Annotated in this window: 90 protein-coding genes and 1 tRNA gene (1 of these 91 only partly in view); 36 read left to right on the top strand and 55 right to left on the bottom strand. The window is 42.0% G+C overall.

Annotated elements, in window-relative coordinates; all coding sequences use genetic code 11:
- Positions 1 to 110 precede the first annotated feature (110 nt).
- The 3 genes from B9Y69_RS09380 to B9Y69_RS19285 all read left to right on the top strand — a co-directional run bounded on the left by B9Y69_RS09380 (position 111) and on the right by B9Y69_RS19285 (position 2,091).
- Positions 111 to 1,232: a CofH family radical SAM protein gene (locus tag B9Y69_RS09380; protein ID WP_085472690.1), complete on the top strand. Its 1,122-nt coding sequence runs from the start codon at positions 111 to 113 to the stop codon at positions 1,230 to 1,232.
- Positions 1,233 to 1,243: 11 nt separating this feature from the next.
- Positions 1,244 to 1,804 (top strand): SMC-Scp complex subunit ScpB, encoded by a 561-nt coding sequence (gene scpB / locus B9Y69_RS09375; RefSeq protein WP_085472689.1) that lies wholly within the window; start codon positions 1,244 to 1,246, stop codon positions 1,802 to 1,804.
- Positions 1,805 to 1,935: 131 nt separating this feature from the next.
- On the top strand, positions 1,936 to 2,091 hold the full coding sequence (locus tag B9Y69_RS19285; RefSeq protein WP_166785158.1) for a hypothetical protein: 156 nt from the start codon (positions 1,936 to 1,938) through the stop codon (positions 2,089 to 2,091).
- Between the two features lie 113 nt (positions 2,092 to 2,204).
- Here the strand turns inward: B9Y69_RS19285 and B9Y69_RS09370 are convergent, their stop codons facing one another.
- The 6 genes from B9Y69_RS09370 to B9Y69_RS09345 form a co-directional block, all read right to left on the bottom strand.
- Positions 2,205 to 2,537: a helix-turn-helix domain-containing protein gene (locus tag B9Y69_RS09370; RefSeq protein WP_085472688.1), complete on the bottom strand. Its 333-nt coding sequence runs from the start codon at positions 2,535 to 2,537 to the stop codon at positions 2,205 to 2,207.
- 67 nt (positions 2,538 to 2,604) lie between these two features.
- Positions 2,605 to 3,975: a Mur ligase domain-containing protein gene (locus B9Y69_RS09365; RefSeq protein ID WP_085472687.1), complete on the bottom strand. Its 1,371-nt coding sequence runs from the start codon at positions 3,973 to 3,975 to the stop codon at positions 2,605 to 2,607.
- A 1-nt stretch (position 3,976) separates the two neighbouring features.
- Positions 3,977 to 4,819: a 50S ribosomal protein L11 methyltransferase gene (prmA, locus tag B9Y69_RS09360; RefSeq protein ID WP_085472686.1), complete on the bottom strand. Its 843-nt coding sequence runs from the start codon at positions 4,817 to 4,819 to the stop codon at positions 3,977 to 3,979.
- Positions 4,819 to 5,583, bottom strand: a complete 765-nt coding sequence (gene tpiA, locus B9Y69_RS09355) for a triose-phosphate isomerase (protein ID WP_085472685.1) — start codon at positions 5,581 to 5,583, stop codon at positions 4,819 to 4,821. Before tpiA ends, prmA begins: the two co-directional genes overlap by 1 nt.
- An 8-nt stretch (positions 5,584 to 5,591) precedes the next feature.
- On the bottom strand, positions 5,592 to 6,797 hold the full coding sequence (locus B9Y69_RS09350) for a putative sugar nucleotidyl transferase (protein ID WP_085472684.1): 1,206 nt from the start codon (positions 6,795 to 6,797) through the stop codon (positions 5,592 to 5,594).
- An 84-nt stretch (positions 6,798 to 6,881) separates the two neighbouring features.
- Positions 6,882 to 7,130 carry a type B 50S ribosomal protein L31 gene (locus B9Y69_RS09345; protein WP_085472683.1) on the bottom strand — a complete coding sequence of 83 codons (249 nt, stop codon included), beginning with the start codon at positions 7,128 to 7,130 and terminating at the stop codon, positions 6,882 to 6,884.
- Between the two features lie 298 nt (positions 7,131 to 7,428).
- On the opposite strand from B9Y69_RS09345, the gene lysS reads away from it, so the two are divergent.
- Positions 7,429 to 9,135 (top strand): lysine--tRNA ligase, encoded by a 1,707-nt coding sequence (gene lysS, locus B9Y69_RS09340; protein ID WP_085472682.1) that lies wholly within the window; start codon positions 7,429 to 7,431, stop codon positions 9,133 to 9,135.
- Positions 9,136 to 9,177: 42 nt separating this feature from the next.
- On the opposite strand, the gene B9Y69_RS09335 is transcribed toward lysS, so the two are convergent.
- Positions 9,178 to 10,206: a quinone-dependent dihydroorotate dehydrogenase gene (locus B9Y69_RS09335; protein ID WP_085473032.1), complete on the bottom strand. Its 1,029-nt coding sequence runs from the start codon at positions 10,204 to 10,206 to the stop codon at positions 9,178 to 9,180.
- 51 nt (positions 10,207 to 10,257) lie between these two features.
- Between B9Y69_RS09335 and B9Y69_RS09330 the strand changes: the two genes are divergently transcribed.
- Positions 10,258 to 12,171 (top strand): ABC-F family ATP-binding cassette domain-containing protein, encoded by a 1,914-nt coding sequence (locus tag B9Y69_RS09330; protein WP_085472681.1) that lies wholly within the window; start codon positions 10,258 to 10,260, stop codon positions 12,169 to 12,171.
- Between the two features lie 122 nt (positions 12,172 to 12,293).
- Here B9Y69_RS09330 and B9Y69_RS09325 read toward each other — a convergent pair whose 3' ends face one another.
- A complete protein-coding gene (locus B9Y69_RS09325; protein ID WP_085472680.1) occupies positions 12,294 to 12,602 on the bottom strand; it encodes a hypothetical protein in 309 nt (102 codons plus the stop codon).
- A gap of 462 nt (positions 12,603 to 13,064) precedes the next feature.
- Positions 13,065 to 13,421: a hypothetical protein gene (locus tag B9Y69_RS09320; RefSeq protein WP_085473031.1), complete on the bottom strand. Its 357-nt coding sequence runs from the start codon at positions 13,419 to 13,421 to the stop codon at positions 13,065 to 13,067.
- A gap of 167 nt (positions 13,422 to 13,588) precedes the next feature.
- Between B9Y69_RS09320 and B9Y69_RS09315 the strand changes: the two genes are divergently transcribed.
- Positions 13,589 to 13,954, top strand: a complete 366-nt coding sequence (locus B9Y69_RS09315; protein WP_085472679.1) for a single-stranded DNA-binding protein — start codon at positions 13,589 to 13,591, stop codon at positions 13,952 to 13,954.
- 339 nt (positions 13,955 to 14,293) lie between these two features.
- On the opposite strand, the gene B9Y69_RS09310 is transcribed toward B9Y69_RS09315, so the two are convergent.
- Positions 14,294 to 15,700 carry an alkaline phosphatase gene (locus B9Y69_RS09310; protein ID WP_085472678.1) on the bottom strand — a complete coding sequence of 469 codons (1,407 nt, stop codon included), beginning with the start codon at positions 15,698 to 15,700 and terminating at the stop codon, positions 14,294 to 14,296.
- A gap of 258 nt (positions 15,701 to 15,958) precedes the next feature.
- On the opposite strand from B9Y69_RS09310, the gene B9Y69_RS09305 reads away from it, so the two are divergent.
- The 3 genes from B9Y69_RS09305 (at position 15,959) to B9Y69_RS09295 (ending at position 17,692) form a co-directional block, all read left to right on the top strand.
- Complete coding sequence (locus tag B9Y69_RS09305) at positions 15,959 to 17,233, top strand: OmpA family protein (protein ID WP_085472677.1); 1,275 nt, start codon at positions 15,959 to 15,961, stop codon at positions 17,231 to 17,233.
- A 74-nt stretch (positions 17,234 to 17,307) separates the two neighbouring features.
- Positions 17,308 to 17,628 (top strand): hypothetical protein, encoded by a 321-nt coding sequence (locus tag B9Y69_RS09300; RefSeq protein WP_085472676.1) that lies wholly within the window; start codon positions 17,308 to 17,310, stop codon positions 17,626 to 17,628.
- Positions 17,619 to 17,692 (top strand) — tRNA-Ala (locus B9Y69_RS09295). The genes B9Y69_RS09300 and B9Y69_RS09295 overlap by 10 nt, the downstream gene beginning before the upstream one ends.
- Positions 17,693 to 17,732: 40 nt before the next feature.
- On the opposite strand, the gene B9Y69_RS09290 is transcribed toward B9Y69_RS09295, so the two are convergent.
- A complete protein-coding gene (locus B9Y69_RS09290; protein WP_085472675.1) occupies positions 17,733 to 18,269 on the bottom strand; it encodes a lipocalin family protein in 537 nt (178 codons plus the stop codon).
- A gap of 163 nt (positions 18,270 to 18,432) precedes the next feature.
- Between B9Y69_RS09290 and B9Y69_RS09285 the strand changes: the two genes are divergently transcribed.
- From B9Y69_RS09285 to B9Y69_RS09265, 5 genes are all read left to right on the top strand, one after another.
- Positions 18,433 to 18,897, top strand: coding sequence for a DUF4268 domain-containing protein (locus tag B9Y69_RS09285; RefSeq protein ID WP_234991184.1), 465 nt, complete (start codon positions 18,433 to 18,435; stop codon positions 18,895 to 18,897).
- A gap of 29 nt (positions 18,898 to 18,926) precedes the next feature.
- Entirely contained in the window at positions 18,927 to 19,724 is a 798-nt protein-coding gene (locus B9Y69_RS09280; RefSeq protein ID WP_085472674.1) for a S1/P1 nuclease, read from the top strand.
- A gap of 72 nt (positions 19,725 to 19,796) precedes the next feature.
- Positions 19,797 to 20,378, top strand: a complete 582-nt coding sequence (locus B9Y69_RS09275) for a Crp/Fnr family transcriptional regulator (RefSeq protein WP_085472673.1) — start codon at positions 19,797 to 19,799, stop codon at positions 20,376 to 20,378.
- 73 nt (positions 20,379 to 20,451) lie between these two features.
- A complete protein-coding gene (locus B9Y69_RS09270; RefSeq protein ID WP_085472672.1) occupies positions 20,452 to 21,570 on the top strand; it encodes a L,D-transpeptidase in 1,119 nt (372 codons plus the stop codon).
- 117 nt (positions 21,571 to 21,687) lie between these two features.
- Positions 21,688 to 22,497 carry a murein L,D-transpeptidase catalytic domain family protein gene (locus B9Y69_RS09265; protein ID WP_234991183.1) on the top strand — a complete coding sequence of 270 codons (810 nt, stop codon included), beginning with the start codon at positions 21,688 to 21,690 and terminating at the stop codon, positions 22,495 to 22,497.
- 48 nt (positions 22,498 to 22,545) lie between these two features.
- Here the strand turns inward: B9Y69_RS09265 and B9Y69_RS09260 are convergent, their stop codons facing one another.
- Together B9Y69_RS09260 and B9Y69_RS09255 are read right to left on the bottom strand one after the other, a co-directional pair.
- Positions 22,546 to 23,877 carry a sensor histidine kinase gene (locus B9Y69_RS09260; RefSeq protein ID WP_085472671.1) on the bottom strand — a complete coding sequence of 444 codons (1,332 nt, stop codon included), beginning with the start codon at positions 23,875 to 23,877 and terminating at the stop codon, positions 22,546 to 22,548.
- 6 nt (positions 23,878 to 23,883) lie between these two features.
- On the bottom strand, positions 23,884 to 25,221 hold the full coding sequence (locus B9Y69_RS09255; protein ID WP_085472670.1) for a sigma-54-dependent transcriptional regulator: 1,338 nt from the start codon (positions 25,219 to 25,221) through the stop codon (positions 23,884 to 23,886).
- Between the two features lie 159 nt (positions 25,222 to 25,380).
- Here B9Y69_RS09255 and B9Y69_RS09250 point away from each other — a divergent pair, with 159 nt between their 5' ends.
- The 5 genes from B9Y69_RS09250 to B9Y69_RS09230 are packed head-to-tail and all read left to right on the top strand — an operon-like array spanning position 25,381 to position 31,884.
- Positions 25,381 to 26,619 carry an efflux RND transporter periplasmic adaptor subunit gene (locus tag B9Y69_RS09250; protein WP_085472669.1) on the top strand — a complete coding sequence of 413 codons (1,239 nt, stop codon included), beginning with the start codon at positions 25,381 to 25,383 and terminating at the stop codon, positions 26,617 to 26,619.
- Between the two features lie 40 nt (positions 26,620 to 26,659).
- Positions 26,660 to 27,361 carry an ABC transporter ATP-binding protein gene (locus B9Y69_RS09245; RefSeq protein WP_085472668.1) on the top strand — a complete coding sequence of 234 codons (702 nt, stop codon included), beginning with the start codon at positions 26,660 to 26,662 and terminating at the stop codon, positions 27,359 to 27,361.
- Positions 27,362 to 27,374: 13 nt separating this feature from the next.
- Complete coding sequence (locus tag B9Y69_RS09240) at positions 27,375 to 28,124, top strand: head GIN domain-containing protein (RefSeq protein WP_085472667.1); 750 nt, start codon at positions 27,375 to 27,377, stop codon at positions 28,122 to 28,124.
- A 24-nt stretch (positions 28,125 to 28,148) separates the two neighbouring features.
- Positions 28,149 to 30,563, top strand: a complete 2,415-nt coding sequence (locus tag B9Y69_RS09235) for an ABC transporter permease (protein WP_085472666.1) — start codon at positions 28,149 to 28,151, stop codon at positions 30,561 to 30,563.
- Positions 30,556 to 31,884 carry a TolC family protein gene (locus B9Y69_RS09230; protein WP_085472665.1) on the top strand — a complete coding sequence of 443 codons (1,329 nt, stop codon included), beginning with the start codon at positions 30,556 to 30,558 and terminating at the stop codon, positions 31,882 to 31,884. The genes B9Y69_RS09235 and B9Y69_RS09230 overlap by 8 nt, the downstream gene beginning before the upstream one ends.
- A 338-nt stretch (positions 31,885 to 32,222) precedes the next feature.
- On the opposite strand, the gene B9Y69_RS09225 is transcribed toward B9Y69_RS09230, so the two are convergent.
- From B9Y69_RS09225 to B9Y69_RS09215, 3 genes are read right to left on the bottom strand one after another with little or no spacing between them, the layout of a single operon-like run.
- Complete coding sequence (locus tag B9Y69_RS09225; RefSeq protein WP_085472664.1) at positions 32,223 to 33,386, bottom strand: oxygenase MpaB family protein; 1,164 nt, start codon at positions 33,384 to 33,386, stop codon at positions 32,223 to 32,225.
- Between the two features lie 29 nt (positions 33,387 to 33,415).
- Positions 33,416 to 33,787, bottom strand: a complete 372-nt coding sequence (locus B9Y69_RS09220; RefSeq protein WP_134431753.1) for a hypothetical protein — start codon at positions 33,785 to 33,787, stop codon at positions 33,416 to 33,418.
- Positions 33,744 to 34,406, bottom strand: a complete 663-nt coding sequence (locus B9Y69_RS09215; RefSeq protein WP_085472662.1) for a hypothetical protein — start codon at positions 34,404 to 34,406, stop codon at positions 33,744 to 33,746. Before B9Y69_RS09215 ends, B9Y69_RS09220 begins: the two co-directional genes overlap by 44 nt.
- Positions 34,407 to 34,513: 107 nt before the next feature.
- Between B9Y69_RS09215 and B9Y69_RS09210 the strand changes: the two genes are divergently transcribed.
- A complete protein-coding gene (locus tag B9Y69_RS09210; RefSeq protein WP_085472661.1) occupies positions 34,514 to 36,520 on the top strand; it encodes a M13 family metallopeptidase in 2,007 nt (668 codons plus the stop codon).
- A gap of 50 nt (positions 36,521 to 36,570) precedes the next feature.
- On the opposite strand, the gene B9Y69_RS09205 is transcribed toward B9Y69_RS09210, so the two are convergent.
- The 4 genes from B9Y69_RS09205 to B9Y69_RS09190 all read right to left on the bottom strand — a co-directional run bounded on the left by B9Y69_RS09205 (position 36,571) and on the right by B9Y69_RS09190 (position 40,302).
- A complete protein-coding gene (locus B9Y69_RS09205) occupies positions 36,571 to 37,287 on the bottom strand; it encodes a pirin family protein (protein ID WP_085473028.1) in 717 nt (238 codons plus the stop codon).
- Between the two features lie 402 nt (positions 37,288 to 37,689).
- Positions 37,690 to 38,595, bottom strand: a complete 906-nt coding sequence (locus B9Y69_RS09200; protein WP_085472660.1) for an aldo/keto reductase — start codon at positions 38,593 to 38,595, stop codon at positions 37,690 to 37,692.
- Positions 38,582 to 39,316: a BamJ family beta-barrel-assembly machinery protein gene (locus B9Y69_RS09195; protein ID WP_085472659.1), complete on the bottom strand. Its 735-nt coding sequence runs from the start codon at positions 39,314 to 39,316 to the stop codon at positions 38,582 to 38,584. The genes B9Y69_RS09200 and B9Y69_RS09195 overlap by 14 nt, the downstream gene beginning before the upstream one ends.
- Positions 39,316 to 40,302 carry a glycosyltransferase family protein gene (locus B9Y69_RS09190; protein WP_085472658.1) on the bottom strand — a complete coding sequence of 329 codons (987 nt, stop codon included), beginning with the start codon at positions 40,300 to 40,302 and terminating at the stop codon, positions 39,316 to 39,318. The genes B9Y69_RS09195 and B9Y69_RS09190 overlap by 1 nt, the downstream gene beginning before the upstream one ends.
- 142 nt (positions 40,303 to 40,444) lie before the next feature.
- On the opposite strand from B9Y69_RS09190, the gene B9Y69_RS09185 reads away from it, so the two are divergent.
- Positions 40,445 to 41,383 carry a zinc dependent phospholipase C family protein gene (locus tag B9Y69_RS09185; RefSeq protein WP_085472657.1) on the top strand — a complete coding sequence of 313 codons (939 nt, stop codon included), beginning with the start codon at positions 40,445 to 40,447 and terminating at the stop codon, positions 41,381 to 41,383.
- Between the two features lie 2 nt (positions 41,384 to 41,385).
- Here B9Y69_RS09185 and B9Y69_RS09180 read toward each other — a convergent pair whose 3' ends face one another.
- The gene (locus tag B9Y69_RS09180) at positions 41,386 to 42,861 is read right to left on the bottom strand and encodes an aminotransferase-like domain-containing protein (protein ID WP_085472656.1); all 1,476 of its coding nucleotides are present in this window, start codon (positions 42,859 to 42,861) and stop codon (positions 41,386 to 41,388) included.
- Positions 42,862 to 42,913: 52 nt separating this feature from the next.
- Between B9Y69_RS09180 and B9Y69_RS09175 the strand changes: the two genes are divergently transcribed.
- The 3 genes from B9Y69_RS09175 (at position 42,914) to B9Y69_RS09165 (ending at position 47,003) form a co-directional block, all read left to right on the top strand.
- Positions 42,914 to 44,788: a TonB-dependent receptor plug domain-containing protein gene (locus B9Y69_RS09175; protein ID WP_085472655.1), complete on the top strand. Its 1,875-nt coding sequence runs from the start codon at positions 42,914 to 42,916 to the stop codon at positions 44,786 to 44,788.
- Positions 44,789 to 45,043: 255 nt separating this feature from the next.
- Entirely contained in the window at positions 45,044 to 45,904 is an 861-nt protein-coding gene (locus tag B9Y69_RS09170) for a hypothetical protein (RefSeq protein WP_144036537.1), read from the top strand.
- Between the two features lie 382 nt (positions 45,905 to 46,286).
- Positions 46,287 to 47,003: a hypothetical protein gene (locus B9Y69_RS09165; protein ID WP_085472653.1), complete on the top strand. Its 717-nt coding sequence runs from the start codon at positions 46,287 to 46,289 to the stop codon at positions 47,001 to 47,003.
- A 21-nt stretch (positions 47,004 to 47,024) separates the two neighbouring features.
- On the opposite strand, the gene B9Y69_RS09160 is transcribed toward B9Y69_RS09165, so the two are convergent.
- The 4 genes from B9Y69_RS09160 to B9Y69_RS09145 form a co-directional block, all read right to left on the bottom strand.
- Positions 47,025 to 47,984, bottom strand: a complete 960-nt coding sequence (locus tag B9Y69_RS09160) for a T9SS type B sorting domain-containing protein (RefSeq protein ID WP_085472652.1) — start codon at positions 47,982 to 47,984, stop codon at positions 47,025 to 47,027.
- Positions 47,985 to 48,002: 18 nt separating this feature from the next.
- On the bottom strand, positions 48,003 to 49,061 hold the full coding sequence (locus B9Y69_RS09155; RefSeq protein ID WP_085472651.1) for a hypothetical protein: 1,059 nt from the start codon (positions 49,059 to 49,061) through the stop codon (positions 48,003 to 48,005).
- A gap of 35 nt (positions 49,062 to 49,096) precedes the next feature.
- Positions 49,097 to 51,337: a hypothetical protein gene (locus B9Y69_RS09150; protein ID WP_085472650.1), complete on the bottom strand. Its 2,241-nt coding sequence runs from the start codon at positions 51,335 to 51,337 to the stop codon at positions 49,097 to 49,099.
- A gap of 792 nt (positions 51,338 to 52,129) precedes the next feature.
- A complete protein-coding gene (locus B9Y69_RS09145; protein ID WP_085472649.1) occupies positions 52,130 to 55,345 on the bottom strand; it encodes a TonB-dependent receptor in 3,216 nt (1,071 codons plus the stop codon).
- Positions 55,346 to 55,824: 479 nt separating this feature from the next.
- Between B9Y69_RS09145 and B9Y69_RS09140 the strand changes: the two genes are divergently transcribed.
- Together B9Y69_RS09140 and B9Y69_RS09135 are read left to right on the top strand one after the other, a co-directional pair.
- Positions 55,825 to 58,380: a TonB-dependent receptor gene (locus B9Y69_RS09140; protein WP_085472648.1), complete on the top strand. Its 2,556-nt coding sequence runs from the start codon at positions 55,825 to 55,827 to the stop codon at positions 58,378 to 58,380.
- 78 nt (positions 58,381 to 58,458) lie between these two features.
- Complete coding sequence (locus B9Y69_RS09135) at positions 58,459 to 59,247, top strand: Cof-type HAD-IIB family hydrolase (RefSeq protein ID WP_085472647.1); 789 nt, start codon at positions 58,459 to 58,461, stop codon at positions 59,245 to 59,247.
- A gap of 37 nt (positions 59,248 to 59,284) precedes the next feature.
- On the opposite strand, the gene B9Y69_RS09130 is transcribed toward B9Y69_RS09135, so the two are convergent.
- Positions 59,285 to 59,926 carry a hypothetical protein gene (locus B9Y69_RS09130; protein WP_134431713.1) on the bottom strand — a complete coding sequence of 214 codons (642 nt, stop codon included), beginning with the start codon at positions 59,924 to 59,926 and terminating at the stop codon, positions 59,285 to 59,287.
- Positions 59,927 to 59,981: 55 nt separating this feature from the next.
- Positions 59,982 to 62,906: an FAD-binding and (Fe-S)-binding domain-containing protein gene (locus B9Y69_RS09125; protein WP_317042139.1), complete on the bottom strand. Its 2,925-nt coding sequence runs from the start codon at positions 62,904 to 62,906 to the stop codon at positions 59,982 to 59,984.
- A gap of 232 nt (positions 62,907 to 63,138) precedes the next feature.
- Between B9Y69_RS09125 and B9Y69_RS09120 the strand changes: the two genes are divergently transcribed.
- The 4 genes from B9Y69_RS09120 (at position 63,139) to smc (ending at position 69,579) form a co-directional block, all read left to right on the top strand.
- Positions 63,139 to 63,618, top strand: a complete 480-nt coding sequence (locus tag B9Y69_RS09120; protein WP_085472645.1) for an Lrp/AsnC family transcriptional regulator — start codon at positions 63,139 to 63,141, stop codon at positions 63,616 to 63,618.
- Position 63,619: 1 nt separating this feature from the next.
- The gene (locus tag B9Y69_RS09115; RefSeq protein ID WP_085472644.1) at positions 63,620 to 64,756 is read left to right on the top strand and encodes an EamA family transporter; all 1,137 of its coding nucleotides are present in this window, start codon (positions 63,620 to 63,622) and stop codon (positions 64,754 to 64,756) included.
- 449 nt (positions 64,757 to 65,205) lie between these two features.
- On the top strand, positions 65,206 to 65,907 hold the full coding sequence (locus B9Y69_RS09110; protein WP_134431710.1) for a hypothetical protein: 702 nt from the start codon (positions 65,206 to 65,208) through the stop codon (positions 65,905 to 65,907).
- A gap of 126 nt (positions 65,908 to 66,033) precedes the next feature.
- Positions 66,034 to 69,579 carry a chromosome segregation protein SMC gene (smc, locus tag B9Y69_RS09105; RefSeq protein ID WP_085472642.1) on the top strand — a complete coding sequence of 1,182 codons (3,546 nt, stop codon included), beginning with the start codon at positions 66,034 to 66,036 and terminating at the stop codon, positions 69,577 to 69,579.
- A gap of 42 nt (positions 69,580 to 69,621) precedes the next feature.
- On the opposite strand, the gene B9Y69_RS09100 is transcribed toward smc, so the two are convergent.
- The 4 genes from B9Y69_RS09100 to folB form a co-directional block, all read right to left on the bottom strand.
- Positions 69,622 to 70,845, bottom strand: a complete 1,224-nt coding sequence (locus tag B9Y69_RS09100; protein WP_085472641.1) for an MFS transporter — start codon at positions 70,843 to 70,845, stop codon at positions 69,622 to 69,624.
- Between the two features lie 285 nt (positions 70,846 to 71,130).
- Entirely contained in the window at positions 71,131 to 71,706 is a 576-nt protein-coding gene (locus tag B9Y69_RS09095) for a hypothetical protein (RefSeq protein ID WP_085472640.1), read from the bottom strand.
- A 165-nt stretch (positions 71,707 to 71,871) separates the two neighbouring features.
- A complete protein-coding gene (locus tag B9Y69_RS09090; RefSeq protein WP_085472639.1) occupies positions 71,872 to 72,315 on the bottom strand; it encodes an Hsp20/alpha crystallin family protein in 444 nt (147 codons plus the stop codon).
- 148 nt (positions 72,316 to 72,463) lie between these two features.
- Positions 72,464 to 72,829: a dihydroneopterin aldolase gene (gene folB / locus B9Y69_RS09085; RefSeq protein ID WP_085472638.1), complete on the bottom strand. Its 366-nt coding sequence runs from the start codon at positions 72,827 to 72,829 to the stop codon at positions 72,464 to 72,466.
- A gap of 65 nt (positions 72,830 to 72,894) precedes the next feature.
- On the opposite strand from folB, the gene B9Y69_RS09080 reads away from it, so the two are divergent.
- Together B9Y69_RS09080 and B9Y69_RS09075 are read left to right on the top strand one after the other, a co-directional pair.
- Positions 72,895 to 73,632 carry a 3-keto-disaccharide hydrolase gene (locus tag B9Y69_RS09080; protein WP_085472637.1) on the top strand — a complete coding sequence of 246 codons (738 nt, stop codon included), beginning with the start codon at positions 72,895 to 72,897 and terminating at the stop codon, positions 73,630 to 73,632.
- A gap of 80 nt (positions 73,633 to 73,712) precedes the next feature.
- Positions 73,713 to 75,890, top strand: coding sequence for a S9 family peptidase (locus B9Y69_RS09075; protein ID WP_085472636.1), 2,178 nt, complete (start codon positions 73,713 to 73,715; stop codon positions 75,888 to 75,890).
- Positions 75,891 to 75,978: 88 nt separating this feature from the next.
- Here B9Y69_RS09075 and asnB read toward each other — a convergent pair whose 3' ends face one another.
- From asnB to B9Y69_RS09060, 3 genes are all read right to left on the bottom strand, one after another.
- Positions 75,979 to 77,667 carry an asparagine synthase B gene (gene asnB, locus B9Y69_RS09070; protein ID WP_085472635.1) on the bottom strand — a complete coding sequence of 563 codons (1,689 nt, stop codon included), beginning with the start codon at positions 77,665 to 77,667 and terminating at the stop codon, positions 75,979 to 75,981.
- Positions 77,668 to 77,894: 227 nt separating this feature from the next.
- Entirely contained in the window at positions 77,895 to 79,733 is a 1,839-nt protein-coding gene (locus B9Y69_RS09065) for a UbiD family decarboxylase (RefSeq protein WP_085472634.1), read from the bottom strand.
- Between the two features lie 120 nt (positions 79,734 to 79,853).
- Positions 79,854 to 80,402 (bottom strand): GNAT family N-acetyltransferase, encoded by a 549-nt coding sequence (locus tag B9Y69_RS09060; protein ID WP_200811772.1) that lies wholly within the window; start codon positions 80,400 to 80,402, stop codon positions 79,854 to 79,856.
- A gap of 92 nt (positions 80,403 to 80,494) precedes the next feature.
- Between B9Y69_RS09060 and B9Y69_RS09055 the strand changes: the two genes are divergently transcribed.
- The gene (locus B9Y69_RS09055) at positions 80,495 to 81,517 is read left to right on the top strand and encodes a threonine aldolase family protein (RefSeq protein ID WP_085472633.1); all 1,023 of its coding nucleotides are present in this window, start codon (positions 80,495 to 80,497) and stop codon (positions 81,515 to 81,517) included.
- A gap of 6 nt (positions 81,518 to 81,523) precedes the next feature.
- Here B9Y69_RS09055 and B9Y69_RS09050 read toward each other — a convergent pair whose 3' ends face one another.
- Complete coding sequence (locus tag B9Y69_RS09050; RefSeq protein WP_085472632.1) at positions 81,524 to 82,180, bottom strand: response regulator transcription factor; 657 nt, start codon at positions 82,178 to 82,180, stop codon at positions 81,524 to 81,526.
- Between the two features lie 344 nt (positions 82,181 to 82,524).
- Between B9Y69_RS09050 and B9Y69_RS09045 the strand changes: the two genes are divergently transcribed.
- A complete protein-coding gene (locus B9Y69_RS09045) occupies positions 82,525 to 84,711 on the top strand; it encodes a GAF domain-containing sensor histidine kinase (protein WP_085472631.1) in 2,187 nt (728 codons plus the stop codon).
- Between the two features lie 30 nt (positions 84,712 to 84,741).
- On the opposite strand, the gene B9Y69_RS09040 is transcribed toward B9Y69_RS09045, so the two are convergent.
- The 3 genes from B9Y69_RS09040 to B9Y69_RS09030 all read right to left on the bottom strand — a co-directional run bounded on the left by B9Y69_RS09040 (position 84,742) and on the right by B9Y69_RS09030 (position 86,196).
- Positions 84,742 to 85,632, bottom strand: coding sequence for an SDR family oxidoreductase (locus tag B9Y69_RS09040; RefSeq protein WP_085472630.1), 891 nt, complete (start codon positions 85,630 to 85,632; stop codon positions 84,742 to 84,744).
- A 69-nt stretch (positions 85,633 to 85,701) separates the two neighbouring features.
- Positions 85,702 to 85,935, bottom strand: coding sequence for a hypothetical protein (locus tag B9Y69_RS09035; protein WP_085472629.1), 234 nt, complete (start codon positions 85,933 to 85,935; stop codon positions 85,702 to 85,704).
- 24 nt (positions 85,936 to 85,959) lie between these two features.
- Complete coding sequence (locus tag B9Y69_RS09030; RefSeq protein ID WP_085472628.1) at positions 85,960 to 86,196, bottom strand: hypothetical protein; 237 nt, start codon at positions 86,194 to 86,196, stop codon at positions 85,960 to 85,962.
- A 166-nt stretch (positions 86,197 to 86,362) separates the two neighbouring features.
- On the opposite strand from B9Y69_RS09030, the gene B9Y69_RS09025 reads away from it, so the two are divergent.
- Complete coding sequence (locus B9Y69_RS09025; RefSeq protein WP_085472627.1) at positions 86,363 to 86,692, top strand: hypothetical protein; 330 nt, start codon at positions 86,363 to 86,365, stop codon at positions 86,690 to 86,692.
- Between the two features lie 246 nt (positions 86,693 to 86,938).
- Positions 86,939 to 87,448, top strand: a complete 510-nt coding sequence (locus B9Y69_RS09020) for an RNA polymerase sigma factor (protein ID WP_085472626.1) — start codon at positions 86,939 to 86,941, stop codon at positions 87,446 to 87,448.
- 100 nt (positions 87,449 to 87,548) lie between these two features.
- On the opposite strand, the gene B9Y69_RS09015 is transcribed toward B9Y69_RS09020, so the two are convergent.
- From B9Y69_RS09015 to B9Y69_RS08935, 17 genes are all read right to left on the bottom strand, one after another.
- Entirely contained in the window at positions 87,549 to 88,571 is a 1,023-nt protein-coding gene (locus tag B9Y69_RS09015) for an amidohydrolase family protein (RefSeq protein ID WP_085472625.1), read from the bottom strand.
- A gap of 59 nt (positions 88,572 to 88,630) precedes the next feature.
- Positions 88,631 to 89,953, bottom strand: a complete 1,323-nt coding sequence (locus tag B9Y69_RS09010) for a BNR repeat-containing protein (RefSeq protein WP_085472624.1) — start codon at positions 89,951 to 89,953, stop codon at positions 88,631 to 88,633.
- Positions 89,954 to 89,967: 14 nt separating this feature from the next.
- Positions 89,968 to 91,203: a DUF2264 domain-containing protein gene (locus tag B9Y69_RS09005; protein WP_085472623.1), complete on the bottom strand. Its 1,236-nt coding sequence runs from the start codon at positions 91,201 to 91,203 to the stop codon at positions 89,968 to 89,970.
- Positions 91,204 to 91,214: 11 nt separating this feature from the next.
- Entirely contained in the window at positions 91,215 to 92,342 is a 1,128-nt protein-coding gene (locus B9Y69_RS09000) for a glycoside hydrolase family 88/105 protein (RefSeq protein WP_085472622.1), read from the bottom strand.
- A gap of 14 nt (positions 92,343 to 92,356) precedes the next feature.
- Entirely contained in the window at positions 92,357 to 94,855 is a 2,499-nt protein-coding gene (locus B9Y69_RS08995) for a glycoside hydrolase family 2 TIM barrel-domain containing protein (protein WP_085472621.1), read from the bottom strand.
- A gap of 38 nt (positions 94,856 to 94,893) precedes the next feature.
- The gene (locus B9Y69_RS08990) at positions 94,894 to 96,810 is read right to left on the bottom strand and encodes a glycoside hydrolase family 43 protein (RefSeq protein ID WP_085472620.1); all 1,917 of its coding nucleotides are present in this window, start codon (positions 96,808 to 96,810) and stop codon (positions 94,894 to 94,896) included.
- A 192-nt stretch (positions 96,811 to 97,002) separates the two neighbouring features.
- The gene (locus tag B9Y69_RS08985; RefSeq protein WP_085472619.1) at positions 97,003 to 99,000 is read right to left on the bottom strand and encodes a RagB/SusD family nutrient uptake outer membrane protein; all 1,998 of its coding nucleotides are present in this window, start codon (positions 98,998 to 99,000) and stop codon (positions 97,003 to 97,005) included.
- Positions 99,001 to 99,011: 11 nt separating this feature from the next.
- Positions 99,012 to 102,185 carry a SusC/RagA family TonB-linked outer membrane protein gene (locus tag B9Y69_RS08980; protein WP_200811771.1) on the bottom strand — a complete coding sequence of 1,058 codons (3,174 nt, stop codon included), beginning with the start codon at positions 102,183 to 102,185 and terminating at the stop codon, positions 99,012 to 99,014.
- 388 nt (positions 102,186 to 102,573) lie between these two features.
- Positions 102,574 to 104,946 (bottom strand): glycoside hydrolase family 127 protein, encoded by a 2,373-nt coding sequence (locus tag B9Y69_RS08975; RefSeq protein WP_085472618.1) that lies wholly within the window; start codon positions 104,944 to 104,946, stop codon positions 102,574 to 102,576.
- Between the two features lie 7 nt (positions 104,947 to 104,953).
- A complete protein-coding gene (locus B9Y69_RS08970; RefSeq protein WP_085472617.1) occupies positions 104,954 to 106,933 on the bottom strand; it encodes an alpha-L-arabinofuranosidase C-terminal domain-containing protein in 1,980 nt (659 codons plus the stop codon).
- Positions 106,934 to 106,959: 26 nt separating this feature from the next.
- Positions 106,960 to 107,940: a glycoside hydrolase family 43 protein gene (locus B9Y69_RS08965; protein ID WP_085472616.1), complete on the bottom strand. Its 981-nt coding sequence runs from the start codon at positions 107,938 to 107,940 to the stop codon at positions 106,960 to 106,962.
- A 93-nt stretch (positions 107,941 to 108,033) separates the two neighbouring features.
- Complete coding sequence (locus tag B9Y69_RS08960; RefSeq protein ID WP_085472615.1) at positions 108,034 to 109,992, bottom strand: glycoside hydrolase family 97 protein; 1,959 nt, start codon at positions 109,990 to 109,992, stop codon at positions 108,034 to 108,036.
- 75 nt (positions 109,993 to 110,067) lie between these two features.
- Positions 110,068 to 111,210: an aldose epimerase family protein gene (locus B9Y69_RS08955; protein WP_200811770.1), complete on the bottom strand. Its 1,143-nt coding sequence runs from the start codon at positions 111,208 to 111,210 to the stop codon at positions 110,068 to 110,070.
- Between the two features lie 39 nt (positions 111,211 to 111,249).
- Positions 111,250 to 112,947: a sodium:solute symporter family transporter gene (locus B9Y69_RS08950; protein ID WP_085472614.1), complete on the bottom strand. Its 1,698-nt coding sequence runs from the start codon at positions 112,945 to 112,947 to the stop codon at positions 111,250 to 111,252.
- A 29-nt stretch (positions 112,948 to 112,976) separates the two neighbouring features.
- Positions 112,977 to 114,476 (bottom strand): L-arabinose isomerase, encoded by a 1,500-nt coding sequence (gene araA, locus B9Y69_RS08945; protein ID WP_085472613.1) that lies wholly within the window; start codon positions 114,474 to 114,476, stop codon positions 112,977 to 112,979.
- 33 nt (positions 114,477 to 114,509) lie between these two features.
- Positions 114,510 to 115,202 (bottom strand): L-ribulose-5-phosphate 4-epimerase, encoded by a 693-nt coding sequence (locus B9Y69_RS08940; RefSeq protein WP_085472612.1) that lies wholly within the window; start codon positions 115,200 to 115,202, stop codon positions 114,510 to 114,512.
- Positions 115,195 to 115,343, bottom strand: partial view of a ribulokinase gene (locus B9Y69_RS08935; RefSeq protein ID WP_085472611.1) — the final stretch only. Its footprint extends 1,498 nt past the window's final position; only the last 149 of its 1,647 coding nucleotides appear in the window; its start codon lies beyond the right edge, outside the window — the gene reads right to left on this strand; the stop codon is at positions 115,195 to 115,197. The genes B9Y69_RS08940 and B9Y69_RS08935 overlap by 8 nt, the downstream gene beginning before the upstream one ends.

Below are 115,343 nucleotides of genomic sequence, written 5' to 3'. Positions count from 1 at the left end.
AAACATTGCCCCCTCCGTACCATCCGCCCTCCTATTCCGTGAACAAAAGATGGTGTCAGCGATACGATTAAAATTGCAATTAAAAGCAATTTTATCTAAGTTTGCTTACCATGAATGTAGATGAATTATTAGCGCGCGCGCTCAAATTTGAGTTCTTGAGCAAAGAGGAAGGCATCCACTTATATCACCATGCTGCAACCGCAGATTTGACATATGTAGCCAACACTTTACGCAAGATCCAAGTACCACACGGCAAGGTAACTTGGCAGATAGATCGGAATGTAAACACGACCAATGTGTGCATTGCGAACTGTAAATTCTGCAACTTCTTCCGTCGACCGGGGCACGAAGACAGCTACATCACAGATATAGAAACCTACAAACAAAAGATCGAAGAGACTTTTAAGTACGGTGGTGATCAGCTTTTGTTACAAGGGGGACACCATCCTGATCTAGGTTTAGCATTTTATGCTACCATTTTCAAACAGCTCAAAGAGCTTTACCCAGCGCTAAAATTACACGCGTTAGGCCCCCCCGAAATTGCGCATATTGCCAAACTTGAAGGCATGTCGCATTTAGAGGTACTAACCGCACTAAAGGAATCCGGACTGGACTCACTACCTGGAGCTGGAGCAGAAATTCTAAACGACCGTGTACGTCGTTTGATCTCCAAAGGAAAATGTGGCGGACAAGAGTGGTTAGATGTGATGCGTGCAGCACACAAGATTAACTTACCAACTTCAGCTACGATGATGTTTGGTCATATCGAGACTATCGAGGAACGTTTCGAACACTTGGTTTGGATTCGCGACGTGCAAGCCGAAAAACCAGCGGATAACCATGGATTCATCGCCTTTATCCCTTGGCCATTCCAAGATGACGGAACCCTTCTAAAACGTTTACGTGGCATTACGAACAATGTAACGAGTGAAGAATATATCCGCATGATAGCTTTAAGTCGTATTATGCTCCCTAATATTAAAAATATCCAAGCGTCCTGGTTAACCGTCGGTAAACGTACGGCGCAGTTGTGCTTGCAAGCCGGTGCAAATGATTTTGGTTCGATCATGATCGAAGAAAATGTTGTTTCCGCCGCTGGAGCGCCACATCGCTTTACCTCGAGATCGATACAGGAAGCAATCTTAGAAGCAGGCTTCGAGCCTCAGCTGCGTACACAGAAGTACGATTTCCGAGAGTTGCCGCAAATGGAAGAACAAGTCATTAACTACTAGTATCTTAAGCGTTGAACGACATATTACTACATATCGAAGCGATTATCTTTGCAAGTGAGGAAGGTATTTCAGCGAATGATATTCGACAGATTTTGCACGATGCATTAGCGGTTGATGTAACCAACCAAGAGGTTGTAGAACTCATGAAAAAAATCTTTGAGAAGTACAACCGCGAAGACCAAGTCTTCAGCTTAAAAATTATCGGTAAACAATACCAGTTTTTAACGAAAGACATCTACCACGAAACAGTCAACCAGTTACAGGCACATAAAGACAAAAAGAAATTAAGCCAATCCGGCCTAGAGACCTTATCGATTATTGCCTACCGACAGCCGATCACGAAGTTGGAGATTGAACAAATTCGAGGTGTTAATTGTGACTATTCTATCCAACGATTGCTCGAAAAGAAACTAATCCAGATTACAGGAAAAGCGGAGACAATCGGGAAGCCATTACTCTATGCTACGAGTGATCAATTCATGAATCATTTCGGTATAAAATCAACGAAAGATCTTCCGCAGCTAAAAGATATTATAGCAGAAGAAAATACGATTGGAGAAATTACGGAATAGCACCGCACCATCATAACCCATTGAATTACAAGGATAAAAAAAACAAAAAAAATTTCAAGTTCAAATATTCTTGATTATTTTTACCCCTAGTAAGAAACAGCATATTAATCATTTTTTAACAAGTAAAGGCTATGGCGCAAGAGGCAGTACAAGAAGTTCTTATTGATGAAACAATCAATTTTAACGGTCCGGAAGATGATGCAGATGATGTCTATGATGATGATTTCGAAATTGAAGAAATTGACTCAATCGGAGAGTTTGAGGATTTTGATGATGACGATTTCTAGTCGATTACCAATAATCTACCTATTGAGAATAGACACCAGAAAGAAATTAATGTAAAGCGAAAGAGGCAGAATGTTCATTCTGCCTCTTTTTTCATTACCGCTCGACTCAATTCTTATTTACTTCGGTGTAATTGCTCGTACAAGTCAATTACTTTTTTCTGTAAATCGATTACTTCAACTTCTCTCAATTGAAGTTTTTTACTCAAATTATCAATTTCGTCTTGAATTTGTTTCTCTTCTTCAGAGTCTGAAGTGGACAATAGCTGCACAAGAGTCAAGCCAAATAGTTTAGAGATTTGATTCAAACGAGACAAGTTTACATCGGTAATACCTGTTTCGATTTTTGAGAATGCTGGAATAGAAATGTCTAGCCTTTTGGCCACATCTTCTTGACTCCAACCTTTCTGATGCCTTAATAAGCGGATTTTTTTTCCTAATGCGTTCATGGGTAAATTTTACTTTATTCCAAAAGTAAGAAAAAAAACCATAAGGTAAAAAATTAAAATTAAGAAATCAAAAATTTTTAAAGAATTTATCGGAGAAACTGACGATATTCATCGTGTTATGTTTAGGCGAAACCATAAACAAAAGATTGAAACCTAACGATTTAAAAGACTCCAAATAACCCTCTAACGCATTCAAATCAGTCAAAAAAACAAAATTCTTGTGGTTAAAAACTTGTTTTATATCGCTTTCAAGCGTGTTTAGCAAAATGTTTTTATCTTTAATTGAATCCTTATTAACTAAAACAACAGCATGATCCGATTCGTCCATAGAGGATGCGTATTGGTCAAGAAAGTTTTCATTTAGCACATCATATGGATTAAGCTCCATGATTGTAACTAATCCTTGACCGGGGAACTGTTCCTTCACCGCATGGATACTTGTACGTAGTTTATAAGGTGAAAAAAGAAAGTCTTGATACACGACACTACCGTTCACACTCGCCACAAACTCCAAATATCGAATGGAGCTTTGGAAGCTTACAATAGCCTTATAGAAATCGGTACGCTTCACGCCCAACCATTCACAGACCGTGTAAGCCCCTGCAATATTAGAGAGGTTCAGCTTACCAAAAACTTGCAAAGGGATACGTTCTTCTCCATTATGCAAATACGTAACGCCTTTGTTAATGGAATATTCGGGCATTTTATAACCATGTCGATTAATCTTACAGTCCAATGTTTGCTCCACAATATCACGTAATATCGCACTATCTTTATTGTAAATCAAGGTCCCTTTGGGCACAATGGTAGAAATAAAACTATCAAACAACGATAAATAATCTTCTTTTGAAATGTTAGTTCTTGTTTCGTTCCAATCGATACCACTAATGAGTGCAATATTCGGATGGAAAAGGTGAAATTTAGAACGATGATCGATGGCCGATGCATAATATTCATCGCCCTCGATCAAAATAATTTTATTATGTGCGGTCAACTTCACCAAAGAATCAAATCCCTCCAATTGCGCGCCTACCAGGTAGTCAAAATCACGGTCTAAAGCTTTCAACACGTGCATAACCATGCTCATGATGGTCGTTTTACCGTAGGTACCAGCAATTACCACACGTGTTTTGTTGGCACTTAACTCATGTATAAACTCTGGAAAAGAGTAAATTTTTATTCCTAGCTCCTGTGCCGCCTTGAGCTCTGGATTATTTTCCTCCGCGTGCATACCTAGGATCACCGCGTCGATATCTTCGGTAATCTTATCCGAAAACCACCCCAATTGAGCGGGTAAAAGACCTGCTTTTAGCAATCGAGATCGCGATGGTTCAACGATTTGGTCGTCGGATCCTGTTACCTGATGCCCTTGCTCAGCTAAAGAAATAGCTAAATTATGCATCACAGCACCTCCTATGGCAATAAAATGAATGCGCATCTTAACTGTTCTTTACAAATTTTGCCGAACACCAACTATCCAGCACTTTTTTACTTTCGAAAGAAAAGCCATATTGCTGTGCCTTTTCGCTCAAAATAGAGAGATCCTCTCCATCGTAGAAACCACTGATATACAATTGTCCGTTTTCTCCTAAACAAAGACTATACTGTTCCAATTGGTCAAGTAAAATGTTCCTGTTTATATTCGCTAAAATTATATCAAACTTCGATCCTTCTATCACTTCTTTCGACCCTAATTTTGTTGTTATCGTATTGATATTGTTAAGCCCTTTGTTTTCTTCCACACTAGCTACACAAATATCATCGTAGTCGACTGCCAAAACATGATCTGCACCGCGCTTAATCGCTAAAATAGCTAAGATTCCGGTGCCGCAGCCCATATCTAAAACAGCTGTACCCGTGAATTGGTTTTCTAAAATATAAGAAAGCATCATAGACGTTGTTTGGTGATGCCCCGTACCAAATGACATTTTGGGATCGATAACGATCTCGTAAGCCATATCCGGACGTGGCTCATGGAATGTCGCACGCACATAACAACGATTATCGACCACAATAGGATTAAAATTACTTTCCCATAGTTTATTCCAATTTTGATCGTCCAGATCCGCGACGGTATACTGCACATCAAAACCTTCACTATGGTGTAACAAAGTGGTCTCTAGCGCTTGTAAATCATAGTTTGCGGTCGGAATATAGGCAGCAAAACCACCTGCAACATCTTCAAATGTATCATAACCGATATCCCCCAACGCATCGATCAACAAATCTTTTTGCCAATCCTCAATAGAAGGGGTGATAAAAGTCACCGATGAATATCTCATTACTTGGAATTAAAAACCTTTACAATCTCAAGGAAATCACGTGATTTCAAAGAAGCACCACCAATCAATCCGCCATCAATATCTGTTTGCGAGAACAACTCATTCGCATTACTTGGATTACAGCTACCGCCGTAAAGGATTGTTGTATTCTCAGCAATCTCCTGTCCGTATTTCTCCACTAAAGTTTGGCGGATAAATGCATGTACATCTTGTGCTTGTGCGGGTGTAGCGGTCAAGCCTGTACCAATCGCCCAAACTGGCTCATATGCTAAAACAACTGCTTGAAAAGCATCAGCCGATAAATGGAACAACCCCTGTTCTAATTGTGTTTTTATAACAGCAAAAAACTCACCGCTTTCACGCTCTTCTTTTGTTTCACCAATACAAAAAATAGGTTTCAAACCGTGCGCTAGTGCTGCATCAACTTTCTCCGCTAAAAGAGCATCTGTTTCACCAAAATACGCTCTGCGTTCAGAGTGACCTAAAATAACATACGACGCACCTACTGATTTAACCTGACTTGCCGAAATCTCTCCGGTATAAGCGCCCGATGCTGCTTGATGGATATTCTGTGCCCCAACAGCGACTTTCGCTGTGGACAACTTAGCCAAGCTAGAAAGGTGAATCGCAGGGCTGCATACAACAACCTCTTGATTACCCACAACCTCATCCTTAACCATATTAACAATTTCCGAGAACAGGCTCAATCCTTGTTCATAGTCCAAATTCATCTTCCAGTTTCCTGCAACAATGTTTTTACGCATAATATTTTTTATTTTCTCTGTTTAATAAATTCTTCGTTTCTATTTTTCGTCCGCACAAAAACCTCCCACAAAATTTTTAATGTTGTTTCATCGGCCGCATCGCCACGCACAATCATCCGGTGTGCCAACATTTCTTCAAATTTAACCCAATCATAGCCTTCACTCTTATAGTCTGTTAACCACAAAAAATCTGGCACAAATTTCGGAATAATATTTGAAATTGCGAGCTGTGCTCCTGTACCAATTACACATCCTGTTGTAAGCGTAGAATTGATCCCGCACATCGCATAATCTCCCATAAAGAGACCGACCTTCCGCTGTCCCGTATCCCGATAAGCACTGTTCTTATAATCAAACAAAGAAACGGTTTTCCAGTTGTTTTGCATATTCGAATTACCTGTGCCTCCACCGAGATTACACCCCTCTCCGAGAACCGCACAACCGAGATAACCATCATGTCCTTTTGCCGAATTCCCCCATAACACCGTATTGTTTACCTCACCACCAATAACCGAACCCGGTCCGATCGTTACATTCGGGTACAACTTCGTCCCCATCTTAACCCGAGCGGATTTACCAATCGCAATTGGTCCACGAAGGTGACTCCCCTCCTCGATCTTAGCCCCGTCTTCGATAAGAATAGGCCCCGTCGTTGTATTGAAGGTACAACACTCCGCTTCGACCCCCTCTCCAATAAAGAGATCCGTACCCAGCACCACGTTGGTTCCCGACAAGCCGGCGGATTGTTTACCATCGGTCAACAAGTTATAATCAAACACGATTTGTGCAGCATTCAAAAGAAAGATATCCTCTGGAAAAGCAACCACATCAACGATGTCCTCGTACTGGACCAACTTAAGATGCTTCAGCTGATGTCCGTCATTCCAGGATTGTGTATGATAGGCAATCCACAAGTCATCTTTTACAAGCAATGTTCCAACAGGTAATGAGCGTAACACCTCGATTAGAGCGACGGACGGACAAATATTCCCGCGAATAACCAAGAATGATGACGTTGCATCATAATCTGGTGCTTTAAATTTATCTTGAAGATAGGTTTCGGTATGGTAGAAAACAGGTTTATCAAAAATAAGGCACCACTTTTCCTGCAAGGTCAGTGCGCCAACCCGTAAATTGCCTACAGGTCGGGTATAGGACAATGGCAATAAATGATCCCGCCATGTTGCGCGATCGTGTAAAACAACTTCCATCATAGCAAAGATAAAAGTACATAAAAAAATCCCGATAAGGCGAACTCATCGGGATAATCTCGTGTTAATCTATAACCGTTATACGGATTACTTTTTGTTGTAACGGCTACGGAATTTATCGATACGTCCTGCTGTATCAACCAATTTCATTTTACCTGTATAGAATGGGTGTGAAGTGTGAGAGATCTCTAATTTCACTAATGGATATTCATTACCATCTTCCCATGTAATAGTCTCCTTAGTATCTACACATGATTTAGTTACGAAAGAATATTCGTTAGACATATCTTTGAAAACAACTAATCTGTAGTTCGATGGATGCAAATCTTTTTTCATTTTATCTTTATGATTACTATATATTCAAATATTCAACAATTGAGGTGCAAAGATAATTTTTATTTTCAAAAAAAACAAAAGAATATTATTCACACAGACATCATTTCGATGTAGTGCCCTCTATCGTACGTGCAAAGGTACGTTTTCCAATGGAATCCTGAAAGTTTTTTCCTATTTTTGCCTCCTTAACAACCGGGACAAACGACTCCTCCACTTCCTGTTAGCCATACATAAAGTGTGCTTCGCGATCGGCTCCCGATTTTTGTCTTTAATTAATATACATTTATTTATAGAAACCATGAGTACGGTACTTTCTGAACAGGAACAACAACGCAGATTAAATCTTCAAGCGATTATAGACCTGGGTATTAACCCATTCCCTGCTGACGAATTCAAGGTAAACGTTTCTGCCGCTGATATTTTAGAACACTACGAACGCGATAAGCTTAACTATAAGAACATTCGCTTTGCGGGACGTATTATGGGTCGCCGCGTGATGGGTAGCGCCTCTTTTATGGAGCTGCAAGATTCGAGCGGACGTATACAGGCGTATGTAAAGCGCGATGATATCTGCCCTGGTGAAGACAAGACTTTGTACAATACGGTTTTCAAAAAATTACTTGATATTGGTGATATTGTTGGCGTTGAGGGCTATGTCTTTACAACACAAACGGGAGAAATCTCTATTCACGTAGAGAAACTTACCTTATTGACAAAGTCGCTCCGTCCGCTACCTGTGGTAAAAGAAGCAGAAGGAAAGACATTCGACGCTTTCACTGATCCGGAGCAGCGTTATCGTATGCGTTATGTTGATTTGATCGTAAATCCACAAAACAGAGACATCTTTGTTAAAAGAACCAAGCTCTTCAATGCGATGCGTGATTTCTTCAACAGTGCGGGATACATGGAAGTAGAAACGCCTATCCTGCAATCCATACCGGGTGGCGCTGCAGCGCGCCCTTTCATCACGCATCACAATGCATTGGACATTCCTTTGTACCTACGTATTGCCAATGAACTTTACTTGAAACGACTGATTGTTGGTGGTTTTGATGGAGTATATGAGTTCTCGAAAAACTTCCGTAACGAAGGAATGGACCGCACACACAACCCCGAATTTACGGCAATGGAAATCTATGTGGCCTATAAAGACTACAACTGGATGATGGAATTTACCGAACGTTTGTTGGAACATTGTGCGGTTGCCGTAAACGGAACAACAAAAGCAACATTTAACGAGCACCACATTGATTTCAAAGCACCATTTAAACGCGTAACCATGGCGCAATCGATCATCGATTTCACGGGCTTTGATATTATTGGAAAATCGGAAGATGAGATTCGTGAAGCAGCAAAAGGAATGGGCATCGCTGTTAATGACACGATGGGTAAAGGTAAACTGATCGATGAAATCTTTGGTGCGAAATGTGAAGGAAACTACATTCAGCCAACCTTTATCACGGACTATCCTATCGAGATGTCTCCATTAACGAAAAAGCACCGCAATAACCCAGAATTGACAGAGCGTTTTGAACTGATGGTATGTGGTAAAGAAATTGCCAATGCATACTCAGAGCTTAATGACCCGATCGATCAACGCGAACGCTTTGAACATCAATTGCAACTATCTGAAAAGGGAGATGACGAAGCCATGTTCATTGATCAAGATTTCCTACGTGCCTTAGAGTACGGTATGCCACCTACATCAGGCTTAGGCATTGGTATGGATCGCTTGATTATGTTCTTAACGAACAACCCATCCATCCAAGAAGTATTGTTCTTCCCACAAATGCGCCCAGAGAAAAAAGAGGTGGTGATCGAACTTACCGAAGAAGAAAAAGCAGTGCTTGCACTATTAGGCGACGAACCAAAATCACTTGGTGAAGTAAAGGAAGCAACGGCCTTAAGCGGTAAAAAATGGGATATCGCAACTAAAGGTTTACGACAAAAAGAATTGATCGATATTATTACCGAAGGGGATAATAAAATGATCGTTAAAAAATAAACACATAAAAAAAGGAGGATTTTTAATCCTCCTTTTTTTATGTTATTTACTCAATAAGCCTTTACATATCTTACTAATCAAAGCAGGCCCTTCATAGATAAAGCCCGTATAGATTTGAATCAATGAAGCGCCGGCGTCCAATTTCTCCAATGCATCTTCCGCACTATGAATGCCACCTACGCCAATAATCGGAAAAGCACCGTTAGATTTTGTTGCCAAATAACGAATTACTTCGGTAGAACGTTTCGTTAGCGGCTTACCACTCACCCCTCCCATCTCTTGCACAATAGCTGGATCACTTTGTAAACCCTCCCGCACAATAGTTGTATTTGTAGCAATAACGCCGGCAATTTTTGTATTCATTACAATTTCAACGATATCATCCAGTTGCGAATCGGTTAAGTCGGGCGCTATCTTTAATAAAATAGGCTTTGGGTTGGCTTTCTTAAGATTCAGTTCCTGTAACGTATTCAACAATTTCGTTAGAGGTTCCTTTTCCTGCAAATCCCGCAGTCCCGGAGTATTCGGAGAGCTCACATTAACGACAAAATAGTCTACATAATCAAATAAAGCGTTAAAACAATAGATATAATCGCTTACAGCTTCTTCATTCGGCGTGACTTTATTTTTACCAATATTTCCGCCGATAATAAGCCCCTCTTTATTTTTCAAGTTTTTTAATCGTGCTGCAGCCACATCTGCCCCTTGATTATTGAACCCCATACGATTGATCAATGCCTCATCATGCACCAATCTAAACATCCGAGGCTTATCGTTTCCAGGTTGTGGACGCGGGGTTACCGTACCGATCTCAATAAAACCGAAACCAAGCTTCGCCATATCATCGATATACTCGGCGTTTTTATCAAAACCCGCAGCCAAGCCTACCGGATTTTTAAACTTTAATCCAAAAACCTCACGCTCAAGCCGTTTATCCTCCACGGTATACAACGCTTTGAGGAGAGCTTGTGCCCCCCATATCTTATTGAACCGACGTAAACCACCAGTAACGTTATGGTGAGCCGTCTCGGGACTCATACTAAAGAATAAAGGTTTGACTATTTTGTACATAAACGCAAAGGTAGCCAAAGAAGCAGAAATATTCATTACTTTTGTCAGCAAATGATTTCAATAAATAATTTAACATTCGAAATTGGTTCTCGTGCACTTTATGACGAAGCCAATTGGCATATAAAACCGGGAGATAAGGCTGGTTTGATCGGTGCAAATGGTGCTGGTAAATCAACGTTATTAAAACTGATCGTAGGCGATTACGCTCCGACTTCAGGGACGATATCCATGGCTAAAGACCTTAAAATAGGCTACCTGAACCAGGATCTTTTGTCTTATCATTCGGAAAAAAGCATATTACATGTGGCTATGGAGGCTTTTGAACGCCAGAACCAACTACATACTGAAATAGAAACCTTATTACAGAAACTCGAGACCGACTACTCCGAAGAGATCCTGAATAAGTTGAGCGATAAGCAAATGGAGTTTGAAGCTCTGGATGGTTATAGTATCGAGTTTCGTGCACATGAAATCCTCGCTGGACTAGGTTTCTCGGATGACGAACAAAAACGACCGTTGGCAACCTTTTCAGGAGGATGGCGTATGCGCGTTATGCTTGCACGTATATTACTGCAAACGCCAGATATTTTATTACTCGATGAGCCAACCAACCACTTGGATTTACCTTCCATCAAATGGTTGGAAACTTATCTCCATGCCTTTGAAGGAGCAATTGTGATTGTTTCCCATGACCGGTATTTCTTGGATAAAATCATCAATAAAACCGTGGAATCCCGCAAAGGTAAACTTAACGTATATGCGGGTAACTACACGTTTTACCTGGAAGAAAAATCCATGCGAGAGGAGATTCAAGGAAATCAGTTCAAGAACCAACAGGCAAAAATCAAACAGGAAGAAAAACTTATTGAGCGCTTTCGAGCCAAAGCGAGTAAAGCGAAGATGGTTCAATCACGGATCAAAGCATTGGATCGTATGGACAAAGTCGATGCTGTCGATGATGACAACCCCGAGGTAAACTTCAGCTTTAAATTTTCTAAGCCTTCCGGGCGCCATGTCGTTACTTTAGAGAATATCTCTAAGTCGTACCCCAACTTAGAAATCTTAAAAAACACAAGCGGCTTAATTGAGAAAGGTGATAAAATTGCCCTCATCGGAGCGAATGGAAAAGGAAAATCAACGCTCTTACGTATCGTTGCCGATGCGGATAAAGAGTTTAGCGGCACCAGCATAAAGGGACATAATGTATCGCAAACTTTCTTTGCGCAGCACCAGCTAGAAGCGCTTCATTTGGAAAATTCCATCCTACAAGAGCTTGTAGCCTTTGCACCAAAACACACTGAAACAGAGCTACGTTCGATCTTAGGTTGTTTCTTGTTCACTGGCGACGATGTCTTTAAAAAGATTAAGGTTCTTTCCGGTGGTGAGAAATCACGTGTAGCCTTAGCGAAGGCCCTAACGGCGGACGCCAACTTCTTGGTGCTCGATGAGCCGACCAACCACTTGGATATGGCTTCGGTAAATATTTTGATCCAAGCACTTCAGCAATATGAAGGAACATTTATCGTCGTTTCCCACGACCGTTACTTCCTCGACAATATTGCCAACAAGATATGGTACATCGAAGAAAAAGAGATTAAGGAGTACCCAGGAACCTATCAGGAATTTGAAGAATGGAATAGTAAACGGGTGATAAAACCGGAGAAGAAAGTCGAGAAAAAGGTGGTTAAGGAAGAAGCTCCTAAAGAGAAAAAACAACCAACCGACGACACATTCCGAATCCTGCAACAAAAGAATAAAGAACTATCGGCACTCGAGCAAAAAATAAACACGACCGAACAACAAGTCAAAAGTTTAGAATTCGAACTCGCTCAGGAAGCGGTCTATTCAGATGCTGTAAAGCTGCAAGAAACAACAAGGCAATACAATTCGATTAAAGCGACTTTTGATCAGCTGCAAACAGATTGGGAATTGCTCGCAGAAGAAATAATGGGATTAGAAAATTAATCCACAAAGGCTGTACCCACGTACGGCCTTTGTTTTTATACATAAGAGAAAAAAGTACTCCTTTTTAAGTAACCACATGGGGTGATCACTAAGAACGCGTACAGCCTATGCTTTGTGAAAGGCTAAAACCCTTCAAAGGGCAAGCTATCTTCTCCCCGCTGAATCTCCTCATAACGAACCGCATTCATATTCTGAATACTTTCAAAAATTGTCTCTAGATCTTTACAAAGTGATAGTAGTTTATTCACATTTGCATCACTTAGATTCTCAAAGTGCTCAAGCTCGAAGGTGTAATAATCACCATCCTCGAAAAGTTCCATTGTTTCCCGCATCTCACCATCTGATGCTAAATTGACTAACTGAACAAAAACCTGAGTTCGGATATCCTCTAACAAGTGCAATGTTTCAATTACCCTGTTTCTATAGACCATGATTAAAAAAGTTAAATGCAACCTCTAATTTTTCTTGTCTTGCAAGGAATACTTCAATTGTAGTAAAGATAATTGTATCGGACATCGCTCCTAAAAAATAAATAAACATGCATAATAATTGTACTAATCACATTATCAAATAATTAGCACAAAGGTTAGTCTCATAACAAATAATGCCTCAAGATATTAAAAAAATGTAGATATTCATCCACAATTCAAAAAAATATTTTCGAAAAAATTATCAAAAAATAATCTACCTTAAGTATAAACCTATTATTATCTCAAAACGAAAGCTCTTTACAATGTAAAAAATAGCTAAAAAATAAAAGTCTAAACAACTATATTTTAAATGCTTAAGGAATAAAAAAACAGGTAAAGAGCCCGTACAAAATATGCTAACAAAAACTATGTAACAAACATCATATCAAACAGATACATTCAAACAAAACAAAAGAACACTGATTAAACCCCTCTCTTAACAATTAAGAACAATTCATTACCTAAGGGTAAATAACCATACTCATACACAAATGAATACGTTTGACCTTTCCCATTTTCCAGCAAATTTGTAAAAAAATTAAAATCTAATCCTTCACGCAACAAATGATCGCCCGATATACGTGTCGTCTTTTCTTCACCCAGAACCGTTAACAAAACATTTCGATTCTTTTTTAATATGTTATTCACCTCACGCACATATTGATTTGAAACACGATTCATCTTGTTATTATACGCATTCCGACATCCATCATCACAGAACCTTTTGTCCGAACGACCCTTCACGAATTGTCCACACCACACACAGCACTTTTCTTCCATAAACTCCATCCGTTTACAAGCATTTAAAATCGTTTATAATTGTATATAATCAGTTATCTACCGAATCGCAAAAAAATTGTCTTGCATCTTTGTAGTGGCTACAATAAATGGTTGTATATAAACAGTTTTGAAAATAATAAAAAAAATTCACATTAAAAATTAATCCTATGAATGCATTAACAAATTCAGTACAGCTAATCGGCCGAATAGGCAACGATGTAGAAGTAAAAACAACAACAAAAGACACCAAAGTGTGCAACATACGTTTAGCGACCAACGAATACTCCCGTAATACTAACGGAGAATGGTTGGAAACAACGTATTGGCACTCCTTAATCTTTTGGGGGAAATTAGCTGAAAAATTAGAAAGAACGGGACAAAAAGGAAGTCGACTATTGCTTCAAGGATCTATTACCTACAGCGAGTACACCGACACCAATGATATCAAACGAGAACGCACAGAAATCAAAATCAATCAGTTTATTGTACTGGACAACCGGAAGACACCTTCTCCTGAAGAAGAATTTGAGTAGAGGGAAATGGTAGTTCATTGTTGGTAGTTGGTAGTTTGTTGTGGGGAGTTGGTAGTTGGTAGCGCGTATAAAGTACAGAATAAGAAATACGGAATACCTACCACTACATGCTTCGTATTAATTTAAGAGGACACGAGCCGAAGGCTCGCGCCAGCATCGGGAGATACAGCTCATAAATACCTCTTATCGTCATACCGACGACAGGAGGTATCTATGAACAAACCTTTCTCTCGCTAGTTCGAACCTGTCTGCGGTAGGCAGGCTCATAGCTCGGACTTCTTTCTAGACATCTCTTGCAATTTCTTTAGCACGATCCTCTTAAAAACCCAATCCAGCTGCTTAAAAATCCAAGCCAGCCGCCGCTGCGACCTTTTTAGGAATATCTACATTCTCCATCTTATGCGAGAACGATTGTGCTCCTGCGCCGATGGCAAAAACCGGAATGTATGCTGCGGAGTGATTATTAGATGCCCATGCGATAGAACCCGCTTTATTCAACAGTTGAATAGCTGTTGCCGCTAATTTCTCATCTGTCGCATACAGGCTCTTTATAGTCTCATCCTCATGCTTTACAAAGCTTTTCTCATAAATCTTAAACAATAGATCCTCCTCTTCCTGGCTGACCTTCACAGCCCCAAACAGACCCAACTTCTTGGATAGTAAATCCTTCATCTCTTGCCAGCTAACCTCTCTACCTGCTAAACGTAACGCTGAAACCTCTTTAGATAATTCACCCAAAGACACTTTTTGATGACTAAGCAGCTTCGTATTTAATCGGCTACCACCGTTACCAACGGCGATACCACCTGTCTCATGATCTGCGGTCACAATAATTAGCGTCTCCTCTGGGTGTTTCAAATAAAATGCATAGGCACTTTTTACCGCTTCATTAAAATCCAGTACTTCGCGAATCGTGGTTGTTGCATCATTCGCATGTGAGGACCAATCAATCTTACCGCCCTCTACCATTAAGAAGAAACCTTTATCGTTATCTTTCGTCAACGATGTAATTGCCGCATCGGTAATCTCTCGTAAGTTTAAATCGCCTTTTTGCTGATCTATAGCAAACTTCAACGATTCAGGATCTGTCCCTTTACTATTCATCAAAATAGTCTTCTTTCCTTTATCTTTTAAATTCTGATAGCCTTCTAAGCCATACGCCAACTGATAGCCGGCCTTTTCAAACTGCGGGAACAACGAGGGTACCTCTTCTTTCTTCGCATTCTTCGTTGGGCTTAAGAAACCGGAACCCGCAAAAAAATCAAAACCCGACTTTAGAATATCCTGTCCAATTTCATAGTATTTACTCCGACTAGACTGGTTGGCATAGAAGGAGGCTGGAGTAGCATGATCAATACTAACGGAAGTCGTAATTCCAACCTTCATTCCTGCTTTTTTCGCGGCATACGCAATACTCGTATAAGATTCGCTCCCTGTACTATCCATAGATAATACCCCATTTTTAGTTTTCTTTCCTACGGCCAATGCGGTTCCTCCAGCGGCAGAGTCCGTTACGCCATGCGACAACGAATAGGACGTCGCGAAAGTAGCATGTGGAAACGTTGAAAATACCAATGGAAATACCGTGTTCCTATCTTCCTGGGCCGCAAGATAAATCTCGGTTAAGTTAACCTGATTAAGCCCCATACCATCCCCAATCATAAAAAAGATATACTTGGGACGATTCTGGCCAAACGACAACAGATGGAATAAAAAAAGAAAAGCAAAAAAAGATAATTTCTTCATGTAAATAATTATAAAAAATAAAATAGAACAACTAGCTACCCGCTTCAAATAAAATACTAAAGCTCGTATAGCTACAAAAATAAAATATCAATATGAACTCAATGTTAATTAAGGTCTGTATAGGTCAATGATTCCACCCTATAAAGATAGAATTATTCTTTAACAAACAAGGGCTAAAGACATTACTGTCAATATTTTCAATACTGAAAAACAAAAAACACAGCGGTTTGTTCAATTAAGGTAATATATAACATAATTATGGAAAATCTACTATTAAACTCAGCTAAGGGCTTCTTTAACGAAGAAATCCTGAACTTACTCAGCAGCAATACTGGTGAAAGCCCAGATACCGTAAAAAAAGGATTGGATGCCATTATTCCAACGGTTATGTTGGGCATGCAGGCACAAGGTCAATCTGGTCTTACATCGATTCTCGATAAAGCAAAAAGCTTCTTCAATTTTAGCAGCTTTAATTTTAACAGCTTCTTTGACGCAGATCAACAAAAAGAAGGCTCGGCAGGCTCGGACCTTTTAAGTAGTATTTTTGGCAGCGGATTAAGTGGTATTGTCAGCTCCTTAACGAGTTTTCTAGGTATAAAAGGTGATTCAGTAACCAAATTACTAGGCGTTAGCTTACCGGCTGTATTCTCTAGCTTAACCGATAAGGGAACCAATTGGAACGTAGGCAGCATTACTTCGCTGCTAAACACAAATAAAGATAGTCTCTTGGGAGCTCTTCCTGCAGGACTAGGTTTAGCAAGTTTAGGAGGTATAGCAAGTAGCGCTAAAGGTGTGGTAAATGATATGACTGACACCGCTACAAAAACCATCTCTAAAGTAACCCATGAAATCCCCCCTGTCGTACATACCAAGCACACGATCGAAAAGGAGAAAAAAGGTGCTGGTTTATGGTGGCTTCTCATCCCCCTCCTTCTGATCGCTGGCTGGCTTCTCTTTGGTAAGGGCTGCGGAAGTGGCGACAAAACCGTCATTACAACAGATACAACGACAACAGTTGCCATAGGAGACTCAACGGTAGAAACCGTAACAACCACCGTACGTGAATCAATGAACTTAAAACTTCCCGATGGCAAAGAGCTTTCTGCTTTCACGGGAGGTATCGAGGACCAGTTAATTAAATTCTTGCAGGCGGGCGAGTACAAAACGCTTTCTGACGACAACCTAAAAGCGAAATGGTTTGACTTTGATAACTTGAACTTTGAGACCGGTACAGCAACCGTTCTACCAGAAAGCCAAGTACAGCTGGATAATATTGCAGCGATCTTAAAAGCATTCCCTGATGTAAAAATCAAAATCGGTGGATACACCGACAAAACAGGTAATGAGGAGTTCAATAAAAAGCTATCTGGCGAAAGAGCAGCTGCCGTTAAGGAGTTCTTGACCAAACAAGGCTTAGGAGCGCAAGTTACCGACACAGAAGGTTACGGATCTGAATTTGCAAAATTCGATGCGTCTGCTCCAGAAAGCGATCGCGTTCAAGATAGAAGAGTATCGATTAGCATCCGAAAATAAGAATATATTTAATTCTGAAAGAAAAGCACCACGTGATGGTGCTTTTTTTTTGTTAAGTGTTATTTTTGCTGTCCATGACAACGCAGCAACAAGAAATGATTATTGGCGATTTTGAACGCTACATGCGCTACCTGACTCAACAACAGGAGGTCTTTACTTTCGATAAATTTATCGCTTTAGCCACCTCGCTCGTCAACTTTTATGAAGGCAGCAACTTGATCACTATTCCAGAACGCGTAGAGACCGCATCGCTCCTATTAAAGGCATTTAATGCGGGAATCGGCAACCGAATAACGGACTCCGACCTCACAGAAATAGCTCACCTTATAATTTCGGAAACGACTATTGATTATTCCATTCTTAATATTATATTTGCACAGCAAACGGGGGATTAGCTCAGCTGGCTAGAGCGTTTGGCTGGCAGCCAAAAGGTCATCGGTTCGACTCCGATATTCTCCACGTACAAGAGCACAGGCTTATCAGCCCTGTGCTTTTTTTATTAGTCCTGCACGGTCCATACCAATGCCTCTAGCGCATAGCCCGATTCTTCCGCATACTGTAAATATTGCTCACGAAGGGCTTCTGGTATTTTCTTTTCTCGAGACAAGATGCACATATAATCTAAATTTTGACCAAAAACCAGCACCTGACTATAATCCCCGTCAACCGAAACAATATTATACCCCATATAGAAAGGGTTTATATACGATACTTTTAAAGCCCCCGATTCACGATCATCCAGATAACGCAAACGACCAATACGTTGTCTATACTTTTCCTGTACCATATCATAACCTTGTATATTCAACCGCAAACTGTCATCATCGTTCCATGCTAAAGAAAGCAAAACGTTCTTTAAATTGCGAGACCATTTGGTATCCAAACGAGCAATCTCATACCATTCACCAACAAATCGCTCCATATCAAAATCAGGCACCACAACGACAGCCGACTTGACCGGCTTTAAGATACTATACAGCGCCGTGCCTGCAGCCACCGCCGTCAACAGTAATAATGATTTCTTCTTGTTATCCATATCTCCTTAACAGTTAGGGTGAATGAAAGTTTGCACCAAACATGACCGATTATATTGAAACAAAATTCATTAGTTTTGCACTACAAAAACAACGTTGTAACCTCATCATTTATTGCACGTCACAATACGAGGATATCGCCCTATTAAAAAAACAAACAGATCTGTGTATACACGAGAAGAAGCAAAGCGAATAAAAGAAGAATTTTGGACACGTTTTGGTCAGTTTATGGCACTTTCTACATCGGAAGAAGGAACTAAAGTAAACTGGATCAATTACAAAACAGGCGTCAAACACCTGTATTTCCGGATGGATGCCGATAATAAGACAGCACAGATCTACATTGAGATAAGCCATCCCGATGCAGGCATCCGCGAGCTTATGTACGACCAATTCGTGGAGTACCGTCTCCTTTTAGAAGATAGTTTAGGAGAAACCTGGGAATGGGACCCTGTCTATTATGATGACAATCAACGGAAAACCGCTAGAATAAGCTTATCCATCAACCGGAAGACATCCATCTTTAAACAAGAAGATTGGCCCGATTTAATCAGTTTCTTCAAACCGCGTCTCCTCGCTTTAGATAGCTTTTGGTCCACGGCGAAGTATGCTTTTGAGATTTTTAAGTAACTTTGCCTCCAACTTATAAAAAATAGTGCATGAAAAATATCATTAAACTTGCTCTTATCTGTGTCCTTGCGTTGCAGTATGAATTTGCAGGTGCTTGGGGAATGACGGGCCACCGTGTTATTTCTGAAATAGCAGAAAATCACCTGAGCAAAAAAACAAAAAAAAACATCAGTAAAATTATTGGAAACCAAAAATTAGCTTACTGGTCTAACTGGGCAGATTTTATCAAATCCGATCCTGATCCCGCACTGAATCGTACAGGCTCTTCACATTTCGTTAATACCGAAGCTAATTTAAGTTTTGATGCTTTTGTTGCTGCATTAGGGGCTAGTCCGGAACATAACTTGTATAAAACCTACAAACGTATAAAAGCAGAAGCCAAAAACACAAACCTTCCTCTGCTACAACAGCAACAAAACCTCTACTTTATCATTCACTTAATTGGGGATGCGCACCAGCCAATGCATGTGAGCCGTGCTGCAGATCAAGGCGGAAATAAAATTGAAGTTGAATTCTTTGGACGCAAGTCGAATATTCACCGTGTTTGGGATTCAGACCTTGTTGATAATGAACAATACAGCTATACCGAGTATGCACGTGTATTAGATATTTACGACAACAACTACTACAAGCAATTTACGTCAACCAGCTTTGAGCAATGGCTTTATGAGTCCCATCAAGTAGCCAACAGCATTTATGATGATGTGGCTAAAAATGCAAACCTACGCTATGAGTATATCTATCAAAACAAATACCGTATGGAGAACTGCCTGTTAAAAGCAGGCGTACGCTTAGCACATGAGTTGAACGAAATCTACGGTAAATAAACAATATCAAAGAGAGGTGTAAAAAGAGATTATCAATCATTTTACACCTCTTTTTATATACAGCCCCCCATTATGGAGAACTACCCTGAGAAGCTAAAAGGAACCTATCAGTACCCGGGAATGACGTCTGTCGAACTCGAACAAATTGTACATCAACACGAACAGGTTTTCTACAAAAAGGGCGACTATCTACTACAAGCTGAAGAAGTCAGCAATTGTTACTACATATTACAGTCCGGTATGGTTCGTTCATTTATCTACGACTTCAACGGGAATGATATAACAACGGATTTCTTTTGTGAAGATGAGGTCGTCATTGAGGTCGCTTCCATATTTCATCAGATGCCCACCAGTGAAAATTGGCAATGCTTAACCGACTGTACCCTATGGAAGATAAACTACGATGCCTTTCAGGAACTATTTTTATGTATCCCTACTTTAACCGAATGGGGACGTGCATGGATGGCCTATCAATTGTTCTTAACAAAGAAAAGAAACCTTGACATGATAAGTCTTTCTGCGTTAGACCGGTATAAGCAACTTATGGTACAAAAACCGCAAATCATACAACAAGCTCCCTTAAAATACATCGCTTCATTCCTTGGGATAACCGATACATCGCTCAGTCGAATAAGAAAAGAAGCCTTTCGATAAATAAAGGCATACTTCTTGTATATCTCTCGGCTGTAAATATCCATAAAGACTATAAAAAACGACGATACTTTTTATGCACAAGAAAATTAGTTCGCTTTTAAATAAAAAATATCCACTTCAGGAACACAAAAAGCACAGCATACGGTTAATAACCCATAAAGGGATATGTCAGAAAATTAGCTTAACCGTCTTATGCATCTTACTCTTATCTTGTAATAATAAGAGTACTTCCCACAGTATTGAGGTGATGGGAAAGGAAAAAATAGACTCCCTAGCTTTTGTTAAGCAGCAAGAAGAGGAAAAAAAGGCCGCTCCAAAGACCGCTGCCGATATCACACTGACCAAAGCGCTTACCTACGATCAGCACACGTTAGCAGAGAGTTATCCATATGGCAAGAAAACCCGTGTTTTCCAAATGGATAAGATTAAAGAAAAACTGGCTTGGGTAGAAAACTTTCAACGTGTAAAAAATAACTATGCGGTGCTGCAGAACTACAAAAATAAAAACGGCGAAGCCCCTTTAGTCAAAGATTATCATCGAAATGCCTACAAACGGGTTTCTGATACGCTGGGCACCGAACGGTATCAGTCTGTTCCTCTTTATCATTTTGGGGAGACAAAAACGCCAACGCTCTACGGGCGTGACGGTTCCCTCGTAAAGCTGCTGAGCACAGATACATTACCCATGGTCAAAATTAGTGGCATCTCCCTGGACGGGGAATGGGAAGTTCCAAAGCGTTATGTAAAAGCAATTGGAGATACCGTAACTTTCCATAAGGTAATCATCGTGGATGTAACCAATCAGAATATCATGACCGTCGAACGTCAACGGGACAGCGAATGGCTCATACGCAGCATGAACCCTGCGACCAGCGGCCGCCACCACCCTCCCTACGCACAAGAGACACCACTGGGAGCCTTTGTGTTACAGGAAAAAAAATCCAAAATGTACTATTATAGAGATGGTACCACAACGATTGAAGGGTTTGCGCCCTATGCGAATAGATTTACCAATGGCGCTTACGTACATGGCGTCCCTGTTAACAACCCCAAAGGAGCCATCAAAGAATTCAGCTGGTCTCTTGGAACAACGCCCCGATCACACATGTGCGTCCGTAATGCCTCTTCGCACGCCAAACATATTTATGACTGGACAAAATCGTTAAATGCCTTAGTTATTGTGATCGATTAATTTAAAAAAACCTACTAAAAACAGCTTACAACCGCATAAATAGCGATATTAACATTTGTTTAACACTTTGAATATCAAAATAGTAGTACTTTTGTAGCGGATTTAAAAATTGTAAGTATGCGTAGTTTAGTAGGTGTGCTGTTGGCTGCTTTATTATTTATCAGTTACGTACCGTTAACTGTTACATCCAAAACCAATGCTTTAAAAAGCGAAGAAACGGCCACAGCACCGAAGGAAAACAGGCCTGCAGCAACGGCTGTTGCTCCAGCAAAAACAGAAAAATCAGTAGCTGAAAAGCTATACGAAGAAATGGCATTAGCCGAAATGATACAGTTCGAAGCATTCGAACAAGCCCTACAGGGATACAATACCCTCCACCCCCGCAACCGCGATATATTAAGCATCATTGATTTCACCCTTCCATCGACAAAAAAACGTATGGTCGTACTGGACATGAATCAACATAAAGTGCTTTATCACACCGTAGTTGCACATGGCCGTAACTCCGGCGAAAATTATGCGGTATCGTTCTCGAACAAACATGGATCATACCAGAGCTCTTTGGGCTTCTATACCACAGACAACACTTATCAAGGAGGAAATGGATATTCACTGGTGTTAAACGGGTTAGAAAAAGGCATTAACGATCAAGCAAAAGCACGTGCGGTCGTTATTCATGGCGCTGACTATGTCAGTCAATCTATGATCAAAAACACAGGACGCTTAGGCCGCAGTTATGGCTGTCCTGCATTACCGAGGGAGTTGAACAAACCGATCATCAACACGATCAAGAATGGAACGTTGCTCTACATCTATGCGAAAAACGATGCGTATCTAGCGCAGACCAAAATCGTCAACAAACAACCCAAAACAATGCTTGCACAGCATGACAAAGGAACAGCTGATGATTTAAAGAATTTAAATTAAGAAAGATTGTAAACGTAGGGCTTTTCGAATAGAAAAGCCCTACTTCGTTTATAACAGTAAGGCGATAACGAAACAGTTCCGCCCATTTTTCTCTTGGTAGTACAGATAGCCATTATGGGCTTTGATAATAGATTTTGACAAAGAAAGTCCAATTCCAGCCCCCTCCTTCCGCGTGGTATAAAAGGGCAAAAATATCTTATCGATAATCGTACTGTCAATAAGGGGCGCGTTATCCGAAAAAACACAATAAATCCGTTTATTTTCTTGATACAAGTCGATCGTAATAGTTGGATTCTCCGACGCAGAAACAGCATACACACTGTTGGTCAGCAAATTGATTAAAACCTGTTCAAACTGGGAACGATCCGCCGCCGCATGTAGTCCTTCATCCAGATGTAACAACACCTGGATGTTCTGCTGCGCTAAAAGCGCTCGATAGTTCCGCACCACGCCCTGCACCATCTCCGCTAGATGTACATGCTTCAGCACCGGCGTAGGCAACATCGTTAACCGGCGGTAACGATCCACGAACTCCTGCAAATGATCACTTCGGTTTACAATTGTCTCTAAACTCATCGCCAAATCGGCCTTATCTTCCACCGACAAGTCGTCCTGTTCGAGAATCGCTTTCATATTATTAGCCAACGAATGAATTGGCGTCAGTGAATTCATCAACTCATGCGCAATTACTTTCATTATAGAAAGCCAAGCCTCGTTCTGCTTGACATCAATTACACGCTGAATCGAGTCCATCAAAATAATATAATACACTTGTCCCTGTAACAAGCTACGTGAAGTCTGGATTACGAATGTCTGTCGTTCCTCCTTATCCACCTGGATATCGATCGTGGTTTTAAACTCAGTAAAATTCCGTGTTTCAAAAACCGAACAAAAGTTCGCGATACGTTTGCGTAGGAACGCCCAATTGCTGGTGGTCGGAATATCGAAATAATTGGTTACGAAAGTATTCATCAGGGTGATCTCCATATCTCCCTCCGGGTTTTTTACGATTAAAATCCCGGAATCAATACCATTCAAGAGCTGATCATAAATCATCTTTTGCGACACCGAAGCCGCCTCCTTTGTCCTGATTTTCTCGTACAAGCGCACAGCGTTTTCCATCGCACCTTGCTTGCCTGTATCGGCACCCAAATCCATGCTGTAGTCATCATAAAGGAGTGCCGAAACGATCTTATCAATGCGCATAAAATGGCTTCGCACATAGGTATACAGTTCAAAAATCAATGCACCTCCAATAAGTAGCAAAACAGCACCTGTATATTGCAGCTCCTTTTGGAAGAACCACATCCCAAAAAACAGCACCGCTAACAGCACGGCTATCCGCCAAACGATCGCAATCGCATCTTTTCTCTGGTTCATAAAATTCTATTTGATCCGAATATGGTACTTCTCCATTTTACGATACAACGCTGGCCGCGAAAGTCCTAATGCAGTCGCTGTCCGAGATACATTCCCACTATATTTCTCCAAAGTTTTCTCAATCGTCTTACGCTCAAAATCCAACAGCACATTATCCTGTGATTGGGTAGACATAGGCACCGTTAGTCCCAAATGCTCCCAACGGATCAACCCATCTTCAGCCAAGATTACCGCACGTTCTACGCGGTTTTGTAATTCTCGAATATTTCCAGGCCATTCATATTGCATTAAATAAGTGGAGAGCCCCTGCTCTACAGCCAATGAACCAACCTCATACTTATCCGCATATTGCGCCACAAAATAATCAAACATTGCCAACAAATCTTCCTTCCGTTCGCGCAGGGGTGGTAACGAAAGGGAAATGGTATTGATCCGATAGAATAAATCCTCCCGAAACAAACGTTCTCCTACCGCAGCTTCCATGTCGGTATTCGTTGCCGTAATGATCCGTACATCCACCGGACGTGCTTTGCTCTCACCCAGGCGCGTCACTGTTCTGTTCTGTAACACCTGCAATAACTTGGACTGCAAATGCAGTGGAACATTACCGATCTCATCTAAAAAAATTGTCCCTCCTTCGGCCGCTTCAAACCGTCCAGCGGTATCCTGACGCGCATCCGTAAAAGCCCCCTTGGCATAGCCAAACAACTCACTTTCGAATAGATTCTCGTGTAAAGCCCCTAAATCAACATGTATAAAAGGTTTCGCCCGACGCGCCGACTGGTTATGGAGATGAGAAGCCAGTATAAATTTACCGGTACCATTTTCGCCTAAGATCAATACATTCGCATCGGTCTTCGCTACCCGTTCCGCCACCTTATATACCGCTAAAATAGCCGGTGAAGTTCCCCTAAAAGATGTTTCCTTCTCCGCAACCGTCTTTCCCCTCCCCTTGCGTACGAGCTGAACAGTCTCTTTCACCGTATGCACCAACTTTTCATTATCCCAAGGCTTCATCATATAGTCAATCGCACCAAGCTTAATCCCTTCTACCGCGCGCTCCACCTGTCCATAGGATGTCATCAGAATAATCTTTACCTGCGGAAAATGCTCTTGAATTTCTCTTAACCGATAAATTCCTTCTTTACCATCCTCATATCCTACCCTGAAATTCATATCCAGGAGCACAATCTCTATCGAATGGTCATTGATGGTCTGCAAAATATCCTTCGGATTATCTAACGTAACAATCGTTTCAAAGGTTCGTTTAAGAATCATCTTTGCCGCAATCAATACTTCGACTTGGTCATCAACTACTAAAATTCTACTATTTATCTTTTTCATAAAAATGCCCAACTGTACACTTCCGTACACAAACTGTCCGTTAACGGACAATTACCAAACAGTCCAAAAACAAGAAGGTCTGAAAAACAATCAATTACACACCATAAGCGCTGTGGCACAAATATTACGGCATAAAATACATAAGAAACTACATATCAAATGGATACCACAGTACCTCGTAAAAATAGAAAAAAACAATACATAGCCCTAAGTTTGCTTGCATTTTTCCTGCTTGCAGCTTTGGGTATATACCTGGCCAATCGGCCGCGCACCTTGCATGTTAAGCGCGCAGAAATCTTAGTCAAAAAAGTAAAAAAGGATAATTTCGAGGATTTTGTGGTTTTCCAGGCACAGGTAGATCCTTTGCATTCGCTCCTGGTAAATGTCATCGAGGGGGGCTCCGTGCAAGAGCTCTATGTAGAAAATGGCGCAATGGTCACACAGGGTACGCCACTCGCTCGACTCTACAATCCGAACACTGAATTCAATTACCTCGCCCAAGAAACGGGTATTATCGAACAGATAAATCAACTCAATGTCGCCAAACTCAACCTTCGCAACCAAGAGCTCGAACTCTCGAAAGAACTTGTGCTGATCGAACATGATTACAACAGTGCCCAGATGGAATACCAGCTTAATAATAAACTATACGATCGTAAGATTCTTGCGAAGAATGAATATGAAGTAACAGCCGAGAAACTACGTTATCAAAAAGAACGTAAAAATATTATTCAAAACAGTATCCAGCGCGAGCGTGAAACCAACGCACTGCAAATCCGCCAGATCAACCAAGCCCTCGGCATCATGGAAAAAAGCTTGGAAACACTTCGAAATAACAAGAAGAACTTTCTGGTCACCGCTCCGGCTACCGGGCGGTTAAGCTCTTTTGAAGCGACCTTGGGACTTAATATCCTGGCGGGAACCGCCATCGGAAAAATCGATGTCATGAAAGGTTACAAGCTAACCGCCAATGTCGATGAGTTTTATCTGGACAAGATAAACACCGGGCAAACGGGAACGATTGAAGTCAAGGAAGAATCCCAAGAGGTGCGGGTAACCAAAATTCTACCTGAAATAAAAAATGGACAGTTTAAAATAGAACTAGAATTCCTCGGCGCCCAACCGCAAGGTCTTCAAGTAGGACTTTCATTTGGTGTCAAGCTTATTCTTTCCGGTGCTATGCAAAAACTCGTTATACCTAAGGGAAGCTTTAGCAGCGTCACGCAGGGCAATTGGATCTTTGTCGTCGAAAACGGTATCGCAACAAAACGAAAGATTGAACTCGGTCGGGAAAACCCCGTTTACTATGAAGTTCGCACCGGTTTAAAAGAAGGCGAAGAGATTATTGTATCCAATTATGAAGACTACAAACACGTGGAAAAATTAGAATTAAAATAACGGATAATTAAACTATATTAACAATACTAAAAAACACATTATGATTACCATAAAAGACCTCAATAGAGTGTTTGTTACAGAAGAAGTACAAACCCGAGCGCTGAACAATATCAATTTAGATATCCGTGAAGGCGAGTTTGTCTCCATCATGGGACCTTCTGGCTGTGGCAAATCGACGCTATTGAACATCATAGGTTTATTAGACGACATTACATCGGGTTCTTACCAATTAGTGGGCCAGGAAGTCTCGGGGATGAACGAAAAACAACGTTCACAAATCCGTAAAGCGAACATTGGATTTATCTTCCAAAATTTTAACCTGATCGATGAGCTGAATGTATTCGACAACATCGAGCTGCCATTAATTTACAACAGAATACCAGCCGAAGAGCGAAAAAAACGTGTCAATGAAATTGCAGAAAAGCTCAATATTGTACACCGTTTACAGCATCACCCCCAACAACTGTCGGGCGGACAGCAGCAACGGGTGGCGGTGGCGCGTGCGCTCATCAATAACCCCAAAGTAATCTTAGCCGATGAGCCCACCGGAAACCTCGATAGCACCAATGGAAACGAGGTCATGGAACTCCTTACCAGCTTACACGCAAGTGGTGCAACCATATTAATGGTCACACACTCCCCACATGATGCTTCTTTTTCGCAGAAAATCATTACGATGAAAGACGGCGAAATATTGACAGAGAAATTGAACCAAAAAACAGTGGATGTTTTTCAATCATAATTAATGCAACAACATGAGAAAACTATTAACCATTGCCTTTGTCTCCTGCTTAACGCTAGGTTTACAAGCGCAACACAAACAAACGCGTAAGATTTCCACCCCGAGTGGTGTCTCCGTTGCGACATCTTTGCAAACGGAGTATATCCGCTCCAACCGGAATGAAGTAATTGTCGAAGCGGAAGACGCCAAGCATCTGGAGCAGATCGAAACTGTGGTCAAAGACAATGTACTGTACATCCGGTACAAGCGCAACACGACCAACGTAGGCAGAAAGAACAACCGCATCACCGTGTATGCATCTACAGACCTGAAGAGCATTGAAGTTTCATCAAGCGGCTCCTTGACGATCAACGATCCGATCCAAACCAATAGTCTTGACATCGATGTATCCTCATCAGGCAAGCTGCAAGCTGGACGTATCCAGGCAGCCAAGGCATCCATCGATATCGGATCATCAGGCCGCTTTACGGGAGCCATCCGCGCACAGCATTTAGAAATTGACGCTTCCAGCTCTGGCAAGCTAACGCTTACAGGCGAAGCAGATCAAGTTGCAGTCGACATGAGCTCTTCGGCAAACCTGGATCTAAGCGGCTTAAAAGCAAAATCGGTGCAAGTAGACGGTAGTTCTTCCGCTTACCTCAGCATTCAGGCAACGGAATCAATCCGTGGAGATGTATCATCTTCTGCAAAAATAGAACATATTGGCACCCCAAAAACCATCTCGGTAAGCAAGTCTTCGAGCGGTCGGGTTACCCAAAAATAAATTCACTTTCGAAAAACATCCACTATGTTACAAAATTGGTTTAAAGTATTTTTGTATAATTCCTTGCACAATAAGCTTTTTTTCTTGCTTACGGTCCTCGGATTAGCGACTGGGATGACCGGTGTTATCCTGTCCATGTTATATTGGCAAGACGAGCATGCCTACAACCGTTGGAACCCCAATAAAGACCGTGTATTTGAGACGATAATTCACCTGAAGGATAACACATGGGCATGGCAAGTGGCTCCATTAGCGACGCACCTGCTCGAAAAGAATGATAAAGTGGAGGCCGCACTCTACTATAAGCCATCCTATATCAGCTTGCCGATGAACTTTCAGGGCACAAAGTTATTCCTTAAGCAGGCCTTTAACACCCAAGGTAATTTCTTTGAGTTCTTCCCTTTCGAGATCAGCAAAGGAAGCGCCGCACAATTCAAAAGCACGCCTAATGCCATAGCTATATCGGCAGATGCGGTCAAAGAATACTTTGGAACTGTCGATCCCATAGGTAAAGTACTGACCAATGGTGAGCAACAGTATGTTGTCACGACCGTCTTTAAAAACGATAACAAGTCATCTGTTGCACCCAACGTCCTCATTAAATCTGTAGAAGAGAATATTAAAAACGGTATTAGTTACGGTGCTTGGGGTGATTTCAACTACGGTTTGATGCTCAAACTGAAAGACCCTAAAGATGCGTCCGTTGTAGAGAAACAATTGTACGATGTCTTCTACCATATTCGGGCAACCAAATTTGCGAAGGAAGCCGGCATCTCAGTGGAAGAGTTTATCAATAAATATGGAGACTTTTCCTTTGAACTCGTTTCCTTGGCAAACACCCGACTGCAGGCCGGCAAGCTTCCCACAGGAATGCCGGAGGGCAAAGGAAATATTACTTTCTTAATTATCAATATCGGTTTGTCTTTGCTGATCCTGGTGATATCGTTGTTCAATTATATCAACCTCTCGACTGCCTATGCCATTAAGCGGGCAAAAGAGATCGGCGTTCGTAAAGTAATCGGCGCAACGAATAAGGATATTGTCTGGCAACAGATACTAGAAACAAGTATCACAACGTTGATTGCGATGTGTGTTTCCTTTGCACTCGTAGAACTATTACTACCATATTACAATGTGCTCCTTAAAAAGGATATGAGCGTCAGTCTACTCACCTATTTACCTTACTTTATTGGTCTTCTATTGGTTGTTATCCTACTAGCAGGGGTCTTTCCAGCGTTATATATCGCTAAGTTTGATATCCTCAAAGTCTTGAAAGGAAACCTCTCCCGCAGCCAATCGGGCGTCTGGATACGCAACACCATGATTGTCCTTCAATTCTGTATTGCTTCCTTCTTTATCGTGGGTGGTATCATCATTGCGCGTCAGGTACGCTACACGATGGAGAAAGATTTAGGCTTTCATGCCGATCAGATCTTAAATATTAACTGGCAGGAATCCAGCGAAAAGAAGTTCCAAAACTACCTCCGTATAAAGCAAGATTTAATGCGCATACCAGGCGTTAAAGCTGTGAATGTAAGCACATTTGTACCTGGCCAAGGCTCCGGTTCATCCTCCAGTTTTCAGTACAAAGAACAAAATATACAGAGTCAAAATATGGGAATAGATTTCGGGTACCTCGACCTGCTTCAGATCAAAGTGGTTAAGGGCCGTGATCTTAGTCCCCATTTAGCTTCCGACACAGTCACTTCAGCTCTACTGAACATGACCGCCGTTGAAATGATGGGTGAAAAAGACCCGATCGGAAAAACGATTAGCTGGAATGGAGAAGATCTGAAGGTGGTAGGTATTGTGGATAATTTCCACCTCTTTGGGTTAGATGGTAAAATTCCGCCGATGACCTTCTTTCATTTTAAAACAGTGAAATGGATGCACAGCAATATCAGCTCCCTGTCGGTACAGTTAAAGGCGGACAATATGGAACAGACGATTGAAGCAATCCAACAATACTGGACCCAGAAAGTGGACACCGAACGTCCATTTACATATGATTTTATCGATAAAATATTTGCGCGAACATACGAGAACTATGTCAATCAACGTAATCTCTTTGCGATCCTGAATGTCGTCGTTATCAGCATAGCACTCCTGGGCTTGTTTGCCTTGGCTTCCTACACCATTGAACGCCGATTCAAGGAAATTGCCATCAGAAAAGTACTGGGGGCCGAAAGTGGTGAGCTTGTATTCAGCCTAAGCAGGCAATATATTCTGCTCTTGCTGATCGGCTTTGCTTTGGCGATCGTCCCGAGCTATTACCTCATGCAGCTCTGGCTAAACAACTTCGCATTTCGTATCGACATTCCTATTAGTGCCTATCTAATTGCTTTTGGGCTGATGCTGGCGCTGACTTTGTTGATTGTTGTTTCAAAAGCATATTCGGCAACACGCATTAATGCGTTAACCTACCTGAAATATGAATAACCAGTCTCTATATATTTGTTTCAATTCAATCATGTTGTTGATGTTGATGTGGCTACCAGAAATGGTAGTCGCTCAACAAAACATCAGCTTGGAAACTTGTATTCAAAAAGGATTGGAGAACAACCTCGATTTTCAGATACAGCAACTTAAGATTACCTATGCAGATAAAGCACAGCGAAGCAAAGGAAGTCGCTTTTTACCACAGGTGGCGGGCGGATTAACACACAACTATTCCTTTGGCTCCACCATCGATCCGGCTTCGAATGCCCGCGTCAGTTCCAATATCCAATCCAACAATTTCACCGTGGATGCCAATGTTTCGATATTTAATTTCTCTGAATTATGGGAAAGTAAACTATTGGGAGATGACCGTACCCTAGCGCTCCAAAACAAGGCGGTTCTCATACGCGATTATACCCTCCAACTTATTCAACTTTATTACGACACCTACGCTGCACAGGAATGGAAAAAAGTAGTCAGCAAACAACTGGAGCACTCCAAGGAGCAATTAGAGCGTATCGAAAACGAAGTTAATGAAGGCGCTAAACCTGTGAGTGATCTGTATGATATACAAGTCTTATATACACAAGAAAAGAAGATAGCCCTCCAGACAGCGCAAGAGGAAGCGAACAAAAAAGCACTCTTATCCCACTGGATTAACAGCTCGATCGATAGTTCCACAACATTAACTTTCATCCCCCCAGAAAACGGTCAAGTATTTATAGGTACAGGATATAGCCCCAACGTAAAATTAGAAGAACTAAAAGCGCAAAAGCTGACCCATGAGTACAAACAGCTACTTGCCGGTTATCTACCACGTGTAACACTGTCTTACAGCTACGGTACATTTTACTCCAGCACCATACAAGGAATTTTCGATACGTCCCTGCAATTTGGAAGCCAGCTACGGAACAACAAAAACCAGTTTCTGGGACTACATGTCCAAGTTCCTATCTTCTCACGCGGGGATCGACAGCGCGCACGGCAGTTAAAAACAATCGAGATCCAGGAGCAGCAACAGTTGGTAGAAAAAACACGTGTCGACTTTGAAAACAGCTACAGCTTGGAGAAACAGAAAAAAAGACAGTATGAGATGCTGGCACCAACTTTACGAGAAGGATTGGAAGTTGCAGAAAAATCATTACAAACAACACAGGCCAAGTTTGAATTTGGACGTATCGATATATCCGCGTATCGGATGGCGAAGAATCAGGTGCTCGTTGCCTCTTACGATTTACTTAAAAACAACCTCTATTATGCCATGAGTAATTCCTTATTGAAAGAGATGGATACGAAGTCGAACGAAACAGCTTCAAACTAGGGCACTCTTAAAAACGGCCGCTCTATTTTAAATGTAAAACGATGCGTTTCTTATTAAGAATAGGAGAACCTAGAATCAGAATAATGCATTTGGTATTAAATAGGCTTGTTTCTAAAACGGAACAACAATATCTTGCAAACAAACTACAGCATCTTCCATACAAACCGCAATATCTTATATAACAAATAGTCTATTAGTACTATTAACTACAGCATTTCATATGTCGCATACGCTATCCTTCGTTTAAAACACCATGCGAATGATACCACATAAAGTGTACCTCATATGAAATGCTTCATAATACGTATGTAATAAGTCAAAAGAAATGTTAAAGGAGTCTAGGTACTCTTATTATACTGTTGATAGATCTGTCGGACATGCTCTTGCTCTGCCGCTCCCTTTTTCACAAATTGTACACGATCCTGTTCCGACTGGATAGCACGCTCCTGTCTCCGATTTCGCCATACATTGGCCATAGCCAATCGACCAACCGTTGTTTTGGCGAGTCCAAGAACCTCACACGAAAAATCACCCAACAAATAATGATTATAAAAGAGATGTATTTCACGCATCATCTTGCGCATAAGAGCCGTCTTTGGGTAGAATGCATGCACAGGCTCCTCCTGTAAGGCATGTGCCAAATTGCGACTATCTTCATCCCCATCGCGCTGCGTCATCGTCCAGTAATATAGCTGTTCGATCGCCTCAGCTTCGTTGGTAGGTAACAGGCTCAAAGGGATCCCCAAAAGGTAACCAACGTATTTCCAAAAATGAAATAACCCCGCCACTTCTCGAGCCGTCGGATTGATCCCCATTTTACGTAACCCCACCAAGAAAACCTGCGTAAACCCCAAATGGGTCGCCAACATATCCCAGGTATTAAGTGGCACCCCCCATTTTTCCGTTTCCCATTCCGTCTTCTCTAGAATTTTGATTCGTGAAAAAGAGTGAATGAAACGTGTCAATATGATTTCCTGAAATCCATTTTCTCGAAACCCAAGATTTCCTGGTTTAGTAATATTCACCCAAAACTCAACCGTATCCGTTAGTCGTTTCACCGCACCTTTCTTCAGCGCCCCGGTATAAACCAGGGGTTTGTTGATCGCGGCGGATTCATAACCGCCCATTAGGCAATAGTCTCGCAAGACAATAAGTGACGTTAAACCAGGTCGCTGACAAAGCTCCTGCCCTACTTGTAATAAGTCCCAATCTAACCACGTCGGATTAACATCAATCTTGGCAAAGAAGTCATCAAAAATAAGACGAACATGCTGAGACAGGCCACGATTACCCAGATAATCGGCAAGCATCCGATTTCCTGCCGCGAAGCCAAACTTTAGATGAACATCAGTAACTAACTGATCTCCCTCACGATCGGCCTGATAAAACAAGGGAATGTGTTGTTCGGCTTGTTCCAAATCGAGTGCCTTACCGAGCTTCGCCAATAGCGTAACACCGATACCTTCACGCCAATAATGCGCAAAGGAAGAAGTATTATGCATATATCTATACGGTACTACCAAGGTTTCAATCAATTATCAAGGTTCCAATTAAAGTAATGTGCTTGCGCAACGATTCGCTCATGTTCGTAAACAAAGTCAAAATCTAAATAATCAAAACTGCAGGATTCTGTATCGGCGCAACAAAATTGTCTTTTAATAGCAAATTTAAGCCTGAAAGTTCCCTTTCTTGCTAAATTGTTATATCGAAACAAGTGCACCTGAAAATCTTCAAAATCTGGCGCTCCATCCTTATCCACTAATTGTTCGAACAGAAAAGCTTTCAAATCCTCCTGTTGCCGTGTGGCGAACAGTTCAAATAAAAGCTGCGGTCTCTCTACAATCGACTGAAACAGGAAATCAGGTAAATGCACTGTTATTGCTATCGCTGAATCTGTATTCATAGTTTAAAATTCTATCACAATTTTTATAGGCAAGAAACCATCGATCGCGCAGCGACAGATATACATTTTCTTCCAAGTTAACATAAGTAGATAAAGCGTTAAAGACGCTATATTCCAACACCTCAAGTTTCAACCGATGCAGGTTCTTGTCAAAAGTTATCCCACTCTTTCTAAGACAAACAGAAAATGGTTTTGTTTTTAATTTGCGAAAACCAATCTCCGAAATCAAGACGTTTAATCGCTCTTCCCAGACCCCTACAAACCGAAGCATTGTACTCCGTAATAATTCCTCTTGTAAGGATACCCGTTGACGTGCGGTAAGCGGTCCTTTTAGCACATAGCAATGTACTATATTTTTATCGATATAAGGTCTAATTTTCTGTCTTTCGATCTTTACCGGCCAAGAGCGATCAAAAAGCTCTAAGGTATCATACAACGATTCCTCGGTTGTACCCCTATCGCCTTCACATAAGCGTCGGATACTCCAAATAGCCTCTTGCTGCGGAAGTGTCGCTTGTACATAAACCTGCTTCACCGTTTCATCCCAGCGTGCAATTCGAATCCCCTCTTCCGCCTGCAGAAGGATCTCAACCTCAAAGCCATCGATTTCCCATACCATGCCGCCAAAATAATGAAAAAAAAGCGAGCTTTTCTTATCCTTCTTCCTCAGTAACCGTTTTTCCGCGCTACTTTTCTTATGTTTGTAATGACTAAAATTTATAACAAATGAAAAAAATTCTTGCCATGGCCACTATGCTGGTTGCAACGGGAGGATATGGAATTGCACAGACCCACCAAGCAATAAACCTATCCTACATGGACAACAGTGTTCGTCCACAAGATGACTTCTACAATTATGTGAACGGGAACTGGATGAAAACGGTTAAAATACCTTCAGATAAAGCACGTTGGGGCTCGTTTGATGAGTTAAGAGAAAACACGGACATCGCCGTTCTAAAAATTCTTCACGAATCGTTAAATCAAAAATTTGAAGCTGGAAGCGACGGCCAAAAAATCGCTGATCTATATAAATCTTATGTAGACTTCGACACGCGCAACAAACTCGGTTTAGCACCAATCCAACCTTACCTCAAGAAGATTGATGCCATCCAAAACTTTAATGACCTATACAATTATCTACTGGAAGTAGGTCCCGAAGGGGGAAATCCATTCTTTGGCGGATATGTGTACTCGCACATGAAAAACAGCGATAAAAACGCGGTTTATCTCGGAGGTGGTGGACTTGGATTAGGTCGTTCCTATTACCAAAAAGTAGACGAAAAAAACACGGAAACACTTGGGCAATATGCGACTTTTATTTCAACCCTTTATAGTAAAGTAGATCCGCGTACGCGTGATCTTAAGGGACCGAAGATCCTTGCTTTCGAAAAAGAGATTGCTTCCTATCTGAAAACAATCGAAGAGTCGCGTGATGCACAAAAAAGATATAACCCGGTAGCTGTAGCTGACTTAGGCAAGATGGTAAAAAACATTGATATCGCGAAGTACATCAAACAATTAGGATTCAAAGCCGACACTGTGATTATCAGCGAATTAAAGTATTACCAAAATCTAGACAAGATTCTTTCGCCTAAAAATCTTCCACAGATTAAGGAATACTTAAAGTTCAATATCATGAACGATGGAACAAGCTACTTAACGAAGGAGCTGGATGAGTTATCCTTTGACTTTTACGGACGTAAACTGCGCGGCCAACAAGAGCAACGTGCGCTCGACAAACGTGGTTTAGAATTTGTAAATGGTTCCGTAGGTGAATTATTGGGTAAACTATATGTAAAGGAAACATTCCCTCCTGAAGCGAAAGCCGCTTGTGAGGAGATGGTACAATACTTAGTTAAATCCTTTCATGTTCATATCCAGGATTTAGACTGGATGTCGGATGAGACAAAAGTAAAAGCTATTGAAAAGCTTTCTAAGTTTAAAGTGAAAATCGGATACCCAGACAAATGGAAAGATTATTCACAACTAAAAGTGGGAACTTCATTATTTGAAAACATCAAAAATGCAAACCACTGGGCTTTCAACGAAAACTTAGCAAAACAAGATAAACCGGTTGATAAATCAGAGTGGGGCATGACGCCGCAAACTGTAAACGCATATTACAGTCCGTTATTCAACGAGATCGTTTTCCCTGCTGCAATCTTACAGGTTCCTTTCTACGATTATAAAGCAGATGCTGCGGTTAATTTCGGTGGTATCGGTGCTGTGATCGGGCATGAATTATCTCATGGTTTCGATGACCAAGGGTCGCAATACGATGGAAATGGAAACTTAAACAACTGGTGGACGCCTGCGGACAAAGAGAAATTTGAAGCAGCAGCAAATGCATTGGTTGCGCAGTTTGAATCGTATGAACCTGTACCAGGTGTATTTGTGAACGGCCGATTTACATTGGGTGAAAACATTGGTGACTTGGGTGGTTCGTCCGTTGCTTTTGATGCCTTGAAAATGTACCTAAAAGATAAAGGAACACCAGGCTTAATCGATGGATTTACACCAGAGCAACGTTTCTTCCTTTCTTGGGCGACAATCTGGAGAACGAAAACAACAGATGAGTTTGTTGTGAATCAAGTTAAAACAGACCCTCACTCACCGGCTCAGTATCGTGCTTTCGCACCGATTATCAATTTGGACGCCTTTCATGAAGCATTCCAAACCAAACCGGGAGATAAATTATACAAACCAAAAGCAGATCGTATCAAAATCTGGTAAGGTTAACCATAAAAAAACGAGGATGAAATCATCCTCGTTTTTTTATGGTTTTATTTTAACATCGGTACTTCCATCAACAGGAACTCGGCATCGCTCTCTGCCTTAATTGTTACCGCATTTGTATCAGAAATCCCTAGGCCATCCCGGTCTACCATCTCTTTTCCTTCAACCGTAATTTTTCCTTTTAGGTTGAAGATATACAAACCATTTCCTTCTCTTTTAAAGGTATATGTATCTTCGTGCCCAGCATCAAATTTAGCCAAGTGGAACCAAGCATCCTGATGAATCCACACCCCCGCATCATCGGGATTTGGTGAAATAATTTGTTGAAATGTATTCACGCGATCTGCCGGATTCAATGTAATCTGGTCGTAACGGGGCTCGACGTTCCCCTTGTTTGGAATCACCCATATTTGGAGAAACTTAACCGTACGGTCGCTATTTTTGTTGTACTCACTGTGTGTAATTCCTGTCCCCGCACTCATCACTTGCACATCACCATGACGAATAACAGCAACATTATTCATACTATCCTTATGCTCCAAGTCTCCCTCCAACGGGATAGAGATAATCTCCATATTATCGTGCGGGTGTTTGCCAAAACCCATGCCGGCAGCGACGACATCATCGTTCAGAACACGTAACGCTCCAAAATGCATACGTTCTGCATCAAAGTATCCAGCAAAACTGAATGTATGTCTCGAATGTAACCACCCGTGGTTTGCATCGCCTCTAGAATCTGCTGCATGAAAAACAAAATTTGCCATAATCATATAATTTTAAGCCCAAACTGTCTAAAACAACAACTTGGTGTAAACAATGTTTGACAAAGGTGCTCAATTAGAACATGAAAAACATTGATGTATGGTAAGTAGTGGTTTAGTTTGTAGTGGAGAGTTCCTAGTGGGGAGTTCATGGTTCGTAGTAGAGTGTAGGAAGTACGAAATAGAGGCACAAGATCTTGTGGCTGATTGCTAGAAGCTAAATATTGTAGCTTGGACTTTTATTTAGAACTATATCTAAAGCACTTACTTTAGATATAGCTAACCTAAGCAGGACACGAGCCGAAGGCTCGCACCAGCAAGAGGCCAGCAAGGGTTTTGTAGAGTCACAAACCTTGAAGGATTCAGCGAGATGCGGAACTATATCTATAGCACTTACTTTATAACCTAGACAAGGTGGTCTGTGTAAACCAAAGCGCGCAACCCTTGCTCGAGGATCTCCTTTTCTTCAGCGGTTAACTTACGGAAGGACACAATCGATTCTTTTACCTCATGCAGTTGCGCTAAGGTGCGTACACCTAGCACTGTAGTCGCCACCACGGGGTTCGACAGGACATAGGCCAAAATTAATGTCAGCTTATTAATGCCCAACTTATTGGCCAAACGTTCCACATTTCTATTGGCATGCGCCACCTCACTAGAGCGAAGCTGCAGATAATTCTGCGCCGGTTTATCCAGCAGCAAACCTTGCGCCAAGGCACCACGCGCAATCACAGAAATCCCCTGCTGCGATAAGGTTTTAAAAAGCGATTCCGGTCTACGATCCAATAAGCTGTATTGCATCATGACACTGGTTATGTTTGAACGCTCAGCATATGCCTTGATTACGTTTGGACGAATTGAAGACAACCCATAATACCGAATCTTCCCCGCCCGTTGAAGCAACTCAAAAGCTTCAATAATCTCATCGATGGGATCTTCGATCATGCCCCCATGCAACTGATAGAGGTCGATATAATCTGTCTTTAGGCGAGAAAGTGAAGACTCTACTGTCTTTAAAATATACGGCTTAGAAGCCTTCCAACTCCACGTGGTCCCATCAGAGTTCCACTGGTTCCCTACCTTGGTCGCCAATACGACCTGAGAACGTACACCTTGCAGGGCACGTCCGACCAATGCTTCATTCAGACCCCGTTCATACAGATCGGCCGTATCGAAATAGGTCATGCCTAAATCGACGGCCTCTCGTATAATATCAATATTTAACTTGGTCGCTCCTCCCCGCACAGACATCGTTCCCAGGCTAATTGCCGAAAGTTGGAGGTCGCTTTTTCCAAGTTTAATTTGTTGCATCTTTTGCTTTTATTCCTAATAATTCAATATCAAATACCAACGCACTGAAAGGAGGAATCTCTCCCGCACCACGCTCTCCGTAACCCAAGTCTGAAGGAATATACAATCTATATTTCGCACCTACCGACATCAATGGGATCCCCAGTTGCCAGCCACGGATAACGCGTGCCAATGACAGATCCAAAGGTGTTCCCCGATCATAAGAGCTATCAAAAACCTTACCATTGGCTAACGTACCTTTATAGTGTACATTTACCTCATCATCGACAGTGGGCTTAGGTCCATTCCCTTCCGCTATCACCTCGTAATACAAGCCATCCTGCAAATGCTTTACATTAGGTTTGGTCTTTAGGGTAGCAAAAAAAGCATTCTCTTCTTTCTTCAGGGCTTCCATTTTCAGATCTGCTGCTTTATTAAATGCATCTTTTATGATACGCATTTTCTCTTCTTCTCCAAAGAGCGCTGTTTTACTTTGCAACACATCTTCCAACCCTTTCATAAAACTCGCTGATTGTATTTTCACACCGCTCGAGGCCAATGATTTGGCCACATCCATCCCCACGGCGTAGGAAACAGAATCCACGACCGTTTTAGGCGCGGTTTTAACAGCTGCCTTCGCTGCCGGCTTTGCAGCCGTTTTCTTTGCTTGGGCATAGGTCGGCAGGGTATACATTCCTGTTACAAACAACAATGCTGCCGCTATCTTACAATATTTATTCATTATTTATGGTTTTCTACAATAGAAGATACCACCGCACGGGTGATATCCGGATAATCTACATGGACTGTATTTTTACTATTCAACCACGATTCAATTGCGTAGTCAAACTTACGTTTTAAGCTGTTGATAACAGGGACGCCCATTTGTTCTAAGGCGGCTGCATTTAAATGTTGTTCGTACTGATTCTTCATCGGGATAACCAACAACTTCTTGCCCAGATATAAAGCTTCCGCGGGCGTCTCAAAACCTGCACCACATAAAACACCAGACGAAGTCGCCATGCTTTTCACAAAAGTCTCGCTCTGGATCGGATTAATAGACACATTCTTTACGGTAAACGGTTTTTTATTGTGCTTGGAATAAACATCCCACCGTACATCTGGAAATTTAGATAGATTCTTCAGAAGGTGCGCATCATCGTAGGAAGGTAAGTATACCGTATAATGCCCTTTGTCTTGCGGTTCCAATTCCCGAATAGACTGCCGAATGACAGGTGTAAATATCTGATTGCTATACGCCTTAAAGTGAAATCCGTACGAACTACTGGTGGGTGCATAATTCTTCATGATAAATTTACCCAGCATATCCGATTCATCAGGCTTTGGGCTGGCTGCATCCAAAGCTGCTATCTGGTGGCTTAATCCAATACATGGAATATCCTTCGTTTGACAAGCCCACGCCGAGATTGGTTCGAAGTCATTAATGATTAAGTCATACGCTTCTATAGGCAAACTGTTTATTTCCTGCATGAATTTACGCACGGTGGAACTCATAAAAGTGCGCCATAGATCTACCCCACCGGACTTACCGAAAATAAAACTAAGCCCATGGAGCTTATACTTCACCTCAAAAGGTAAGCCAATATCGGCTTGTATACCACTCACCAAGACGTCCACACTTCCCATTTCTCTGAGTATTGGGATAATATCGAGGGCCCGACATAAATGACCGTTTCCGGTTCCCTGCACAGCATACAAAATCTTCATATTGAATTAGCTCATTTTGCCTGCCTAAAATAGTAAATTTTATCGAATTGTAATGTTTATTTCGTGATTCATTCTTCCTTCAATTTCAAATTTAACCGCTTTTCCATGGGATTCTAAACAATAAACTGTAATTTAAAAAGATATGAAAGCCAGAAAACTATTTGCTTTATGCTTTGGTATCTGGATGTTGTGTTGTTCCTGGGGCTTTTACGCGCATCGCGTTATTAATAAGTCGGCTGTTTTTACGCTCCCTGCACCCCTATCCGGTTTTTACAAAATGCATATCCATCACATTACAGAAAAAGCGGTCGATGCCGACAAGCGTTGTTATGTCGACAGCGCGGAGTCTCCTCGACATTACATCGACATAGACCGATATAGCGAAGAATCGGGCGGCCCTATCCCGGTACACTGGAGCAACGCCAAGGAAAAATATGGCGAACGCAAGCTGCTGGCTCGTGGCGTTGTGCCATGGCAAATTTACTTGACTTACCAAAAACTGGTTCAAGCTTTCTATGATAAGCATCCCGAACGGATCATTAGGTATGCCGCCGACCTGGGGCACTATGTTGCGGATGCGCATGTCCCCCTGCACACCACCGCGAATTACAACGGACAGTACAGCGATCAAATAGGCATTCATGCGTTTTGGGAAAGTCGGCTTCCTGAAATGTTTAGCGAAACCTACAATCTCCATGTTGGTAAGGCAAAATACATCAGTGACCCTTTAGCTATGGCATGGCAGATCGTTCGAGAGAGCAATGCCCACGTAGATAGTGTGCTGCTTATTGAAAAAGAACTATCCCAAACCTTCCCCAAGCACCAACAAAAAGGCTACATCAATAGAAAGCATATACTTACCTACACCTATTCGGATCCCTATGCAACGGCCTATCATAACAACATGAACGGTATGGTAGAAGCACGGATGCGGCAATCCATCCAACGCTTGGGATCTTATTGGTTCTCGGCGTGGGTCGCTGCGGGACAGCCAACGCTTGCACCATTAAAAAAAGTAAACCTCGGCGATAGTCCTACCTTAAAAGAGCACAAGATCATCGGACGTGAAGAATGGCACTAACCTCAGATACTTTGCTTTAAGATGCCTACGGCGACCTCCATTTCGGCTACGCTAAGATGCCCAAAACCGATTCGCATAGCAGATACCGTTTGATTTTGATAGAGCAGCGTCTTAGGAATCAAGAGATCATTTTTAGCACATTGACCCGCTACTCGCAAGAGAGAAATCTGTGTATCCCATCGCGTCCAGATGGCCAAACCTCCCGAAGGGATTTGAAAATCGAGCACCCCCCCGAGTTCAGAACGCAGAAGTGCACAGCAGACATCGCGTCGTTCACGATATACTTTCAAGGATTTTTTCAAATGGCGGTGAATTTCACCTTCTTCAATCATTTCCCCCAATGCGTACTCCATCACAACATCCCCTTGACGATCAATTATGCCTAAATACTTCCGCATCTCTACCATAATATTATCTGGAGCGACCACGAAGCCGGTTCTAAACGCCGGCGCCAAAGATTTTCCAAACGAACCGACATAGATAACCATCCCATTCAAATCAGCACTGGCCAAGGGCATCATTACAGATTTATCATATTGAAAATCATAATCGTAATCATCTTCCACAATGGCAAAGCCAAAGGAAGTTGCCAACTGTAAGAGATCCACACGTCGTTGCGCAGACAAGGTTACCGTTGTCGGATAATGATGGTGTGGCGTGATATAAACCATCCGTATCTGGCCCGGCTGAAAATGTTGCCGGATATAAGATACATCAATCCCTTCATCATCGATAGGAATCGTTAAAATACGCGCGCCCATCTTTTGAAAAACCATATTAACAGTAAACATGCTCAATGCACCAACCAATACCACGTCGTTTGGAGATAATAGCGTTTGAGAAATAATATATAGGCTCATTTCAGCACTCCGCGTAATCAGTAAATTTTCCTTACCGATATGCAGTCCGCGCGACATATTGAGAAAATTGCTAAGTTGTTCCTTAAAATACTCGCTTCCCTCCTGGTTATATGCACCAATACGCTTGCGATTGCTTTTCCGTTTCATGGAAGCGCTATACACCCGTGTTAAGTTTTGTAGTTGAGTCAGGCGGATATCAGGAACACCATCATTAAAAGTATAGCGACACTGCGCATAGTCAAACGGGTTATCTAGTATATTAGACCGACGAAAGTCATATCCCGTTTGTTGTGGATATTTCGCTAAAGAGGTCAGTTGCTCATAAGGTTTATAAATTTTCACTTCTTGACCTTGGGCAATAACAAAAGTTCCCTTATTGGGGCGAACTTCCACCCAGCCCTGTGCTTCCAGCTCCCCATATATAGCAACTGCTGTTTTTCGATGCACCACCAATAAATGCCCTAAAACCCGTGTTCCCGGCATTTTTGTCCCAACCAAAAGATAGCCCCGTTGAATAGCATTAACCAATTGTTGTACGGCTTGTAAGTAAATCGGCATCTGTGCCTTTCTATCCAACTTCACAATGGTTAGTAATAAATTCTCAACCGGACTACTCATATTTTAAAAAACGGATCAGTTAAACAATCCGGAAAGATAGCACTTTTGCAGCATGAACAATAAAATAAAAACATATTTACTAACATCCGCCGCTTTGATTCCATTCATTGGCACCGGACAAAATGTAAAGCAGGACAGTATTAAAGAAATAATTATCACAGAAAACAGACTACAAATACCTTTTAGTAAAGACAATAGAAATATCGAAATAATGACAGCTGCCGATATCAAAAAGCTACCGGCTCGCTCATTAAATGAAGTTCTCCCTTTCTTAAACGGTGTGGATGTTCGCCAACGTGGCCCTTTTGGCACACAAGCTGATGTGAGCATAGATGGAGGCAGCTTTGAGCAAACACTCATCTTACTGAACGGAATTAAGGTCTCCGATCCACAAACGGCACACCACAATTTAAATCTACCTATTCCATTAGAGTCGATCGAACGGATAGAAGTAATCCGTGGCGCCGCTGCCCGCATTTATGGTATCAATTCGTTGACAGGTGCCATTAACATCGTAACCAAGCGCGTTGAAAACAGCAGTATCACAGCACATATTTATGGTGGCTCTTCCTTTAAAAACAGAGATGAAGAAGAAAAGGATGGAATCTATTATGGTGCGGGCGCACAACTGGGGGCTGCCTGGTACCAAGAAAAACATCAACATCAGCTATACTACAGTAAGGAAAAAACAAATGGACAGCGGTATAACACCGCAGCACAAAACGACAAAATACATTACCAAGGAAATCTAACAATAGACAGCCGTCACCAGGCCGAGTGGATGGGTAGTTATATGTATAACAAATTTGGCGCAAATGGGTTCTATGCTGCTCCCGGTGATAAAGAATCGGAAGAGATTGTAGAAACAGTGTTGGCAAGCCTTGCTACCAGGCATCAACTGACCGACAATCTTTCGTTGAACCCACGCATTAGCAATCGTTATAATGAGGACGACTATCGTTATTTTAGAAATGATCTATCCCGCGCACGTAGCCGCCATTACAACAATGCGTTCAGTATGGAGTTAAACAGTAGATACCAAACGTCATTCGGTGATTTTGGATTGGGCTGGGAAAGTCGATTGGAGCGCATAAGTAGTTCAAATATTGGTCAACACGACCGCAACAACCATGGTGCTTATGCCGAATTTCGCACCGAAAAATTAAACAAATTAATCGTCAATATCGGCGCCTATTTAAATTACAATAGTCAATATGGCTGGCAATTGTACCCTGGTATTGATATGGGGTACCAACTCGATAACCGATGGAAGTTAGTGCTTAATGCCGGCTCGAGTCAACGTATACCATCCTTTACCGATCTATATCTGAAACAACCCAGCAATGTGGGAAATGCAGCGTTAAGCCCCGAGAATGCATGGCAAATAGAAGGGGCCATAAAATATCAGCATAAAGGTGTTACCGCACATGCAGGATATTTCCATCGTCGTATAAAAAGTTTCATTGACTGGGTTCGCAACGACAACACACAACCATATCAACCCTTTAACATGGGCAACAATATTGTCAATGGGGTAAACACGAATATCAACTACACATTAGGCTCTGTCAATCATTGGTTCTATCAAATTAACCTAGGTTATAATTATCTACACCCGAGTATGGAGACCGATCCCAATTTGATTTCAAAATATCAAATGGAGAACCTGAAACATCAGGCAAAATTAGTACTATCGGCAACGCAGGATCGTTGGTCCATTTCTCTTGCAAATCGGTTGAATCAACGTATTTCAAACAAAAGCTACTTCCTTTCTGATGCGCGTTTAAGTTATACCGCAGGTGCCTTCCAGGTATATGCAGATTTTCAAAATCTATTCGATGTTACCTATATTGAGAGTATGGCGATCCCGATGCCGGGTCGTTGGTACAACATGGGCTTACGCTACCAATGGAATGCGAAAAAATAAACAAGTTTCTTTCGTTGCTCGACCTATTGATATACTCAGCAGGTCGAGCAACGAAATAAAACCCGATACGATTGTTACCAAGTCGATTTGTAATTTCAGGCCGTAGGTCGTAGCTTTGTTTCACACATATAGAGTGCTTCGAACACGCTGGAGATTCCCACTATGAAACAAGCTTTTAAAGCAGCCAGTCTTCAACTGGTCCATCATAAAAAAAACATACAAAGTTATACATTTGGCATTGCTCTTATTTTATTGATGATCTGCGCGGCCATTGTTCTCCAAGATCGGGAGATCATCTTACCAGAGCTAGCAGCGCTTGCTACGGGATGCTTTGTTTACATGAAACCGGAGTGGACTTCACGACCTTGGGAGCTTTTTAAATTACCGTCGATCACAGCTATCATTGGCTTCGGAATCAACATGACCACATTCTCCTTGGTCGTAAAGTTAATACTAGTTGTTTCAGCTATGCTCTTGGTTCTTACATGGCTAAGAAACTATCTAGCCCCCGCGCTTGCAACCGGACTATTGCCTGTAATTACCAACGCAACATCCCCCACCTTTCTAGCTGCCATTTTTATTCTAACATTCCTCTTAGCTTGGGCAGTGGCGTCTTTCAAAACGAAAAACATATCTACACCTGCTCAAACACCACAATTCAACCTACAAAAAGGCGACATAGCTGCCTACTTAGCGATTATTATCGGCTGGATGGGATTTTGTTTCTATACCGATAGAATGGATATGGCTGCCACACCCCCAGTTCTTGTTGTCGCTTTTGAAAGCATACAAAAACAAATGTATACGCGCGAAGTATGGCTAAAGCAAATCTTCCTATTGACTATTGCCGCCCTGATCGGCAGTCTCACGACAACGTATTTCAGTAATATGATACTCGGCGCATCCACCAGCTTTCTGGCCATCTACCTGGTACTTCATATCAGTAAATTTAAACTTCCGCCGGCATATGCCATGGCGCTTCTGCCCCTAATACTTCCGACACAGCCACCGCTACATTTTACCATAAAGGTATTTCTAATGGCTTTGTTCATTTTATCGACCATTTATGTGTTGAAAAAATATGTGGCGAATAAAAGCGAGATCAGTCAAGGTTAAGACCACACCATAAACAAGTCAAAATCATTCCCAAGACAGCAACTAAGTATCGTACTCACCTCTATCGGGACACATTCCCCCTGTTTTTCCCGCCGTGTCCCCTATTTATTTAAATTGTCCACCTAAAAGTACCCTTCTATTTTTCGGAAAAAGGATAATAATACCAAAATTCGCCTAACAAATGAGACAATTGTATAAAAGGCATTTTTTCTTTCAACAAAGCCAACGCAACTTACCTCAGTGCTAGCCTTTCCTGAAAACTTCTTTTCGTTATTATTTGTGACTCACAAAAAATAACACGAAGATAAATCCGAGGTTTTAAGCACATATAATACGCTTATAAGGAAGATACGATTGTTTCTTGCATGCTATTAACCCCATTATGAAAACGCTTCTATTTTTTGTTCTGTCGTTACTTTTGTCATATTACACATTACTTGCTGACGCATCCCAAGAAAAAGATTCAGCCCCCAGACATCGCATATTCCAAGAAACAACATCCGTAGCAAATAGCATTAATTTAGAACAACTCAGACTCGAAGAGGAAAAAAAACAAATTGAAGATTTCTTTTTAGAAAGCAAGAGAAATAAAGCTATTATCCACGGACTTTTAGCGGCTTTATTAATCAATATATGTTTAGGAACAATGTTTTACCTCCGTTTACGTCGCAAAAAAATTGTTTACAGAAGTATGACCCTGTTAGATAAAGAGATTGATACCCCTGTAGAAAGAAAATATAAACCAGGCGATATAATGGCGAATAGAAAACCCTATGCAGCACAAAATAGTATCCCACCTCAGGTAAGTCTGGAATTAAAAGATTTTCTAGCCTTACATATTGTAAATGATCGTAGCTGGGGTGATTTCAAGGTGCTTTTCAGTCAAGATTTCCCAAATTTTTACGACGACTTAAAAGCCTCATCAATTCCCTTTTCTGAAGGAGATTTACGACTTCTTTCTTTGGTATATCTCAATTTATCCAATCGAGACCTCGCTGACAAGCTATCGATATCGGTCGATGGTATCAAAAAAGCGAAACAACGTCTAAAAAAGAAAATTGCCGATTATGAGAACTGCAGTTTAACGGCACTGCATTAAATATAAAAAACATGTTTTACACTACTGTATCCGGTCACGAATAATGAGCACAGCACCTTTGTAAGTAGACGATCGCCCTGTTTCATCCGTCAACTCCAGAACATAGAAATAGGTTCCCTCCAACAATCCCGAACCTCCCCAATCGTTTTCGTATTGCTCACTGCGATACACATTATTACCCCACCGATTATAAATTGTGAGGCGCCTACCAGGAAACAAAGACAAACCAACTATACGGAAATAATCATTCAGACCATCCCCATTCGGCGTAAATACATTAGGAATAATCAACTGCACGATATCTATACGTGCATCATCGGTATTATTTCCTTGCATACGATCTCGTTGCTTAGCCGATACCGCGGCTAAGGTAACAGCAGATCCATTGGCCGCTCCCACCACTTCAAGCCATAACATAGCTGATGATTTACCCTCCAAACTGGGCTGACGCCAATATAATTTTCGTTCTGACTCTACATAATTCACCTCCCCAGGGTAGCTCCCAATAATACGACTGTAAGACAGTTCAGGTGGAATCGTGAACGTTGCGACAACATCCTCGGCTGTTTCCACGCCCTTATTAAAAATTATCAACTGTACCGCCACCGTATTACCAACACCAATAGTTCGTTTATCCGGCAAATTCCTAATCTCCAGATCAACCTCTACATCAGTCCCACGATCATCTAACACAATACGAACAGGATCGGAAAGGTCAGAAATACAATCATCGCCCAATGCCATAACGGTATATACGCCCGGATCGGTAACAATAATACGCTGCTCGTGGGTACCGGAAAGAGGGACATCATCTTTAAACCAAACATAAGATAATGCATGATCCGCATCGGCGCGCAGGGTGACTTTCTTTCCCTTTACGACCTGCAATACCTGCCCCACCTGGGCCCTTACTTGTCCAAAGACAAGTAGGGCTCCAAGGAGAAAAGTTATATATACTCTTATAGGCAGTGTAGGTGTCATCTTTATTTATGCTTCAGATTAATCCTGAATAGCTTCAATAGTAATGTGTGGTTTACCTGGTGCAGGTGTTACAATAATAACAGGTGAACTTGCTTGATCTGTTCCGGCATACCACCCTCTGTATAACGTATATGCACGTTTACGATTCGTTACCGCATCGGCATCTGCACCGTCGTAAGTTCTTGATTTTAATGTATGCTCGACCTCCACAAAGAACTTGTATTTACCGATATCAGCGATTGTTGGCGCAAAGATATTTGGGTCTGTCGCAGAAGCCGGAACAACAACTTCCTTCACTTTGGTGGCTCCAGTCAAATTAACTTTCGTTGCATCGATCGTTGGAAAATTACCAGCAGCATCGGCTTTTACAGCATACCACGTATACTTCAACTCGAAACTTGCGACCGCAGGAAGAACTCCCGGAGTCTCAAAAGAGGTTGCAACACGCATCTGCACCTTGGTTTGCGTAGCGGCCTCCGTTTCACAATACTGCAATGGGGTCGTACCGCCGGCTTCACGTGTAATATCAACTTTCAAGCGAGGCAATACATATACCACATAAGTTTCTTCTTTATCTGGCGGACAGATTGCGCTCGCATCGGCACCCGCAGGCAAAATAAAACCTTGTACTTTAAAAACATGGTATCCTTCTGTCAACCCCTGAACTTGCAACTTATTGGACGGTTGATCTAACCCCAAAGCAGGAATGCTACCCAAAGCGGTTGCTGTCGGTGACGCAGGGTTTTGCCCCATATAGAACCATTTATACGAAGTAAATGCAAGCGCATCGGCACCGATACGCGTCGGGTGATCTTCTTTCGTTGAAGCAACCAACGTAAGCCCTGATCCTGGTGCATTTGGATTGAAAAACAAGATTGTATTGGTGTTCTCATAGGCAGGTACCAAATTCGAACCCAAAGCTGTTGTTCGTCCAGCATTATCCACGGCTGTAAAAGGCCCTACGCTTACAGGTGGTTTGGAAATTTGCGCTGTGCCCGTTTGGCCCAACGTGGTCAACGTACTAAATAGGAGCATAAGGCCTAATCCTACTCGTGCTGTTCTAAGAATTAATTTCATATAAATCAGTTTTTGGTTAAAAATATTGTTACTTATCAGTTTACTACATTGCTAATACTTAAATGTGGCTTACCCGCCTTCGGCATCAGATAAACCTTTATCGGAACACGAGAACCGACCACACAACCGTTTACCTTTTGTTGGATGTAGAATATTCGCTGACCCAATGTGCCGGTTGGGTGATAGGGATTACTTCCATCCCGTACGCCACCCGCAGAAAAAAGTGGCGTCGTTGCCGATAAGCTGTCATACCAATCGTACACTAAGCATGGACTTACCACACCTACAGCAACAGGATCTCCCTCACACACATACACACGTTTATCGACATTTGCTACCGTTTTAATAAAAGGTCTCCGTTCAATATCATATATTTCCAACGTACTCAGCACATTCAGCACCCCACCTAGTCTAATGGAAATCTGATCGTAAGGTTCCGTGGTGGTCGTAAAAATAATCTGGCTATTGGTTCCAACTTTAAGTAAGGATAGCACACTACCTCCCATATAAATTGGCGCCCCCACAGGAGCCCCTTTGAGGTATCGCTGGATCGAAAAACCATCCAAAAGCGTTAAAACACCTAAATCTTGTACCTTGATAAAAATAGAATCGCCCGGTTGGCTCATCGTGTGGAAGATAATATCCAGCTTTGCTTGTGCGGCAACCCCCACCGCAGCACGCATAGTCGCCTTTGTTGTCAAACTTCCATCAATCGCCCAGGAAGGATTATCCACACCAACGGTCGCTGTCGCTGCATTAAGCACACCTTTCAACAATTCCTCCGACCCTTTTAATACGTCAATTTCATCGTTTGGAGGGCAGTCTGATAAGCTGGTCGTCGCTTCTTCAACCCAAACTCCATATAGATTTGCGGATAACCCCAAAGAAAGCACCCCAGCGACCTTTACTTCCACGGCATCCATCTCTGCAGTGGTCGTGAAACTATAGATCATATCATTTTCACCTACCGCCAGACCGATTAACTCACCACTCACTGACATGGTCGCACCGACATAACTTGTTGCATTTTTTGCACGTACGGTTAAACTACTGATCAACCCTAGCAGGTTACTACCTATACCGAGCTTCACATACACCTTGGTTCCTATAGGGATTTTCTTCGTCCAACCAACAGTCTGATGTGAGCCTAGCCCTAGCAAAGAAATGGGCGCCGATATCAACGAGCTGGTTAACGGGTCTGCATCTGATGCATTACCGGGATTTGTTGTACCTGACTGATCTACAGAAACGGTCGCATACGTTCTTTTGGTCCGGGCACATTCATTGAGCGGATCATACACCTCCACCACCACAGAGCGTTCCACGGAACACGTACTATTACTAATCGTTGCTGTGTATGTATATATACCAGGCACCGTCTGTGCCGATATACTCGTAACCGTCGCCCCCGCGCTGTTGCGCCACACCGTGGTACAGCCCCCCGAACAAGTAATCGACGGAAAACTTTGTGCTTGATTGATCGGAAGGTGGTAATAGGAAGTAAAACTCGAAGGAACAGGAAGACTATTAATCGTAACATTAATAAAAGGAGATTCGATCGCTGCTGCCGTAGGTACGGCGTTATCCTTTGCAACAATCTTGTACCGACCCGTTTGTGCGATCGAAGTTCCGACCTGCTTCACGCCTACATCATTAAAAACCTCATAACTTAACTCGTTCGTGAATTTATGTGTTAGATTATCCAATAAATTATAGGAACCACAAGCTGTGATGCTTGCCGCTTTAAAGGTCAATGGAACATCTTGTGCGTAGAAGAAAGAGGTGATTACTTCTTTTGTAGCAGTGGTATACAGTCGCACGCCATTGTATGTACTAACACCTCCGGTCGTCGTTGCAGTAAGTTTAACAGGACCATTACTAGGTAAAGTCGTTACGCTTGTTGTAAGATTGGTCCCTTCACTGGTCGAATTTTGCGTAGTCGTTCCGGAAAGTACCGTAAAAGTCATACTTGCCGTGGTCACCCCCGTGTTAAGCTTAACATATAACGGAACAGATACAGGTAGCGGAGCAGATAATTGCAGAAACTTAAGCACTAATGTCGCTGATCCTAAGGTGCCAGGAGTCATTGTAGCCGTACTTCCCTGACTTGCTTCTGCACCAACAGTATTTTCCGGTGTTGTTACGGAGCCCAAAAGTCCCGTAGAACTGATTGCATAAGCCGATGGATAAACCTTATTTCGCTCTTGGGCTGCAACGTATCCTGTAAAATGAAGCGCGAAAAAAAAACAGAGAGGCAGATGAAGCAAACACTTCATTAATTTATTTATAATAGGCTGCACCTGACGATGGCGCCAATTTTGGAATATATGACAGAAATAAAAAAAGAAAGACGAAATATTTTTTTTACAACACAACGTCATATATCACAATTATAAATTAAGTTACATTAATTAAGTTATACAAACAATTATCAAACACAAAGAATTATGAATGAAATCAGGCTATCATTATTATATAATTTCATAACTAATTTAAACTAGACAAGAACAAGTAGATAGTTTTTTTTTCAAATTGAAAATATAAAGAAATAATTAACACCAATAATTAATTTACTTCAAACAAGTTAATTTACTGTAGTTTAACAACTACAAAAATGTCGCATAGTAGCACTACAAATACAAAAAGGAACACATGATTTGTCCCGTATTTATTCTGATTTACTGTAAACTAGGAAAGTTTTTAGGGGACAAGTCCACGGGGATCGCCGCATGTCCACCCTCGATATATTTGAGTTTAAAATATTAATCTATAATATTTTTTTTTATAAGACAGAAGCCCCTATAGCCATACGGCATAGAAATCACTAACACGAGAACCGCTACCGCTGAATCTCTTTATATTTGGTTATCTCCTTCACCAAAACCACAAGCAAATGATATACACAAAATATCAAACAACAATTTCAATCGACACACAAAGCCAGTCATTGCCACAAACACCCAGTACCGAACAAGCTGTAAAAAACGATTAGATCACTTATAAAAAGAGTGAATAAAAAAAATAGCCACCTTGCGGGTGGCTATTTCTCAAAAACTTACTATTTGGAATTAGTTAAAAATATACCTCACACCAATTTGTGCAGACCATCTAGATGGAATATCTTGATAGTAATAAGGAACATTATTGTTTAGGTTATTTAGACGATATGTTGGTTTCTTTGTACCACTTTCATAACCAGCAAAGGTAACAGGTTTAAAACTGTTATCCCAGAAACTATCTGAACCACTATATTGTTTACCCCAATTACCATTTATCAAATTACCTACATTCATGATATCAATAGAAAGCTGTAACTTATTTTTGGTTTTACCAATGTTTGTAAACAAATCTTGCGCAATTTTCAAATCGAACTGATGCGAAAAAGGTGTTCTAGCAGCATTTCTTTCTGCGTATTTACCTCTACGTGATTTTAGGTATTTATCAGATTCTATAAATGCATTAAGCTCATCCCACTGCTGTTGAGGTGTTTTATTACCATTCTGAACAAAAGTGATTTCAGATTGCTCTTTCGGTATATACATTAATTGAAACTGATTACCATTAGAAGCAGCATATCCAATTAGATTCCCTGACACCATGTAAGAATAGCGCGGTCCGCTTTGTCCTGAATAAATCAAAGAGACTGTTGTTCCTAAATGTTTGATATATTCTTTAGAATATGACACAACACCTAACAAACGACTACCTGTACTGAAAGGAGAATGTGCTAAGCGAGCATTATTCGAACCGTTCACGGTCGCTACCCGATAAAAATTTGACTGATTCTGCGAAGAAGCACCCGAGGTAATATCTTTTGACTCGGTGTACGTATATGCAAAGGATGCATTCAGCCCGAAATCAAAGTTTTTCGCCAAAGAAGCAGTTGTCGACCAAGAATAACCTTGACTCACATTATCGATATAGATAATCTCCGTATAGTTATCTAATACACGTCTATTATTGTTATTAACGTCGTAAACAACGCGATTATCAGCTCCTTCCAACACACCTGTAGGACGTTCCAAATTAAGATCTGTAAAACGGAATGAACTTAAATTCTTCGAGTACATAAACTCAAGAGTACCCTTAACTCCCCAAGGCAACTGTTGATCTACACCTGCAGAAAACCTAGCGATTTGAGGTAACTTTAAGTTTTTGTCTAATACAGAAATATTTCCTGAAGGCGATACTGTTCCATTAAACTTCGGTTGATTATATGGATCAGCAACAAAATCCACATTAGCTACTGTCCCGTTACCCAAAGAGTGCCCACCTAAGAGCGCACCACTTTGTGTAAAGGCACCTGACGCCCACACCAAAGGAAATCTTGATGTGAAGATCCCTAATCCACCACGAACAATAGTTGAACGATCGGAGTTCACATCCCAGTTAAAACCGACACGTGGAGAAAACATCAACTGCGCCTTTGGCATTCTATTCGTTTGTACATCGTACATCTTCGCCAGGATAGAATTGTTAAAATCAGTATTTTCCATCGGCACATCATTATAGATAGGAATATCTACGCGCACGCCGGCTGTTATTTTCAAATTATCTTGCATCTGGTACTCATCCTGCACGTAAAACCCAAGTTGCATAGCACTAAATTTCGCTCCTTGTCGAGGATCATCCGTATTACTGTATTGATGCGCATACGAAGATGCTTTACCACGAGCAAAGTTCTCTATTGCTGTATAAGCCACTCCTGTAACAGGATTAATATCTGTCGCTGGCGAATCGGAGAAGGTATATGCGCCATTTGAGTTATTAATATAACCATTATAAACTTTGTAGAATTCATTATGCGTTCCAAAAGTCACTGTATGCACGCCTTTATACCACGTTAAGTTATTTGTTAACGTGAAGATATCCTGATCTAACTGATTGACATTTGCCACCGCATCTGTACCTAAATTGTAGGTTCCGTTACTCGTACGAATAGCTACACGAGGAAATAAATCGCCATTAAAACTACGAAAATCACGTACTGAGTTATAACCAACAACCAAATTATTAGACCACGAATTGTTAAAACGACTATTTAGCTCTGCGGTTAGCGTATGATTTTTGTAATCTTTCAGCGTACCGCCATTAGCAAAGGTAACGCTGTTCTCATTCCTAAAATTCGAAGCGTCGTTTGCTTTTGTATAACCGTAACGGATGGAGAATTTATGTTGTGCATTCACATTCCAATCCAAACGTCCAAAAATTTTATTTGACTCATTCGTATTGGCTAAATCACTATACGATCCTGGTTCGTAGCTATAAGTACCGGTAGCAATACTATAAATTTTATCAGCCTCTTCTACCGTTAAATTAGAGGAAGAAGAACCTATTGGATAATTCAAAGGAGTATTCGATTCTGTTCTTTCGTAATTCGCAAAAAAGAATAATTTATCTTTTATAATTGGACCACCAAGACGCACACCATATTGCTTCTCTGTGAAATCCTCTAATCTAGACCTTTGTTCACTACCTGAAACTAGCGCCTTCGGTGTTTTACCTGTTAGATTCTGATTACGCGTATAGTAATAGACTGATCCTTCAACATTATTTGTTCCCGAACGCGTTACAGCAGAAATTCCACCACCAGCAAAACCACTTGCACGCACATCAAACGGAGCTATCTGCACCGTAATTTGATCGATTGCATCCAATGAAACTGGATTCGTCTTTGTTCCTCCTCCATTCATACCACTAGCATTCAAACCAAAAACATCATTAGAAACAGCACCATCTACTGTAAACTGATTAAAACGATTATTACTCCCCCCTATGGATAAAGAAGTACCTTTGAGATCTGCCTGAGGAGTCAAGCGTGTAAAATCCTGAATACCACGGGACACCGTAGGCAGATTTTCAATTTGTTTGCGTGAAACAAATGTTTCTGCACCCGTCTTTAAGCTTTGCGCCTTTTTCAAAGCCGTCACAGTAACCTCGTCTAAGGCTGTTGCATTATCTCCAAAAACAGGGTTCAAAACAAAGGGTTGCCCTAATTGCAAATAAACATCTTCATAGATTAGCGGCGACTGCCCTACATAGCTTACTTCAATCCGGTACGGACCACCGACACGCATGTTCGGTAAACTAAAACGACCCGCAACATTCGCCGAACCCGAGTAGACGGTTCCTGACGGTGTGTGGGTCGCTTTGATCGTTGCACCAGCGGTAGCATGCCCAGTGGATTGGGTGACCACCCCCGACATACTACTTGTTGTAACCTGTGCCTGAATAGTTCCGTAGCTAGCGAGAACTAAAGCAAAGAAAAGTAGAGATTTTTTCATACTCAATTTGTTTCTGTTTAGAATTAATAATGCAAAGTTAGGAATACAACTTAATGTTTATAAAAGTTAACACAAACTTAATACACACATTCACAAACCATTAGAAAGCGTCATATATCAATTTCTTAAACTTTTTAAACTAACAATAACAGGTTAATGATTTAAACAATAAAAATTCAAAAACTAGCAACAGTTCCGCGTTCAGATTACAATTTTAACAATAATTAACATTTTAAAAATGTGGATAAATATTTACATCACCCGTTTTACGACAACATGAATCGGTAACATCAATTTTTTAAAATTATACGTAAAAAAAGTGCACCAAACAAACAATTGCCGAAACAACCTTAAACAAATAAAAATATGTCCTAAACGAATAAAAACCACGCAAAACAGCAAATAAAAGGTTTCAAGACAAGTATTTAGACACAAAAAATTATTACCTTTGCAACCAATTTAAAAAAATCGTTCTCGTAATGAAAAAAAGCTCTATTCTATGGATGTCCCTCTTGGCATTCATGCTTATCAGTAACGCTTCCTTTGCTCAACGGATTCTTACTGGTAAAGTTTCGGACGGATTCAACCCGATCGCTGGTGTTTCTGTCCTTGTTTCTGGTACACAGACCGGAACTTCGACTGATGCAGCAGGAAATTTTGCATTGACTACCAATCAAGAAAATGGTCAGCTAGAAATCAAATTCTTAGGGTACCTTACCCAACTGGTTAAGTTCAGCAAGAATAACGACCTAGGCACGATTGTTTTGGCTCCTTCAAAAGAACAGTCTCTGGATGAAATCGTTGTTGTTGGTCGTGGTGTAATCGATATCGCGGAGGGTCGCATGACACCGATTGCGGTTTCCACTATCCACCAGGCAGCAATTGAAGAAAAAGTTGGTTCACTAGACATCACCTCCACTTTAGCGAATACGCCCTCTGTATACATTACAGGGCAAGCCAAAGGTTTTGGGGAATCATCCATGAATACGCGTGGTTTCGACCAATCAAACACTGCCTTTTTATTAAATGGTCAGCCGATCAACGGTATGGACAATGGTCGTGTTTACTGGTCAAACTGGTCTGGATTATCTGATATTGCTTCAGTTATTCAAATACAACGCGGTTTAGGTTCATCTAAATTAGCGATCTCTTCGGTCGGCGGAACAACAAACTTCGTCACCAAATCCACCGACATGAAAAAAGGCGGCTTCCTAAAACATACGGTTGGTAATGACATGTTCGTAAAATCAACATTGGGTTACAATACAGGCCTAATGAAAAACGGCTTTGCCGTTTCAGCGATGTTTACACATTGGCAAGGTGATGGATATATGAACGCAACAGCGGGTGCGGGCCAGAACTACTTCCTATCAGTAGGGTACAAAGTAAATGACAAGCACAACTTAAACCTGATGGTTACCGGTGCGCCGCAATGGCACGAGCAAGGTGGTACAGCGACGCTACAAACCTACTTGGATAAAGGCCGTAAATACAACCGTAATATCGAAACGATCAACGGTGTCGAAATGAACCCACGTAAAAACTACTACCACAAACCTGTTGCTAACTTCAACTGGGATTGGGAAATCAGTGATCGCTCATCGTTATCTACGGTAATCTACGCTTCTATGGCTCGCGGCGGCGGTCAATCAAGACGCAATGACAACTCAACAGCGAAAGTTCCTTACCTAGCTGCTGACGTAAACAATCACCAATGGTACGGTATCGTTTCAAACTACAACCGTAAACTGAACGACAACTTAACGTTTAACGTAGGTTTTGACTTAAGAGACTATAAAGGGGAGCACTACAGACAGGTAACAGACCTTTTGGGTGCAAATAGCATTGTTCACACTGGAAACGTAAACTACAGCGGTCCATTGACAACATCCAACTCATACTCGACCAACCCATGGAAAACATTTACCGACAAACCTAAAAACGCGGAAGATCGCCTAGCATGGGATTATGATCAAATCGTTCGTTACGCTGGTTTATTTGGGCAAATTGAATATGCAAAAGATGGCTTCACCGCTTTCTTCCAAGGATCATTATCTGAACAACAGAATATTCGTGAAGATTATTTCTTGTACAAGCTAGGAGAAGGAAGATCCGAAAAAGTCAATAATTTTGGCTATAACACCAAAGGTGGCGTAAGCTATACTTTAGGACAACACAGCCTATTCGGTAATGCCGGTTATTACTCACGCCAGCCTTACCAGAACAACATCTTTATGAATTACCGTAATGATGTAAACGAATATGCTGAAAACGAAAAAATCTTAGGTTTAGAATTAGGGTACAAATTTGCGTCGGAATACATTGACGTAAATGTTAACGCATACCGTACAACTTGGGAAAACCGTGTAACGGGTAGCTCGCGTAACGCAAACGCAGCAGACGTTACAAAGTACAACCCTACAGGTAATCCAGATATCCTTCAAGAAGGAGACTTCCTTTACTTCTCTAACTACGGTGTAAAGCAAGATCACAAAGGTGTGGAATTAGATTTCACAGCGCGTCCATTCACAGGCCTGGAAGTAAAAGGTTTCGGATCGATTGGCGACTGGAGATACAAAGGCAACGCCACAACAATCGTGCGTAACGAAGACCGCGTAGAACTTGCTACTGAAAATAAAGATGTAAACAATGGTAAAGTAGGTGATGCCGCACAAACATCATATGGTGTAGGCGCAAAATACAGCATCATCAGAAACCTTTCTATCGATGCAGACTTTAGATCATATGACAGACTGTACTCGTCACTACAAGCCGGAGAAGGAAAAGTATTACAACTTCCTTCCTATCAATTATTCGATGTTGGTACTTCATACAAAATCGTATTGAGTCCAACAAATACATTGAGCTTCCGTGTTAACGTAAACAACCTCTTCGATAAGTTCTATATCTCTGAAGCAACCACCAACACATTTGCTGACGGCGCTAAGAATTTATGGAACGGCATCAATACAGCCAACACCGTATTGATCGGTATGGGACGTACGTGGAACGGTTCAATTAAATTCACGTTCTAAAACAAATCTTTTGTCTTAAACATATCAAAATCCTCGGCATTCATTGTCGAGGATTTTTTTATTTCCTACATTTACAATATGCAAAATCCTAACATCAAAGCTGTTTTTTTTGACATCGACGGAACCTTGCTCAGCTTCAAAACGCATGAAGTTCCGACCTCCACAAAAGAAGCAATCCAAGCACTCCAAGAAAAAGGCATTAAAGTAATCGTATCTACCGGGCGATCCATCAACAGTATCGATCATATCAAGTTTTTGGGATTCGACGGCTTTATTACTTTTAATGGTGGGTACTGCGTCAGCAAAGAAGGAGAGATCCTTTTCCGACAAGCAATCGACCCCCGAGATATCCAAGCGCTTTTAGATTATTCGCAAAGCAACTCGTTAAGCTTCTCTCTTATGTCCGAAAAAGCGGTAAGCATCCATGATGTAACACCGGAAATTGCAGGCATGTACGCGCATGTTAATCTTCCCGTCCCTCCTTTGGTGGAATTTGATCAGGTTGATACAGCCAGCATCCTGCAAACCAATATTTTTTTGGGACCGGAAGAGGAAAAGGTCTTTATGGAAACCGTGATGCCCAACTCACTCGCTTCGCGCTGGACCCCGCTCTTTGCGGACGTTAATCCACAAGGACAGAGTAAACAAGTCGGGATTGACATCTTTTGTAAACACTTCAATATTGACATTGCAGAAACGATGGCTTTTGGAGATGGCGGGAACGACATCAGCATGCTGAAGCATGTTGGAATTGGTGTCGCCATGGGTAATGCTAATCCTGAAGTAAAAGAGATAGCAGATTACATCACAGACGATGTCGACAGTAACGGCATAGCCAATGCTTTAAAACACTTTGGTATAGTATAACATAAAAAAAAGAGAGCTAAGCTCTCTTTTTTTTATGTTATTTTCCTTCAAATGCGGATACAATTCGTGTAAATTGTGTCGAGTCCTTTGCCCGAAACTCAAAGAGACGTTTATAGAGATCCAAGACCGCGAACACTTCCGCTTCATCGTCTGCCTTATTTCTAAAAAACAGTTTAAAGGTATATGTATCTGTTCCATCCAAATTTACCACCTTCTTATTCGATGAAAAAACTAAGGGTAACAACGTGGACTTCGTCATTGCCCCTCCCGCAGGCAAACCATACACCTGAGCAAGAGCTCGAACAAAGGCATCTGACTGCGAACCGATCGAGCTAAATTTCATCGCTCCCGGCGTAAAACCGCGGTCATTATTTGGATTTCCATCCAAAAAGATGCCTGCCGGCAGATTATTTATAACTTCAACATTAACACCAATAGTATCTTTGTCATTCAGCGACTTAGCTGTATACACGACAGAAGAGTCAGTCTTTTCCGTTTTCACCAACGAAAGAAATACCGTTGGTATCTCCCGATCCGCTGGCACGTTAAACTGACTTAGATTTTGCTCTAGTTTTCCTGCCTGGCCATCTTTACCACCACCTGAATTAGTTCCAGTACAACTGAATAAAACAGACACCATCCCACATAAACCCAAGGCTTTCATAAAGTTATTTTTCATAATTTTCACCATTTATTGAATAATAACAAATAAAAACAAAAAGTGTTTTCCGAAATTACTTTATTAAAGCGTCATACAAAATCTCAACCGGATGGTAGGATTTCTTACTCGCTCCATCTTTAATCTGATGCCTACATGACGTACCTGCCGCCGCAATAATGGTATTCTCCTCGGCATTACGTACCGCTGGAAGCAATACCAATTCCGCCACCTTCATCGATACCTCATAATGTTCCTTTTCATAGCCAAACGATCCAGCCATACCACAACAGCCTGAAGGGATAACTTCGACCGTATAGTTTTGTGGTAATGTTAATACCTTTTCAGTAAATCCAACCAGATGGAAGGCTTTCTGATAACAATGGCCATGCAACTTTATATGTCTCTTCTCGTTCGAAAACTGCTCTGGATGCAAACGCCCTGCCGCTATTTCCGCCACCAAAAACTCATCGATCATCAACGCATGTTTTGCAATAGCCTGCGCAGCAGCGTGCTTATTCGAATCCACCAGATCCAGGTACTCATCTCTAAACGTAATAATAGCCGATGGTTCAATGCCTATCAATGGTGTATCTTCCGAAATAAGCCCATCAAGCAGCTCAATATTTCGATTAGCAATGCGCTTCGCTTCTTTGACAAAACCCTTAGAAAGATAGGTCCGACCACTTTCAATATGTTTTGGCACAACAACTTCATACCCCAATGCAGTCAACAGCTTGTAAGCCGTTATACCTATTGCCGTATCGTTATATTCCGTAAACTCATCACTAAATAGGTACACCTTACGCTTCGGCACTGTCAATTTCTCCTGTTTTTTTACCCAGCCAGAAAGGGTGGTAAAACTAACCGTCGGCAGCGACCTTTTCGGTGCAAAGCCAACAACAGATTTGACAATTCCAGCCAAAAATGGCGTCTTTACCACCAAGTTATACAAGGGCGCGACATAAGAACCAAGCACTTGGCTTTTCGTAAAATTCGCAATTACCGAAGCACGGAACGATGCCCCATGCGCATCATAGTAATGCTGTAAAAATTCTGCCTTCATTTTTGCCACATCCACACTGGATGGACATTCACTTTTACAAGCCTTGCAGCTTAGGCAAAGGTCCATGACCTCCTTAATTTCTTCGTGATCAAAACGATTTTTCTGCGTCGAATTGGTTAAAAATTGACGCAACATGTTGGCTCGTGCTCGCGTCGTATCCTTTTCATCACGCGTCGCCATAAACGAAGGGCACATCGTACCACCTGTGATTTCTGTTTTCCGACAGTCGCCCGACCCCGAACATTTCTCGGCCAACCGTAGAATACTCTCTTGTTTGGTAAAGTCAAAGTATGTCTTAATGGTTTTTCCATCCGTCACCTGATCATACCGTAAAGCAGTATCCATCGGCGGTGTATTTACAATCTTTTGGGCATTAAAAACACCTAAAGGATCAAAAATATCTTTAGTTTCAACGAGTAACTCATACACTTTTTCACCCAACACTTTACCAATAAACTCACCTCGCAAACGCCCATCACCATGTTCGCCACTAAGGGATCCATTATATTTCAAGACAAGATCAGTCGTCTTTTCCAAGATCGTTCTAAACTTACGTTTGCCATCAGCTGTCTTCAAGTTGATAAACGGTTCGATATGCAACTCCCCTGCACCAGCATGCGCATAGTATGAAGCGTGCACACCTTCCTCCGCCAACAGCATTTGCACATCACGTACATAATCCGGTAAATCTTCAGGCGAGACAGCACAATCCTCAATCAGGTTCACCGGCTGCTCATCGCCTGGCAGGTTTCGGATAAGCCCCAACCCTGCTTTACGCACATCCCACACCAAATTTGTCTCTTGCACTCCCGTTATAAAAGGATATGCATAGCCCAGTCCTTTCGCTATTAGATCTTTTTTCAGCGCTTCCGCCTTTTGCTGTAACAGCACCGGATCATCGGAACGGAACTCTACAATCAATAACGCTTGCGGATCACCCTCTATAAAAAAACGATTATGCTGGTATGTCGGATGTCCAACCGTGAAATCCAAAATATATTTATCAACCAGCTCCGATGCTTCCGGCCCATGGCTCAACGCCACATTATTTCCGTGCATACAGGAAATCATATCTTCAAAATGCACGCATAAAAGACCTATTTCTTTCGGAGGTAAAGGCATCAATTGTAGCTTAGCTTCTGTAACGATACCTATTGTACCCTCCGAACCTGCCAACAGCTTACACATATTAAAAGGTTGATCTCGATCCACCAAAAAATCGAGCGCATACCCCGTATTTCGACGTGTCAATGTCTTCTTCGGGTAACCCGATTGTATAGCCGTAATATTCTGCGGATCGGTGATCAAGGTATTCACCGCACGATAGATATCTCCCTCTCGCGACTTATGTCGTAACTTATCAAAATATTGCTGCTCCTGTAACTCTTCAAAAACAACCTCAGAACCATCATTAATAAGCACACGTGCAGAAAGAAGGTTTTTTCGGGTGTCGCCCCAAACAATAGAATGTAATCCCGATGAATTATTCCCGATCATCCCACCTATCATGGCGCGACTAGCCGTTGACGTTTCGGGACCAAACATCAGTCCGAAGGGTTTTAAATAATTATTAAGGTCGTCGCGGATAACGCCAGGCTGCACACGCACCCATCGCTCCTCGACATTAACTTCCAATATTTGGTTGAAGAAACGAGAGATATCCATCACAATACCGCTACCAACCACCTGCCCGGCCAAGGATGTCCCTGCTGTACGCGGAATCAAGGTAACTCCCTCCTTGCTCGCAAAACTAATTAATGCCTTTAGATCTGCTACATCTTGTGGGATAGCAACAGCCAATGGCACTTCCTGATATACAGAAGCATCCGTAGCGTAAGCCAAACGCATCGTTTGGTGCTTTACATTCGATGGATTGTAAAACAAATCACCCTTCAAAGCAACAGAAAGTTGCGCTAGTTTATCAATTATTTGCACGTATTTACTATTTTTATAAAAACAAATCTAAAAAAATAGCGCTGAAGTTTCTAGTGTTTTGAGTTATTATTCATGATTGTTTTCAAAACACGCACAAACAAGCTTATAAGTAAACGATTACAAACTAGATAAACTACCTAAACTTCGACAATAAACGATTCATATCGAATAAAATTCTAAATTTTAAATATAATTTTGAATTTTATTCAAAAAACCTTACTTTTGCAGCATTATGGGAAAAATGGAATACAATCTCGACCAAATCGACTATCAGATCTTACGCATCATGCAAGACAATGCACGTACAAACAACGCTGATATTGCGCGTGAGCTAGGTATGGCTCCATCTGCCATTTTAGAACGGGTAAAAAAATTAGAGCAAAAAGAGGTTATCCTGCAATACAATGCAAAAATAAACCCAAATGCGCTCGATCAAAAAATGTTATCTTTTATCTTCATCAAAGCGCAAGATATTATCGGTGTTCAAAAAGTAGGTTTTTTACTGGCCGAAATCCCCGAAGTTCAAGAAGTTCATGATATCGCTGGTGACGATGGTTACCTCGTTAAGGTGCGCACAAACGATGCTGCCGGCCTGGTTGATTTAATGCGCAATACGTTGGGTAAAATTGAAGGTATTATATCGACAAGAACAACAATTGTATTAGAAACAGTAAAGGAAGAACAAAAGCTTGTGATTCCGGCTAAAAAATAAAATGGTAAAAGCAAATCAACAAACACCTAGCGTGGCGAGTATTGTATTCGCTTACTTAGTCGTGTACATTGTATGGGGTTCCACCTTTTTCTTTATTGAAAAAGCATTGCGAAGCTTCAGTCCCTTTGTACTTGGCTCCGTGCGGTTTATTATTGCTGGTACCCTGCTCATGAGCTACTGTAAGCTTAGGGGCTATAAACTCTATATTAAATCCGCTGTAAAAGATGCACTGTTTATTGGTTTTCTTCTTTTATTTGTGGATATGGCGGCCATCATTTGGTCGGAACAGTATATATCAAGTGGAATTGTCTCCATTCTTTCTGCAGCAACAGCGATTTGGTTTATTGTTTTTGACAAACCCAAATGGAAACAAAATTTCTCCAGCCTTCCCATAGTATTAGGTTTACTGTTCGGATTTATTGGCGTGTTTATGCTTTTTGCAGAACAGATTTTTTCCGGAACAACAGATACGGAAGATAAGAGCATGAAACTTACGGCCATGATTGTCTTGATCTTTGGTACAATCGGATGGACTATTGGTTCATTAATTTCCAAATACAGTAAAGAAAAGAAAAACCAAGACAAGGACGAAGAAGACCTCCATGTCATGGTGAAGACTGCCTGGCAGATGGTCTCTGCGGGTGTCTCGTTTACCATTGTCGCCCTTTTAAGCGGTGAGTATGCGCGCTTTGATATTTCAGCGGTCACTACAGCCGACTGGGGAGCAATGGCTTATCTAGCCACGATGGGTTCGATACTCGCTTTTGGTAGCTATATCTGGTTGTTACAAAATAGACCGGCAACCGAAGTAAGCACCTATGCCTACATCAATCCGATTGTTGCGCTATTGCTGGCACATTTCTTTACCAGCCACCAAGTAACCAGTATGCAAATACTCGGACTCGTTGTCGTTTTATGCAGTGTAATGCTTATGAACTGGGAGCTCTATAAAGACAATAAAAAATTCAAAGTCTATAAACGTGCAAAACGGATGAAGAAACTACGTGAAATGGCACCAAAGAGTAGTATTCCGCGGATTATTGAAATTTCAAACTTCAACAGCAAGCACGAGAAGAAAAAGGAAAAAACAGAGAAACAACCAAAGCCACAGTCGTCCGCCCTGTCGGAAGAGGAATAAAACACCGTCTGTGCAATCTCTATGGATTTGCACAGACCTATTGTCCTTATGCGCCAATCGTCTGAAACAAAACTTCCCCTAGCGCGCAACCTATCGCTACGCCCGCCAAAACACAGATGGATACCCTCAACCACAAAGGGAAACCTAAAAATCTAATCATATCTATTTCTATTACAAAATTAAACTCAAGGTTAAATTTCAGCCTTATTTTTGATTATTCAAATATAAAAACCGCTTTAAATCACTTTTTGTAGTCACGAAACTACAATAAAATTACGTATAAAGAAATATCAAAACACTTCACAACGATTTAAATACAGAAAAAGTGAAAATTGTTTTAACAAGAAGTAAAAAAAATCGATACACCCAATTGCTATTTTTTTAAGTGACACTGTAGCAAGTGGTTCATTCGATTCGTATTAAAGGAAGTAAACACAAAGAGATTAGACATGAAAAAGTTTTCAATCAGATTATTAGTATGCGTAGTGGCTGGAGTATTTGCTTTCACCAGCTGCTTGAAAGATGATAACGATTACGTTCCAATGCCTGAAGGCTACATGGTATTTGTCAACGCCTTCCCAGAAGCTAGCGGGGTAATTTATAACTTAGATGGACGCAATATCAATGGTTATGTCCCGACACCTTTTCAAAGTTATGTAGGAAGCCGTCTATTTGTTGGCAAACGAAACTTACGTATCGGATCAGCGGACGAAAACAAAGTATTAATTGATTCCAATATTACGGTAAAGGACACAACCGCGTATACATCGTTTGTATACGGCACCAAGGAGCTTCCTAAGTTTGCCATGACAACGGACAAAGGAATTGAAAATTTAGGCGATAAGTTTGGTGTTCGTTATTTCAATTTTGCAAATGGTACAGGTGAAACAAACCTATTCTTAGGCGATGCAACAGAACCTTTATTTGCGAAAAGACCAATCGAAACAGGCGCTACTGTGGTTGCCAACGAAGCGTTCCAAGCAACTGCTTCCGGCACTATAAAACTAACGGTTAAGGATAATGCAGGAACAACACTCGCAACACGTGGTGATTTTGTTTTCCAAAAAGGTCGTTACTACACAATCATCCTTACAGGCAAGAAGGATGACACAAAAACACCATTATACATTGGCGTTGTGGCTGTACAGTAGTCCTTCATTTTTATAAAATTTTAGTTTTGGAAAGAGCGCACTTCGGTGGGCTCTTTTCTTATTAAAAAAGTAAATTTTATTAGCTATTTTCGTATTTCAATTTTTATGACCAAATAGGTTTAGTTCATGCAATTAACAAAGTTAGAGATAAAGGGCTTTAAGAGCTTCGGGGATAAGATTACCATTAATTTTAATGAGGGTGTTACCGCGATTGTAGGTCCTAATGGTTGCGGCAAGTCCAATGTTGTAGACGCCATACGCTGGGTATTGGGGGAACAGAGCACACGTATGCTACGTTCAGAGAAGATGGAAAATATTATTTTTAATGGAACAGCAAACCGTAAACCTGCGAACCTGGCAGAGGTATCTTTAACCTTTGAAAATAACAACAAGTTACTACCCACCGAATTTTCAACGGTCACGATCACCCGTAAACTATACCGTAACGGTGACAGCGAGTATCGATTGAATGATGTAAAATGTCGATTGAAAGATATAACGGATCTATTCTTGGATACCGGTATCGGAGCCGACTCCTACTCCATCATTGAGTTAAAAATGATTGACGAAATCATCAATAATAAGGAAAACTCACGTCGTAATCTTTTCGAAGAGGCTTCTGGGATCTCCAAATACAAAGTCCGCAAAAAACAAACGTTATCTAAACTTAAAGATACCGAACTAGACCTCTCCCGTGTCGACGATCTTTTGTTTGAGATTGGAAAAAATCTGAAACAACTGGAAACGCAAGCAAAAAAAGCAGACAAATATTTCCAACTTAAAGGCGAATACCGCGAATCGAGCATTGGACTTGCTTACTATCGATTGGATGGTTTTAGCGGAGAATTAGATCGCATTAGCGAGCAGGAAAATGCGCAACAAAATGTGCTTACCGGTACGTCCGAGCAAATTGAGAAGCAAGAAAATCTGCTTCGTACCTTGCGTAATGATATCTTAGCGAAAGAAAAAAACTTAGCCACGCAACAGAAAAGTACAAACGAGCATATCAACAAGATACGGGCCTACGAATCGGATAAGAAAATCAAGAACGAGCAGATGCGTCACCTTCAAGATAAGGAGATGCGGCTTACTGCGGAGCTCAACAATGACAAAAAGCAATTGGAGCACGTATTGTACACGATCAAACGACTGAACGAAGAACTCTTTGAGGAACAGGGGAAGTTGGATGTGTATCAACTGGATATCGAAAAAGATAAAAACGAGGTAGAAGAGCTTCGCGCACAGCAAACTTCTTCTAAAGCGAAACTAGACAATTTTGTACGAGAAAGCAGTGAAATACAAAACAATATCTATAAGTTAGAGAAAGACATAGCGGTCCTGAACATACAAAAGGAAGCCTTACAACAAGAGTCTTTACGCACCATAAGTGATACCTCGTCGAAAGAGGCCGAGCTAAGTGAATTCAACATTGTCGTAGACGATTTGGAAGAACGTGTGGCGCAACAACAAGAGCAGTTTGACAACGCCCTGCAAGCAGAAGAAGAGTTGCAAACACAAATGCAGATTATAGAAAAGCGCTTGCAAGAAACTCGGGAGCAGCTAAACCGCGAAGCGAGGTTGGTGGATGCCAAGCAAAACGAGTACAACCTGACAAAATCTTTGGTAGATAACCTGGAAGGGTTTCCGGAATCCATCAAATTTCTCCGTAAAAATGCGGGATGGAAAAAACCTTACCCTTTATTTTCGGACATTTTATTCTGTCAGGAAGATTACCGCGTCGCGATCGAGAATTACCTCGAATCGATTATGAACCACTATGTGGTGGACGATCAGCAAGATGCCGTTCAAGCAATCCAGCTTTTAAGCAGCGCGTCCCGTGGTCGTGCAAACTTCTTTGTTCTAGATGCTATTCAACCAGCAAAACCTACAACTGTTGAAGACCGTTACTTGGACAAGGTTATTCCTGCCCTGGATGTAATCAAAGTAGATAAAAAATATGAAGCTTTATGTCAACAACTGCTTCAACATGTATACCTCCTAAAACCAGAAGCAACCGACACCCTGGAGGAGGATCTACCGAATGGAGAACTTGTAATCCTTCATCCGGAAGGTAAATTTGCGAAATACAAACTGGGCGTAAGTGGTGGCTCGGTCGGCTTATTTGAAGGGAAGCGTATCGGACGTGCAAAAAACCTTGAAAACCTGGCTAAAGAGATAAAAGCACTGAATGCACAGATCGAAACACTGCAGCAACAGGAAGATCACGATGTCGATCAGTTAGCAACCCTGCGCGTCAATTCACGGAGAGAGACGATAGACGAGCTACGGACGGTATTGAATCGGTTGAACAATGAGCTTATCTCTGTAAAGACCAAGCAGGAACAGTATCAGACCTTTATCACCACGAGTCTGAACCGAAAACAAGATATCGAAAGTAAGATTACGGTGATCAGCTACGACCTTCAAAAAGCGGAGCCTGCGTTACAAATTTTAAAAGTAGAAAGCGAAAGCCACCAAAAACAGCTGAACGAACTACAGGCGGTGTACAATGAAATTCATGAAACATTGAATGAAAAGTCTTCTGTTTTCAACCAGGAGAATATTCGTTTCCACCAACAACAGAATAAGGTTTCCAGCCTACAGAAAGACTTGGAATATCGAGAAAGTCAACAAGATGCTTTCGAATCTCGTCTGGAAAAAAACTCATTGGAATATGAACAGGTGAAAGTAGAAATGAAGGACGCGATCCAATTTGTAGACCACAATGACGAGGACTTGGTTGCGATGTACACACAGAAAGAAGCTTTAGAGAAAGGTCTACAGGAGATCGAGGAGGATTTTTACAGCTCGCGCAAGCTGATTAATGATATGGAAGAAGATATCACCCAACTGCGTCGCAATAAAGATCAAAACGATTTCTTGCTTTCACAATTAAAAGACAAAAAGACAGCTTTACAGATTGACCTAAACTCCTTGAAGGAAAGGCTATCGGTCGAATTCAACATCGATATCAACGAATTGCTGGAAGGCGAAATGCCAGAGATAGCATACTCTCAAGAGGAGCTGGTCGAAGCGTGCGATAAACTCAAAAAACAACTAGACAGCTACGGCACGATCAACCCGATGGCCAAGGAAGCATATGACGAGATGGAAGAGCGTAGCACTTTTATCACCAAGGAAAAAGACGACCTGTTGGAAGCAAAGGCATCCTTAATGGCAACAATCAGTGAAATCGACCAAACGGCAAACGAAAAATTCATGCATGCATTTAATAGTGTTCGTGATAACTTCATCCAAGTGTTCCGTTCCCTGTTCAACCAAGAAGATTCGTGTGATATGATCCTGACTGACCCAGCCAACCCACTAGAATCTGATATTGATATCATCGCACTCCCAAAAGGAAAGCGTCCGTTATCGATCAATCAGCTCTCAGGGGGAGAAAAGACATTGACCGCGACAGCCCTGCTATTTTCTTTGTACCTATTGAAACCAGCACCGTTCTGTATCTTCGATGAGGTCGATGCACCTTTAGATGACACTAACATCGATAAATTCAATAATATTATTCGCGACTTCTCGAAAAATTCACAGTTTATCGTGGTATCACACAACAAACGTACAATAGCCAGCACCGATATTATTTACGGTGTCACCATGGTGGAGCAAGGTGTCTCCCGCGTGGTAGCCGTCGATTTACGCGACGTTGCCTAACAAAAAAGGTCTTGCTCATATGCAAGACCTTTTTTGTTGTTATTAAACTTTCTTCACCCCCAGGCGCATCACATGCTTATTTAACAAAGAGAAAACACCTGCCAAAATAATAGCACAGCCTAAGATAATAAAGACATTATTCACTCCAACTAAATCCGCAGCCCAACCTGTTCCCAATAAACCGAAAATTGTAGGAATAACCGCAATACTGTAATACATGGAGAAAACACGCCCCATAACCTCGGGCCGAACCTCTTCCTGTAGCAGCGTGACGAAACTAGCGTTATAAACAGAAGCCGCAATTCCACCCAGAATAGTCAGACCTGTAAATAGATAAAACATCGAAGCAGACAAGTAGCCTGAAAGTGCTAAACTCAAGCCCAATAAAACTATCGTTAAGTTAATCATAAATGCTTTAGAAATCGTTGGTTTAAAAAAACCAAGAACACTCCCCCCTAATAACATGCCTACTCCCCAGGCGATTTCTATGACACTCATCTCCCACTTGCCTCCACCAAAATGGTTGAGTGTAAGCAACGGAAACAAGACAGCAACAGGCATCAAACAGAATGTCGCTATGGTAGAAAAAAAGAACAACCAACTTAATCCCCTATTGTTCAAAATCTCTCGAAAACCAACCATCAGGTCATCCGTAACCTGTTTAAAACTGGTCTTTGCTTTTTCATCACCTTCTGGATTCGGTATAAACACAAACAACAGGGAGATAATAGCTATTATGGCACCTCCAATATCCAATAACAACACATTTCCAATTGACATTAACGAGATGGCCAAAGCCCCCAAAGCCGGCCCCGCGATAGCTGATATCGACTGAATCATCTGATTTACACCCGCAATGCGCAAAAGTTCACTTTCAGGCGCGATCATTGGCACTGCGGCCTGCATCGCTGGCATGTGAAACGCCGATCCTACCGACCGCAAGCCAAGCATAACATAAATTAAAAGCAAGCTCTCATTACCGTAATAGAAGCTTACTGACATGACCAAGGTACAGAGTGCCACAAACCCATCAGCAAGCATCATCGTTTTCTTTCGATCCCATCGATCGATAAAAACGCCGGCAAAAGGTCCGATCAATGCCGCCGGTAGCATACCCGCTATCGCGCCGTATGCCAACACCTCCGCTGAACCGTGCTCTATACTTAACCATATTATGATGGCAAAGTTTACGGCAGAGCTACTGATTAGGGAAATAAATTGCCCCACCCATATAAATAGAAATTTCTTTTTCCACGAATCTTGCATAAAAAAAAGCATTAGTTTAAAACACTGTAAACACAGGTTTTATCAATCAATAAAAATAATAAAATGAATTATTCAACAAACTAGAGACCGTTTGTTGAAGAGACTACTACCTATATAAAATTAAATCTATATAGTAGCTACGCAACAAATCTGTCACGTTGTCTTTGGCTGGTATATATGGAGCGCAACTTCATAGCGGAGCAAAACTAAAAAATTTAACTCTAAATTCAATAAAAAAAATAAAAAAAACCTGCGATTATTCATCTGCAGGCTTCCATAAATCAATTACTTCCAACGAATATGAACCCCAAGAGGCTCCCCGCGATTAAACTCATCTTTCGTCATATCGTAGGTAGATTCATAAAAAACAAAATATAAATCTTTCTTTATTTGCTGGATCGGAATCTTCCTGTACGGATCTAAAAGAGCAATATTGGCAATGGTTCGCTTACCGACGTAGCGTCCCCGACTCTCTCGTGGATCCCGATCAAAGCGATGTTCTTCTGCAGATGAATAAAACCAATAATTGGGTGCATCATTCGATACCATTACTGCTTTATCATCATTAAATAACGCATCAGCCATCCCTGTATTTTCGTACCACGACACTTCTAGATCAGCTTCCCCTATCGCCGAACGATATAGATCGTCGTCCAATGTTGCGCCAACCAACACACCTTCATCGATAATGTGTTCTATTTGTATTTGAAAAGGTTGTTTACGCAAAGTGATTTCCCCCGTTCGGTCCACAGAAATCACTTTCCCCTCTTGAATAAACTTTACAACAAACATACGATCTTGTCCAAGGACACCTCCTACAAAAAGGGACAACAACAAGAGGCAAAAAAAGTGTTTTTTCATCAGACTACTTCTATAATTTATTGTTGCAAGGTAAACAATCCACGAGGAATTTTCCTTTCTGTTAGAATAAAAAGAAGCGTTCACATTAATTTTAGGAATAAAAAAAACAGCCCCCACAAAAGCGTGGAGACTGTCTCACCTTAAAACCTAAACACTTACAACTATTTATTTCACTTCTAACAAACGCTTCGCTATTTGCGCCTCTTCTTTCTTCCCTACCGTTATCGTTAAGATACCATCCGTATAGGCCGCATCGATATTGTTATAATCTACCGATTCTGGCAACGCGAAAGAACGGGTAAACGAAGTGTAACTGAATTCCTTTTTACTGTAAAGTTTTTCTTCTTTCACTTCTTCTTCTTTCTTCTCTACAGAAACAGTAATCAAATCTTTATCTACGTTAATTGCAAAATCTGATTTTTGCAAACCTGGAGCCGCCATTTCAATCTTGAAAGCCACATCGGTTTCCGAGATATTAATTGCTGGAACACGGGTCGTCAAACGATCCGCAACAAAAGAATCGTCGAAAAAATTATCAAAAATACTGTTCACGTACGGGTTCATAGAACCGGAATGAATTGACTTTGCTGGAAACTTTAATAATGCCATTTTTATATCCTCCTGTTTTTTTAGCTAATTATTTCTATTGTATTACATCAATAGGTTATCAAATGCCTTACCGAAGGATATACGGCCATAATTAAATGACTTTTTGTCATCACACCATACAAACACAATGACAAAAAGTCATTTTTCTTTATTTTTTATAGCAAAGCGTCACCTCTGAGTTTAATGTATCCCAGCCAAAAGGAGGCGTCGTCTTGCGCACGACAACTCGCACCTGCTCGACAAAAGGGAAACGCGAGCATACTCCTTCCAAAATTTCTGCAGCCGCAGACTCTAAAAGCTTACGCTTGGTGCGCATAACCGCCGTTAGAAGCGCGAAGAGTTCTTCATAATTTAAGGTATGCCCCAAATCCTCCTTGTCTACCATCGTAAAGGGAAAAGAAACAATGAGATCGACAAAAAACTCGTTCCCTAGCAGTTGTTCTTCCTCATAAAAACCGATTGGCGAAAAGAAACGCATATCGCGTAGTGCCACTTCCTGTGTTGTTGTCCCCATGCAACAAACATAGAAAAAACTTGGAATTATTTGTTTAATATTGCACAAACCTATAGCACATCCGCATGAGAAAGCGTTTTTTTATTCTACCTCTAGCAGGCTGCATCATCAGCCTCGCTACGACAGCCCAAACAAAATTCCAACCACAGGACACCGAATTTTACAGCCCTAAACCACCAGTCGTGACGCTAGTAAACCATGTTCCGAGTGATGCTATTTCACTTTTTAACGGCACAAATCTCGATCAATGGGAGAGCGATGGAAAATCTGGTGGAAAAGCAGATTGGACCATCAACAATAACATCTTGACGGTAAAACCCAAAAGTGGTAACATAAAGACCAAACAAACATTCGAAGATTTCCAACTTCACCTCGAATGGCGGAGTCCGGAGATCGTCAAAGGCAATGGTCAAGGACGAGGCAACAGCGGCGTCTTCCTGCAAGGATTGTATGAAATTCAAGTCCTGGACAACCAGAACAACCCCACCTACGTAAACGGTCAGGCAGGAAGCATCTACAAACAACAACCGCCTTTAGCAGAGGTACAGGCAAATGCAGATCGCTGGCACACCTATGATATCATATACACGGCCCCACGATTCAATAAAGACGGCATTCTACTTAGCAAAGGACGCGTCACTATTTTACATAACGGTGTACTCGTACAAAACAACACACAGATCGAAGGTACAACCGAATATATTGGGCTTCCGAAAATAAATGCACACGGCGCTGGCCCCATCGTTCTACAAGACCATGGCGACCTCGTTAGTTTTCGCAATATCTGGATCCGACCTTTGTAACTTTATCATAAACGAAAACAGAACGAGGTTTTAGTTTAGCTTACATTTTTCTAATTTAGCACTCTTTAAAAACAAGAAAAATGAAGAAACTACTCGTACTGTTTTTGTTCGGTTCTTCGTTCGCCTACGGCCAACGCAACTTCAACATTAACGAAACGGTTTTTGGCCCGCGCCAGTACGCTCCCAAAGCAATTATGGCTCAACAATGGATTCCGGGACAAGATGCTTTCACCTACCTGGACGACACCTACCAACGTCTTATGGTACGCGACGCAAAATCCAACTGGACAGAAAGGGAAGCCATCAATGCGGCTCGAATAATGGAGATCCTACCAACGATTCTACCAAGCAAAGAAGGCGCTAAACTAGCTATGTTCCCTTATGATTACCAGTGGAAAGACAGCAATACACTTCAATTTGCCGTACAAAACGCAAGCGGCAAACATGTTATAAACTACAATACAGCAAGTAAACAGGCAACACTTTTAGCAAGCACGCCTACCGATGCGAACAACATCGAGTACAACGCTGATTTAACACAAACAGCCTATTTAATTGAGAACAACATTGTTATAATCGACAACAATGGCAAAAAAACGACAGTAACTAACGATAGTAATAAAGGTATCGTAAACGGAAGCGACTATACGCATCGCCAAGAATTCGGCATAAAAAAAGGAATGTGGTGGAGTCCAAAAAATGATAAGCTTCTCTATTACCGCAAGGATGAAACAATGGTATCCAATTACCCACTTATTCAATGGAACGAGCGTGTAGCCACTGTAAAAGACATTCGATACCCCATGTCGGGGATGAAAAGTGAAGAAGTAACGCTTGTTGTGTACGATAGTAAAACCGGACAAAAGACAACCCTTAAAACCGGTGAGCCTAAAGAGCAGTACCTCACTATCTGCACCTGGGACCCGTCAGGTGAGTACATTTATGTCGGTGTCTTAAACCGCGAGCAGAATCACTTAAAATTAAACAAATATCAAGCGACAACAGGTGATTTTGTTCAAACTTTATTTGAAGAAAAATCCAATACCTGGGTAGAGCCGCAACATGCGCTAACCTTTTTACCGAACAACCCGAAGCAGTTCTTGTACCAAACGGACAAAGATGGTTTTAACCAACTATTTCTTTACACAACAGAAGGTAAGTTGGTAAAACAGTTAGGGTTCGAGGATGTTATCGTTGACAAGATACATGAGTTCAATACAAAAGGAGATCGTTTAGTTTACACCGGCATCACCAATAAAGGTCTAGATCGTCAGCTTTTTGAAGTACAGATCCCATCCGGGAAAACAACGCAGCTAACAAGTGAATCGGGATTCCATACCGCGTCATTAAGCAGCTCCGGAAAGTATCTCTTTGATCAGTACAGCAATATCACCACGCCGAACAAGGTCGACTTAACCACGGTTGGCAACAAAACCAAAGTGAACATGGTAACGGCCGAAAATCCATTTATAGGCAAGATTGACCTTCCAAGGATTGAAGCGGTATCGTTGACATCCCCGGATGGCACCACTGCTCTTAACGGTCGTATAATTTATCCAAATAACTTTGATCCAAGCAAGAAATATCCCGTTATGGTTTATCTATATGGCGGATCACATGCGCAGCTTGTACAAAACAAATGGTTATACGGCGCAGGCTACTTTGATCTCTATATGGCGCAACAAGGTTATATTGTTTTCACCCTAGATAACCGTGGGTCCGATGCCCGTGGAAGAGATTTTACCCGTGTCACGCACCGTCACCTCGGACAAGCGGAGATGGCCGATCAGATGCAAGGTATTGCGTTCTTAAAAACCAAACCTTTTGTAGACCAAACACGTATGGGTATTTTCGGGTGGAGTTTTGGTGGTTTTATGACCACTTCCTTCATGACACATCACCCTGAAGTGTTTCATACAGCCGTTGCTGGAGGCCCTGTAATGGACTGGAAATATTATGAGATCATGTACGGCGAGCGCTACATGGACACCCCGCAAGAGAATCCTGAAGGATACAACCAAACCTCCTTACTCAATAAAGCAGATAAATTAAAAGGTAATCTTTTGATTATACATGGTGCACAAGACCCTGTTGTAGTACAACAGCACAGCATGGAATTCGTTGAAGCTTGTATCAAAGCGGGTAAGCAGGTAGATTACTTCCTGTACCCAACCCACGAACACAATGTTTCTGGTAAAGATCGCGTACATATGTATGAGAAAATAGCGAAATACTTTGATATTCACTTGAAAAAGTAAAACAACAGAAGAGAATATCTAAAAGCCTTCTTTTTCCTCTTTATCCTTAGACAGACCAGGATAACCGGAAAAAGAAGGCTTTTTTTTGTTACACCCCTACGGATGTTTTAGCGTAACCATCGTTATGCACAGCCGCTACTGCGCGGCCTGACGGATCATTCAGATGCTGAAAGGAAGCATCCCAAGCTAAGGCTTCAGGCGTACTACAAGCAACAGACTTCACCGAAGGAACGGTCTTTGCTGCAGCCTCGGAAGGAAAGTGCGATTCAAAAATAGTACGATACAAAAATTCCTCTTTATTTTTCGGTGTGTTGATCGGAAAACGAGACGCTGCTGTTTCAAACACAACATCGCTCACTTGCTGCTCCGCTTGCTCCTTCAAGGTATCAATCCAACTGTACCCCACGCCATCCGAAAATTGCTCTTTCTGGCGCCATGCGATGCTTTCTGGTAAATAGTCCTCAAATGCCTTGCGCACTACCCATTTCTCCATGCGACCTTCTCGAATCATTTTATCATCGGGGTTCAACGTCATCGCTACATCCATAAACTCTTTGTCCAAGAACGGAACCCGCCCCTCAACACCCCATGCAGCCAACGATTTATTAGCACGCAAGCAATCATATAAGTATAGTTTTTTCAATTTTCGAACGGTTTCCTCGTGAAACTCCTTTGCATTAGGTGCCTTATGAAAGTAAAGATACCCACCAAACAGCTCGTCCGAACCCTCGCCAGATAATACCATCTTAATTCCCATCGATTTAATAACGCGTGCCAAGAGGTACATCGGTGTCGATGCCCGCACGGTCGTTACATCATAGGTTTCCAAATGATAGATCACATCACGAATAGCATCTAAACCTTCTTGAATCGTAAAGTTTATCTCATGGTGTATCGTACCAATATGGTCCGCCGCTTTTTGTGCCGCAATCAAATCCGGAGCTCCTTTTAATCCCACAGCAAAAGAGTGCAACTGCGGGTACCACGCATCTTCCTTACCTCCGGTCTCAATACGTTTAGCAGCGAATTTCTTTGTGATCGCCGCAATCACCGACGAATCCAATCCGCCAGATAGCAATACACCATAAGGAACATCCGACATCAGCTGCCGCTGAACCGCATCCTCTAATGCTTGACGAAGCTTCTGCATATCAGTCTCCACTCCTTTAACGGTATCATACGATTCCCACTCTCGCGTATACCAGCGCACTGGCACATCGCTTTCCTTACTATACCAATAACTACCTGGAGGAAACTGTTCTATTTCTTCACAAAACCCCTCCAAAGATTTTAGCTCGGAAGCCACAAAAACCTGTCCATCAACATCCTTCCCATAATACAACGGAATAATCCCCATATGGTCTCGGGCAACAAGAAATGAATCATTTCGACTATCATAAATAACGAAACCAAAAATACCGTTCAGTTGCTCAATAAACTTAGGTCCGTGTGCTAGATACAAGGCCAAAACAACTTCAGAATCCGATTGGGTCGAAAAATTATAATCAGGCAAGGAATTGCGCAACTCTTGATGGTTATAAATTTCACCATTCACCGCCAACACAACAGCTCCATCTGGACTGAACAATGGCTGACTACCCGATTTTGGGTCGACGATAGCCAATCGTTCATGTGCCAAGATAGCGCGCTCATGCGTATAGATGCCGGACCAATCTGGCCCACGATGACGAATACGCTTTGACATTTCTAAGACCTGCGGCCTAAGCTTTTCTAAAGAGGATGGCTTTAATTCAAAAGCACCAACAATTCCACACATAATTAAAATTTTACTAATGTTCTATATGTTTTGTTCAAATAATGACACAAATAAATGAATAATAAAATTAAAATCATAATGTTTTTTATTTTTTATTGAAAATAACACAAATTAAACAATGAATCATTAGTAATTTAACATTAAAAGGACAGAATCATTGTAAATTAAAAAAGCCTTCACAAGCAGATGATGCTCGTGAAGGCTTCTATCCTTCGGATCATGGTACATTATAAAATACCGTGTAGGGAGCCTCCTTTGACCGCCAGCTGGTCCACTCTTCGTTCCACCGACTCATCCTTAATCAACGCGGGTGCATGGTGCGGTTTGGTCCGCGCATCAATAATCAAAGGCCCATGGCAGCCCCAGTGTTTAAATGCCGTAAAACTATCAATTCCATAAATATCATATGCCGGGTTGCTACGCGTAAAAGTAACCCAGACCATATTGTTAAGATTCGCTGCCGTAAAACCAGCATCATCCGCTAAAATGATCAATTGGATACCTGTCCAATCCTGATTTTTAGCTTCTGCACACCACTTGTCCAAGAAAGCAACTTCATCGTCATACGAGATAAAGGCACGTCCATCCAAAACCAAGACTCCCGGCATGGCCATCTTCCCTTGATCAAAAGGTCGCGGAATACGTAAATCCACGGGTACCTCTTGTGCTAATGTTCTTTTTTTATTCCCTACAGCGGCAAAAGTTACTTTAGAACCAGCATTGAGACCATCTCCGGAATAATCCAAGGTGTCAATGGTCGTATTGGTTAAAAAATGTACATCTCGACTAAAGTCGATTCGTTCGAGAATATGCATCATAAAACTTGATATATCATGAATATCAAGTTGTGGATTATCCTCATGTGCCGCAATAAAGAGATACTTTGCTAGACTTAATTGATTTGTACCAAGCACCTGATTGGCAATGGTGAGCAGCTCTTGCGGTCTTTCAACCTCCTGATACGGTGTATAACGCTCACTTCCAATGGCGAAAAGCAAAGGATGTACCCCTGCTGGATCGACAGCATGAACCGCATGGAGGCCATTAATCTGCTGGGGAATTGCATTTCCCGTAATTTCATGGATCAACGCACCAAAGCTCGTATCTTCCTGCGGTGGCCTTCCTACCACAGTAAATGACCATATTGGATTCTTCTTGTGGTACACCCGATGTACCTTCATCAATGGAAAAGGGTGTGTTAAACTATAATAACCAATATGATCTCCAAAAGGTCCTTCGGGTTTGTTCTCGTTGGGATACACGGTACCTGTAATCACAAAGTCCGCATCTGCGGACAAACAGAAACCTTCCTCGTCATAAAAATATCGAAACCTTCTATTTCCAAGTGCACCCGCAAAAATCATTTCAGATAACCCTTCGGGCAGTGGCATGACCGCTGATAACGGATGCGATGGAGGCCCACCAACAAATATACTTACCTTTAAAGGGCGTCCAAGCGCGTTTGCCTTCGTTTGATGCACCCCTATACCGCGATGCAGCTGATAATGTAGACCAATCTCTTGATCGGGGATATATTCGTTACCGGACAATTGAATCCGATACATACCTAAGTTGGCCTGCATAATACCAGGCTTGGTCACATCTTCTGTGTATACCTGCGGCATCGTCACGAAGGCCCCTCCATCCATCGGCCAATTTACAATCTGTGGTAGTTCCGAAATCGTCGTTCTTCCATGTAAAATCGGTGCTCCCGACTTCTTCTTCCAAGGTAGTGCCCCTAAAGCGACCATCGATGATCCGATATAATCGAATGGTTTTTTTAAAACACGTGAAGGATCCATCTTTACATCCGTTAGTTTCTTCACGTGCTCCAGCGTATCACGAAACATAAATTTAGAGCGATCTAATGTTCCGAACAAGTTTGACACGGCTGGAAACTTACTTCCTTTAATATTTTCAAAATATAAAGCAGGTCCTTCGACGTCAAAGACACGCATGTGTATGGCTGCCATCTCCAGATAGGGGTCAACTTCCTCTTTGATGCGAATAAGGTGTCCGTGTCTTTCCAGATCAACCACACACTCCTCTAAACTTTTATATCCCATTATATCCTAATTCTCTAATATTTTACACCTCAAACCAACTACTTCCTGCTCGCTCCTTGGCCGGGGCCATGCCCAGCTCCTACAACTACCTACTACTAACTATCCTCTACTAACTACCCCCTACTTCTTCAGTATCAATTTTTCTGTTGGCAAATCATCCTCTATCCCGATAAAATAGCTCGTAAAGCCGAATTTTTCGAGCAATCTTTTGGACGCACCATTCTCCGGGTCGATAATACCGATAATATCGCGCGTGGGGTCTATCTGGGCGGCTAACTCCAGCATCGCTGCGCAGACCTTCGTTCCGAGACCTTGTCCCCAATATGCTTCTTTCAGTAGATAACCAACTTCAAAATATTGCGGATCCCTCTTGTTAAACTCCAACTTCGCATCGCCCATAACCGCACCCGTGTTTCCATCGATAACCAAAAAATAACCTAGCGATGGGTGTCCCTTATTCACGAGTAGATCTGAATCAAATTTAGCACGCGCTTCCGCTTCTGTCAAACCTTTTCCGGTTACGTATTTCATTACCTCATCTCGCTGTACTAATTCAAAGAAAGTATCAAAATCTCCTTCTTCATATTTTTTATACTGTATCTGATAGTCCATATAAATCCATTCGTATCGTAGGTTCACAAGATACTTAAAATCGTACATTTTTCGCATCTGAAATACATTTTAGCGGCATACATTTTTATATTTCCTGCGAAACGAATTGGTGTTATCCCAGAAAATTATCTAAGTTTATAAAAAAAAGAATGTACATTTTCACCAACGACTATGCGGAAGGTGCGCATCCAGCGATCCTTCAAAAGATGCTAGACACCAATTTCGAACAGCAGACGGGCTATGGCGAAGACCAGTATTCTATAGCAGCCAAAAAAGCCATCCGAAAAGAGATTGGCAATCCACACGCATCGATCTATTTTATTGCCACAGGAACACTGACCAACCAGCTTGCGATATCCTGTCTCCTGAAGTCACATGAAGCGGTTATCAGTGCCAAATCGGGGCATATTCAAGTACATGAAACGGGAGCCATTGAAAGCCTCGGAAACCGTATTATTCCGGTCGAAACAACAGATGGAAAAATCAGACCTGAAGACATAATCAAAATTTGTCACGCACATACGCTACGACCGCATGTCGTAAAACCCCGATTGGTTTACATTACCAACGCGACCGAAATCGGTTCCATTTACTATAAAGAAGAATTGATTGCACTCGCTGCCTGCTGTAAAGAAAACAATCTGCTTTTGTATATGGATGGTGCACGGATGGGGAATGCGCTGATGGCAACGGATAATGATTTGACGCTACAAGATATGAGTCGACTAACAGATGCCTTTTATATTGGTGGCACAAAAAATGGAGCCCTCCTTGGGGAGGCCCTTATCTTCAATGACCCTGAAACCTATCCGGAATTTGATTACCTATTAAAACAAAAAGGAGCTTTGCAAGCTAAAGGACGACTGTTGGGGATACAATTCTTGGAATTGTTCACCGATAATTTATATTATGAGCTAGCAGATCATGCAAATAAAATGGCGATGAAGATTCGTCACGCTTTTAAAGAAAAAGGTTACGAATTCTTACTCGAGTCCACGACCAACCAAGTATTTCCCATTCTTCCCAATCGGGTTAGTGAAACGCTAAGAACGAATTATTCATTCTTAGAATGGGCAAAGGTAGACAGGGATAAAACGGCAGTACGTATCGTAACCTCCTGGGCCACTCCCGAGTCTATTGTTGATGAATTTATTCGGGCAATACCGCACTAAAAAACATCAATTGATCAGCCCTCGCATTGCGGCGTACTTTATCAAAGAGGCTGAATTTTTTGCACCTGTTTTATCGATCAGATTTTGACGATGTCCTTCGACGGTTCGTTTACTTAAAAACAGTTGATCAGCAATCTCTTGATTGGTAAAACCTTCGCCAATTAAATGCAAAACCTCGAGCTCTCGATCGCTTATTTCTATTTGATCGAGGGCTCGTGTGTTATCTAATCCATATTGTGGTTGCTCGCGTAAGTAGGTAATGAGAAGTTGGGACAGTTCATCACAAAGATACCGCCCACCTTTATGTACATGCTTCACCGCAAAAAGAAGTTCCTCATAATCTATATTTTTAACCAGATATCCACTTGCCCCTTTTTCGAACGCTTGGAGCAAGTGGGCTTGATCGTTCAGCATAGAAAGCAATACAAGCTTAATCAAGGGATAATCGGAACGCAGTCGATCAGCGAGTTCCATCCCATCCATTTCTGGCATACTGATGTCACTAATAATCATATCACAATCGACCCCACCCTTTAACAAATCAACCACTTCGCGCCCATTGTCAAGCTCTGCAATTACTTCAATATTTTCATCGGTATCGAGTAACATCTTTATCCCATTTCGAACCAACAAATGGTCATCTGCTAAAATTATCTTTATCATACTTTTTTATCTATATATTTACCGACGCCAGAAGATTATAATCAATCATGCACTACCTTTCTTGAGGATAAAATACCTCAAAAACTAGACCTTTTTAAAGGCAATAAATACTTGATTTATATTTTAAGTTGCGGTTTATACGTGTTAGTATAACGTGCAATTTACGGGTTTAATTGTCTATACACAAAAACCTCTATTTAACGCCAAAACGAGAGAAATAGAGGGCTAAAACATAGAAGAAATAACACATTACAACAGGCAACATTTCGAATCAAACAATAAAAATTACAATTTTTTTAAATAACTATCGTTAGAATTTATGTCAGCTACAGAAAACCATTCCTATGAAAAAAAATGAATCTGCTTGTGTCTCTCCTCTTTTCCTTCAAGAATTTGGGGGTCTTATCCTTCTTGATTTACAATATCATATTGTAGGGATAAGCGCACAGGCGCTGCATCTGACAGCCTATAATACGACGACCTTCATAGGGATTTCTATGCAAACATTTTTTCACGAAGCTTTTCCTTCTATCGACGGTAAACTCACTAAACTCGTGAAATCGGTCGTCTTGCGTGATCTCCCTTTGCAAGTTATATCACTTCGCTATGGCGGTCGGAACTATTACTTTAAATGCCATAGGCAAGGTGAAATGATTTATCTGGAATGGGAACCTCAATTAAAAAAATATGTATCCGCTTCCAAGCTCAATGAGCTGGGGTTCTTGCTCGAACGCAGTTATCCAAATAATTGGAACATGATCTGTAAGGCAGTCAACAGTTTCTTAAAGTATGATCGCGTATTTACTATCCGGATATTCGAAACAGGACAGGCCCGTGTAATTGCGGAAGATAAGCCAGGAGCGCCCGCCTTCTCGATGCACAAAGAATTTGCCGAAACATTCCTGCCGCCTGATCTTCTTTCCTATTACAATCGTGCAGCGTATCGCTATATTCCGAATCTCCGCAAACGGGAGCAGGAACTATACATTCACGATACGGACTTTGATATGCATACAACGCAACTGGCGGCGATGCCTTTTCTTCATGAGCAACATTTATTGTCGCATGGCATTGTATCTGTTATCTTTTTCCCGATTATTATCAATGGCGAATTTTGGGGAATGATCATTGGTCATAACACCCAAGAAAAGCCGCTTGATCTACAAAACAGAAAACTCTGCGCTTTCTTCGTACAAAATGCATCCAGTAAATATGAAAGCAGCTTAGGGCAGCGTATCCTCGCAGAAAACACCCACCTTAAACAGGTTGAGGATATACTCAAAGAACGCTTATACCAAAACAAAACTGTCAATTGTGCGATGATACAAAGTTTGGATATCCTGCGTGAAATGACCACCGCCGATGGGGTTGCAATCTACAATGAAGGAGAATTGTACCTACATGGACACACACCCAACAGGCAAACTCTACACGCTTTAGTGAATTATCTGGGCAGGCACACCCGAAAAGCTATTTTCAAAGATCATAATTTTCGACTCAACCATCGTCAGCACTTTAAAAGTAAGCTTCCGTTCGCTGGAATCTTATCCTACAGATTGGATGAAGAAGGTAGCTACTACATCCTCTGGTTTCGAGAGGAAAAGCAAATTCAACTAACGCAGGTATATCCTCGTCCCAATAAAAAGCAAAATCGAGATGCTGGCGCGTCAACAACATTGCATTTTTCGGAGGAAAACATACATGACACAGCTGTACCGTGGGACGATAAGGATCTAAACTTTGTCTACACTTTGCGGGAAGCGATCAACACATCCATTATACAGAAAGTCAAAGAAAAAGAACGAATTACCGAAGAACTAGAGACAGCCAACAATGAGCTAGAGATGCTCACCTTTACATTATCTCATGATCTCAAAAACCCATTATCGGTGCTTCATAGTGGTTTATATTACTTAACGGACAAAGCACACACATTACAAGCCGAAAAACTTCATCAATGGCACAAGAATCTGCTAAATAGCATTGACAATATTTCAGATATTGTAAACAACATCGTCTTTCTAAGTCAAAATAAAATTAAGACGTTCACCAAAGACCCGATACCGATGAACTACTACATCCGTCGGATTGTTCAGGAATCCATTATTCTGCATCAAGCGCAACATTGTCAAATTAAATACGGAAAATTATACCCCATCTGGGGTGAAAAGAGTGCGCTCTATCAAATATTCATGAATATTATCAGTAATGCTTTGAAGTATTCTTCCTCCAAAGCAAATCCTCAAATCTTTATTACTAGCGCACTAAAAGAGGATCATATACACTATTACATCACGGACAATGGTATTGGGATTCCCGACCGACAAATAAATGCGGTTTTTGACATGTTCAACCGGGCAGATAATGCCCTGAATCATCAGGGATCGGGTATCGGATTAACACTGGTTAAACGAATTATGGATAGACTCGGTGCCACAATAAAAATCAATTCAGATCCATCTGGCACACGAGTCGACCTCTTTTTTCCCCTGGTTACTTCGTTTCCTGTTAATATGATGCAACACCTGTAATACGTCGCGCACGTTAAATCGAACAGGACATCAAAAGCTAATTCGCCCACCCGTTACCGGAATTGTCGCCCCAGACACGAAAGAGGCTCCAGTAGACGCTAAGAATACATATATAGGCGCTAGCTCGGCAGGCTGTGCAGGGCGTCCCATAGGATCTTTAGCCCCGAAGTTCTCATGATCCGGAATGGTGGATGGTATCAAGGGCGTCCATACCGGACCGGGAGCAACAGCGTTTACACGTATGCCGGTATCATCTTCCATTAACTTCTGCGCGAGATTAGCTGTAAAATTCTGAATTGCCGCCTTTGATGCAGCATAAGGCAACAATGTGGGATTGGGATCATATGCATTAACAGACGTGGTATTGATGACAGAACCGCCCTCCGGGATGTAGGGCATTGCGTATTTGATGAGGTAGAACATAGCACTCAAGTTTACCTCAAATGTTTTATTCCATTCCGCTGCGGTAATATCTTCTAGTTTTTGATAGGTCATCTGATAAGCCGCATTATTCACCAATACATCGATTCGTCCAAACTCGGCTATAGTCTTTTCCACGATGGCCTTGCACCACGTTTCTTCTTGGATATCTCCTCGAAGAAGTAGCCCTTTTCCTCCTGCTTGCTCTACCCAATTTAGCGTATTCATCGCATCTGTATCTTCGATTTCATCCTTATAAACAATAACGATGTTTGCGCCTTCGCGTGCCATAGCGATAGCCACTGCTTTACCAATTCCGGAATCACCTCCCGTAATCACGACAACTTTATTTCTCAAAAGTCCGTTTCCCTCATAACTGTATTCGCCATGGTCTGGAATAGGAGACATCATATGCTCCACCCCGGGCGGTTGTTGCGGTTGGCTTTCAAACGGCGGTTTGGCATATTTCTCACTCGGATTTTTTGTTTTGTCCTTTTTCATAATGCTCTAGTTATCGCTAATTAGGGTTCAATTTCAATGGCCATCCATCTCGCTCTCCTACCTCTATTGTTAGCAGGTATCCTTGTTTTTCATGGACTGTTCACCAATTTTAAGTAAGAATAAAGGTGCCGCCAATCGCATCATGGCACTTCCATATCCCATATATTTTAAGCCAATAGCGGTTAACGCCATAGCGCCAATAGCACACATAATAATTTTCTTTTTTTTGTGCCCAGCCGTATTTCCTTTTTTCCGCATCATCTCATCTTCGAGAAGCTGCTTTACTTTTTCTAAATTTTCCATAATTAAACGTTTTTATCTCATCCATTATTTATCCGAATGACCTCTCGCTTTACGAATGCTATCCTTACGCATGGAATCACGCGCCACCGAATCAATTGTTCCATAGAGAAGGTTATCTTTCTCTTCTAAATTATAACGCGACCTATCCGATTCCGATATAGCGCGAGGCGCCTTGTTATCATTTTTTGTTGACTGATCCGTACAACTTAAGAGTAGAAACATAGCCAACCCTAACACGTTTTTGATTTTTATCTTTTGCATAATTTTCTGTGTTGTTGTACCTCTCGAACAAACCCATCAACCAAATAGTTGGACAAAATATAAAATGGGGTAATATTACGTATCGCCGCAGGTCTATTTCACGTAGTTTTCCCTTGAACGAAACCATAGCCAACCTGTTCGTATAATAACATACAAAATCAAAAAAATGGAAAAGCGAACAAGAAAAGCAATTCACAGCATAGATGTTGTTATTGCTATGACCATGCAACAAGCTCCTCGCGATAGTGACAGTGATCGGCCAGATCCGGAGAGAGAGGAACGACCGGATCACACCCGCGATAAAGATCCAGTAGAGCAACCTCCTCTCCCGTCTCCCGATATGTATCCACCGGAGCAGAGCACACCTGAAATTGAAGGATTGGATGAGAATGTACCTGAAGAACATCCCGAGACAGATATCCCACTTGAAACACCTGTACCCGACATCGATGAAATAGATCCGGATCCCGATCGAGAAATTGAAGGAGGATTATAAGGCTAAACGGAGGTACTCTCCCTAAACGTACACGAATCAGTCCACTCCGGCTGGTTCGTGTTATTTTAACCGAGTCTGACATCAGGACCGACATCTATACGTATAAATACTTAGTAACACCGGTTACTTATCCTACTCCCGATCGTAAAATGTAACATAAATAATACAACAAATACCTGAAATACCCGAAATCGCGAATTTCAGCCTCCTTTTTGTAGTACTCTGGATACATTAAAACTACATCACATGGAAAACAGAGAAATGAATTTACAGATGAACGAATGTCGAAGTACACTTCAAAAATTGGCTTACAAATTCACCAATGATCCAGAAGATATTCAAGATTTAGTGCAGGAAACACTATTCCGCGCATTAAAATATGTGGATCAGTTTTTTCAGAACCCAAGATTAATTCCTTGGCTTTATGTGATTATGAAAAATGTGTACATTAATCAGTTTAGACAACAACAACAGAAATATACCTACGAGAATTTTAAAACATCGGAATACCAGGATGCAGGCTGTATCGAACCGTTTATTGTCAGCCACGTGGAAAGCACGCTTATTGTAAAAGATATCTATAATCTATTGAAGCGCTTTCCACAGCAATATGGAGAAATGTTCACTAAATTTATTGATGGTTACAAATACAGTGAGTTATCTGATTACTATAACATGCCTGAAGGGACAATAAAATCACGTATTCATATTATACGAAAAAGCTTACGCAAGAAATTGGTCAATTATCACCAGTAGACACATACCACCCAACTATAAATTACAAAAAGTAGGAAGATTACCCTTATATAGGGTAATCTTTTCTTTTTCTAGCAGGTATCATGTACTGAAGCACCTTTTATAGTCCATACAGTCGCTTCGCATTGGTTATTAAAATAGCCTCCTGCTCGTAGGTATCTAAGGCACTTGACTGGATGTAACGCACAGCACGTGTATATTTATCGTCCTGGAAATAAGGAAAGTCACTTCCTAACAGAAGTTGCGCGAAACCAAAAGTATCACGTGAACATCGCAATGATTCTTTATGAAAATTGGCCGTATCAAACCAGAAGTTACGGAGCGTTTCCCATGGGCTAGACTGAAAGGCATTCCAATCTGTATAATTATCTTCAATGCGTTGCATCAAAAAGGGCAACACGCCGCCTAAATGTGCGACATGAAAGCGAATATGGGGGAATCTACGGGGTACATCGGCTTTCAAAAGCTGTAAGACAGCGATTGTATCTTCCATTGGAGCGCCTATAACCCACTCTAAATGGTAGTCATTTATCATACGACTATTCGCACCACAGCCGGTGGGATGGATATAAACAACAGTCTTTAACCGATTAAGCTCCTCGAAGAAGGGTAAAAATCGAGGATCAGCCAGACTATACTTATTTTGAACCAACGTGTTCAATCCAATACCCTGAAAATTTAGCTTAGTAATCGCCCGTCGGGCTTCTTTTATCGCCTCATCAACATGAGGTAAGGGCACAGCACCGTACGCCATAAATCTTCCCGGATATTGCTTAATTAAGGTCGCATATAAATCGTTAATAGATTGTGCCAGTTGATGTGCATCTCGGTTATCTCCCCACTGAGGCTGCTGCGGCGTAGCAGATAATACTTGACATTTAACACCGGCATCATCCATCATTTGCAAACGGTCTTTTAGATCCGATGCACTATTGGTCGCTCGTATATTTCGAGCGACAGCAGTGTCTTTAGCACCTAAGGTAGCTATAGCATCTAAATATTCGACACTCCATAAATGTGCATGGGTATCAATGTAGGTCAAAGGACCAACAGCTGAATCTGCTCTTTTAAAAGGTGATGTTTCACGAGAATCGTTATCGGGATGTAATGCGCAACCTATCATGTATAGTCTTTATTTGATTAATAGACCAACAAGTAACTGCAAGGAATGGTTTTAATTACTTAAGGTTTCCACTGCAAAATACGGACAGGGGTCGAGGGTACATCCAACACGCCTTCTCCATCTTTCTGCGCAGTGGTCTGTATAAATACATGAAGTATATGATTTCTTCGCCATAGCTCTGTATCGTAATTAGGTTCCCAAGAAGCTAAGGATGTTTTATCCAAATCCATCAATTTAAACCCCTTGTCCTTTAATTTATCGATCCGTAGGAGCGAGGGTCTATTGCGCCGTTCGTTATCGCGAAACAAGAGATATACAGCAGCATCTTCTCCCTTTCCTTTAACCATCAGTTGTGGCCGTGCGATTGGGATTTCTTTTGTCCCGCCTCCGCGCAGTGAAAAAGCAGTTTTCCTAAAATCTAACGAGCGCACTTGCCATTGTCCATGGATATGGTAAATCAGCTTATACTGCGGCACCAGCGCACCTGGCGAACGCCAGTAGGATGCGATGAATGGATTTCCGTCTTCGTCCGCAGCCATAGCCGTTTGGTTTATAAGCTCATGCTGCATCGCAATGTGTGTTGCATATTCTGCATTCTCCGCCGTAATCGGCAGCGTATACGGTGTTCCTGTTGTACGCATCCACGTTACACCACCATCGGTCGAGCAAGCGTAGGCCATGTCATGATTGCTCCCCACATCCGGAGTTTCGCGCCATACCCAGGATAGATGGATTGCTCCTTTATTATCAACATAGGCCTGCCAATATGCATTTCGTTTTCCTTCCCCATCAATCAAGTTATTGTGAATACGACACCATCTTTCTGTCTCCGGATTATATTTATTAATTACAAGATTGCCGTTGCCAGAACCTCCGTCTCGATATAAAAACAATAAAGATCCGTTGGGTAAGGCATAAAACTCCGGATAACTTACCTGTCCTTCATTCAATCCGATCATCGGCTGTTCCGAAGAAAGGGCTAAACTGCCTGGTGTGATGCTACGGGCATAACGCAAACGGGTATTATGGTGATCCCAGGCTACATGAAGGTAACCATGTGCATCCACCATGATAGCAATTACATTATGTGCATCACGGATATTACCTTTGTAATTTGTCACCTGGGTTTCCCACAGATCTGTGCCCAAGCGACGCTTTCCTAATGCCACAAACCCTTCTTGATTGTAGTAGGCTGTATATTGAAAATCTGCATCACTAACCAACGCATTTTTTCTAAAGACAGCCGTATTAATTGTATTTCCAGCCCATCCCTCCCCGACAACGGATTGCTGTATCCCCGCGCAAGATGTCAATAGGAAAAACCACCAGATATATAGGGGGATCCTAGAGAACTGAGTTCGTTGTAACGCTATATTCTTCATCGCATTATCTATGTTTATCGCAGATCTACACCATAATCTTTGACCGCAGCCGCACCCGACCAAATTTGCTGCGCAGTCCAAGGCAAACTGTCCCCGGTCCAAAAGTCATCTGTTGCCGGTAAACCCAGGGGCAAAAAGAGATTTGCACAAATATAAGGGCTGCCTTGGTTGTTATAAAAGTCACCTAAGCTGGGTTGTGCACCATATAAACCTATAGTAAGCCAACCCTTCTCATAGGTTGTCGGTGCCTCCATCGTCTTTCGCAGGACGGCGGTGAGCGCACCGCGAACTTGTTTTGGCTTTAATTCCTGAGGAAGCCTCCCTTTCCATGCCATATCGGCTAGATGGTGAAATGTCGCACCCCGATAGATAACTGACCGTCCTGAAGGTGGATATGTACCGTCCGTATTGATCAATCGCTCTAAAATAGCAGCATACCGCAGGTTTCTTTTCTTGATCTTCCCAAACATATCCTTATAGGCCTCTGTTTTGTTTTCCAAAACATCGACTATAGCCGCAAGATAGGGATGGATAACAAAGCTGTTGTAATAGTCAAATGCATAATGTACCCCATCTTGGTACATCCCATCCCCCACATACCATTGCTCCAGTTGGCGCAAGCCGTAATCGACACGTACCACATCCCAATCGAGACCATATTTCGCCAAAAAAACCTCGTTCATCGCACAAAAAAGCAACCAATTGGAGTAGACAGGACGAAAGCGACGTGTTGTTTTTATCGATTCCACGAGCTGCTTCTGATATTTAACAGGTAAATTTTCCCATATCCACGGCGCGCGTACCACCGCTATTGCCAAAAAGGAGGCATCTACCAATTGCTGTCCGCCAATATCAAAACGCATAAAATCATTCGCAGCACTATCTAGGGCATTTTCCAATCCCTGGATCGTCCACTTCCGATATTGCATCCGCAACTGCACCTCTTCAGCATCGCCTCCTTCCAGCTGCAACCACGGTGCTATTCCAGATAAAACACGACCTAAAACCTCCAGGTATTGCACCTGAATACGATGGTCCCGATTATCGACATTTACGGAAGTCACCTGTGGCATGTTAATACGCAAACTATCCTGCGCTAAACTTTCCAGAACTGGCCGCGCTAACCGATCCATCTCCCGCAACCAAAAAGCACGATCTGTCTCCCTTATATGTACTGCTTGGTGTACCGTTTGTGCCGTAGTACAGATCCAACTTAACCAACATACAAGTATCACCAAACACTTTTTCATTTGCTGTTCTTTTATTTATCCAAAAAACGATAGAGCTCTGCACTAGCCAGTAAAAACGCACCCACGCCAAAGCTAGCCGTCGATTTTTTATCAACAATTTGTCCCGGGATAGCCTTTTCTCCGATTGGCTGAACGTATCCTAATGCACCATCAGGTTGCAGGGCTTCATACCGCATGTAATGCCACGCACGTTCAACCACGGGGAAATAAACTTCTTTTGCTAAGTATCCCTGATTAATCCCCCACAGTATACCATAGGTAAAAAAAGCCGTACCGCTGGTCTCTGGACCAGGAGCATGGTTCGGATCCAATAAACTACGTGTCCAATAACCTTCAGGCTGCTGACATTTAGCTACGGCTTGAGCCAGCTGCACAAACCGTTCTTCAAAAAAACGACGGTGTACGTAATCTGGTGGTAGATCGGCAAGGACTTTTGCCAAGCCTGCCAACACCCAACCATCCCCACGGGCCCAAAAGTCTTTTAAACCGTTTGAACTCTTATGTTTTGGATAAATATATTTACCGTCCCTATAGTATAAATTCGCTTCCTTATCGAACATCAGGCTATCGGCAAATAGAAAGTAAGTATGTAATTTATCCAAATAACGGATATCATCTGTCAGCTGGTATAACTTAGTCATCACCGGCATGACCATATACAAACCATCGGCCCACCACCAATAATCGGTATTTGATGTGTTCATTTGATATTCCATTACTTCTTTAGCCCGTTGTATCCGTTTTGGATCGGGTTCGAGTTTATACAGGTCGATGTAAGTCTGAAAACATATCTGCCAATCACCAAACAGCACATAGTCATCTTTCTCCCCATAGCTATACTTCCATGTTGCTGGATCAGTCGACCGTGCCCCTTGCCATACATTATGCTCCGCCCACTTCAAGCTATAATTTAAATATCTCTTATCTTTTGTGAGTTTATAAGCCTCCATATTTCCGGTATGATATGCGGCAATATCCCAAAACGCCCACATCTCCGGTTTTTGATGCGCCTGCCAGTGGTCGTTCACCTTTTTGAGCGTTATCAAGACATCCTTTTTATCTAACGGCTGTGCTGTTCCCTGGAAGTACCCTGCGTTACATAAAAGAAATAGGCATAAAAAGAACTTTTGAATTGTCATATTATTTCATTCTATCAGCGCAAAATCAGTTCCTGCGTTGCATTCCCTAACCATGGTGTTGTAAATCGAATTGAAGCCTGCTCACCTGGGGTGCCATTAGCTTGGACATACACGATCATCTTCCCGTGGAAAACGCGTTGCTTATTATCCGTGTAATCACCCATATCAGCATTGTTCCCCGCTTCCATTCCCAATAATTTCACATGCCCTAGAACCTGGCATGTAATCTCATTATCGGCAAGAATAACTGGATTATTATTTTCGTCAACTATTTGCAACTCTATTTGTGCTACCCCTCCTTTTGCATCGACCGTAATCGGCCCTTGCTGTACCAAGCGGATAGACTGAGGCCGTTGGTTCGTTTCGATGGTATAACGCGCCACTTCCTTTTCATTTATATCGACCCCAACAACCTCCAGTCGCCCTGCCTCATATGGAATATCCCAATGCGTAATGCCATATTGTTCATTATATGCCTTCTTCTCTCCCACGACCTTATCATTCAAAGTTAAATACGCAAAAGCGGCATTGGTATAACAAACAACGCGAATCTGCTGTCCCGGTTGATAATTCCATACAGGCCATGCATCCATAGATGGTGCATGGTCTTTCCTATCGCCTTGCTCCGCCTCCAGGACAGACCAAACATCGGTCGCAGCGCCCCCTCCTTGCAAAGGATAAGTACCCAAATAGGCCATCGGCTTATTAGACCAAAGCGATTGACGATAGTAACCACGAGGCTTAATAAAACCAGCAAAATCCAGTAATCCCGAATAGAAACCACGCGAAGGCCAACGTCCGGATTCGCCCAGGTAGTCAATGCCCGTCCACAGAAACTGCCCAAAGATATGTTCATGATCTGCAACTGCTTTCCATGCACCAAAATCGTGTCTGTTTTCACTACCAAAAATAACCCGATCGGGATAGCGTTTATGATCTTCCTGGTACCTGCTTTCTGTATAATTATATCCTGCAATATCCAAGGCCCCCGGATAAGCGGTCTCATTAGACATCGCTACACCGGCCAACCCAGCTGTGACCGGACGGCTTTGGTCGTATTGACGTACGATAGCTGCTAAACGCTTGGCAATATCGCCTAGACGCATGGCATCAGGCGCCTCTTTTTTATATCCGCCATAGGATGCTTGCGTAAAGCCTCCTTCTTTCTTCTCTCCGTCTAAGATGGGGTGTGAATAAGGGTCATTTGGATAATCCACTTCATTACCGATACTCCAGGCAAATATGGAAATATGGTTACGATCTCTCTTTACCAGATCCGCCAGGTCGCGCTCTCCCCACTCTTCAAAAAAATCGTATGCTCCCTGAAAGCCTGGGCTGCCATTATTCCACCCTTGAAGCCATTTTCGCTTCGGGAACTCCCACTCGTCAAAAGCCTCATCCATCACCAATAGCCCCAACTCATCACACAGATCGTACAGGGATGTTGCTTGTGGGTTATGACTTGTACGGATCGCATTTACCCCCAGCTCCTTTAAGGTCAATAAACGGCGGCGCCACACCTCAGGATACACTTCCGCCCCCAATACACCTGCATCGTGGTGTAAGCAAACGCCTTTCACTTTCATGCGTTCGCCATTTAAGGCAAAGCCTGTATTGGGATCAAAAGTAAAAGACCGAAAGCCTGTTTTCACTGTGGACTGATCAATCGTCGTTCCATTGTGGAGGACAGTCGTCCGCAACGTATATTGGTTCGGTTGGTCTAGGCTCCATAGCAAGGGACGTGATACATCGATCGAAAAAGGAATAGCATGTTGCTTTCCCGCTGCAACTTGCGCCTTGGTCACCTTCTTCGCCACAACCTCTCCTTTAGGGTCGAGCAACTCGCCCAGCACGGATACCTGTACCACTTGCATGGACTCATTATTTACCGTGGCCTCCACCTGCAGTGTTCCCTTCGTACCTTTCAGCTCCGGATAGGCATACACGCCCCACTGATCAAGGTGCACTTGATTGGACCGCACCAACCACACATCGCGGTAAATGCCGGAGCCGGTATACCAACGGGAATCGGCATCCTGACTATGATCTACGCGCACGGCCAACATATTATCGCCCGGCTTCAGATACGGTGTTACCTCATACATAAAAGAGATGTAACCATTAGGCCGCTTTCCCAGGCTTTTTCCATTAATAAAAACCTCGCTTCTGTTATAAACTCCTTCAAAATAAATAAATACTTTTTCATCCTTGTTTTCGAAAGTCATCGGAATATTTTTCCGGTACCAACCAATTCCACCTGGTAAATAACCGGTAGCACTGGCCAAGGTGGGGCTCAGCTGCTGTTTAACAGTCCAGTCGTGTGGCAACTGTACACGTCGCCATCCCCGATTATTTGTATTTGCTTGATTTTGTCCATCGGTATCGCCTAAATGAAAAGCCCAATCTGTATTGATTTTCTCAGCACGGCCAAAACCAAGCTGTCCGAAAGCGGTTCCGGCACTGAATAAAGCCGCGACAAAACCGACTATGGTATATTTTATTAAATTTCTCATCGTTTTTTATTTAAACGGAAAAAGTTATCCTACTTCCCTTAGTTCGTTGGTATTATAGGTACAATATGACCTTGGGCATCAAAATACATAGGATCCATGCATACCTCTCGATGAAATCCCGCAGCTTCTCCCATATGGATACCATCAGGCGAGTTGAAGCGGTGATACACGATGTACCATTCATCTTTGCCCGGAATTAGCAATACCGAATTATGCCCAGTACCATAAATCCCTTTATGCGCATCTTTCGAGAGAATAAGATTGTTCGTAGGAATCTCAACAGGACCTAACGGGGACTTGGACGTTCCGTAACGGACACTGTAATTAGGACTTCGCGTATCATCTTCTGACCAGAAGAAGTAATAGGTACCTTTTCTATAAATCACGTATACCCCTTCCCGGAACGTTTTATCGATGGTTATCGTTTGCACCGTATTTTGTTTTATTGACACCATATCTTTGTTCAGCTCAGCCACAGCCAGATAGCCATTGCCCCAATAGAGATAACTTTTACCCGATTTGGGATCTGTAAAAACAGCAGGATCGATTTCTTGTCCACCTTGCACACCTGTCGGCTTAAAATCAATTAATGGCTTTCCTGAATCCACAAAAGGGCCTGTTGGCAGATCCGAAACGGCCACACCTATTTTTTGCGCTGCCGTGAAATAATAGTAGTATTGATATTTATTTTTTATCTTTTTCTCCGTGATGGTCGGTGCCCATGCATTACGGTCTGCCCATGATACATCTCTTTTTAAATCGAGAATTACCCCCTCATCTTTCCAGTCTTTAAGATTATCGGATGAGAAAGTCTTAAAATAATATCCTCCCCAACTGTCAAAACCGTCGCTTGTTGGATAGATATAATACCGACCTGTCTTATTGGAATATAATACATCTGGATCCGCATAGAAACCTTCTAAGACTGGATTCTTCGTTTCAGGCAAAGTTATTCCTTCCGGCAGCCCCCAGCGATCAGTTACTGCTTTAAGTTCCTTTCTGGAAAGTGGAATGATGGAACCATGACGCGGATGAAAATCCATATTCACGTCGTGATCGATCACATGGAAGACATCCAGATCACGACTTTCGCAGAACTGATATTTTCCTTTTCCATATACATCATACATCAAGATATATGTATCCGAATGATTTAATTTGAATACACTTGATCCTTCAACGGCATCTTTTGTCTGTTGTTTGTATCCGGGTTGTTCAATCCATTTTCCGCCGGTCAAATCATCGGTTAGGGCTAATCGGATACCGTTACCATGTCCTTCCGTTTTATAAAAAAGATAGTACAGTCCATTTTTATTAATGATATCGCCATCAATACAAGACTTCCCGTTCTTCGGTAAGAATAATACTTGCGGTTCACCTTCAAAATCCGTGAAGCTCGCATTGGCGTATGCGTAGTATATGATATCTGGTCCGGCACCGTGTTGCATAGACCAGTATACCATATACTTTCCTTTTACGGGGTCGAAAATCGTTTGTGGGGCCCATACTCGCTTTAAATCCTCTTGTCCGCGGTACCGTTCTTGAATATTAATAACGGAATGCTTCCAGTTCACGAGGTCATCCGACCGCAGTAACACCATCGCACGGTTGGAATCCCAGCCCTTCGAGGATGTCATATCGGTTAATACCATATAAAAACCATCGCCGTGCTCCCCCCGCAAGATATGCGGATCACGTACACCTCCGGTCGTACTGATTACTTCAGAGGAAAGAACAGGTTGATTGCTGTTCAGTGCCTTGTAGGTGTATCCATCTGTACTGATGGCAAAACATACCGCTTCGTCCGCCACTGCATTACCTTTGAAGTACGCAAATAAATATCCGGCAAAATCCTTCGGTGCGGGTCCTTGTTTGTACTGCGCGTAAAGGTTTAGGTTAGGTAGCATAAGCGTGAGCAACAATATACTTTTCAGTGCTAGCGTTATCTTCAGCATTTCTATTTTCTTTAGTAAACAAATCTAGGAATCATTCATGGTCATTAACAGGGGGATTTTCTTCATTCAAAGAGGTCAAATTCGTCAGTCCCGGCCTCTTTTGTTCCCCCTATTAACTTATCATATAAACGAGGCTTAGATTACGGAAACCTAAGCCTCGTAAAGAGTTTATTTTTGATATCTAATAGCGGGCTAAAAACCGATTGCACCACTACCACCTACCACCGGCCATCCTGGATTTTGATAAACAACAGACTGGTCTGCACTATTGCTCGAGGAAGTAATCAGGAAGTGTTCAATAGCAATTGGTGCAAGGTAATGTGCCATAGCAAACTTAACTCCCGCATAAGATAGCGCATTACTGCGAATCTCTAAGGGGCGTAAGTATGTACTCCGTGCAGGGTCTGATACCACAGCTTTATCGTTCGTGGCTCCATACACCAATTGAGCATCTGTAAACCACGTTTTCATCGGTCCCCATAATTTAAATCCTTCGATATGATCCGGCGTTTGTGTTAGCTGGTCCATAGCTCGCCAGCGCTTCAAATCCATCCATCGAAGACCTTCGGCCATCAGCTCATTGCGTCGTTCCCGGCGAATATTGTACAATGTTGGCGATATTAAATTAGCTCCTGAATATGCTCCCCAATCGCGTTTCTCTTTAGACATTTCCGTTGCCGCAATCGTTTTGTTAAAGTCGGGATCGACTTTAGCACGCGTACGTAATGCGGACCAATAAGCCTGTGCTTTGTTATCCAGACTTCCGTTTTTCTCGAAACATGCTTCCATATAATTTAGGTAAGCCTCTGTCGCACGGAAGGTAATGCTTCCTGTAAATGCACCTCCATTATTCGTTTGTAGACCATCATATGAAATGCCCTTACGAATCGTGTATCCTGAGGTATAGCGTTGCTCCCAGTTCGATTCCCAAATTCTTGGGATAGGCTCCACCAAAGTAAAGTGTGTTCCGGAACCGATATTTACAAGAACATTTTTCTGTCCCGGTTCCTTTAAAAATAATTGCAAACGACCATCCCGCTCTTTACGGACATCGGCAATATAATCATCTCCATGATAGCCGCTACCTGCTGCATAGATTGGTAATCCATTCTGCATTAAGAAACTTTCAACCATGCTTCGCGTCAATCCAACGGCATAATTTCCCGATTGTGCATAAACAGGTACATTATGTGTTACCAAACTTTGGTTATATTGTCGCCATAAGAGCACTTCTCCATAAGTAGACATATCGACAGCGCCAAACATACTGAAATATGGATTTTCATTGTTCGCAGATTCGATTATCCCCGTATTGTTGACCAACGGAATATTATCTGCTACAGATGCAGCCGCTTCCATAGCCTGCGTAAGGAAGAAGTCAATCTCACCGTCAATACTTCCGGATGGAAATTGATAACCGGCATTATAGTCTTTGCTTGCTCCAGGCCAATTTGCGCCATTTGGAACAAAAGCTGTTCCTTTAAAATACTTTAGCCAGGTACCTTCATACAGTGCAACACGCGATTTCAATAACAAGGCTACATTTTTGGATAACCGTTGCTTCCGTCCATCAGGTGAACTCGATTTCATTAAGGTAATAGCAGAGTCTAAATCGGATAAGATGAAGCGTGCCACTTCGTTTCGCGGAGAACGTTTACTCGCCTCTACTAAAATCTGCTTGTCTTTATCTGACATTACATTTTTTACGATTGGAAAATCGCCTAGATCCTGTAGTTTTTTAAAATACTCATGTGCTCTTAAGAAATAAGCTTCACCAAGGTAATGTCCAATATTTTCCGCACTTCCCGTAATTTTGTTGTTCTTCCATTTCGGAACAACATCGTTAATGAAATAATTCATTTGGTAGATGTTGGTGAATGACCACTCTCCACCGGTAGCCCCAACCCGCCACTGTCCTGGAATAAACCGATTGTCCAAGTTTGGGATAACCATATTATCGGTGTTCCCATCTATTCCGAATGTTCCAAAAGACCAATTCCCATGAGAGGATAAGATATCGGTATAACGCGCAATCGTATAAGCCCCAAGTTGGGCTTCATCTTGTAAATATACCTCCGGAATAATCTGGGAAGGAGGCGCTATATCTAGATATTTATTACATGAAGTAACAGCGGTTATTAGCGCTACTCCACCGACTATTTTATATATATAATGATTAAGAAATTTCATGAGAATAATAGTTAAAATGTAAGACTTAAACCAGCTGACCATACCTTTTGGAGTGGATAAACGGTACCATTTTTACCACCATCGATGGTCTCAGGGTCAAACATCCCTGCCACTTTAGAACTTGTCCAGACATTCTCCCCAGACAAATAAATCCGCAATCTAGATACCCCAAAACGAGATGTCGTTGTCGCAGGTATAGTATATCCGACCTGAATATTTTTTAGACGTATATAAGATGCATCTTGTAGGTAACGTGTCTGCACTTGTTGGTTTTTGCTGGTACCAAAAACCGGGCGTGCATAATACGCATCTAGATTTTCACCCAAAGCATTATTTGCATCTCTAAAGTAATCCAAATGATCCGTTAAGCCTGTTGACCACCATTTATTGGATGTCGCCCCCCAGAAATAATATCCACCTTGCCATACATCACGCTTCATAACCCCTTGGAAGAATAAGCTGACATCGAAGTTTTTGTAATCACCATTTAAATTAAGGCCGAACGTATAACGTGGGGTGTTGTTTCCAATGACGCGTTTATCACCAGGGTTTCCTTCGGTATCACTACCGAATCCAATTTTACCATCCCCATCCATATCTTTATACATAATATCACCAGCCCCCCATTGCGTACCTAGCGCATCCTGTCCACCATTCGGTAGACTGGCTAAATGGGCATCCATTTCGGCCTGCGATTTAGCAATACCCAAGGTGGTGTACCCCCAAATATCGCCCAGCTTCTGTCCTTCTAAAAACATGTTTGATGCCGGTAGCGTTCCAATCAGATTCGGATAACGCGTAACCGTCGTGGAATAGTCGGATAAAAGGAATTTAGCGCCGTAACCTACCCCACCCTTCGTACGATCGTTCCATCCGATCGACGCTTCAAATCCCGTGGTTTTCAAATCCGTATTGTTTGTACGCGGCACAGGTGTACCCAATACGACAGGGAGTTGCGGAGCGGGACCAACCATATCATCTGTTCTTCGACTAAAAACTTCAAAAGAGCCAGACAACCGGTTGCTTAAAAAAGCAAAATCTAAGCCCATGTTGAGTGTACGGATAGTTTCCCACGTCAGCAGGGCACTAACTAGACCAGGTGCACTTGCGGTGTTAGGTCTCGTATTATTTATCAACCACCCGCCATTTGCTGTCCCCGTAGGCATCACAACATAAGTTGGGTACAATGGTTTTGTATTTTGATTTCCCAGTTCCCCATAGGAAGCTCTTACTTTAAACAGATTGACAAATGGTAAAGCTTGCTGAAAAAAGTGCTCTCTGGAAACATTCCATCCTGCAGAAACCGAAGGAAAAAATCCCCACCTGCTATCAGACCGGAAACGAGAGGAACCATCATAACGCATATTTACTTCCAGCAGGTAACGACTATCGTAGTCATAGTTCACGCGTGCAAAGAAACCTGCTGTCGCCCAATTTTGATATTCCCCGGATACAGCAGGAACCACTGGGTTTCCGTTAATATCAGTGCCTGATGCTAAATTAATGACAGGCTGATTGGGTAAAATAATGCCGTCGCGTTGTACGGACAGATTTCTAAAAGCTAAATTCTCCGTTTGGAAACCACCCATACCTTTTAGGTGATGGTTGCCCCAATATTTATCATACTCCGAATAGATATTGATGTTGTAGTAATTTTCCTTCCAGCCAAACTCATACACATTAGATGTATTTTTGTACAAATAAGGAACTCCGTTGACATCGTGATTATAAAGTCTCTGAGAATCCCAATGTCTAAACTCGGTCGTTGTTCTATAATTTAAATTTGTGTATGTTTTCCACCCTTTGATCGGCTCTAATATAAGCTGCAATTGCTGGTAAATAAAGTCTTTGGTCGAACGATCGCTTCCACCATCGCGCATGCCTAAAGCTGGAGATGGCGAGCTAAACAAATAACCATTAGGATCATATAGCGGTAACGTTGGCCAGCCTTGACGTCCTAGATCATCATAAAATGAGTCTGTAAGATTTGCCGGTCTTTCGTAGTCTTCGCGTACTAAACGAGCAGTATAACCTACTGTAAAAATATCCGAAACCTGCGAATTGATTCTTGCTGACACTGCATACCGATCATAATGATCTGTATTGAAAGCCATCAACCCCTGTTGTTTCATAACGTTACCTGACAAGTAGTAGGTTGTTTTTTCTGAACCTCCATTGAGGCTCAAGTTATGTTCATGCGCAAAAGCATGGTCGCGGTACATGACGTCAAACCAATCTACATTATCATTTCCATAGGCATAACCTTCACCCCATTGCGATTTGTTGTTGGGGTTAATAATGGTTGAATTTTTATTCACACCATGCTGATAGTCCAAAATACGTTGTAAGTGCTCCGCAGAATAGTGTGGGTTTCCGTTACCATTTACTTCAGCTTGATTGAAGTATTGTGCAAAAGAATACGAATCCATCATTTTAGGCATGAGGGTTGGGGCATTTAACCGAAGACTATTGTTGTAGTTTACGGCAGTTTTTCCGGCTTTACCTGATTTAGTCGTAACCAAGATAACACCGAAAGCGGCTCTTGCCCCGTAAATAGAAGCGGCTCCCGCATCTTTAAGGATGGAGATGGTTTCTATATCTTGCGGATTTAAAGCCGTCAGTGAACCTTCCGAACCATCAATCAAGACTAATGGTGCCGATGATGATGTTTCGTCAATCGTACCAATACCACGAATGTTTATGCTTGGGCTACTCCCTAAAGAGCCACTATTTTGCGAAATATTTAAGCCAGGAGCCAAACCTTGTAACGCTTGGGCAGCATTTTGAACCGGACGATTTTCAAGCTGTTTCGCGTCGACAATGGCCACAGATCCCGTTAGATTTCCCTTCCTCTGCGTACCAAACCCCACAACCACCACTTCATCCAGGGTTTGATCATTTGATTCCAACACAATGTGAAGTGGACCGCTAGCCGGAATTAGTATACGTTGACTTTGATAGCCTATCGATCGTATCAATAAGTAACCTTTTTCTGCATTTAATTGAAATTCTCCCTTTTCATTTGTTGTCGTTCCGGATGTTGCTCCTTCCACAATGACCGTTGCCCCCATTACGGGCGCATTGTCTTTGTTGAGAACATGACCGAAAATCTTCTCTTGTGCGTATGTTAGATTTGGAATAATCCACATCAACATACCAATAAAAATAAGCTGTAGGTTGTTCATTAGTTTGTTTAGTTATTGATTTAAATAAGCCTCCGTACCCTGCGAAAAATTCTTCATGACTGAAAAATAACTTCTCTCAGATATACTTCGACTAGCTTTTCAAAATTTTATTGGTGGTTTATACTTCCCGTTCCAAATATGCTGAAAAATTATTAAATGTAAAATAAACATTTAATAATTTATTAACTTTTTTTATCCATATATTCTCACCGTTTTTTGATATATGATAACCTTATTTGAAAAAAAAGATTGAAAAAAGAAGTAAAACATTTGTTGACTACTGACAATCAAATGGTTCCCCTATTATCAGAACTGGATAAAACGGTTCAAATCAAAAAAGGCACAGCGCATGACACGCTGTACCTACACTTCAAACTAAACTAAAAAATTATTTTACCTCATCCTGAGTAAGCAACACGACCGCTGCCATGCGGTTTGTCTTGTTATTTTCTGTTGCTTGAAACCGTACCGTTACCAACGCTGTATTATGACTTTGAGCAGGCAAAGCATAGACAGCAAATAATTCGTTTGCTTCAAGAGTCCCCGACCTGATCGGTGAAACCAGCGTACCATTGATTCGGACTTCAGTATTGCGCTTTTCATCTGTCTTAAAAAAGTGAACCATCAAAAAACGCCCCTCCTTCTTCACATTCTTCATGGTATAACTAAACCAACCTGAAGCTTCCCGCCATTGTCTGCCATCGGTCACACCTGTCTCTGATTGTTCATAATCAATGTCGTGATCCGATTCAGGTTGTTGTTGCCCACACTGGACTTTGTCGACCACCGCTTTAGCCCATCCCGACTGCTGAAGATCAGAATCCTTCTGCCGCAATGCTTCCCGGTTGTCGACCTGAGGCCAATAGATTATATAACGAGAATCATGCAATTGATAAAAAGGGATAAGCTCCTGCGGTACCTCCTGGTCACCGACAAAAGTATGTGCTAACCGAAAACGTAACTCCCGTGGCGATATCAACGAGGGGAATTCTTTTAATTCGGCTGCTGGGCCAACCAATACAGGGATATCCTGTGCAGCTATCTGTGGACCTTTAGCAATATGTCCACCACGGCTGTCGTCTGCCAATATACCCGCCATCGCAGCTGTATCGGTCTTTGCGGCCAGCACAATAGGACCATATAAATAAGCAAAATAGGATGAATGATCAGGCATTTGCTCGATATCGACATGCATTTTAAAATGCAGCTCTACCTGATCACCCGATTTCCAAATACGATCCACACGCACATACTGACCCGGAATGACATCTGTCTTCACATCAACACCATTCACGGTGACACGTAGATCGCCGGAACGCACCCAAGCCGGGTAGCGTAATTTCAGACCAAACTTCTGTGCTTTTGTCGTCTCGATTGTCAGCTTGGTAGATGGTTCCTGCGGAAAGGAAGTTTCTTGTCGTAATTGCACCCCACGTTCCTTCCAATCTAAGGTGGAAGAAATAAAGAGATTGACCCACAGATCCTTTTCATCGTGTGCATAAATGAACTCGCCATACTTCGCATGGTTTTCCAACCCTGACCCCACGCAACACCAAAAGCTTGTCTGTGGCTGCGAATAAACGCGATAATGCCCTGGGCGCATCGGGGTAAAATAAACAAACCCTCCTTGCGTTGGATGCTGGGTTGATAAAATATGATTGTATAAGGCCCTTTCATAAAAGTCAACATAACGTATATCTCCTTCGGTCTGGAAAAGCTGTACACTCAACTTTAACATATTGTAGGTATTACAAGTTTCAGGTCCCTCCACACTATTTATCATATTAGAAAAATCATCCTGCGGATGGAAGTGTTCGTATGCACTATTTCCGCCTATTGCAACCGTGCGATGTTGAACCACCGTTTCCCAGAAAAAACGTGCCGCCGCATCCCACGATTTATTGTTATCCATATCAGCAATACGTTTGAAACCGATTACTTTGGGAATTTGCGTATTGGCATGCAAGCCCGTAAGCGCATCCTTACCTTCCACTAGTGGCTGCAATATACTATGGTGCGAAAACTGTTTAGCTAGTGTGAGATACTTTGTATCGCCCGTAATGGCCGCAACATCAGCAAAAACTTCATTGAGTCCACCATGCTCACTTCGAAGCATATCCTGTATCTGATACTCGGATAGGTTCTGAACTAATCGAATCGCCCAATCGGTCATTCTCACCAGCATCTCCTTTGCTTCAGATTGCCCCGCAATCAGATAAGCATCACGTAAACCGGCATAGGTTTTATGAATATTATACAAGGGCACCCATTTTTTATTCAAATCAAAAGTTCCCGCCGCAATATTCCCGCTTTGAATTGCAGACCATAATGTTGTACTTCCCGGTACAGCCCCTATATAGCCTGTTCCCAAAGCTTCCTGGCATCGCCTCAATTCGGACAGCATGTAGACCAATTTTTCTAAAATCTCTGGATCCTCAGTGGAGGCATACATTAAAGATAAGGCCGTCAAATAATGTCCTCCAATATGGCCATCCAATCCTGTGTTCTCCCAATTGGTATAACTATCCGTCTTAGCCAGCAAACCCGCTTCGCGCAAGAACGGCGCCAGCAAACAATCTGGATTCAAACGTAATAAATACCTTTTATCCGTTTCCTGCGCGTGCTTAAACGGCCCGTCCAATAAGCGCACCTCATGCAGCGGAAAGAGCTGAATTTTATTGGATGGAGACGGTTGTGCAAAACTCTCCATCCCCTCACAGAGCTTTATAGCGATCAGAACGAGAAGAAGTAAATGCTTCATAGACTTCTTATAGTTTAATTTTAATCACATTAAAAGATTGTGCTTTAGCTAGCACCGAAATTTTTGAACCCTTTATCGGAAACTTACGCTCTTGTGGCAGCACCAATGGAGCTTTCGCCACTTCGTTGATTGCTAATGGATCATCATGTTGTAATACGATATGAATCGCTTCTCCATTTAATTTTTTCACTCCCCGGATATCGAATACTATACTTTTCTCCGTTGCGCTCGTATTGGCTAATTTGATAATAAGTTCATCGCGCTCTTTATCTAAGACAGCCGAAGCATAACAATCATCCTGACCTGCCACTGCTTGGCCTTCGGACAATAAGGGCAGTACATGTGTGCCTTTGTTTGTTGAATACAGCTTTTGCACATAATAACTTGGGGTGAGATATGTCTTTAAATTATCCACCCAAATCAAATCGGGTGTCCATTGCCAACCGTCGATATGCGCAAATAGAGGTGCATAAGATGCGAGTTGTACCACCGCCGCATTCCGTTCTAATCCGGTCAGGAAAGCAGCCTCAGATAAAGCGGCTTCCCAATTGTTCCGATACTCTGAACGGAACATGTTTTTACTGTGTGAAGCATATTCCCCAGCAAAAACCTTTGGCCCTTGACGATCATAGTTATCGTAGCGTTTTGCATTATTCAAGAACCAATCCGGGGATCTATAATAATGCTCATCAATAATATCAATACCCATCGCCCGCAACTCTTTATCCAGGTATACAAAACGTTCTCCCTCAGGGTCTGTGCCCGAGCTGGCTACAATCTCAATTTCGGGATGTTGAGCTTTAAGCGCTTTTTGAAAAACAGCTAAGCGTTCAATATATTGTGGCCCCCAGTTTTCATTCCCTACCCCTAACATTTTAAGGTTAAACGGCTCAGGATGCCCCATGTCTGCACGTAATTTTCCCCATTTTGTGGTTACAGCGCCATTCGCAAACTCAATCAGATCAAGTGCATCCTGCACATAGGGATCAAGCTCTTCCAAAGGAACGAGCTCCCCCGTGTTAAACTGGCACGCCATACCACAATTTAGGATTGGCAAAGGTGCTGCTCCAATATCTTCCGCCAACAAAAAGTATTCATAAAAACCTAACCCAAAGGTCTGGAAATAATCAGGGGTCAAACGGTGTCCAAATTCAAAATTCCAGCGATTGATAATGAGTTGACGGTCTTCTATAGCACCAACAGTCTTCTTCCATTGAAAGCGTTGTGACAAGTCAAACCCTTCGACAATACACCCGCCGGGGAATCGTAAAAAACCTGGTTTCAGATCCGCCAACGCCTGTACCATATCAGCGCGCAAGCCCTTTTTACGTCCTTTCCACGTATCCGTAGGAAATAGCGAAATCATATCCAGGTCTATTTCTCCTTGCCCCTCAAACCAAATATTCAGCTTTGCTTTTGCATCGGTTTTATTGGAGGTAAACGTCATACTTTGGCTATGCCAACCTGTACCTGTATTCGAAGGGATAAGCATCCCTTTTCCCAACACATTGCCTAATGTATCGACCAGCTCTACGCGTAGGCTAACACCACTCGTTTTTTGCCTATACATCACGGAAAACTCATAGCCAACGCCCGTCTTGACTCCCATCCCACGGAAACCTTCATTCTGGAGTCCAATAGGCTTGCTCGTACCCTTCGTGGTATTTACACGTAGGAACCTCGGGTTACTTTCGTGATCCGACTGCCGATTTAAAATCAGATAATTTGCCTCCGCAACGGGGCCTAAATTTTTCCATCCCATAAAAGGACGAAAAAACTCAAACGATCGGTTTTTTATTAATTCAGCATAGATTCCCCCATCGGCACCCATATTGATATCCTCAAAAAAGATACCCCACATATTTTGATTAATTGGAGCTATAGGTTGATCCACCTGTACCGTAAACGTTTTATCTTGTGCCAAAACCGGTACACTTCCCTGCATAGCCAAACAGGCTATAGCTACATATTTTCTTATATTTTTCATCCTTTAGATTCGAATTGTTTCTGCTACTAAAATGCTTTAACTCCCTCTGTCGTCATGACAATCCTTTTAATTGTACCATCTGAGTTATAGTATAATTCATCGATACATACCGATCGTCGATAACTTCCTCCGTGTGGATTGATGCTACCATTATGGTATACAAAATAAGTTTTTCCTTTATAGTCTAAAATCGCTTGGTGGTTGGTGTTCGAATTACCAGCCACTTCATTGAGTATTCCTTTATAGACCCAAGGACCGTCGATCGAACGGCTCATGGCATAAACCGTTTTTTCCGGAAACTCACTGGCATAGCTCAAGTAGTACCAGCCATCCCTCTTATGTACCCAAGGGGCCTCCGTGAATTGGGGTAATTCCACTCGTTTAAACGGGCCGTCAAGCTCCGTCATATTATCCTTCAGCTTTGCGTAGTAACAAACTGTATTCCCCCAGAAGATATAAGCTTGCCCGTTGTCATCAATAAAAACCGTTGGATCAATATCATCCCAACTGATCTCTGTATCTTTTGTCATATCATTCGTCACCAAGGCTGTTCCACGGGCATCCACAAAGGGACCAACTGGGCTATCGGAGACCGCAACGCCAATAGCTTTTCCATGGATCGCACCGTGCTCTACCGTAGCATACCAGTAAAATTTACCATTCTTCTCCACCACCTGTGAGGCCCAGGCATCCCCTTTTGCCCAACGGAAATCTGTTGCTTTCAACGGCGACGGATGTTCTCTCCAATTTACGAGGTCGGTAGTGGAAAACACTAACCACTCATCCATCTGGTAGTGTTCCTTTCCTGGAGGAGCAATATCATGCCCCGCATAGAGGTACACGGTCCCCGCATGTACCAATGTAGCGGGGTCTGCCGTATATTTATGTGTAATGATGGGATTTCCCTTGGAAACAAACTGGTGTACGCCACTTCCTTCCTGCGCCGAAACAAACACCGTACATAACATACCGACAGCCCACAACCCTATATTTTTTTTATTTATCATACTTCCTTTTTTTAATCGAACCTGTTTATTCGTCTTTTAATTCTATTAGCCAATACACAAATCAAATTTTAAGTTCGTAAGTGGTGAATCGGATTATTCGATCACCATCACAAAGCCACCTTGTGCCTTTACTGCAACTTTATGCTTTTTCAAAAACTTCGAAGTACGAATATCAAAGGCAGCAGGACTACTGCTATCCGTTATCCATTGTATACTGCCTTTCGTTTTTAATGCTGTTAGATCAACCTCAATCTCTTTAGCGACATTTTCTCCATTTATTCCGGCAACGTACCAGCGTTTTCCAGCACGACGCGCTATGACGACTTCTTTCCCCGGATATCCACTTAAAAACTTCACCTCATCCCAAGAAACCGGAAGCTCTCGTAAAAAATCCTGAACACCGGAATGAATGTGCGACATCCCCTCGGGCGACTCTGCAAAGTGTTGTATACCGGAAAGAAATAACACACTGGTTGCCAGCTCAAAAGCGGCGGTCGTACGACGTTGAACCCCACTAGGGACTTTGTATAAATTCATCGGTGTATAATCCATTGGATCGAATACATTTCTGGAAAATGGAATAATCGTGCATATCTCGGCCTGTCGATCCGCTTCAACCTGTTGGAAAGTGACATTCTCAAAACCCCGCACGGCTTCCACCGTCATTAAATGCGGATACTGCCGGGACCAGCCCCGTGGCAAGGTTGCCCCGTGGAAATTAACCAACAGTTTGTAATCAGCAGCGTCGTTCAGAATATCTATGTAATACTGGATAACAGACTGACCATCCCCCCCGAAGAAATCAATTTTCACTCCTTTTATACCCATTTCATGAATACGTTGAAATTCTGCTCGTCGGCTTTCACGCAAGAGTAATTTATTTTTGGGTGTATACCCTACCGTATTCCAATCGCCAGCGGAGTTGTACCACAATAAAAGACCTATGTTTTTATCCTTGGCATAGTTGGCAAGCTGTTGCATTTTTTCATACCCGATTTTGGTATCCCAATTCACGTCAATCAAGCAATATTGCCATTTCATGTCAGCCGCAAAATCGATGTACTTTTTTTGCTCTTCGTAGACAATGAAATCATCTTTACTATTGATCCAGCTCCAAGATGATTTCCCCGGTTTTATAAAACTGTTGTCGACTTTGATCGGCCCATCCAACAGGTCCTGACCGAGGTTGGATTCCACAATAGTAGCGAGGCTGCCGATGGCGGCAATACGCCATGGAGATACAAAACTGTGCTCCGCTTTACTACGTATCCCCTTTTCCTGTTGCATCGTTTCCCGCGGGTCTGGAAATGCCAGTCGGTATTCCCCATTCGGAGATTCGTGGTGCAAGCGTGTTGCGGCATGATTCGATGCTAAACCGGCCTCGCTGATAAGCACCCACGCTCCTTCAGTCTTGAACAATGCGGGATAGACCCATCCCTTTTTTGTCTCCTCTAATGTGCCAACCGGTATTTCTTTTTGATAATGTTCCTCATACGATGGATTTGTATGCTCCCATCCCGATTTAGCAACGGCCACAGGCTGCAACCACCCTTGAGCGGTCGTTGGAAATTTATAGCTGGTATATTCTGCTGTTACCTCTTTTGCCGTGTCCCCAATAGCGGGCACCTCATATCGAAATGCGAGCCCATCATCAGAAACTTGAAACTGTATATTTATTTTTTTCTTTTCTGCATTTTCTAAAAAGATTGTCCGCTTGTTCGCGCGATAGCTATTTAGCTTTCGTTTAGCGTTAACACTCTCATATGTTTTTTCTATCCGCTCGGGAGGTGACGTAGCAACGTAGGTTAATTGTTGTTGAAAACTAAGGTCATCCATAACAAGTCCTAGTGCGGATTGCTCGAGCACCTGTCTATTTTTATGGGTAACTGAATAATAGGGTTTACCATCTTCGGTAAGCCAAAATTTCAGTTTAATCGTTTTATTCGGACTGGAAATAATTTGCGGCTGCGACTGCCCAAAGGTCAATTGTAAGGCAAGAGAAGCCCATACGGTACAGGTCAGTAAAAATTTACTTTTTGCCGTTTCTATCATTATTATTTTATTTTAAATAAGGTACTGAATCGGTGTATAAAGGCACAGGTAATGCACCTTTACACACCGTTTTAGTTAAGGTTTTACCGCAAAGCGGTATATCGTTTTGGAGGTATATGTTTCTCCTGGTTTCAGCACCGTCGACGGAAACGAGGGTTGATTGGGACCATCAGGAAAGTGTTGGGTCTCCAAACAGATTGCTGCACGGAAAGGATACGCCTTTCCTTGTTTTCCCCGTGGGCCATTAGCATCCATAAAATTTCCACTATAAAATTGTAACCCTGGTTCAGTAGTCAAAATTTTCATTTCAATGCCGGTCTTAGGCGCATATACGCTAGCCACTTCTTGGAGGCCGGCTGCTTTATTGAGGACAAAATTATGGTCGTAGCCTTTGCCTAACTCCAACTGTCTATCTTGCTGTTCAATATCTGCACCGATAGTTTTCGGTTTTCTAAAATCAAAGGCAGTACCTGCTACCGGTAATTGTTTACCTGTCGGAATTAAGGTTTCATTGACTTCGGTAACCTGATCCGCATTAATCTGAAGCACATGGTCTAAAATAGTACTATCGCCTTCACCGTTCAGGTTAAAATAGGCATGACTCGTCAGATTAAGTACCGTTTCTTTATTGGTATCGGCATGGTAGTCAATCTCCAGATCCCCATCCTTTCCGACGGAATAAGTCACTTTCATCTTCACTTCCCCGGGGTAACCAGCTTCGCCGTCCGGCGAGATGTAAGCGAGGGTAATCGTGGAGTCCGATTGATTTTCTACGGTCCACACCTTGTTATACACGCCGTTTGTGCCACCGTGTAATGAGTTTTTACCATCATTTTTTTCGAGATTATACGTTTCCCCATTTAACGTAAATGTAGCGTCTCCAATCCGGTTACCATAGCGGCCCACAACGGCGCCATAGAAATTATCCGCATGCTCTTTAAATGCCGCAGCTTGATCATAACCTAAAATAACATCGGTTGATTTGCCTTCCTTGTTTTTAACAAGGAGACGTACCAAGCGGGCTCCATAATTGGTCACCGCAACCTGTACATTCTCATTACCGATATGATAAAGCTTTACCTCTTTACCATCAATCGTTGTATCAAAAACATGCGGTTCCGTCTGCGTCGTATTTTCTGACGTATTTTTTGCTCCTTGCTGGCATGATGATGCCAGAATTGTACCCAAGAGCAGGGCACTACAAAATCTTTTCATCATAGGTTTCTTCTTAAGGTCATTTAATTTAATCGCATCAAGTTACCAAAACTTAACATAAAGTGCACCCACAATCAAAATAGTCAACACTATCATGACCATAACAGAGGGTTCTACTTTGAACATTTTTTTGTCCAGCTCCAACCCTTTTGGATTATGTTTTGGTCCGAATAAACTGATTCCCACCATAACAATCATCGTGAAAAGGAAGGATAAGCCCATACATATCTGGAACGGAATTTCGTAAGCACCATTCGCATTTTTGTATGCTGTATATAGAAAGGTTTCATTTCCGAACCATGCCGGTGCATAATTATTAAATACAATGGAAAGTAAAAAGCCCGTTATCAAACCTGCAATTGCAGCCGACCCCGTCGTTCTTTTCCAGAACATTCCCAATAAAAACATCGCAAAAATACCAGGCGAGATAAAACCAGTATACTTCTGAATAAAGGTAAATCCACCGGCACCACCAATCCCTAACAAATCATCCCAGGTAAACAAAACGGCAATAACAATCGACAGGATAATCGTGATTTTCCCGACATTGATTAGCCTTTTCTCTGAGGCTTCTTTATTGATGTACTTGTTATAGATGTCCATCGTAAAAATAGTTGCTATACTATTGGCCTTTCCAGCCAAGGAAGCCACAATAGCCGCCGTCAATGCCGCTAAAGACAAGCCTTTCATACCGTTTGGCAAAAACCCTAGAATAGCTGAATATGCATTATCTGGATTAAAATGACCGCCCGGCGCCATCTCTTCCTGCAAGGCGCCATTCTTGTACAGCACGTACGCTGCAATTCCCGGTAGCATAACAATAATAGGCATCAAAAGCTTTAAGAAACCTGCAAACAAAATACCCGTCCTAGCGGTCTTAAGATCGGCACCCAAGGCGCGCTGCGTGATGTATTGATTACAGCCCCAATAGTTTAGATTCACAATCCAAATGCCGGCCAGGTACATGCCGATTCCTGGTAACATCAGGTATTTGTTGACCTCTTCCTGGGTACTGGTTGCTGTTGGTTTATCGACGATGAGGTTAAAATGTTTAGGGGAATCTTGCATCAATTGCTTGAAACCTGCCAGGACATCCTTACCCATACCGAAATGCTCGGACACCAGAGTAAGCGCCACGTAGGTCGTAGCAAAACCTCCAATAATCAAGACAACCACCTGAATAACATCTGTAAAACCGATTACCTTCATGCCTCCTAGTGTAATAATAATAGCAAATACAGCTAGAGCGAGCATAATAATGTGAAAATAAGCACCTCCACCAAGGTTACTGATTGCCAGTGCACCAAGATACAAGATCGATGTTAGGTTCACAAAAATGTATAGGAACAGCCAGAACACCGCCATAATGAGACTCGTTGTTTCGTTATAGCGTTGCTTCAAAAATTGTGGCATTGTAAATATCTTGTTTTTAAGATACACCGGAATAAACCACACGGCCACAATAATCAAGGCAATTGCTGCGATCCATTCATAAGCCGCTACGGCAATTCCCACCGTAAAGCCATTGCCGCTCATTCCAATAAACTGCTCCGCCGAGATATTGGAAGCGATCAAACTCGCTCCGATTGCCCACCATGTTAATGAGCCTTCAGCAAGAAAATAATCTTTACTACTCGCTGTGGTCGATTTCTGACGATTGTAAATCCAAAAGCCGTAGCCCGCTACGACCACAAAATAGATTAGGAAAATCACATAATCTATTGTTGCAAACTTTTCCATAGTTAAAAAATAGGTTTATAGAATAATGGTTAGCCTTGCATCTTATAGTACACCTCACTATAGCGCAAATCTTTCTCGAATTGATCTAATTTTGTTGATTGATCGATCAAAACCAGCTCTAGGTTTGCAATTCGAGCAAAGTCTGCTAAGTATTCCGGCGTTAAATTTTGGCTGTACACCGTATGGTGTGCGCCACCAGCATAAATCCAGGCAGAACAAGCTGTTTGCATATCGGGTTCAGGTTTCCAAAGAACACGTGCAACAGGCAGCTTCGGTAAGTCCTCCTCTACAGAGACACCTTTCACCGTGTTGACAACGAGACGAAAACGATCCCCCATATCTACTAAAGCGGCATTCAAGGCATCACCACCTTTTGCATTAAACACTAAACGAGCGGGATCAGACTTTCCACCAATACCCAGCGGATGCACTTCAAGCCGCGGTTTCTCTGCCGCAAGAGAGGCATCTACTTCCAACATATGAGAGCCGAGAACCATCGCATTTTGTGGGTCAAAATGGTAGGTATAATCCTCCATAAAGGCATTTGCCCCTGCATAGCCCGTAGCCATTACCTTACAAGCACGAACAATAGCAGGTGTCTTCCAATCCCCTTCACCCGCAAAACCGTAGCCATCGGCCATAAGTCGTTGGACAGCTAATCCCGGTAACTGCGGCATACCGTGTAAGTCCTCAAAAGTATCGGTAAACCCTTTATAATTCCCTTTCTCCAAAAACGTACGTAAACCGATTTCAATCTTTGCTGCGTCGTATAACTGTCCACGGTTCGCACCTCCTTCTTTGACATCATCGGCTAAAATATAGGACGCTTCATACAGTGCGATCAATTTCTGCACCTCGGCGTCTTGGACCTGATTAATCTCCGCCACCAAATCTCCGATGCCATGTGTATTTACTGAAAAACCGAACTTCAATTCAGCCTCCACCTTATCCCCTTCGGTAACCGCAACATAACGCATATTATCACCAAAGCGCACAAATTTAGCACCTTGCCAATCTTGCCAGGCTGCTGCGGCACGTGCCCAGATATTAATGCGCTCCAATACTTCCGCATCCTGCCAGTATCCCGTTACAACTTTACGCGCAATACGCATCCGAGACACGATAAACCCAAACTCACGATCGCCATGTGCACTTTGGTTCAGATTCATAAAATCCATATCCATACTGCTCCATGGAATATCTCTATTGTATTGTGTATGTAAATGGAGCAATGGTTTCTGTAAAGCTTGAAGTCCTCTGATCCACATTTTAGCCGGTGAAAAGGTATGCATCCACGTGATAATACCAATACAATTCTTATCCTGATTCGCCGCAACAATTGTATCGTAAATCTCATTCGAATTCCGTACAATAGGTTTAAACTTAACGCGTACAGGAATAGTGGCATTGCTATTTAAAAATGCAGCAATTTCTTCGGAATGTGATGCCGCCTGTCTTAGCGTTTCTTCTCCATATAAATCTTGGCTCCCCGTGATAAACCAAACTTCTAAATCTTTCAATGATGACATGAGTGTTCGTTATTAAGTATCTATTAATATTAATTATTGTCCATAGTAAGCATCTTTACCATGCTTTCTTTCGTAGTGCTTCTTGATCAGAGACCCCTTCATACGCGTAGCCTGCGGATTAATCTGTTCGGTCAGATACGCTAGTTTCGCTGTGTACTCCAGCACTGCCGCGTTGTACACGGCTTTCTTTCCATTAGCTCCCCACGCAAATGGAGCATGATTACCGACAAGAATCATTTGCACCTCTTCATAATCCAGCTGCTCACTTACAAAATGTTCAATAATCTGATAACCCGTTTGGTGTTCATAATTGCCTGCAATCATGTGATCTGCCATAGGTGGCGCGCATGGAATATCGGTGGTCAAATGATCGGCGTGCGTCGTTCCATAGATTGGAATAGCCCGGTTTGTTTGTGCCCAAGCTGTTCCATAAGTCGAGTGGGTATGTACGATTGCACCAATATTTGCCCATTCTTTATACAATACGGCATGGGTTTTTGTGTCGGATGAAGGCCGCAAGCTTCCTTCAACAATATGTCCATCAAAATCAACAATGACCATATCTTCTACCTTCAGATCCTCATAAGGTACACCGCTAGGTTTAATAGCAAACACCTTCTTGTCATGATCGGCCACACTTACATTGCCGAAAGTAAAAACAACTAGCCCTAGCTTAGGAAGCTCCATATTGGCTTCATAAGCTTCCTTTTTTAATTGACTATACATGATATAAGTTCTGTTCTAAATGTGCTGCTGTCTTATTGTATTTAGCATACCGATCAGCATAAATCTTCACTGTTTCCGGATTTGGCTCGTAGATCATATCAAAACCTTGCCCCATAGCAACCATAGCGTCTTCGACTGAAG

The sequence above is a fragment of the Sphingobacterium psychroaquaticum genome (assembly GCF_900177625.1).
In the GTDB taxonomy this organism is placed as follows: Bacteria; Bacteroidota; Bacteroidia; order Sphingobacteriales; family Sphingobacteriaceae; genus Sphingobacterium; species Sphingobacterium psychroaquaticum.
Note: the sequence above shows the minus strand (reverse complement) of the source record. Positions and strands in the feature narration are given on the sequence as shown.

Excerpts from the sequence above, each read along its gene's own strand:
- B9Y69_RS09165 (WP_085472653.1), top strand. The coding sequence starts at position 46,287 with ATGAAAACGCTTCTATTTTTTGTTCTGTCGTTACTTTTGTCATATTAC.
- B9Y69_RS08950 (WP_085472614.1), bottom strand. The coding sequence starts at position 112,947 with ATGGAAAAGTTTGCAACAATAGATTATGTGATTTTCCTAATCTATTTT.
- B9Y69_RS09180 (WP_085472656.1), bottom strand. The coding sequence starts at position 42,861 with ATGAGTAGTCCGGTTGAGAATTTATTACTAACCATTGTGAAGTTGGAT.
- B9Y69_RS08985 (WP_085472619.1), bottom strand. The coding sequence starts at position 99,000 with ATGAAATTTCTTAATCATTATATATATAAAATAGTCGGTGGAGTAGCG.
- tpiA (WP_085472685.1), bottom strand. The coding sequence starts at position 5,583 with ATGCGTAAAAACATTGTTGCAGGAAACTGGAAGATGAATTTGGACTAT.
- lysS (WP_085472682.1), top strand. The coding sequence starts at position 7,429 with ATGAGTACGGTACTTTCTGAACAGGAACAACAACGCAGATTAAATCTT.
- B9Y69_RS09020 (WP_085472626.1), top strand. The coding sequence starts at position 86,939 with ATGGAAAACAGAGAAATGAATTTACAGATGAACGAATGTCGAAGTACA.
- B9Y69_RS09325 (WP_085472680.1), bottom strand. The coding sequence starts at position 12,602 with ATGGTCTATAGAAACAGGGTAATTGAAACATTGCACTTGTTAGAGGAT.
- B9Y69_RS09235 (WP_085472666.1), top strand. The coding sequence starts at position 28,149 with ATGTTACAAAATTGGTTTAAAGTATTTTTGTATAATTCCTTGCACAAT.
- B9Y69_RS09380 (WP_085472690.1), top strand. The coding sequence starts at position 111 with ATGAATGTAGATGAATTATTAGCGCGCGCGCTCAAATTTGAGTTCTTG.
- B9Y69_RS09090 (WP_085472639.1), bottom strand. The coding sequence starts at position 72,315 with ATGGCATTATTAAAGTTTCCAGCAAAGTCAATTCATTCCGGTTCTATG.
- B9Y69_RS09240 (WP_085472667.1), top strand. The coding sequence starts at position 27,375 with ATGAGAAAACTATTAACCATTGCCTTTGTCTCCTGCTTAACGCTAGGT.
- B9Y69_RS09155 (WP_085472651.1), bottom strand. The coding sequence starts at position 49,061 with ATGAAATTAATTCTTAGAACAGCACGAGTAGGATTAGGCCTTATGCTC.
- B9Y69_RS09270 (WP_085472672.1), top strand. The coding sequence starts at position 20,452 with ATGCACAAGAAAATTAGTTCGCTTTTAAATAAAAAATATCCACTTCAG.
- B9Y69_RS09130 (WP_134431713.1), bottom strand. The coding sequence starts at position 59,926 with ATGAAAAATAACTTTATGAAAGCCTTGGGTTTATGTGGGATGGTGTCT.
- B9Y69_RS08980 (WP_200811771.1), bottom strand. The coding sequence starts at position 102,185 with ATGAACAACCTACAGCTTATTTTTATTGGTATGTTGATGTGGATTATT.
- B9Y69_RS19285 (WP_166785158.1), top strand. The coding sequence starts at position 1,936 with ATGGCGCAAGAGGCAGTACAAGAAGTTCTTATTGATGAAACAATCAAT.
- B9Y69_RS09000 (WP_085472622.1), bottom strand. The coding sequence starts at position 92,342 with ATGACAATTCAAAAGTTCTTTTTATGCCTATTTCTTTTATGTAACGCA.
- B9Y69_RS09035 (WP_085472629.1), bottom strand. The coding sequence starts at position 85,935 with ATGGAAAATTTAGAAAAAGTAAAGCAGCTTCTCGAAGATGAGATGATG.
- B9Y69_RS09370 (WP_085472688.1), bottom strand. The coding sequence starts at position 2,537 with ATGAACGCATTAGGAAAAAAAATCCGCTTATTAAGGCATCAGAAAGGT.
- B9Y69_RS09365 (WP_085472687.1), bottom strand. The coding sequence starts at position 3,975 with ATGCGCATTCATTTTATTGCCATAGGAGGTGCTGTGATGCATAATTTA.
- B9Y69_RS09170 (WP_144036537.1), top strand. The coding sequence starts at position 45,044 with ATGATCTGCGCGGCCATTGTTCTCCAAGATCGGGAGATCATCTTACCA.
- B9Y69_RS09335 (WP_085473032.1), bottom strand. The coding sequence starts at position 10,206 with ATGTACAAAATAGTCAAACCTTTATTCTTTAGTATGAGTCCCGAGACG.
- B9Y69_RS09225 (WP_085472664.1), bottom strand. The coding sequence starts at position 33,386 with ATGCATAATACTTCTTCCTTTGCGCATTATTGGCGTGAAGGTATCGGT.
- B9Y69_RS09310 (WP_085472678.1), bottom strand. The coding sequence starts at position 15,700 with ATGAAGAAATTATCTTTTTTTGCTTTTCTTTTTTTATTCCATCTGTTG.
- B9Y69_RS09200 (WP_085472660.1), bottom strand. The coding sequence starts at position 38,595 with ATGCAACAAATTAAACTTGGAAAAAGCGACCTCCAACTTTCGGCAATT.
- B9Y69_RS09030 (WP_085472628.1), bottom strand. The coding sequence starts at position 86,196 with ATGCAAAAGATAAAAATCAAAAACGTGTTAGGGTTGGCTATGTTTCTA.
- B9Y69_RS09275 (WP_085472673.1), top strand. The coding sequence starts at position 19,797 with ATGGAGAACTACCCTGAGAAGCTAAAAGGAACCTATCAGTACCCGGGA.
- B9Y69_RS09205 (WP_085473028.1), bottom strand. The coding sequence starts at position 37,287 with ATGGCAAATTTTGTTTTTCATGCAGCAGATTCTAGAGGCGATGCAAAC.
- B9Y69_RS09255 (WP_085472670.1), bottom strand. The coding sequence starts at position 25,221 with ATGAAAAAGATAAATAGTAGAATTTTAGTAGTTGATGACCAAGTCGAA.
- B9Y69_RS09250 (WP_085472669.1), top strand. The coding sequence starts at position 25,381 with ATGGATACCACAGTACCTCGTAAAAATAGAAAAAAACAATACATAGCC.
- B9Y69_RS09330 (WP_085472681.1), top strand. The coding sequence starts at position 10,258 with ATGATTTCAATAAATAATTTAACATTCGAAATTGGTTCTCGTGCACTT.
- folB (WP_085472638.1), bottom strand. The coding sequence starts at position 72,829 with ATGGGGACAACAACACAGGAAGTGGCACTACGCGATATGCGTTTCTTT.
- B9Y69_RS09290 (WP_085472675.1), bottom strand. The coding sequence starts at position 18,269 with ATGGATAACAAGAAGAAATCATTATTACTGTTGACGGCGGTGGCTGCA.
- B9Y69_RS09315 (WP_085472679.1), top strand. The coding sequence starts at position 13,589 with ATGAATGCATTAACAAATTCAGTACAGCTAATCGGCCGAATAGGCAAC.
- B9Y69_RS09075 (WP_085472636.1), top strand. The coding sequence starts at position 73,713 with ATGAAGAAACTACTCGTACTGTTTTTGTTCGGTTCTTCGTTCGCCTAC.
- B9Y69_RS09025 (WP_085472627.1), top strand. The coding sequence starts at position 86,363 with ATGGAAAAGCGAACAAGAAAAGCAATTCACAGCATAGATGTTGTTATT.
- B9Y69_RS08990 (WP_085472620.1), bottom strand. The coding sequence starts at position 96,810 with ATGCTGAAGATAACGCTAGCACTGAAAAGTATATTGTTGCTCACGCTT.
- B9Y69_RS09010 (WP_085472624.1), bottom strand. The coding sequence starts at position 89,953 with ATGAAGAATATAGCGTTACAACGAACTCAGTTCTCTAGGATCCCCCTA.
- B9Y69_RS09220 (WP_134431753.1), bottom strand. The coding sequence starts at position 33,787 with ATGAATACAGATTCAGCGATAGCAATAACAGTGCATTTACCTGATTTC.
- B9Y69_RS09080 (WP_085472637.1), top strand. The coding sequence starts at position 72,895 with ATGAGAAAGCGTTTTTTTATTCTACCTCTAGCAGGCTGCATCATCAGC.
- B9Y69_RS09160 (WP_085472652.1), bottom strand. The coding sequence starts at position 47,984 with ATGACACCTACACTGCCTATAAGAGTATATATAACTTTTCTCCTTGGA.
- B9Y69_RS09150 (WP_085472650.1), bottom strand. The coding sequence starts at position 51,337 with ATGAAGTGTTTGCTTCATCTGCCTCTCTGTTTTTTTTTCGCGCTTCAT.
- B9Y69_RS09050 (WP_085472632.1), bottom strand. The coding sequence starts at position 82,180 with ATGATAAAGATAATTTTAGCAGATGACCATTTGTTGGTTCGAAATGGG.
- B9Y69_RS09110 (WP_134431710.1), top strand. The coding sequence starts at position 65,206 with ATGAAAAAGTTTTCAATCAGATTATTAGTATGCGTAGTGGCTGGAGTA.
- B9Y69_RS09185 (WP_085472657.1), top strand. The coding sequence starts at position 40,445 with ATGAAAGCCAGAAAACTATTTGCTTTATGCTTTGGTATCTGGATGTTG.
- smc (WP_085472642.1), top strand. The coding sequence starts at position 66,034 with ATGCAATTAACAAAGTTAGAGATAAAGGGCTTTAAGAGCTTCGGGGAT.
- B9Y69_RS09145 (WP_085472649.1), bottom strand. The coding sequence starts at position 55,345 with ATGAAAAAATCTCTACTTTTCTTTGCTTTAGTTCTCGCTAGCTACGGA.
- prmA (WP_085472686.1), bottom strand. The coding sequence starts at position 4,819 with ATGAGATATTCATCGGTGACTTTTATCACCCCTTCTATTGAGGATTGG.
- B9Y69_RS08995 (WP_085472621.1), bottom strand. The coding sequence starts at position 94,855 with ATGAGAAATTTAATAAAATATACCATAGTCGGTTTTGTCGCGGCTTTA.
- B9Y69_RS09305 (WP_085472677.1), top strand. The coding sequence starts at position 15,959 with ATGGAAAATCTACTATTAAACTCAGCTAAGGGCTTCTTTAACGAAGAA.
- B9Y69_RS09260 (WP_085472671.1), bottom strand. The coding sequence starts at position 23,877 with ATGAACCAGAGAAAAGATGCGATTGCGATCGTTTGGCGGATAGCCGTG.
- B9Y69_RS09230 (WP_085472665.1), top strand. The coding sequence starts at position 30,556 with ATGAATAACCAGTCTCTATATATTTGTTTCAATTCAATCATGTTGTTG.
- B9Y69_RS09175 (WP_085472655.1), top strand. The coding sequence starts at position 42,914 with ATGAACAATAAAATAAAAACATATTTACTAACATCCGCCGCTTTGATT.
- B9Y69_RS09005 (WP_085472623.1), bottom strand. The coding sequence starts at position 91,203 with ATGAAAAAGTGTTTGGTGATACTTGTATGTTGGTTAAGTTGGATCTGT.
- B9Y69_RS08970 (WP_085472617.1), bottom strand. The coding sequence starts at position 106,933 with ATGAAAAATATAAGAAAATATGTAGCTATAGCCTGTTTGGCTATGCAG.
- B9Y69_RS09060 (WP_200811772.1), bottom strand. The coding sequence starts at position 80,402 with ATGCGAAAAATGTACGATTTTAAGTATCTTGTGAACCTACGATACGAA.
- B9Y69_RS09350 (WP_085472684.1), bottom strand. The coding sequence starts at position 6,797 with ATGATGGAAGTTGTTTTACACGATCGCGCAACATGGCGGGATCATTTA.
- B9Y69_RS09100 (WP_085472641.1), bottom strand. The coding sequence starts at position 70,845 with ATGCAAGATTCGTGGAAAAAGAAATTTCTATTTATATGGGTGGGGCAA.
- B9Y69_RS08940 (WP_085472612.1), bottom strand. The coding sequence starts at position 115,202 with ATGTATAGTCAATTAAAAAAGGAAGCTTATGAAGCCAATATGGAGCTT.
- B9Y69_RS09215 (WP_085472662.1), bottom strand. The coding sequence starts at position 34,406 with ATGGTATGGGAAATCGATGGCTTTGAGGTTGAGATCCTTCTGCAGGCG.
- B9Y69_RS09065 (WP_085472634.1), bottom strand. The coding sequence starts at position 79,733 with ATGGGATATAAAAGTTTAGAGGAGTGTGTGGTTGATCTGGAAAGACAC.
- B9Y69_RS09320 (WP_085473031.1), bottom strand. The coding sequence starts at position 13,421 with ATGGAAGAAAAGTGCTGTGTGTGGTGTGGACAATTCGTGAAGGGTCGT.
- B9Y69_RS09190 (WP_085472658.1), bottom strand. The coding sequence starts at position 40,302 with ATGAAGATTTTGTATGCTGTGCAGGGAACCGGAAACGGTCATTTATGT.
- B9Y69_RS08965 (WP_085472616.1), bottom strand. The coding sequence starts at position 107,940 with ATGATAAATAAAAAAAATATAGGGTTGTGGGCTGTCGGTATGTTATGT.
- asnB (WP_085472635.1), bottom strand. The coding sequence starts at position 77,667 with ATGTGTGGAATTGTTGGTGCTTTTGAATTAAAGCCATCCTCTTTAGAA.
- B9Y69_RS09045 (WP_085472631.1), top strand. The coding sequence starts at position 82,525 with ATGAAAAAAAATGAATCTGCTTGTGTCTCTCCTCTTTTCCTTCAAGAA.
- B9Y69_RS09245 (WP_085472668.1), top strand. The coding sequence starts at position 26,660 with ATGATTACCATAAAAGACCTCAATAGAGTGTTTGTTACAGAAGAAGTA.
- B9Y69_RS09345 (WP_085472683.1), bottom strand. The coding sequence starts at position 7,130 with ATGAAAAAAGATTTGCATCCATCGAACTACAGATTAGTTGTTTTCAAA.
- B9Y69_RS09040 (WP_085472630.1), bottom strand. The coding sequence starts at position 85,632 with ATGAAAAAGGACAAAACAAAAAATCCGAGTGAGAAATATGCCAAACCG.
- araA (WP_085472613.1), bottom strand. The coding sequence starts at position 114,476 with ATGTCATCATTGAAAGATTTAGAAGTTTGGTTTATCACGGGGAGCCAA.
- B9Y69_RS09115 (WP_085472644.1), top strand. The coding sequence starts at position 63,620 with ATGGTAAAAGCAAATCAACAAACACCTAGCGTGGCGAGTATTGTATTC.
- B9Y69_RS09265 (WP_234991183.1), top strand. The coding sequence starts at position 21,688 with ATGCGTAGTTTAGTAGGTGTGCTGTTGGCTGCTTTATTATTTATCAGT.
- B9Y69_RS09140 (WP_085472648.1), top strand. The coding sequence starts at position 55,825 with ATGAAAAAAAGCTCTATTCTATGGATGTCCCTCTTGGCATTCATGCTT.
- B9Y69_RS08960 (WP_085472615.1), bottom strand. The coding sequence starts at position 109,992 with ATGATAGAAACGGCAAAAAGTAAATTTTTACTGACCTGTACCGTATGG.
- B9Y69_RS09280 (WP_085472674.1), top strand. The coding sequence starts at position 18,927 with ATGAAAAATATCATTAAACTTGCTCTTATCTGTGTCCTTGCGTTGCAG.
- B9Y69_RS09195 (WP_085472659.1), bottom strand. The coding sequence starts at position 39,316 with ATGAATAAATATTGTAAGATAGCGGCAGCATTGTTGTTTGTAACAGGA.
- B9Y69_RS09210 (WP_085472661.1), top strand. The coding sequence starts at position 34,514 with ATGAAAAAAATTCTTGCCATGGCCACTATGCTGGTTGCAACGGGAGGA.
- B9Y69_RS09095 (WP_085472640.1), bottom strand. The coding sequence starts at position 71,706 with ATGAAAAAACACTTTTTTTGCCTCTTGTTGTTGTCCCTTTTTGTAGGA.
- B9Y69_RS08955 (WP_200811770.1), bottom strand. The coding sequence starts at position 111,210 with ATGATGAAAAGATTTTGTAGTGCCCTGCTCTTGGGTACAATTCTGGCA.
- B9Y69_RS08975 (WP_085472618.1), bottom strand. The coding sequence starts at position 104,946 with ATGAAGCATTTACTTCTTCTCGTTCTGATCGCTATAAAGCTCTGTGAG.
- B9Y69_RS09135 (WP_085472647.1), top strand. The coding sequence starts at position 58,459 with ATGCAAAATCCTAACATCAAAGCTGTTTTTTTTGACATCGACGGAACC.
- B9Y69_RS09300 (WP_085472676.1), top strand. The coding sequence starts at position 17,308 with ATGACAACGCAGCAACAAGAAATGATTATTGGCGATTTTGAACGCTAC.
- B9Y69_RS09120 (WP_085472645.1), top strand. The coding sequence starts at position 63,139 with ATGGGAAAAATGGAATACAATCTCGACCAAATCGACTATCAGATCTTA.
- B9Y69_RS09055 (WP_085472633.1), top strand. The coding sequence starts at position 80,495 with ATGTACATTTTCACCAACGACTATGCGGAAGGTGCGCATCCAGCGATC.
- B9Y69_RS09015 (WP_085472625.1), bottom strand. The coding sequence starts at position 88,571 with ATGATAGGTTGCGCATTACATCCCGATAACGATTCTCGTGAAACATCA.